Origin of the sequence: Streptomyces xanthochromogenes (assembly GCF_014650455.1) — a bacterium.
Taxonomy (GTDB): Bacteria; Actinomycetota; Actinomycetes; order Streptomycetales; family Streptomycetaceae; genus Streptomyces; species Streptomyces xanthochromogenes.
The window spans coordinates 624,696-735,106 of record NZ_BMUZ01000001.1; the positions used below are offsets into that span (position 1 = coordinate 624,696).

Annotated in this window: 121 protein-coding genes and 4 tRNA genes (2 of these 125 cut by a window edge); 42 read left to right on the forward strand and 83 right to left on the reverse strand. The window is 69.6% G+C overall.

Annotation, left to right across the window (positions count from 1 at the left end; all coding sequences use genetic code 11):
* The 4 genes from glmM to IE267_RS02785 form a co-directional block, all read right to left on the reverse strand.
* Positions 1-597: the 5' portion of a phosphoglucosamine mutase gene (gene glmM, locus IE267_RS02770; RefSeq protein WP_189762041.1), read on the reverse strand. The gene continues 762 nt to the left of window position 1, outside the view; only the first 597 of its 1,359 coding nucleotides appear in the window; its start codon is at positions 595-597; its stop codon lies off the left edge, out of view.
* 122 nt (positions 598-719) lie between these two features.
* Positions 720-1,238 (reverse strand): 30S ribosomal protein S9, encoded by a 519-nt coding sequence (rpsI, locus tag IE267_RS02775; protein ID WP_161245589.1) that lies wholly within the window; start codon positions 1,236-1,238, stop codon positions 720-722.
* Between the two features lie 47 nt (positions 1,239-1,285).
* Entirely contained in the window at positions 1,286-1,729 is a 444-nt protein-coding gene (gene rplM, locus IE267_RS02780; RefSeq protein WP_161245590.1) for a 50S ribosomal protein L13, read from the reverse strand.
* Between the two features lie 271 nt (positions 1,730-2,000).
* A complete protein-coding gene (locus IE267_RS02785; protein WP_189762042.1) occupies positions 2,001-3,623 on the reverse strand; it encodes an ABC-F family ATP-binding cassette domain-containing protein in 1,623 nt (540 codons plus the stop codon).
* Positions 3,624-3,680: 57 nt separating this feature from the next.
* Between IE267_RS02785 and IE267_RS02790 the strand changes: the two genes are divergently transcribed.
* Positions 3,681-4,523, forward strand: coding sequence for a hypothetical protein (locus IE267_RS02790; RefSeq protein WP_189762043.1), 843 nt, complete (start codon positions 3,681-3,683; stop codon positions 4,521-4,523).
* Here IE267_RS02790 and truA read toward each other — a convergent pair.
* The 31 genes from truA to rpsJ all read right to left on the reverse strand — a co-directional run bounded on the left by truA (position 4,494) and on the right by rpsJ (position 22,305).
* Positions 4,494-5,366 carry a tRNA pseudouridine(38-40) synthase TruA gene (truA, locus tag IE267_RS02795; protein WP_189762044.1) on the reverse strand — a complete coding sequence of 291 codons (873 nt, stop codon included), beginning with the start codon at positions 5,364-5,366 and terminating at the stop codon, positions 4,494-4,496. The two genes, IE267_RS02790 and truA, sit on opposite strands and share 30 nt — an antisense overlap.
* A gap of 85 nt (positions 5,367-5,451) precedes the next feature.
* Positions 5,452-5,940, reverse strand: coding sequence for a 50S ribosomal protein L17 (gene rplQ / locus IE267_RS02800; RefSeq protein ID WP_167157633.1), 489 nt, complete (start codon positions 5,938-5,940; stop codon positions 5,452-5,454).
* A gap of 179 nt (positions 5,941-6,119) precedes the next feature.
* The gene (locus tag IE267_RS02805) at positions 6,120-7,142 is read right to left on the reverse strand and encodes a DNA-directed RNA polymerase subunit alpha (protein ID WP_010473911.1); all 1,023 of its coding nucleotides are present in this window, start codon (positions 7,140-7,142) and stop codon (positions 6,120-6,122) included.
* A 271-nt stretch (positions 7,143-7,413) separates the two neighbouring features.
* Positions 7,414-7,818 carry a 30S ribosomal protein S11 gene (gene rpsK / locus IE267_RS02810; protein WP_003956432.1) on the reverse strand — a complete coding sequence of 135 codons (405 nt, stop codon included), beginning with the start codon at positions 7,816-7,818 and terminating at the stop codon, positions 7,414-7,416.
* Positions 7,819-7,887: 69 nt separating this feature from the next.
* Positions 7,888-8,268: a 30S ribosomal protein S13 gene (rpsM, locus tag IE267_RS02815; RefSeq protein ID WP_100578132.1), complete on the reverse strand. Its 381-nt coding sequence runs from the start codon at positions 8,266-8,268 to the stop codon at positions 7,888-7,890.
* A 188-nt stretch (positions 8,269-8,456) separates the two neighbouring features.
* Entirely contained in the window at positions 8,457-8,570 is a 114-nt protein-coding gene (rpmJ, locus tag IE267_RS02820) for a 50S ribosomal protein L36 (RefSeq protein ID WP_003956441.1), read from the reverse strand.
* Positions 8,571-8,630: 60 nt separating this feature from the next.
* Entirely contained in the window at positions 8,631-8,852 is a 222-nt protein-coding gene (gene infA, locus IE267_RS02825) for a translation initiation factor IF-1 (RefSeq protein WP_003956442.1), read from the reverse strand.
* Between the two features lie 217 nt (positions 8,853-9,069).
* The gene (map, locus tag IE267_RS02830) at positions 9,070-9,915 is read right to left on the reverse strand and encodes a type I methionyl aminopeptidase (RefSeq protein WP_161245594.1); all 846 of its coding nucleotides are present in this window, start codon (positions 9,913-9,915) and stop codon (positions 9,070-9,072) included.
* A 511-nt stretch (positions 9,916-10,426) separates the two neighbouring features.
* Positions 10,427-11,083, reverse strand: coding sequence for an adenylate kinase (locus IE267_RS02835; protein ID WP_161245595.1), 657 nt, complete (start codon positions 11,081-11,083; stop codon positions 10,427-10,429).
* Positions 11,083-12,396: a preprotein translocase subunit SecY gene (gene secY / locus IE267_RS02840; protein ID WP_100578129.1), complete on the reverse strand. Its 1,314-nt coding sequence runs from the start codon at positions 12,394-12,396 to the stop codon at positions 11,083-11,085. The genes IE267_RS02835 and secY overlap by 1 nt, the downstream gene beginning before the upstream one ends.
* Before the next feature lie 235 nt (positions 12,397-12,631).
* Positions 12,632-13,087: a 50S ribosomal protein L15 gene (gene rplO, locus IE267_RS02845; protein ID WP_100578128.1), complete on the reverse strand. Its 456-nt coding sequence runs from the start codon at positions 13,085-13,087 to the stop codon at positions 12,632-12,634.
* Between the two features lies 1 nt (position 13,088).
* Positions 13,089-13,271, reverse strand: a complete 183-nt coding sequence (gene rpmD / locus IE267_RS02850) for a 50S ribosomal protein L30 (RefSeq protein WP_077971845.1) — start codon at positions 13,269-13,271, stop codon at positions 13,089-13,091.
* On the reverse strand, positions 13,271-13,873 hold the full coding sequence (gene rpsE, locus IE267_RS02855; protein ID WP_100578127.1) for a 30S ribosomal protein S5: 603 nt from the start codon (positions 13,871-13,873) through the stop codon (positions 13,271-13,273). Before rpsE ends, rpmD begins: the two co-directional genes overlap by 1 nt.
* A gap of 46 nt (positions 13,874-13,919) precedes the next feature.
* The gene (gene rplR, locus IE267_RS02860) at positions 13,920-14,303 is read right to left on the reverse strand and encodes a 50S ribosomal protein L18 (RefSeq protein ID WP_100578126.1); all 384 of its coding nucleotides are present in this window, start codon (positions 14,301-14,303) and stop codon (positions 13,920-13,922) included.
* A gap of 3 nt (positions 14,304-14,306) precedes the next feature.
* Positions 14,307-14,846, reverse strand: coding sequence for a 50S ribosomal protein L6 (rplF, locus tag IE267_RS02865; RefSeq protein WP_100578125.1), 540 nt, complete (start codon positions 14,844-14,846; stop codon positions 14,307-14,309).
* Positions 14,847-14,867: 21 nt separating this feature from the next.
* Positions 14,868-15,266: a 30S ribosomal protein S8 gene (gene rpsH, locus IE267_RS02870; protein WP_003966947.1), complete on the reverse strand. Its 399-nt coding sequence runs from the start codon at positions 15,264-15,266 to the stop codon at positions 14,868-14,870.
* 223 nt (positions 15,267-15,489) lie between these two features.
* Positions 15,490-15,675, reverse strand: coding sequence for a type Z 30S ribosomal protein S14 (locus tag IE267_RS02875; RefSeq protein ID WP_003948630.1), 186 nt, complete (start codon positions 15,673-15,675; stop codon positions 15,490-15,492).
* Between the two features lie 5 nt (positions 15,676-15,680).
* Positions 15,681-16,238 carry a 50S ribosomal protein L5 gene (gene rplE, locus IE267_RS02880; RefSeq protein WP_053727613.1) on the reverse strand — a complete coding sequence of 186 codons (558 nt, stop codon included), beginning with the start codon at positions 16,236-16,238 and terminating at the stop codon, positions 15,681-15,683.
* Positions 16,238-16,561: a 50S ribosomal protein L24 gene (gene rplX, locus IE267_RS02885; RefSeq protein WP_053727612.1), complete on the reverse strand. Its 324-nt coding sequence runs from the start codon at positions 16,559-16,561 to the stop codon at positions 16,238-16,240. Before rplX ends, rplE begins: the two co-directional genes overlap by 1 nt.
* Positions 16,562-16,563: 2 nt before the next feature.
* On the reverse strand, positions 16,564-16,932 hold the full coding sequence (gene rplN, locus IE267_RS02890; protein WP_053727611.1) for a 50S ribosomal protein L14: 369 nt from the start codon (positions 16,930-16,932) through the stop codon (positions 16,564-16,566).
* A 100-nt stretch (positions 16,933-17,032) separates the two neighbouring features.
* Positions 17,033-17,317, reverse strand: a complete 285-nt coding sequence (gene rpsQ, locus IE267_RS02895; protein WP_100578124.1) for a 30S ribosomal protein S17 — start codon at positions 17,315-17,317, stop codon at positions 17,033-17,035.
* Positions 17,317-17,541: a 50S ribosomal protein L29 gene (gene rpmC, locus IE267_RS02900; RefSeq protein ID WP_003966952.1), complete on the reverse strand. Its 225-nt coding sequence runs from the start codon at positions 17,539-17,541 to the stop codon at positions 17,317-17,319. Before rpmC ends, rpsQ begins: the two co-directional genes overlap by 1 nt.
* Positions 17,541-17,960 carry a 50S ribosomal protein L16 gene (rplP, locus tag IE267_RS02905; protein WP_053727610.1) on the reverse strand — a complete coding sequence of 140 codons (420 nt, stop codon included), beginning with the start codon at positions 17,958-17,960 and terminating at the stop codon, positions 17,541-17,543. Before rplP ends, rpmC begins: the two co-directional genes overlap by 1 nt.
* Positions 17,961-17,965: 5 nt before the next feature.
* Complete coding sequence (rpsC, locus tag IE267_RS02910; RefSeq protein ID WP_100578123.1) at positions 17,966-18,808, reverse strand: 30S ribosomal protein S3; 843 nt, start codon at positions 18,806-18,808, stop codon at positions 17,966-17,968.
* A complete protein-coding gene (gene rplV / locus IE267_RS02915) occupies positions 18,808-19,155 on the reverse strand; it encodes a 50S ribosomal protein L22 (protein ID WP_004571827.1) in 348 nt (115 codons plus the stop codon). Before rplV ends, rpsC begins: the two co-directional genes overlap by 1 nt.
* Positions 19,156-19,198: 43 nt before the next feature.
* Positions 19,199-19,480 carry a 30S ribosomal protein S19 gene (gene rpsS / locus IE267_RS02920; protein ID WP_100578122.1) on the reverse strand — a complete coding sequence of 94 codons (282 nt, stop codon included), beginning with the start codon at positions 19,478-19,480 and terminating at the stop codon, positions 19,199-19,201.
* A gap of 12 nt (positions 19,481-19,492) precedes the next feature.
* Entirely contained in the window at positions 19,493-20,329 is an 837-nt protein-coding gene (gene rplB / locus IE267_RS02925) for a 50S ribosomal protein L2 (RefSeq protein WP_161245597.1), read from the reverse strand.
* Between the two features lie 39 nt (positions 20,330-20,368).
* The gene (rplW, locus tag IE267_RS02930; protein ID WP_100578120.1) at positions 20,369-20,683 is read right to left on the reverse strand and encodes a 50S ribosomal protein L23; all 315 of its coding nucleotides are present in this window, start codon (positions 20,681-20,683) and stop codon (positions 20,369-20,371) included.
* On the reverse strand, positions 20,683-21,333 hold the full coding sequence (rplD, locus tag IE267_RS02935) for a 50S ribosomal protein L4 (RefSeq protein ID WP_100578119.1): 651 nt from the start codon (positions 21,331-21,333) through the stop codon (positions 20,683-20,685). The genes rplW and rplD overlap by 1 nt, the downstream gene beginning before the upstream one ends.
* Before the next feature lie 4 nt (positions 21,334-21,337).
* Positions 21,338-21,982 carry a 50S ribosomal protein L3 gene (rplC, locus tag IE267_RS02940; RefSeq protein ID WP_120721902.1) on the reverse strand — a complete coding sequence of 215 codons (645 nt, stop codon included), beginning with the start codon at positions 21,980-21,982 and terminating at the stop codon, positions 21,338-21,340.
* Positions 21,983-21,996: 14 nt separating this feature from the next.
* Complete coding sequence (rpsJ, locus tag IE267_RS02945) at positions 21,997-22,305, reverse strand: 30S ribosomal protein S10 (RefSeq protein ID WP_003948644.1); 309 nt, start codon at positions 22,303-22,305, stop codon at positions 21,997-21,999.
* Between the two features lie 1,095 nt (positions 22,306-23,400).
* On the opposite strand from rpsJ, the gene IE267_RS02950 reads away from it, so the two are divergent.
* Positions 23,401-24,237 (forward strand): helix-turn-helix domain-containing protein, encoded by an 837-nt coding sequence (locus tag IE267_RS02950; RefSeq protein WP_189762045.1) that lies wholly within the window; start codon positions 23,401-23,403, stop codon positions 24,235-24,237.
* 19 nt (positions 24,238-24,256) lie between these two features.
* Positions 24,257-24,793, forward strand: coding sequence for a Uma2 family endonuclease (locus IE267_RS02955; RefSeq protein WP_189762046.1), 537 nt, complete (start codon positions 24,257-24,259; stop codon positions 24,791-24,793).
* Between the two features lie 81 nt (positions 24,794-24,874).
* On the opposite strand, the gene IE267_RS02960 is transcribed toward IE267_RS02955, so the two are convergent.
* Both IE267_RS02960 and IE267_RS02965 read right to left on the reverse strand, forming a co-directional pair.
* A complete protein-coding gene (locus IE267_RS02960) occupies positions 24,875-25,084 on the reverse strand; it encodes a DUF397 domain-containing protein (RefSeq protein WP_167157638.1) in 210 nt (69 codons plus the stop codon).
* Positions 25,081-25,959, reverse strand: a complete 879-nt coding sequence (locus IE267_RS02965) for a helix-turn-helix domain-containing protein (RefSeq protein WP_167157640.1) — start codon at positions 25,957-25,959, stop codon at positions 25,081-25,083. Before IE267_RS02965 ends, IE267_RS02960 begins: the two co-directional genes overlap by 4 nt.
* 155 nt (positions 25,960-26,114) lie before the next feature.
* Here IE267_RS02965 and IE267_RS02970 point away from each other — a divergent pair, with 155 nt between their 5' ends.
* Both IE267_RS02970 and IE267_RS02975 read left to right on the forward strand, forming a co-directional pair.
* Positions 26,115-26,555, forward strand: a complete 441-nt coding sequence (locus tag IE267_RS02970) for an ATP-binding protein (protein ID WP_189762047.1) — start codon at positions 26,115-26,117, stop codon at positions 26,553-26,555.
* A gap of 120 nt (positions 26,556-26,675) precedes the next feature.
* Positions 26,676-28,727 carry a PIG-L family deacetylase gene (locus tag IE267_RS02975; protein WP_189762048.1) on the forward strand — a complete coding sequence of 684 codons (2,052 nt, stop codon included), beginning with the start codon at positions 26,676-26,678 and terminating at the stop codon, positions 28,725-28,727.
* Between the two features lie 102 nt (positions 28,728-28,829).
* On the opposite strand, the gene tuf is transcribed toward IE267_RS02975, so the two are convergent.
* The 5 genes from tuf to IE267_RS03000 form a co-directional block, all read right to left on the reverse strand.
* On the reverse strand, positions 28,830-30,023 hold the full coding sequence (gene tuf, locus IE267_RS02980; RefSeq protein WP_100578111.1) for an elongation factor Tu: 1,194 nt from the start codon (positions 30,021-30,023) through the stop codon (positions 28,830-28,832).
* A gap of 160 nt (positions 30,024-30,183) precedes the next feature.
* Entirely contained in the window at positions 30,184-32,310 is a 2,127-nt protein-coding gene (fusA, locus tag IE267_RS02985) for an elongation factor G (protein WP_100578110.1), read from the reverse strand.
* Between the two features lie 39 nt (positions 32,311-32,349).
* On the reverse strand, positions 32,350-32,820 hold the full coding sequence (gene rpsG, locus IE267_RS02990; RefSeq protein WP_161245599.1) for a 30S ribosomal protein S7: 471 nt from the start codon (positions 32,818-32,820) through the stop codon (positions 32,350-32,352).
* Positions 32,821-32,822: 2 nt separating this feature from the next.
* Entirely contained in the window at positions 32,823-33,194 is a 372-nt protein-coding gene (gene rpsL, locus IE267_RS02995; RefSeq protein WP_003948652.1) for a 30S ribosomal protein S12, read from the reverse strand.
* Positions 33,195-33,562: 368 nt separating this feature from the next.
* Positions 33,563-34,021 carry a helix-turn-helix domain-containing protein gene (locus tag IE267_RS03000; RefSeq protein WP_167157646.1) on the reverse strand — a complete coding sequence of 153 codons (459 nt, stop codon included), beginning with the start codon at positions 34,019-34,021 and terminating at the stop codon, positions 33,563-33,565.
* Positions 34,022-34,337: 316 nt separating this feature from the next.
* Here IE267_RS03000 and IE267_RS03005 point away from each other — a divergent pair, with 316 nt between their 5' ends.
* The 3 genes from IE267_RS03005 to IE267_RS03015 are packed head-to-tail and all read left to right on the forward strand — an operon-like array spanning position 34,338 to position 35,571.
* Positions 34,338-34,658: a WhiB family transcriptional regulator gene (locus IE267_RS03005; protein ID WP_189762049.1), complete on the forward strand. Its 321-nt coding sequence runs from the start codon at positions 34,338-34,340 to the stop codon at positions 34,656-34,658.
* Positions 34,655-35,332, forward strand: a complete 678-nt coding sequence (locus IE267_RS03010) for a hypothetical protein (protein ID WP_189762050.1) — start codon at positions 34,655-34,657, stop codon at positions 35,330-35,332. Before IE267_RS03005 ends, IE267_RS03010 begins: the two co-directional genes overlap by 4 nt.
* Positions 35,329-35,571, forward strand: coding sequence for a hypothetical protein (locus IE267_RS03015; protein WP_167156480.1), 243 nt, complete (start codon positions 35,329-35,331; stop codon positions 35,569-35,571). The genes IE267_RS03010 and IE267_RS03015 overlap by 4 nt, the downstream gene beginning before the upstream one ends.
* A gap of 231 nt (positions 35,572-35,802) precedes the next feature.
* On the opposite strand, the gene IE267_RS03020 is transcribed toward IE267_RS03015, so the two are convergent.
* Entirely contained in the window at positions 35,803-36,102 is a 300-nt protein-coding gene (locus tag IE267_RS03020) for a hypothetical protein (protein ID WP_229860596.1), read from the reverse strand.
* 488 nt (positions 36,103-36,590) lie between these two features.
* Here IE267_RS03020 and IE267_RS03025 point away from each other — a divergent pair, with 488 nt between their 5' ends.
* The 3 genes from IE267_RS03025 (at position 36,591) to IE267_RS03035 (ending at position 38,151) form a co-directional block, all read left to right on the forward strand.
* Positions 36,591-36,998, forward strand: coding sequence for a phage tail termination protein (locus IE267_RS03025; RefSeq protein ID WP_189762051.1), 408 nt, complete (start codon positions 36,591-36,593; stop codon positions 36,996-36,998).
* Positions 36,999-37,141: 143 nt separating this feature from the next.
* Complete coding sequence (locus IE267_RS03030; RefSeq protein ID WP_100578102.1) at positions 37,142-37,717, forward strand: phage tail tube protein; 576 nt, start codon at positions 37,142-37,144, stop codon at positions 37,715-37,717.
* 143 nt (positions 37,718-37,860) lie between these two features.
* Positions 37,861-38,151, forward strand: coding sequence for a hypothetical protein (locus IE267_RS03035; RefSeq protein ID WP_167157654.1), 291 nt, complete (start codon positions 37,861-37,863; stop codon positions 38,149-38,151).
* A 493-nt stretch (positions 38,152-38,644) separates the two neighbouring features.
* Here IE267_RS03035 and IE267_RS03040 read toward each other — a convergent pair whose 3' ends face one another.
* Positions 38,645-39,034: a hypothetical protein gene (locus tag IE267_RS03040; protein ID WP_229860598.1), complete on the reverse strand. Its 390-nt coding sequence runs from the start codon at positions 39,032-39,034 to the stop codon at positions 38,645-38,647.
* A 154-nt stretch (positions 39,035-39,188) separates the two neighbouring features.
* On the opposite strand from IE267_RS03040, the gene IE267_RS03045 reads away from it, so the two are divergent.
* From IE267_RS03045 to IE267_RS03095, 11 genes are all read left to right on the forward strand, one after another.
* Positions 39,189-39,854: a hypothetical protein gene (locus tag IE267_RS03045; protein ID WP_189762053.1), complete on the forward strand. Its 666-nt coding sequence runs from the start codon at positions 39,189-39,191 to the stop codon at positions 39,852-39,854.
* A gap of 52 nt (positions 39,855-39,906) precedes the next feature.
* Entirely contained in the window at positions 39,907-40,971 is a 1,065-nt protein-coding gene (locus IE267_RS03050; RefSeq protein WP_189762054.1) for a phage tail family protein, read from the forward strand.
* Positions 40,972-41,007: 36 nt separating this feature from the next.
* Positions 41,008-42,168, forward strand: coding sequence for a hypothetical protein (locus tag IE267_RS03055; protein WP_189762055.1), 1,161 nt, complete (start codon positions 41,008-41,010; stop codon positions 42,166-42,168).
* A gap of 25 nt (positions 42,169-42,193) precedes the next feature.
* Entirely contained in the window at positions 42,194-43,255 is a 1,062-nt protein-coding gene (locus IE267_RS03060) for a phage distal tail protein (RefSeq protein WP_189762056.1), read from the forward strand.
* A gap of 43 nt (positions 43,256-43,298) precedes the next feature.
* Complete coding sequence (locus tag IE267_RS03065) at positions 43,299-44,411, forward strand: hypothetical protein (RefSeq protein ID WP_167157666.1); 1,113 nt, start codon at positions 43,299-43,301, stop codon at positions 44,409-44,411.
* Positions 44,408-45,538 (forward strand): hypothetical protein, encoded by a 1,131-nt coding sequence (locus tag IE267_RS03070; protein WP_373304451.1) that lies wholly within the window; start codon positions 44,408-44,410, stop codon positions 45,536-45,538. Before IE267_RS03065 ends, IE267_RS03070 begins: the two co-directional genes overlap by 4 nt.
* On the forward strand, positions 45,539-46,252 hold the full coding sequence (locus tag IE267_RS03075; protein WP_167157668.1) for a hypothetical protein: 714 nt from the start codon (positions 45,539-45,541) through the stop codon (positions 46,250-46,252).
* A gap of 53 nt (positions 46,253-46,305) precedes the next feature.
* Positions 46,306-47,757, forward strand: a complete 1,452-nt coding sequence (locus IE267_RS03080; RefSeq protein WP_189762057.1) for a phage tail protein — start codon at positions 46,306-46,308, stop codon at positions 47,755-47,757.
* Positions 47,758-47,834: 77 nt separating this feature from the next.
* Positions 47,835-48,728, forward strand: coding sequence for a peptidoglycan-binding protein (locus IE267_RS03085; protein WP_189762058.1), 894 nt, complete (start codon positions 47,835-47,837; stop codon positions 48,726-48,728).
* Between the two features lie 76 nt (positions 48,729-48,804).
* On the forward strand, positions 48,805-49,047 hold the full coding sequence (locus IE267_RS03090; protein WP_189762059.1) for a hypothetical protein: 243 nt from the start codon (positions 48,805-48,807) through the stop codon (positions 49,045-49,047).
* Entirely contained in the window at positions 49,034-49,297 is a 264-nt protein-coding gene (locus IE267_RS03095) for a hypothetical protein (RefSeq protein WP_100578089.1), read from the forward strand. Before IE267_RS03090 ends, IE267_RS03095 begins: the two co-directional genes overlap by 14 nt.
* 75 nt (positions 49,298-49,372) lie before the next feature.
* Here IE267_RS03095 and IE267_RS03100 read toward each other — a convergent pair whose 3' ends face one another.
* From IE267_RS03100 to IE267_RS03145, 10 genes are all read right to left on the reverse strand, one after another.
* Complete coding sequence (locus tag IE267_RS03100) at positions 49,373-53,272, reverse strand: DNA-directed RNA polymerase subunit beta' (RefSeq protein ID WP_167157676.1); 3,900 nt, start codon at positions 53,270-53,272, stop codon at positions 49,373-49,375.
* Between the two features lie 128 nt (positions 53,273-53,400).
* Positions 53,401-56,886 carry a DNA-directed RNA polymerase subunit beta gene (gene rpoB / locus IE267_RS03105; protein ID WP_161244510.1) on the reverse strand — a complete coding sequence of 1,162 codons (3,486 nt, stop codon included), beginning with the start codon at positions 56,884-56,886 and terminating at the stop codon, positions 53,401-53,403.
* 612 nt (positions 56,887-57,498) lie between these two features.
* A complete protein-coding gene (gene rplL, locus IE267_RS03110) occupies positions 57,499-57,882 on the reverse strand; it encodes a 50S ribosomal protein L7/L12 (protein WP_161244509.1) in 384 nt (127 codons plus the stop codon).
* Between the two features lie 113 nt (positions 57,883-57,995).
* Positions 57,996-58,526: a 50S ribosomal protein L10 gene (gene rplJ, locus IE267_RS03115; protein ID WP_053731188.1), complete on the reverse strand. Its 531-nt coding sequence runs from the start codon at positions 58,524-58,526 to the stop codon at positions 57,996-57,998.
* A gap of 326 nt (positions 58,527-58,852) precedes the next feature.
* Entirely contained in the window at positions 58,853-59,806 is a 954-nt protein-coding gene (locus tag IE267_RS03120) for an SCO4651 family lipoprotein (protein WP_189762060.1), read from the reverse strand.
* A 176-nt stretch (positions 59,807-59,982) separates the two neighbouring features.
* On the reverse strand, positions 59,983-60,705 hold the full coding sequence (gene rplA, locus IE267_RS03125) for a 50S ribosomal protein L1 (protein WP_161244507.1): 723 nt from the start codon (positions 60,703-60,705) through the stop codon (positions 59,983-59,985).
* An 89-nt stretch (positions 60,706-60,794) separates the two neighbouring features.
* The gene (gene rplK / locus IE267_RS03130; protein ID WP_053731185.1) at positions 60,795-61,229 is read right to left on the reverse strand and encodes a 50S ribosomal protein L11; all 435 of its coding nucleotides are present in this window, start codon (positions 61,227-61,229) and stop codon (positions 60,795-60,797) included.
* A 186-nt stretch (positions 61,230-61,415) separates the two neighbouring features.
* The gene (nusG, locus tag IE267_RS03135; RefSeq protein WP_189762061.1) at positions 61,416-62,342 is read right to left on the reverse strand and encodes a transcription termination/antitermination protein NusG; all 927 of its coding nucleotides are present in this window, start codon (positions 62,340-62,342) and stop codon (positions 61,416-61,418) included.
* 74 nt (positions 62,343-62,416) lie between these two features.
* Positions 62,417-62,713, reverse strand: a complete 297-nt coding sequence (secE, locus tag IE267_RS03140; RefSeq protein ID WP_161244505.1) for a preprotein translocase subunit SecE — start codon at positions 62,711-62,713, stop codon at positions 62,417-62,419.
* Positions 62,714-62,819: 106 nt separating this feature from the next.
* Positions 62,820-62,892 (reverse strand) — tRNA-Trp (locus IE267_RS03145).
* A gap of 292 nt (positions 62,893-63,184) precedes the next feature.
* Here IE267_RS03145 and IE267_RS03150 point away from each other — a divergent pair.
* A complete protein-coding gene (locus IE267_RS03150; RefSeq protein ID WP_161244504.1) occupies positions 63,185-64,423 on the forward strand; it encodes a pyridoxal phosphate-dependent aminotransferase in 1,239 nt (412 codons plus the stop codon).
* A gap of 118 nt (positions 64,424-64,541) precedes the next feature.
* On the forward strand, positions 64,542-65,561 hold the full coding sequence (locus tag IE267_RS03155) for an adenosine deaminase (RefSeq protein WP_161244503.1): 1,020 nt from the start codon (positions 64,542-64,544) through the stop codon (positions 65,559-65,561).
* Between the two features lie 58 nt (positions 65,562-65,619).
* On the opposite strand, the gene IE267_RS03160 is transcribed toward IE267_RS03155, so the two are convergent.
* From IE267_RS03160 to IE267_RS03185, 6 genes are all read right to left on the reverse strand, one after another.
* Positions 65,620-66,675 (reverse strand): UDP-N-acetylmuramate dehydrogenase, encoded by a 1,056-nt coding sequence (locus IE267_RS03160; RefSeq protein WP_189762062.1) that lies wholly within the window; start codon positions 66,673-66,675, stop codon positions 65,620-65,622.
* A gap of 140 nt (positions 66,676-66,815) precedes the next feature.
* Positions 66,816-67,250 (reverse strand): MaoC family dehydratase, encoded by a 435-nt coding sequence (locus IE267_RS03165; protein ID WP_189762063.1) that lies wholly within the window; start codon positions 67,248-67,250, stop codon positions 66,816-66,818.
* A gap of 1 nt (position 67,251) precedes the next feature.
* Complete coding sequence (locus IE267_RS03170; protein ID WP_167157684.1) at positions 67,252-67,704, reverse strand: MaoC family dehydratase N-terminal domain-containing protein; 453 nt, start codon at positions 67,702-67,704, stop codon at positions 67,252-67,254.
* Positions 67,705-67,861: 157 nt separating this feature from the next.
* Positions 67,862-68,026, reverse strand: coding sequence for a 50S ribosomal protein L33 (gene rpmG / locus IE267_RS03175; protein ID WP_003956487.1), 165 nt, complete (start codon positions 68,024-68,026; stop codon positions 67,862-67,864).
* Between the two features lie 88 nt (positions 68,027-68,114).
* Positions 68,115-68,187 (reverse strand) — tRNA-Met (locus tag IE267_RS03180).
* Between the two features lie 44 nt (positions 68,188-68,231).
* Positions 68,232-68,304: transfer RNA gene (locus tag IE267_RS03185), tRNA-Thr, on the reverse strand.
* Positions 68,305-68,535: 231 nt separating this feature from the next.
* On the opposite strand from IE267_RS03185, the gene IE267_RS03190 reads away from it, so the two are divergent.
* Complete coding sequence (locus IE267_RS03190; protein WP_189762064.1) at positions 68,536-69,807, forward strand: amidohydrolase family protein; 1,272 nt, start codon at positions 68,536-68,538, stop codon at positions 69,805-69,807.
* Between the two features lie 44 nt (positions 69,808-69,851).
* Entirely contained in the window at positions 69,852-70,508 is a 657-nt protein-coding gene (locus IE267_RS03195; RefSeq protein ID WP_161248610.1) for an SDR family oxidoreductase, read from the forward strand.
* Between the two features lie 10 nt (positions 70,509-70,518).
* On the opposite strand, the gene IE267_RS03200 is transcribed toward IE267_RS03195, so the two are convergent.
* Both IE267_RS03200 and IE267_RS03205 read right to left on the reverse strand, forming a co-directional pair.
* Positions 70,519-71,190 carry a LolA-like protein gene (locus IE267_RS03200; RefSeq protein WP_189762065.1) on the reverse strand — a complete coding sequence of 224 codons (672 nt, stop codon included), beginning with the start codon at positions 71,188-71,190 and terminating at the stop codon, positions 70,519-70,521.
* A gap of 158 nt (positions 71,191-71,348) precedes the next feature.
* Positions 71,349-71,430, reverse strand: a tRNA-Tyr gene (locus IE267_RS03205).
* 227 nt (positions 71,431-71,657) lie between these two features.
* On the opposite strand from IE267_RS03205, the gene IE267_RS03210 reads away from it, so the two are divergent.
* The 3 genes from IE267_RS03210 to IE267_RS03220 all read left to right on the forward strand — a co-directional run bounded on the left by IE267_RS03210 (position 71,658) and on the right by IE267_RS03220 (position 73,433).
* Entirely contained in the window at positions 71,658-72,146 is a 489-nt protein-coding gene (locus tag IE267_RS03210; protein ID WP_189762066.1) for a YajQ family cyclic di-GMP-binding protein, read from the forward strand.
* Between the two features lie 109 nt (positions 72,147-72,255).
* Positions 72,256-72,765 (forward strand): methylated-DNA--[protein]-cysteine S-methyltransferase, encoded by a 510-nt coding sequence (locus IE267_RS03215; RefSeq protein WP_167157692.1) that lies wholly within the window; start codon positions 72,256-72,258, stop codon positions 72,763-72,765.
* Complete coding sequence (locus IE267_RS03220; RefSeq protein ID WP_189762067.1) at positions 72,762-73,433, forward strand: alpha-ketoglutarate-dependent dioxygenase AlkB family protein; 672 nt, start codon at positions 72,762-72,764, stop codon at positions 73,431-73,433. The genes IE267_RS03215 and IE267_RS03220 overlap by 4 nt, the downstream gene beginning before the upstream one ends.
* Before the next feature lie 25 nt (positions 73,434-73,458).
* On the opposite strand, the gene IE267_RS03225 is transcribed toward IE267_RS03220, so the two are convergent.
* The 14 genes from IE267_RS03225 to IE267_RS03290 all read right to left on the reverse strand — a co-directional run bounded on the left by IE267_RS03225 (position 73,459) and on the right by IE267_RS03290 (position 86,067).
* Positions 73,459-73,728: a GlsB/YeaQ/YmgE family stress response membrane protein gene (locus IE267_RS03225; RefSeq protein ID WP_161248616.1), complete on the reverse strand. Its 270-nt coding sequence runs from the start codon at positions 73,726-73,728 to the stop codon at positions 73,459-73,461.
* Between the two features lie 209 nt (positions 73,729-73,937).
* Entirely contained in the window at positions 73,938-74,330 is a 393-nt protein-coding gene (locus IE267_RS03230; RefSeq protein WP_161248618.1) for a YccF domain-containing protein, read from the reverse strand.
* Complete coding sequence (gene htpX / locus IE267_RS03235; RefSeq protein WP_161248620.1) at positions 74,327-75,190, reverse strand: zinc metalloprotease HtpX; 864 nt, start codon at positions 75,188-75,190, stop codon at positions 74,327-74,329. The genes IE267_RS03230 and htpX overlap by 4 nt, the downstream gene beginning before the upstream one ends.
* A gap of 146 nt (positions 75,191-75,336) precedes the next feature.
* Positions 75,337-75,801 (reverse strand): large conductance mechanosensitive channel protein MscL, encoded by a 465-nt coding sequence (locus IE267_RS03240; protein ID WP_161248622.1) that lies wholly within the window; start codon positions 75,799-75,801, stop codon positions 75,337-75,339.
* Positions 75,802-76,005: 204 nt separating this feature from the next.
* On the reverse strand, positions 76,006-77,592 hold the full coding sequence (locus IE267_RS03245) for an NADH-quinone oxidoreductase subunit N (protein ID WP_229860601.1): 1,587 nt from the start codon (positions 77,590-77,592) through the stop codon (positions 76,006-76,008).
* A complete protein-coding gene (locus IE267_RS03250) occupies positions 77,589-79,163 on the reverse strand; it encodes a complex I subunit 4 family protein (protein ID WP_189762068.1) in 1,575 nt (524 codons plus the stop codon). Before IE267_RS03250 ends, IE267_RS03245 begins: the two co-directional genes overlap by 4 nt.
* A gap of 3 nt (positions 79,164-79,166) precedes the next feature.
* Positions 79,167-81,167, reverse strand: coding sequence for an NADH-quinone oxidoreductase subunit 5 family protein (locus IE267_RS03255; protein ID WP_189762069.1), 2,001 nt, complete (start codon positions 81,165-81,167; stop codon positions 79,167-79,169).
* A complete protein-coding gene (gene nuoK, locus IE267_RS03260; RefSeq protein WP_167157702.1) occupies positions 81,164-81,538 on the reverse strand; it encodes an NADH-quinone oxidoreductase subunit NuoK in 375 nt (124 codons plus the stop codon). Before nuoK ends, IE267_RS03255 begins: the two co-directional genes overlap by 4 nt.
* A complete protein-coding gene (locus IE267_RS03265; RefSeq protein ID WP_229860603.1) occupies positions 81,538-82,149 on the reverse strand; it encodes an NADH-quinone oxidoreductase subunit J family protein in 612 nt (203 codons plus the stop codon). The genes nuoK and IE267_RS03265 overlap by 1 nt, the downstream gene beginning before the upstream one ends.
* Positions 82,146-82,913 (reverse strand): NuoI/complex I 23 kDa subunit family protein, encoded by a 768-nt coding sequence (locus tag IE267_RS03270; RefSeq protein WP_189762070.1) that lies wholly within the window; start codon positions 82,911-82,913, stop codon positions 82,146-82,148. Before IE267_RS03270 ends, IE267_RS03265 begins: the two co-directional genes overlap by 4 nt.
* The gene (locus IE267_RS03275; protein ID WP_161244368.1) at positions 82,913-83,881 is read right to left on the reverse strand and encodes a complex I subunit 1/NuoH family protein; all 969 of its coding nucleotides are present in this window, start codon (positions 83,879-83,881) and stop codon (positions 82,913-82,915) included. The genes IE267_RS03270 and IE267_RS03275 overlap by 1 nt, the downstream gene beginning before the upstream one ends.
* Positions 83,874-85,091, reverse strand: coding sequence for an NADH-quinone oxidoreductase subunit C (locus IE267_RS03280; RefSeq protein ID WP_189762071.1), 1,218 nt, complete (start codon positions 85,089-85,091; stop codon positions 83,874-83,876). Before IE267_RS03280 ends, IE267_RS03275 begins: the two co-directional genes overlap by 8 nt.
* Positions 85,088-85,693, reverse strand: coding sequence for an NADH-quinone oxidoreductase subunit B (locus tag IE267_RS03285; RefSeq protein WP_161247389.1), 606 nt, complete (start codon positions 85,691-85,693; stop codon positions 85,088-85,090). Before IE267_RS03285 ends, IE267_RS03280 begins: the two co-directional genes overlap by 4 nt.
* Positions 85,684-86,067, reverse strand: coding sequence for an NADH-quinone oxidoreductase subunit A (locus IE267_RS03290; protein ID WP_100578212.1), 384 nt, complete (start codon positions 86,065-86,067; stop codon positions 85,684-85,686). Before IE267_RS03290 ends, IE267_RS03285 begins: the two co-directional genes overlap by 10 nt.
* Before the next feature lie 225 nt (positions 86,068-86,292).
* Between IE267_RS03290 and IE267_RS03295 the strand changes: the two genes are divergently transcribed.
* The 5 genes from IE267_RS03295 (at position 86,293) to IE267_RS03315 (ending at position 93,367) form a co-directional block, all read left to right on the forward strand.
* The gene (locus IE267_RS03295; protein ID WP_167157706.1) at positions 86,293-87,516 is read left to right on the forward strand and encodes a sensor histidine kinase; all 1,224 of its coding nucleotides are present in this window, start codon (positions 86,293-86,295) and stop codon (positions 87,514-87,516) included.
* Positions 87,517-87,801: 285 nt separating this feature from the next.
* Complete coding sequence (locus tag IE267_RS03300) at positions 87,802-89,127, forward strand: sensor histidine kinase (protein WP_189762166.1); 1,326 nt, start codon at positions 87,802-87,804, stop codon at positions 89,125-89,127.
* A 269-nt stretch (positions 89,128-89,396) separates the two neighbouring features.
* On the forward strand, positions 89,397-90,056 hold the full coding sequence (locus IE267_RS03305) for a response regulator transcription factor (RefSeq protein ID WP_161245532.1): 660 nt from the start codon (positions 89,397-89,399) through the stop codon (positions 90,054-90,056).
* 316 nt (positions 90,057-90,372) lie between these two features.
* Complete coding sequence (locus IE267_RS03310; RefSeq protein WP_189762072.1) at positions 90,373-92,310, forward strand: 2-oxoacid:acceptor oxidoreductase subunit alpha; 1,938 nt, start codon at positions 90,373-90,375, stop codon at positions 92,308-92,310.
* Positions 92,303-93,367, forward strand: coding sequence for a 2-oxoacid:ferredoxin oxidoreductase subunit beta (locus IE267_RS03315; protein ID WP_167157708.1), 1,065 nt, complete (start codon positions 92,303-92,305; stop codon positions 93,365-93,367). Before IE267_RS03310 ends, IE267_RS03315 begins: the two co-directional genes overlap by 8 nt.
* Positions 93,368-93,451: 84 nt before the next feature.
* On the opposite strand, the gene IE267_RS03320 is transcribed toward IE267_RS03315, so the two are convergent.
* On the reverse strand, positions 93,452-93,880 hold the full coding sequence (locus IE267_RS03320; protein WP_189762073.1) for a winged helix-turn-helix transcriptional regulator: 429 nt from the start codon (positions 93,878-93,880) through the stop codon (positions 93,452-93,454).
* Between the two features lie 106 nt (positions 93,881-93,986).
* On the opposite strand from IE267_RS03320, the gene IE267_RS03325 reads away from it, so the two are divergent.
* The 6 genes from IE267_RS03325 (at position 93,987) to IE267_RS03350 (ending at position 101,148) form a co-directional block, all read left to right on the forward strand.
* Positions 93,987-94,844 (forward strand): SDR family oxidoreductase, encoded by an 858-nt coding sequence (locus tag IE267_RS03325; protein WP_189762074.1) that lies wholly within the window; start codon positions 93,987-93,989, stop codon positions 94,842-94,844.
* Between the two features lie 93 nt (positions 94,845-94,937).
* On the forward strand, positions 94,938-95,909 hold the full coding sequence (gene rarD / locus IE267_RS03330) for an EamA family transporter RarD (protein WP_189762075.1): 972 nt from the start codon (positions 94,938-94,940) through the stop codon (positions 95,907-95,909).
* A 775-nt stretch (positions 95,910-96,684) separates the two neighbouring features.
* Positions 96,685-98,325: a ribosomal protection-like ABC-F family protein gene (abc-f, locus tag IE267_RS03335; protein WP_189762076.1), complete on the forward strand. Its 1,641-nt coding sequence runs from the start codon at positions 96,685-96,687 to the stop codon at positions 98,323-98,325.
* A 37-nt stretch (positions 98,326-98,362) separates the two neighbouring features.
* A complete protein-coding gene (locus tag IE267_RS03340; RefSeq protein ID WP_189762077.1) occupies positions 98,363-98,812 on the forward strand; it encodes a VOC family protein in 450 nt (149 codons plus the stop codon).
* Positions 98,813-99,141: 329 nt separating this feature from the next.
* Complete coding sequence (locus IE267_RS03345; RefSeq protein ID WP_189762078.1) at positions 99,142-100,482, forward strand: M28 family metallopeptidase; 1,341 nt, start codon at positions 99,142-99,144, stop codon at positions 100,480-100,482.
* A 90-nt stretch (positions 100,483-100,572) separates the two neighbouring features.
* Positions 100,573-101,148, forward strand: a complete 576-nt coding sequence (locus IE267_RS03350; protein WP_167157718.1) for a flavodoxin family protein — start codon at positions 100,573-100,575, stop codon at positions 101,146-101,148.
* Here the strand turns inward: IE267_RS03350 and IE267_RS03355 are convergent.
* The 5 genes from IE267_RS03355 to IE267_RS03375 form a co-directional block, all read right to left on the reverse strand.
* On the reverse strand, positions 101,114-101,719 hold the full coding sequence (locus tag IE267_RS03355) for a TetR/AcrR family transcriptional regulator (protein WP_167157720.1): 606 nt from the start codon (positions 101,717-101,719) through the stop codon (positions 101,114-101,116). The genes IE267_RS03350 and IE267_RS03355 overlap by 35 nt on opposite strands.
* 199 nt (positions 101,720-101,918) lie before the next feature.
* Positions 101,919-102,824, reverse strand: a complete 906-nt coding sequence (locus tag IE267_RS03360; protein ID WP_189762079.1) for an ABC transporter permease — start codon at positions 102,822-102,824, stop codon at positions 101,919-101,921.
* Entirely contained in the window at positions 102,811-103,761 is a 951-nt protein-coding gene (locus IE267_RS03365) for an ABC transporter ATP-binding protein (protein WP_189762080.1), read from the reverse strand. The genes IE267_RS03360 and IE267_RS03365 overlap by 14 nt, the downstream gene beginning before the upstream one ends.
* A 93-nt stretch (positions 103,762-103,854) precedes the next feature.
* Complete coding sequence (locus tag IE267_RS03370) at positions 103,855-105,078, reverse strand: LolA family protein (protein ID WP_189762081.1); 1,224 nt, start codon at positions 105,076-105,078, stop codon at positions 103,855-103,857.
* A 241-nt stretch (positions 105,079-105,319) separates the two neighbouring features.
* Positions 105,320-106,330: a polyprenyl synthetase family protein gene (locus IE267_RS03375; RefSeq protein ID WP_161250832.1), complete on the reverse strand. Its 1,011-nt coding sequence runs from the start codon at positions 106,328-106,330 to the stop codon at positions 105,320-105,322.
* 178 nt (positions 106,331-106,508) lie between these two features.
* Here IE267_RS03375 and IE267_RS03380 point away from each other — a divergent pair, with 178 nt between their 5' ends.
* Both IE267_RS03380 and IE267_RS03385 read left to right on the forward strand, forming a co-directional pair.
* Positions 106,509-108,020, forward strand: a complete 1,512-nt coding sequence (locus IE267_RS03380; protein ID WP_229860606.1) for a peptide MFS transporter — start codon at positions 106,509-106,511, stop codon at positions 108,018-108,020.
* Between the two features lie 10 nt (positions 108,021-108,030).
* Complete coding sequence (locus IE267_RS03385; RefSeq protein WP_189762083.1) at positions 108,031-110,031, forward strand: CocE/NonD family hydrolase; 2,001 nt, start codon at positions 108,031-108,033, stop codon at positions 110,029-110,031.
* A gap of 276 nt (positions 110,032-110,307) precedes the next feature.
* On the opposite strand, the gene IE267_RS03390 is transcribed toward IE267_RS03385, so the two are convergent.
* Positions 110,308-110,411: the final stretch of an FAD-dependent oxidoreductase gene (locus IE267_RS03390; RefSeq protein ID WP_229860608.1), read on the reverse strand. The gene runs 1,102 nt beyond the window's last position; only the last 104 of its 1,206 coding nucleotides appear in the window; its start codon lies off the right edge, out of view — the gene reads right to left on this strand; its stop codon occupies positions 110,308-110,310.

Below are 110,411 nucleotides of genomic sequence, written 5' to 3' on the forward strand. Positions count from 1 at the left end.
GAACGCCTCCGGTGAGACCCGGGCGGCGGCGCCGTGCGCCTCGTCCAGGACGACCTTCAGGCCGTCGAGACGGTTGGGCAGCACCCCGATGAGGTGGGCCACGTACCGGTCGAAGCCCTCGCCGTACGAGCGGACCCGGCCCACACCGGCGCCGGTCGGGCGCTCCCACGGCTCGCCCGTGCGGTGCTGCTCGTAGATCGACTCGATGCGGTCCTCCAGCTCGTCGGCGAGCTTGTGACCGCCGCGCGCGAAGAACTTGACACCGTTGTCCGGCATGGCGTTGTGGCTCGCCGAGAGCATCACACCGAGGTCGGCACCCAGCACGCCGGTGAGGTACGCCACCGCGGGGGTGGGCAGCACACCGACCCGCAGGACGTCCACGCCCGCGCTCGCGAGGCCCGCGACGACCGCCGCTTCGAGGAACTCTCCCGACGCCCGGGGGTCGCGCCCGACCACGGCGGTCGGCCGATGCCCCTCGAAGGTCCCCGCTTCGGCGAGCACATGTGCTGCCGCGACCGACAGACCGAGCGCGAGCTCAGCCGTCAGGTCCGAGTTGGCGACACCGCGCACGCCGTCCGTGCCGAAGAGTCGTCCCACGTCTGTCCTCCGAAAAACTGAAAATGCGGGGTAGATAACTGCGGGGGTGGAGATAGACGAACGCCCCGGCAGCACGGAAGGTGCTGCCGGGGCGAACGAGAGCCGTAGTGGCAGGCGCGGATTTAGCGCTTGCTGTACTGCGGAGCCTTGCGGGCCTTCTTGAGACCGGCCTTCTTGCGCTCGACCGCACGGTCGTCGCGGGAGAGGAAGCCGGCCTTCTTGAGGGCGCCGCGGTTGTTGTCGACGTCGGCCTCGTTCAGCGCACGGGCCACGCCGAGGCGCAGGGCGCCGGCCTGACCGGACACGCCGCCACCCGAGATGCGGGCGATGACGTCGTAGCGGTTGTCGAGCTCAAGCACCTTGAAGGGCTCGTTGACTTCCTGCTGGTGGACCTTGTTCGGGAAGTAGTCTTCGAGCGTACGCCCGTTGATCTTCCACTTGCCGGTGCCCGGAACGATCCGGACACGGGCGATGGCGTTCTTGCGACGGCCCAGGCCGGCGGCCGGCTGCGGGTCGCCGAAGCGGGACGCCATCGACTCGGTGGTGTACTCGCCCTCGACGGGGACCTCGGACTCGAAGGTGGTGACCTCCGCGTAGGTCTCTTCGCCCTCGACGGGGGTCTCGACAGTGGTCTCGGCCACGATGCTCCTCAGATTCTTTTCTGTCTTAGGGGGTGTGGTGGCCGGAACTACTGCGCGACCTGGGTGATCTCGAACGGCACCGGCTGCTGGGCAGCGTGGGGGTGCTGGTCGCCCGAGTAGACCTTCAGCTTCGAGAGCATCTGACGGCCCAGGGTGTTCTTGGGGATCATGCCCTTGATGGCCTTCTCGACGGCCTTCTCCGGGTTGTTCGCCAGGAGGTCGTCGTAGCGCACCGAACGGAGACCGCCCGGGTAGCCGGAGTGGCGGTACGCCATCTTCTGGGTCTTCTTGTTGCCGGACAGGTGAACCTTGTCGGCGTTGATGATGATGACGAAGTCACCCATGTCCATGTGGGGCGCATACACGGGCTTGTGCTTGCCCCGGAGGAGGTTCGCGGCGGTGGTCGCCAGACGACCCAGGACGATGTCCTGAGCGTCAATGACGTGCCACTGGCGAGTGATGTCGCCGGGCTTGGGGCTGTACGTACGCACTTCGTAGCCTTCGCTTCTTAGTGGATGGGGAGCAGACACATTGCACCCTGAAGCGATCATGCAGCTGGGACTCACAGTGCCGGGACGATGCCCGTATGCGAGCCACTGGTAACTGCTCCAGAGAACTTGCGCAACGGCTGTCGCGTGAGAACGACCGAGCCAATACGCATAACGAACCAGAAGGATACCCGGGCGCCCCCGAGCGGGTCAAAACCGCCCGGGAGCCTCCCGTTCCGATCCGGCCCGCTCCGCCTCTGGCCTGCGCGAACGCCTAGCGCGCCCGCTCCACCCGGCGCTCGTCCCACACCGGCTCCGGCGTCTCGCGCACCACACCGTCCGAGCCGAAGACCAGATAGCGGTCGAACGACTTCGAGAACCAGCGGTCGTGGGTGACCGCGAGCACCGTCCCGTCGTACGCCTCGAGACCGTCCTGCAGCGCCTCCGCCGACTCCAGGTCCAGGTTGTCCGTCGGCTCGTCGAGCAGCAGCGCGGTGGTGCCGGCCAGCTCCAGGAGCAGGATCTGGAAGCGGGCCTGCTGGCCGCCCGAGAGCTTCTCGAAGGGCTGGTCCCCCTGCCGCTCCAGCTCGTAGCGGCGCAGCACCGACATCGCGGCCCCGCGGTCCTTGGCGTGCTCGCTCCACAGGATGTCGACGAGGGTGCGCCCGAGCAGCTCGGGGTGGGCGTGGGTCTGCGCGAAGTGCCCGGGCACGACCCGCGCCCCCAGCTTCCAGTTACCGGTGTGCGCCACCGACGGGTCGCCCGCGAGCAGCCGCAGGAAATGCGACTTGCCGGAGCCGTTGGAGCCGAGCACCGCGACCCGCTCGCCGTAGAACACTTCGAGCGAGAACGGCTTCATCAGACCGGTCAGCTCAAGGTTCTCGCAGGTCAGCGCCCGCACGCCGGTACGGCCGCCGCGCAGCCGCATGGTGATCTCCTGCTCGCGCGGCGGCTCCGGCGGCGGGCCGGCGTCCTCGAACCGCTTGAAGCGCGTCTGCATCGCGTGGTAGCGGGACGCCATGTCCGGGCTGATGGCGGCCTGGTTGCGCAGCCGAAGCACCAGCGCCTTCAGGCGGGCGTGCTCCTCGTCCCAGCGCCGCTTGAGCTCCTCGAAGCGCGCGAACCGCTCGCGCCGGGCCTCGTGGTACGTGCCGAATCCGGCGCCGTGCACCCACACGTCCGTGCCCGCGGGACTCGGCTCCAGGCTCACGATCCGCTCGGCGGCCCGCGAGAGCAGCTCCCGGTCGTGCGAGACGAACAGGACCGTCTTGCGGGTCTCGCGCAGCCGCTCCTCCAGCCAGCGCTTGCCCGGCACGTCCAGATAGTTGTCCGGCTCGTCCAGGAGCAGCACCTCGTCGGGCCCCCGGAGCAGCGCTTCGAGCACCAGACGCTTCTGCTCGCCGCCGCTGAGCGTGCGCACCTCACGGAACTGCGCCTTGTCGTACGGCATCCCGAGCGCGGCCATGGTGCACATGTCCCAGACCGTCTCCGCCTCGTAGCCGCGCGCCTCGGCCCAGTCGCTGAGTGCCTGCGCGTACTTCATCTGCGCGGCCTCGTCATCGACCGTCATGATCAGGTGCTCGGCCGCGTCGACCTCCGCGGCGGCCTCCTTGATCCGCGGCTGGGCCACGGAGACCAGCAGGTCACGCACGGTCCGCTCGTCGCGCACCGAGCCGACGAACTGCGGCATCACACCGAGCCCGCCGCTCACCGCCACCGAGCCGCCGTGCGGCTGGAGCTCGCCGGAGATCATGCGGAGCAGCGTGGTCTTGCCGGCCCCGTTGGCGCCGACCAGGGCCACCACCGACCCTTCCGCCACCCGGAACGAAGCGTCGCCGAGCAGCACCCGCCCGTCCGGCAGGTAGTACTCCAGGTGTGCAGCCTCTAGATGTCCCATGCTGCGGATTGTCGCCCAGCTCCTGCCCCCCTGAACAATCGAATTAGGATGCGCGGCATGAGCTTTGGGCAAGGGGGACCCGGGTGGGGCCCGGGGGATCAGCAGACGCCGGACTGGGCGGCGCTGGCCGATGCGTCGGCCGCACGCAACCGGCGCAGGAAGTGGCTGTTCATAGGCGGCGGTGCGCTCGCCACGGCGGCGGTCGTCGCGGTGGTGGCCACCGTCATCGTCACCGCGGGGTCCAAGGACGACGGGAAGTCCGCGAACGAGCTGCCCTCTCCCCCGGCGCTGCCCAGCAACAGCGCCCAGCCGGGGCCCTCGTTCTCCCACGTGGCCCCGCCGCCCCCGCCCAACCCGTACGACTTCGTCGCGAGTGCGAAGAAGGACACGGCCCCGCTGAGCGCCGACACCCTCTTCCCCGGCAAGAGCCTCGCCCTGGGCAGCGGCTCCTACGCCAAGGGCCCCACCGACAAGGTCACCGAGTGCTCTTCGGTCACCCAGGGGTCGCTCGGCTCGATCCTCAACAACAACGGCTGCCGCCAGGTCATCCGGGCCACGTTCACCAAGGACGGCGTCGCGGTCACCGTCGGCGTCGCCGTGTTCGACACGGACGGGCAGGCCACGAAGGCCAAGCAGCAGGCCAACGGCGGCATCGCCTCGCTCTCCGGCTCGGGCGTCAACACCTTCTGCCGGGGCGGATCGGTCTGCCGCAACACGACCAACTCCTATGGCCGCTATGCCTACTTCACGATCGGCGGCTTCGCCAACGGGAAGAACGTGACGAAGGACGACTCGGCCGTCTTCACCGCGGGCAACGACCTCGCGAAGTTCACCTTCGACCAGATCGTCGCCCGCGGCCGCAACCAGGCCTCAGCAGCAGCCGCCCGGCCCGCCGGCTGAACTCCCGGGCAGCGTACGCATGTTGCGCGCCTCCTTGCTGCGCGCGGCGAGCAACTCGTCGGCGGGGTAGCCGACTTCCTCCAGGGTCAGGCCGTGCGGCTTGACCACGTGGACCGAGGAGTCGCGCACCGCCGCCGCCAGCACCTTGCCGGGCCACTCCGCTCCCCGGTGGCCGTCGCCGACGTGCAGCAGCGCGCCCACCAGGGAGCGCACCATGTTGTGGCAGAAGGCGTCCGCGCGCACGGTCGCGGTGACGATCCCGTCGTCACCGCGCACCCAGGACAGCTCCTGGAGCGTGCGGATGGTGGTGGCGCCCTCGCGCTTCTTGCAGTACGCCGCGAAGTCGTGCTCGCCGAGCAGCGCCGCGGAGGCCGCGTTCATCGCCTCGACGTCCAACTCCCAGTCGTGCCACAGGACATGACCGCGCACCAGCGGATCGACACCGCCGACGTTGTCCGTCACCCGGTACGCGTACCGGCGCCAGATCGCCGAGAAGCGCGCGTTGAACCCGCTCGGCGCCTCGGCCACCCGCCAGATCCGGACATCGTGCGGAAGGCGCCCGGCCAGGCGCCGCAGCAGCTTCTCGCGGTGCTCGGCCCACACCTCCTCGGGCAGGTCCACGTGCGCTACCTGGCCGCGCGCGTGCACCCCGGCATCGGTGCGTCCGGCGACGGTCAGGTCGTACGTCACGCCGGACCGGGTCACCGTGCGCAGCGCGTCCTCGATCTCGCCCTGCACGGTCCTGCGCCCGAGCGGCTGCCGGGCCCAGCCGGAGAAGTCCCTGCCGTCGTACGACAGATCAAGACGCACCCGGACGAGGCCGGGCTCCACCTCATCACTCACGTAACAGATCCTCTCAAAGCATCCACACAGCAGAACGGGCCCGCCCCCCGAAGGGAACGGGCCCGTTCACCAGCCTTCAGAACGCTTACGCGTCCTTCGCCTCGTCGGCCGGCTTGGCGTCCTCGACGGTCTCGGCCTCAGCGGCCTTCTCGTCGGACTCCTTGACGGCGCGCACGGTGGCGGCCTCGGCCTCGGCAACGGTCGCCTTCTTGGCGATCTCGCCCTCGACCAGCTCGATCACGGCCATCGGCGCGTTGTCACCACGGCGGTTGCCGATCTTGGTGATACGGGTGTAACCACCCGGACGCTCCTCGTAGCGGGGCGCGATCTCGGTGAAGAGGGTGTGCACGATGCCCTTGTCGGTGATCGACTGCAGCACCAGGCGACGGTTGTGGATGTCGCCCTTCTTCGCCTTGGTGATCAGGCGCTCGGCGACGGGGCGCAGGCGGCGGGCCTTGGCCTCGGTCGTCGTGATCCGGCCGTGCTCGAAGAGCGACTTCGCCAGGTTGGCGAGGAGCAGCTTCTCGTGCGCGGCGCTGCCGCCGAGACGAGCACCCTTTGCGGGACGCGGCATGGTGTTTCTCCTTGGTGTCTGCCCCGGCCGTATCAGGTACCAGGGTCAGTATCCGAGCAGGCGGTCGCCCGTCGGAGATCCGGGAGCTCCCCGAAGGGGGCGCCCGGAAGGGGCGCGGGGAACTGCGCGATCAAGCACAGCGGACCCGCACCCAAGAACGGACCGGATGGCCCGAGCTCTTAGTACTGCTCGGTCTCCACGAACCCGGCGTCCGCGTCATCATCGGCGCCGAAGGCGTCAGCCGCGGCGGTCGGGTCGAAGCCGGGAGGCGAGTCCTTCAGGGCGAGGCCCATACCGGCCAGCTTCGCCTTGACCTCGTCGATCGACTTCGCACCGAAGTTGCGGATGTCGAGCAGGTCGGCCTCGGAGCGCGCCACGAGCTCACCCACGGAGTGGATGCCCTCACGCTTGAGGCAGTTGTACGACCGAACGGTGAGCTCAAGCTCCTCGATCGGCAGCGCCAGGTCGGCGGCGAGGGCGGCGTCCGTGGGGGACGGGCCCATGTCGATGCCCTCGGCGTCGATGTTGAGCTCGCGCGCCAGACCGAACAGCTCGACCAGGGTCTTACCGGCCGACGCCATGGCGTCACGGGGACGCATGGCCTGCTTGGTCTCGACGTCGACGATCAGCTTGTCGAAGTCGGTGCGCTGCTCGACACGGGTCGCCTCGACCTTGTACGTGACCTTGAGCACCGGGGAGTAGATGGAGTCGACCGGGATACGGCCGATCTCCTGGCCCAGCTGCTTGTTCTGCACGGCGGAGACGTAGCCGCGACCGCGCTCGACGGTCAGCTCCATCTCCAGCTTGCCCTTGCCGTTGAGCGTGGCGAGCACCAGGTCGGGGTTGTGCACCTCGACACCGGCCGGCGGGGCGATGTCAGCAGCGGTGACCAGGCCGGGACCCTGCTTGCGCAGGTACATCACGACCGGCTCGTCGTGCTCCGAGGAGACGACCAGCTGCTTGATGTTCAGGATGAGGTCGGTGACGTCCTCCTTGACGCCCGGCACGGTGGTGAACTCGTGCAGGACACCGTCGATCCGGATGCTGGTGACAGCGGCACCGGGGATCGAGGAGAGGAGCGTACGACGCAGGGAGTTGCCGAGCGTGTAGCCGAAGCCCGGCTCCAGGGGCTCGATGACGAACCGCGAGCGGTACTCGTCAACAACCTCTTCGGTCAGCGAAGGGCGCTGAGCGATAAGCATGTGGAGATCCTTCAGTCATGGGCACCCACTATTTGATGCCCTGCTGGGTACTGCGTACTGCAAGGGTACGGGCGGCACGGCCCGAATGAGCCGTACCGCCCGAGCCTTCAAGGCAATCCTTGAAGCAGCCGTGCGTCAGACGCGGCGGCGCGTGGAGCGCCGCCCCGGATCAGACGCGGCGGCGCTTCGGCGGACGGCAGCCGTGCTGCGATATCCCGGGGGCTGACCCCCGGACCCCCAGCCGACTGCCGAGCCGATGCCCAGCCGTGCGTCAGACGCGGCGGCGCTTGGGCGGACGGCAGCCGTTGTGCGGCGTCGGGGTGACGTCCTGGATCGAGCCGACCTCAAGGCCAGTGGCCTGGAGGGAGCGGATCGCGGTCTCACGGCCGGAGCCCGGACCCTTGACGAAGACGTCGACCTTGCGCATGCCGTGCTCCTGCGCGCGGCGGGCGGCCGACTCGGCGGCCATCTGCGCGGCGAACGGAGTCGACTTGCGGGAGCCCTTGAAGCCGACGTGGCCGGCGGACGCCCAGGAGATCACGTTGCCCGAGGGGTCCGTGATCGAGACGATGGTGTTGTTGAACGTGCTCTTGATGTGCGCGTGGCCGTGAGCGACGTTCTTCTTTTCCTTGCGGCGCACCTTCTTGGCAGCGCCCTGACGACCCTTGGGGGGCATGTCTTACTCCAGATGGAGGGGAGGTGATCGGTCCTACAGCGAAGACCGCTGAAAAGCGTCCGCTGTGGACTACTTCTTGCCCGGCTTCTTCTTACCGGCGATGGCGCGACGCGGGCCCTTGCGGGTACGAGCGTTCGTGCTGGTGCGCTGACCGTGGACCGGCAGACCACGACGGTGGCGCAGACCCTGGTAGCAGCCGATCTCGACCTTGCGGCGGATGTCGGCGGCAACCTCACGGCGAAGGTCACCCTCGGTGCGGAGGTTGGCGTCCACGTACTCGCGGATCTTGACCAGGTCCTCTTCGGCCAGGTCGCGAACGCGGGTGTTCGGGTTCACACCGGTCGAGTCGAGGATCTCCTTGGACCGGGTGCGCCCGATACCGAAGACGTAGGTGAGTGCGATCTCCACACGCTTTTCGCGCGGGATGTCAACACCGGAAACGCGTGCCATTTACTGGCTCCAGTTGTTTTCGGGGGTCTTCCACAGCACCGCTCCCGACCGCCGTACTAGGTACGTTTCGGGTCCCCGGCCCCCGCCGGAGGTGTCACCAGCCGGGAACCCGGCCAGGTGGATGCTGCGTATGTACGTTTTGCTCGCGTCGCTTGAAGAACTGCGCAATGCAGGTCGGTCGGCGTGCGTCAGCCCTGGCGCTGCTTGTGGCGCAGGTTGTCGCAGATGACCATGACCCGGCCGTGACGGCGGATCACCTTGCACTTGTCGCAGATCTTCTTGACGCTCGGCTTGACCTTCATGGGATGTCAGGTTCTCCGGGTCAGTGCCACCGCCGCCCGCAAGGACGACGTGGGCAAGATCTACTTGTACCGGTAGACGATCCGGCCACGCGTCAGGTCGTAGGGAGAAAGCTCCACTACCACCCGGTCATCCGGGAGGATACGGATGTAGTGCATCCGCATCTTGCCGCTGATGTGCGCGAGGACCTTGTGACCGTTCTGGAGTTCCACCTTGAACATGGCGTTCGGGAGGGACTCGATCACGGTGCCCTCGATTTCGATGGCACCTTGCTTCTTGGCCACGCTTCGCCTTTCGAATCGGCTACCTTGATCGACTCCCGCAGCCGTGTGTGGACACACGGGTACACGAGAGCCGACGCATCAGTCTACGTCAGGGCACTCGAAAAGACGAATCAGATGAGTTTGCCCCAACGAGGAGATCGTTACGCCAAGTGCCGAGGCCACCTATTCCCCGGCATCCCGGCCCAGCGCCGCCTTGCGGCCGGCGCCCCGGCCCCGCTCAGCCCAGCGGATCGGGCGCCGTCGTGACCCCGTACTCCGCCAGCTTCGCCTTGCCGCCGTCGGGCATGGTCAGGACCAGGGGGCCGTTCTCCGTCAGGGCGACCGAGTGCTCCCAGTGCGAGGACCAGGAACCGTCCGTCGTGATGACGGTCCAGTCGTCCTCCAGGACCTCCGTGCGGGGGGTGCCGAGCGAGACCATCGGCTCGATCGCCAGGCAGAAGCCGGGGATCAGCTTCGGATTGTGGCGGCCCAGCATGCGGCGCTTGTCGACGTAGTTCAGGAGGTGCGGGTCCATGTGCATCTCGGAGCCGATGCCGTGGCCCCCGTAGTCCTCGACGATCCCGTACTTACCGGTCGAGGGGCGCGGCTGGCGGCGGATGTACGACTCGATCGCGCGCGAGACGTCGATGAGCTTGTTGCCCTTCTTCACCGCGGCGATGCCGGCCCACATCGACTCCTCGGTCACCCGGGAGAGCTCGACCAGCTCGGGGGCGTGCCCACCGCCGACGAAGGCGGTGTACGCAGCGTCACCGTGCCAGCCGTCGATGATCGCGCCGGCGTCGATGGAGATGATGTCGCCGTCCTTCAGGACGGTCTTGTCGTCCGGGATGCCGTGCACGACGACCTCGTTGACCGAGGTGCAGATCGTGGCGGGGAACCCGCCGTACCCCAGGAAGTTCGACTTCGCGCCGTGCTCGGCGATCACCTTGCGGGCGACCTCGTCCAGGTCCTTCGTCGTGGACCCCGGCACCGCGGCCTCGCGGGTGGCGGCGTGGATCGCGGCGACGACCAGCCCCGCCTCGCGCATCTTCGCGATCTGCTCGGGGGTCTTGATCTCCACCATGTGCGGCTCACGCCTTTCTGGTACGGGTATGGGTCACCCCCAACGATAAGGCTTCCGCACCCGGCCCCGGATGCCCGTGTGCCCGGCCTCCGACCGCGGCCCGCAGTGACCACTGACACAGCTCCCCGCGCCCTGAAGCTCCCGTACTGGCCGGCACGGACATCTTCAGCCCGTCCGGGGCATCCCCCCGAAGCCTCGGCCTCCGACCGCGAACCACACATGGCCGATCGCGCAGCTCCCCGCGCCCTGAAGCTCCCGTACTGGCCGACACGGACATCTTCAGCCCGTCCGGCGTTTGAGGACGAGCGCCCTTAAGGCGCGAACGGGGTCTGGGCCGGAGCCCCAGGGGCCGGGCTCTCCAGTGCCGCGCCTACGGGTGGGAGGGTGGGAAAACGCGCGAACGGGGTCTGGGGCAGCGCCCCAGGAAGGCGACCCGGGGCCGCACGCGAAACGGCCGCGGCACCCCCCGCCAGGGGGCACCGCGGCCGAAAACGCACGCTGGGCGCGAGGACTACGCCGCTTCGCGGCGCAGCGCGTCCATCGCCTTCCGGGTGACCTCGTCCACCTTGCCGAGCGCGGTGATCGTGATGACCAGACCCTGCGCACGGTAGTAGTCGATGATCGGCTCGGTCTCGCTGTGGTAGACCTCGAGCCGCTTGCGCACGGTGTCCTCGGTGTCGTCACCGCGCTGGTAGAGCTCGCCGCCGCACTGGTCGCAGACGCCTTCCACCTTCGGGGCGTTGTACGCGACGTGGAAGACGTGCGCACTGTCGTTGCGGCAGATGCGCCGGCCGGCGATCCGCTTGACGACCTCGTCCTCGGGGACTTCGAGGTCGAGCACGGCGTCCAGCTTCACGCCGTCCGCCTTCAGCACCTCGTCCAGCGCCTCGGCCTGCACCACGTTGCGCGGGAAGCCGTCGAGCAGGAAACCGTTCTCGGCATCCGGCTTGCCCATGCGGTCCTTGGCCATCCCGATGGTGACCTCGTCCGGCACCAGCTTGCCGTCGTCCATGAACGCCTTGGCAGCCTTGCCCAGCTCCGTGCCCTGGCTGATGTTGGCACGGAAGAGGTCGCCCGTGGAGATGTGCGGGATCGCCAGGTTCTTGGCAAGGAACGCGGCCTGCGTTCCCTTGCCCGCACCGGGCGGTCCAACGAGGACGATTCGCATCAGCGGAGGAACCCTTCGTAATTGCGCTGCTGAAGCTGGCTCTCGATCTGCTTAACGGTTTCCAGACCCACACCCACGATGATGAGGATGCTCGTCCCGCCGAGCGGGAAGCTCTGGACGCCGCCGAAGATGATCAACGCCATTGTCGGTACGAGCGCGATCAGCCCCAGATACAGCGACCCCGGCCAGGTGATCCGGTTGAGTACGTAGCTCAGGTACTCAGCGGTCGGTCGGCCAGCCCGGATGCCCGGGATGAAGCCACCATACTTCTTCATGTTGTCGGCGACTTCCTCGGGGTTGAACGAGATCGCCACGTAGAAGAAGGCGAAGAACACGATCAGGAGGAAGTAGCTGACGATGTAGTAAGGATGGTCGCCCTTGGTCAAGTTGTCCTTGATCCAGGTCGCCCAGCCGGCCGTCGAGTTGGAGAACTGGACGATCAGCGCCGGGATGTAGAGCAGCGACGAGGCGAAGATGACCGGGATCACACCGGCCTGGTTGACCTTCAGCGGAATGTAGGTCGAGGTCCCGCCGTACGAACGGCGGCCGATCATGCGCTTCGCGTACTGCACCGGGATGCGTCGCTGGGCCTGTTCGACGAAGACCACGAGACCGACCATGACCAGGCCGACGAGCACCACCGTGCCGAACTCGATCCAGCCACCGGCCAGGTGGCCCTGCTTCTTGATGGCCCACAGGGAGCTCGGGAAGCTGGCGGCGATCGAGATGAACATCAGGATGGACATGCCGTTGCCGATGCCGCGGTCGGTGATGATCTCACCGAGCCACATGACGCAGGCGGTACCGGCGGTCATCGTGATGACCATCGTGATGGTCGTGAAGATCGACCGGTTCGGGATGATCTCGGTGGCGACCTGGCAGCCGCTGAAGAGGGCGCCGTTGCGGGCGGTGGCCACGAGGCCGGTGCCCTGAAGGATCGCCAGCGCGACGGTCAGGTAACGCGTGTACTGCGTGATCTTCGTCGTACCCGCCTGGCCCTCCTTCTTGAGGGCTTCCAGGCGCGGGATCACCACGGTCAACAGCTGCAGGATGATGCTCGCGGTGATGTACGGCATGATGCCGAGCGCGAAGATCGTGATCTGCAGCAGCGCGCCGCCGCTGAACATGTTCACCAGACTGAACAGGCCGCTGTTCTGCTGGGCCTGGTCGACACAGGTCTGTACGTTCTTGTAGCTCACCCCGGGCATCGGAATGTGCGTACCGAGCCGGTAGACCACGATGATGCCGAGTGTGAAGAGCAGCTTCTTGCGCAGGTCAGGCGTCTTGAACGCCTGGGCGAACGCGGTGAGCACGGTGCCTCCTGCGACCCCCGCGCAAGTGCGTCAGGGTGACGGTCTTGAGGATCGACGAATAAGGATAGAAGTCTAGATCTGCCAAAAATCCGTACTGTAGCCGTCCAGGCACACAGCACGGAACTTAGACAGTGCACGCCACCTTACCGGCGACCGTGCCCCCCTAGGAACGACCAACCGGGGATGCCCCATTTGAGAGGCATCCCCGGTCGGATGTTCAAGCCATCAAGCTGTCTCAGACAAGCTCGGTGACGGTGCCGCCGGCGGCGGCAATCTTCTCCTTGGCGGAGCCGGAGACGGCGTCAACCGTCACCTGCAGCGCCACGGAGATCTCGCCCTGGCCCAGGACCTTGACGAGGCTGTTCTTGCGCACCGCGCCCTTGGCGACCAGGTCGGCCACCGTGACCTCTCCACCCTCGGGGTAGAGAGCGCCGAGCTTGTCCAGGTTCACGACCTGGTACTCGGTGCGGAACGGGTTCTTGAAGCCCTTCAGCTTCGGAAGACGCATGTGGAGGGGCATCTGGCCACCCTCGAAGCGCTCCGGAACCTGGTAACGGGCCTTCGTACCCTTGGTACCACGACCTGCGGTCTTACCCTTGGACGCCTCACCACGACCCACACGGGTCTTGGCGGTCTTGGCGCCCGGGGCAGGACGGAGGTTATGGGCCTTCAGCGGGCTGTTCTCACCCATGTCAGTCAACCTCCTCAACCGTCACGAGGTGGCGGACGGTCTGCACCATGCCGCGGAACTCGGGGCGGTCCTCCTTGACAACCGTGTCGTTCAGGCGCTTGAGGCCGAGCGAACGCAGGGTATCGCGGTGGTTCTGCTTGCTGCCGATGTACGACTTCGTCTGCGTGATCTTGAGACGGGCCATTACGCACCCGCTCCCGCACGTGCACGAAGCAGAGCCGCGGGGGCAACGGCCTCAAGGGGCAGACCACGGCGAGCCGCGATCTCCTCGGGACGCTGCAGGCCCTTGAGGGCCGCCACGGTCGCGTGCACGATGTTGATCGCGTTGGAGGAGCCGAGCGACTTCGACAGGATGTCGTGCACGCCCGCGCACTCCAGAACGGCGCGCACCGGGCCACCGGCGATAACACCGGTACCGGGAGCAGCCGGCTTCAGGAGCACGACGCCGGCGGCACGCTCGCCCGTGATCGGGTGAGGGATCGTGCCCTGGATGCGCGGAACCTTGAAGAAGTTCTTCTTGGCTTCCTCGACACCCTTGGCGATGGCCGCGGGAACTTCCTTGGCCTTGCCGTAACCGACACCTACGGTGCCGTCACCGTCGCCCACCACGACCAGCGCGGTGAAGCTGAAGCGGCGACCACCCTTGACAACCTTGGCAACGCGGTTGATCGCGACAACGCGCTCAACATAAGCGGTCTTCTCGGCGGCAGCGCCACCGTCGCGACCCTTCCGGTCCCGCCGCTCGCCGCCACCGGCACCGCTTCCGCGGCGCTGGGGTCCAGCCATTGGATTTACCTCTCTCTGTTACGTCCGTTAGTCCCGGAACCGGGGCTTAGAACTTCAGCCCGGCTTCGCGGGCGGCGTCAGCCAGAGCGGCAATGCGCCCGGCGTACCTGTTGCCACCACGGTCGAACACGACGGTCTCGACGCCGGCGGCCTTGGCGCGCTCGGCGACCAGGGCGCCGACCGACTTGGCCTGCGCGGACTTGTCGCCCTCGCCACCACGGATCGACGCGTCCAGAGTCGACGCCGACGCCAGGGTGTGACCCTTGAGGTCGTCGATGACCTGAGCGGTGATACCGCGGTTGGAACGCGTCACGACGAGGCGCGGACGCTCCGCCGTACCGGACACGTGCTTGCGGATGCGGACGTGGCGACGTGCCTTGGCGGCACGCTTGTAAGCGTCGCCCTTGGCGATCTTCACACCGTATGCCATGGCTTACTTACCAGCCTTTCCGACCTTGCGGCGGATGACCTCGCCGGCGTACTTGACACCCTTGGCCTTGTACGGGTCGGGCTTGCGCAGCTTGCGGATGTTGGCGGCGACCTCGCCGACCTTCTGCTTGTCGATGCCCTCGACGCTGAGCTTCGTGGGCGACTCGACCTTGAAGGTGATGCCCTCGGGGGCCTCGACGGTGATCGGGTGGCTGTAGCCCAGCGCGAACTCCAGGTTGGAGCCCTTCGCCTGGACGCGGTAACCGACACCGCTGATCTCGAGCGCCTTGGTGTAACCCTGGGTCACGCCGGTGATCATGTTGGCCACCAGCGTGCGGGACAGGCCGTGCAGGGCCTTGTTCTGACGCTCGTCGTTGGGGCGGGTGACGTTCAGAACGCCGTCCTCACCCTTCACGATCTCGATGGGAGCCGCAACAGCGTGCGTGAGGGAACCCTTGGGGCCCTTCACGTGGACCGTACGGCCATCGATGGTGACGTCCACACCGGCGGGAACCTGGATGGGGAGCTTGCCGATTCGCGACATTAGCTTTTCCTCCGTTCCCGACTACCAGACGTAGGCGAGGACTTCCCCACCTACGCCCTTCTTGCCTGCCTGCTGGCCGGTGAGCAGACCGTGCGACGTGGAGATGATCGCCACGCCCAGGCCGCCGAGCACCTTCGGCAGGTTGGTGGACTTCGCGTACACGCGCAGACCGGGCTTCGAGATCCGCTTGATGCCCGCGATGGAGCGCTCACGGTTCGGCCCGAACTTCAGCTCAAGGACGAGGTTCTTGCCGACTTCGGCGTCCTCGACCTTCCAGCCGGTGATGAAGCCCTCCTGCTGGAGGATCTCCGCGATGTGCGACTTGATCTTGCTGTGCGGCATCACGACGGAGTCGTGGTACGCCGAGTTTGCGTTGCGCAGACGAGTCAGCATGTCTGCGATCGGGTCAGTCATGGTCATGAATCGGCCTTCGGCCTCTCTCGCCGCGGTTTCCTGTATGCGCCATCCCTCTCCCCACTCAGTGGCGGGACGGGTGCGGTGCGGGGACCTACGGCGTAGTAAGTCGTTATGGGCGGCGGACGCCCAACCCCACAAGCCTACGGCATGTGGAGGAGGGCACCCGCCGACCAGATACTTACCGAGAGCGTCCGGTAATTCCCAAGTCCCAAGGGACAGGCGGGAATTACCAGGAGCTCTTGGTCACGCCCGGCAGCTCGCCACGGTGAGCCATCTCACGAAGGCACACACGGCACAGGCCGAACTTGCGGTACACGGAGTGCGGACGGCCGCAGCGCTGGCAGCGCGTGTAGCCACGCACACCGAACTTGGGCTTGCGGGCAGCCTTCGCGATAAGAGCCTTCTTCGCCATCTCGCTTACGCCTCCTTGAAGGGGAAGCCGAGGTGACGGAGGAGCGCGCGGCCCTCGTCGTCGTTGGTCGCCGTGGTGACCACGGTGATGTCCATACCCCGGGTACGGTCGATCTTGTCCTGGTCGATCTCGTGGAACATGACCTGCTCGGTGAGACCGAAGGTGTAGTTGCCACGGCCGTCGAACTGCTTCGGCGACAGACCACGGAAGTCACGGATACGCGGCAGCGCGAGCGACAGCGTACGGTCCAGGAACTCCCACATGCGGTCACCGCGGAGGGTGACGTGGCAGCCGATCGGCTGCCCCTCGCGCAGCTTGAACTGCGCGATCGACTTGCGGGCCTTGGTGACGGCCGGCTTCTGGCCGGTGATCGTGGTGAGGTCGCGAACCGCGCCGTCCATCAGCTTGGAGTCGCGGGCGGCGTCGCCCACACCCATGTTGACCACGATCTTCACGAGGCCGGGAACCTGCATGACGTTCTCGTACGAGAACTCCTCACGCAGCTTGCCCGCGATCTCCTCGCGGTACTTCGTCTTGAGACGCGGAGTGGTGGTGGTAGCCATCAGATGTCCTCACCCGTCCGCTTGGCAACGCGGATCTTGTTGCCCTCGTCGTCGAAGCGGAAACCGACGCGGGTAACGACCTTGTTGCCGTCCTTCTCCACGACGAGCTGAACGTTGCTCACGTGGATCGGGGCCTCGGTCGTCACAATGCCACCGGTCTGCGAACCGCGAGCGGTCTGGCCGGCCTTGGTGTGCTTCTTGACCCGGTTGACACCCTCGACCAGGACGCGGTCCTCGCGGGGGAAGGCCGCGATGACCTTGCCCTGCTTGCCCTTGTCCTTACCGGTGATGACCTGAACCAGGTCGCCCTTCTTGATCTTCATGCTTACAGCACCTCCGGCGCGAGCGAGATGATCTTCATGAACTTCTTCTCGCGCAGCTCCCGGCCCACCGGGCCGAAGATGCGGGTGCCGCGGGGGTCGCCATCGTTCTTGAGGATGACGGCCGCGTTCTCGTCGAAGCGGATGTACGAGCCGTCCTGACGACGACGCTCCTTGACGGTGCGCACGACGACAGCCTTGACGACGTCGCCCTTCTTCACGTTGCCACCGGGGATCGCGTCCTTGACGGTGGCGACGATGACGTCACCGATACCCGCGTAGCGGCGACCGGAGCCACCGAGCACACGGATGCAAAGGATTTCCTTCGCACCAGTGTTGTCGGCGACACGCAGTCGCGACTCCTGCTGGATCACGTCTATCTCCTGATCGTCTGCCGGTTCCCGGCCGGGGCTTGATGACTCAAGCCCCGGCCGAGCCTGGCGGAACTAACCCGAGGGAAAACCCCTCAGATAATTACTTGGCCTTCTCGAGGATCTCGACGATGCGCCAGCGCTTGCTCGCCGACAGCGGACGCGTCTCCATGATGAGGACGCGGTCGCCGACACCGGCAGCGTTCTGCTCGTCGTGCGCCTTGAGCTTGTTCGTACGGCGGATGACCTTGCCGTACAGCGCGTGCTTCACACGGTCCTCGACAGCGACGACGACGGTCTTGTCCATCTTGTCGCTGACGACCAGACCCTCGCGGGTCTTGCGGAAACCGCGCGCTTCAGTCGTCTCAGTCACATTCTTCTCGCTCATCAGGCGCTCTCCACCGTCTCGATGCCCAGCTCGCGCTCGCGCATCAGGGTGTAGATCCGGGCGATGTCCTTACGGACGGACTTGAGCCGACCGTGGTTCTCGAGCTGGCCCGTCGCCGCCTGGAAGCGGAGGTTGAACAGCTCTTCCTTGGCTTCGCGGAGCTTGTTGAGAAGCTCCTCGTCACCCAGCTCGCGCAGTTCGGACGCCTTGGTTCCGGCCGACATCACGCCTCACCTGCCTCGCGCCGGACGATGCGGCACTTCATCGGGAGCTTGTGAGCGGCTCGGGTGAGCGCCTCACGAGCAATCTTCTCGTTCGGGTAGGACAGCTCGAACATCACCCGGCCCGGGTGAACGTTCGCGACCCACCACTCCGGAGAACCCTTACCGGAACCCATGCGGGTCTCGGCAGGCTTCTTCGTCAGGGGGCGGTCCGGGTAGATGTTGATCCAGACCTTGCCGCCACGCTTGATGTGGCGGGTCATCGCGATACGAGCCGCCTCGATCTGGCGGTTGGTCACGTACGCCGGCGTGAGGGCCTGAATGCCGTACTCGCCGAACGCAACCGTCGTACCACCCTTGGCCATACCGCGGCGCTTGGGGTGGTGCTGCTTGCGGTGCTTGACCCTACGGGGGATCAGCATTTCGGTCAGGCCTCCGTTCCGGTGCTCTCAGCCGGAGCGGCAGCGGCGGGAGCCTCGGCCTGGGGGGCCTCGGCAGCCGGCGCAGCCTGCTGCGGCTTGCGGCCGCGACCGCCACGCTCGCCGCCACGTCCACCACGGCCACCGGCCGGACGGTCGTTGGCGCCACCACGGGCCGGGCGGTTACCCGCACGGGCCGCTGCGTTCTCGGCGCGAACCTCGGCGATGTTCTTGACATCGCCCTTGTAGATCCAGACCTTCACGCCGATGCGGCCGAAGGTCGTCTTGGCCTCGAAGAAGCCGTAGTCGATGTTCGCGCGCAGGGTGTGCAGCGGCACACGGCCTTCGCGGTAGAACTCCGAGCGGGACATCTCGGCGCCGCCGAGACGGCCACCACACTGGATCTTGATGCCCTTGGCGCCGGCCTTCATCGTGCCCTGCATGCTCTTGCGCATGGCACGACGGAAGGAGACACGGGAGGAGAGCTGCTCGGCAACGGCCTGAGCAACCAGCTGAGCGTCCATCTCGGGGTTCTTGACCTCAAGGATGTTCAGCTGGACCTGCTTGCCCGTGAGCTTCTCGAGGTCACCGCGGATGCGGTCGGCCTCGGCGCCACGGCGGCCGATGACGATGCCGGGACGCGCGGTGTGGATGTCCACCCGCACGCGGTCACGGGTGCGCTCGATCTCAACCTTCGAGATGCCGGCGCGCTCCATGCCGGACGTCATCATCCGACGGATGGCGACGTCTTCCTTGACGTAGTCCTTGTACAGCTTGTCGGCGTACCAACGGGACTTGAAGTCCGTGGTAATGCCGAGTCGGAACCCGTGCGGGTTTACCTTCTGGCCCATTACCGGGTTCCTTCCTTGCTGCTGACGACCACGGTGATGTGGCTGGTCCGCTTACGGATCCGGTAGGCACGGCCCTGAGCACGCGGACGGAACCGCTTCAGGGTCGGGCCCTCGTCCACGTACGCCTCGCTGATGACCAGCGAAGAGGCGTCGGTGTGGTCGTAGTTGTGCGCGGCGTTGGCAATGGCGCTGTCCAGCACCTTGCCGACCGGCACGCTCGCGGCCTGCGGGGCGAAACGCAGGACCGCCTGAGCCTCCGTGGCATCCATGCCACGGATAAGGTCCACCACGCGGCGGGCCTTCATGGGCGTGACGCGGATGTACCGCGCCTGGGCCCTGGCTTCCATGGTTGTCCCTTCGGTGTAAGTCATAGTCGTTACCCACCCCGCGTTAGCGGCGCTTCGACTTCCGGTCGTCCTTGACGTGGCCGCGGAAGGTGCGAGTCGGCGAGAACTCGCCGAGCTTGTGGCCGACCATCGACTCGGAGACAAACACCGGGACGTGGGTCTTGCCGTTGTGCACCGCGATCGTGTGGCCGAGCATGGCCGGGATGATCATCGAGCGACGGGACCAGGTCTTGATGACGTTCTTGGTTCCAGCTTCGTTCTGAGCGTCCACCTTCTTTACGAGGTGGCCGTCAACGAAGGGTCCCTTCTTGAGACTGCGCGGCATCTAAACCCGCTCCTAGCGCTTCTTGTTCGTCTTGCGGCGGCGGACGATGTACTTGCTCGATGCCTTCTTCGGCGAGCGAGTACGACCCTCCTTCTGACCCCACGGGGAGACCGGGTGGCGACCACCACTGGTCTTGCCCTCACCACCACCGTGCGGGTGGTCAACCGGGTTCATCGCGACACCACGGACGGACGGGCGAACGCCCTTCCAGCGCATACGGCCGGCCTTGCCCCAGTTGATGTTCGACTGCTCGGCGTTGCCGACCTCACCGACGGTGGCGCGGCAGCGGGCGTCGACCAGGCGAATTTCACCGGACGGCATACGAAGGTGGGCCATCGTGCCCTCCTTCGCCAGCAGCTGCACCGAAGCACCCGCGGAGCGGGCGAACTTCGCACCGCCGCCGGGACGCAGCTCGATGGCGTGGATGGTCGTACCGACCGGGATGTTGCGCAGCGCCAGGTTGTTGCCCGGCTTGATGTCGGCCCCGGGGCCGTTCTCAATGCGGTCACCCTGGCTCAGGCCACGGGGCGCAATGATGTAGCGCTTCTCGCCGTCCGCGTAGTGCAGGAGCGCGATGCGCGCGGTGCGGTTCGGGTCGTACTCGATGTGAGCGACCTTCGCCGGCACGCCGTCCTTGTCGTGACGACGGAAGTCGATCACGCGGTAGGCACGCTTGTGGCCACCGCCCTGGTGACGGACGGTCACACGACCGGTGTTGTTACGGCCGCCCTTGCTGTGCAGGGGGCGGACCAGCGACTTCTCCGGCGTGGACCGCGTGATCTCGACGAAGTCGGCGACGCTGGAGCCACGACGGCCCGGAGTCGTCGGCTTGTACTTGCGGATACCCATTTCTCAGTCCTCGTCCGATATTCGGACCAGGGCGCTCCGTTAGGAGGCCTGGCCGAAGATGTCGATACGGTCGCCCTCAGCAAGGGTCACGATGGCGCGCTTGGTGTCGGCACGCTTGCCGAAACCGGTCTTCGTGCGCTTGCGCTTGCCCTGGCGGTTGATCGTGTTGACCCCGGTGACCTTGACCGAGAAGACCGCTTCCACGGCCTGCTTGATCTGGGTCTTGTTGGAGCCCGGCTTGACGACGAACGTGTACTTGTTCTCGTCGAGCAGCGCGTAGCTCTTCTCGGACACAACCGGCTTGACAAGAATGTCGCGCGGGTCCGTGAAGGTCTTGCTGGTGATCTCGGCCATCAGGCCTCGCTCCCCTCGTTGTCATCGGCCTTGGGGCCAGACACGAAGGACTCGAAAGCGGCCTGGGTGAAGACCACGTCGTCGGAGACGATCACGTCGTACGTGTTCAGCTGGCCCGGCTCCAGGATGTGGACCTGGGGCAGGTTGCGGGCGGACAGCCACGCGGCCTCGTCGGCGCGCTCGACGACCAGGAGCAGGTTGGCGCGCTCCGAGATCTTGCCGAACAGCGTCTTGGCGGCCTTGGTGGAAGCCGTGCCCTCGACCACGCCGGTGACGACGTGGATGCGGGAGTGGCGCGCCCGGTCGGAGAGGGCACCGCGCAGGGCGGCGGCCTTCATCTTCTTCGGGGTGCGCTGCGAGTAGTCACGCGGCTGCGGGCCGTGGACCACGCCACCGCCGGCGAACTGCGGCGCACGGGTCGAACCCTGGCGCGCGCGGCCGGTGCCCTTCTGGCGGTACGGCTTGCGGCCACCACCACGGACTTCGCCGCGAGTCTTGGTCTTGTGCGTGCCCTGACGGGCAGCAGCCAGCTGCGCGACAACGACCTGGTGGATCAGCGGAACGCTGGTCTTCGCGTCGAAGATCTCCGCGGGGAGCTCGACGGTACCGGCCTTGTCGCCTGCCGGCGAAAGGATGTCAATGGTGCTCATTACCTCAAGCCCCCTTGGCCGCGGTACGGACCAGGACGAGGCCGCCGTTCGGACCGGGGACCGCGCCCTTGATGAGGAGCAGACCCTTCTCCGCGTCAACCGCGTGGATGGTCAGGTTCTGGGTGGTGACACGCTCGTTGCCCATGCGGCCCGCCATGCGGACGCCCTTGAACACACGGCCAGGGGTGGCGCAGCCACCGATGGAACCGGGCGAGCGGTGCTTGCGCTGGACGCCGTGTCCGGCGCCGAGGCCCTTGAAGTTGTGACGCTTCATGACACCGGCGAAGCCCTTGCCCTTGCTCTTGCCCGTGACGTCAACCTTGACGCCGGACTCGAACACCTCGGCAGTGATCTCCTGGCCCAGCGTGTACTCGCTGGCGTCAGGGGTGCGGAGCTCCACCAGGTGGCGGCGGGGAGTCACGTCGGCCTTGGCGAAGTGACCCTTGAGGGGCTTGTTCACCTTGCGCGGGTCAATCTCGCCGAAGGCGATCTGGACCGACTCGTAACCGTCGACGTCGTTCGTGCGGACCTGCGTCACGACGCACGGCCCGGCCTTGATGACGGTGACCGGGACAACCCGGTTGTTCTCGTCCCAGACCTGGGTCATGCCGAGCTTCTCGCCCAGGACGCCCTTGATGTTCTTGCTCATCTCGGCCCGTCCCTTCAGAGCTTGATCTCGATGTCGACACCGGCCGGCAGGTCGAGGCGCATCAGCGAGTCAACCGTCTTCGGCGTGGGGTCGAGAATGTCGATGAGGCGCTTGTGCGTGCGCATCTCGAAGTGCTCGCGAGAGTCCTTGTACTTGTGCGGCGACTTGATGACGCAGTACACGTTCTTCTCAGTGGGCAGCGGCACCGGGCCTGCGACCGACGCACCAGTGCGGGTCACCGTCTCGACGATCTTCTTCGCCGAGGAGTCGATGACCTCGTGGTCGTAGGCCTTGAGCCGGATGCGGATCTTCTGTCCCGCCATGGCTACCTAGTAGTCCTTTGTCTCGTAACGCTCTGGAACCCGGGGGCTCTATCGACTCTGTCTCCGACCCACGCGGTCGGGCGTGTCGCATTCCCTCTACGCAGAAATCCCATACGGAATTTCCCAACCAAGGGGATGCGGGCCACAAGACCTCGCAGACGGGGGCAGAACACCCACCGGACGCCTGGCCGGAGCCCCGCTGACACTTCCCGGAAGATTCCCGTACGTCCGCCCCTGATCAGGGGCGACGAGTACGATGGGACTCGCTTCCGGTCCTCCCGGCGGGAGGCGCGCAGCATCGGCACTCAACCGAGCAACCCCGATAGTCTGCCACACCGGGGCAGGGCCTGGCCAATCGCAGCCGGGAAGCGTACCCCACGTCACATGCGCTCACGCATTCGGCACGCGGCCGTGCGATGCGGGCCCCCTCTCCCGGCACCGCTGACATGACCGCCCCCACCGCCAACAGCCGGCTCCGGGCCCGGTGTGGCTGAGCCTCGCGGCGCGCGGCGGATCGACGAAGTCCACGGCACGGCCGTACCGGTCCAGCGCGTCGAGCTCGACGCGACCGCCCCGCCCGAGGGCCCGGGCCCGGAGCCTCGGTGCCACCACGGCGAAGACGCGTACGACGCCGACCGCGCACCGAACGACGCGGACGGCAGCGGTTTCACCCACCACCCTCGACCGACCGGACCTGAAGCCTCGGCTCAGCCGCCGGCCCCTGTCCCGACCACCAGGCCACCGGCCCGCTCGCGGGCGGTTGAGCGCTGCTCCCAGCCCCTCCTGTCCGTGCCCCCCGGGTCGCACCCCCCACGACCCGGCACACCACGACCCGGCACACCGCGACCCGGCGCCCCACGCCATCAAAAGCCCTCAATTCCCGGAGGGAAATCCCCCACCCAACCCCTCCAGCCTCCCGTCACCCACACGGGTGACAACGCCCAACTCGGCTGGATTTGCTGGCAGTTGACTGGCATATGCTCGCGCCGACAGCCCCGGTCGCCGGGGCGACGACAACCCCACACATGCATCGGCCCCCGGCCGGGACTGGCATCCCGATCGAGGGCCTGACCACCTAGGAAGCACACCTTCCCGATGGCTCTTCAGAACCCTAGCGCGCCCCCGCGCCCCTCGTCCCGCGTTCCCGACGGCACCGCCCACTCCGGTGTCATTCACGCCAACACCCGGCACACCAGTCGGTACACGGTCGTCGGCAACCACCTCGCCCAGCACCGCGAGCTCTCCCTGCTGGCGATCGGCCTCGCCGTACACATCCAGTCCCTGCCCGCCGGGGCCCGCATCGGCATCAAGGTCCTCGCCGACCGCTTCCCCGAGGGCGAGGCCCGCATCGCCTCGGCGTTGCGCGAGCTGGAGGCGCACGGGTACCTGAAGCGCAGCCGGGAGCGGCTGCCCAGCGGCCGGGTCGTCAGCCGTACGGTGTCCTGCAACCAGCCCGGGCACGGCCGCGCAACGCCGTGCAGCCCACCCGACGCGCGCCGCCCGGAGCCGAGGCCCCGCAGAACCATGCCCCCTGCCCCGTCGGTCCCCGTGTCCTCGGCCACACCACCCCAGGCTGCCCCCGTGCCCTCACCCGAGGCCGCCGAACTCCTCAAGGGGCTGCGCCGCGACGAACCCCGGCTCCTGCTCGCCGAACGGGACGTGAACCGCCTCGCGCCACTCGTAGCCGCCTGGCTCGACCGTGGGGCCGACCCCGACGCCGTACGCCGCACCCTGACGGCGAACCTCCCCGAGCCGCTGCACCACCCGGCGTCCCTGCTGGCCCACCGCCTCGCTGCGCTGCTCCCGCCCCCCATGCCCGTGCAGGCCCGTCCGGATCCGCTCCAGACCTGCGAAACCTGCGACCGAGCCTTCCGGGGACCGGCCCCCGGCCATTGCCGCGACTGCCGGCCCGATCTCCACGAGGCTGCCTGACGTGCACCGATACCGGGCGATGCGAAGGCTGGTTCAGGCGATGGACGACACACTTCCCGGCAGGTTCGAGATCACCAAGGACGGGATCGTCCACGACCTTCGGACTCCCGTCCGTCCCCACGAGCTCACCGCCGTGCGGGTGCGCAAACGCCTGGAGAAGGTGATGCCGGAGGATCTCGTCACCCATGCGGGAGCACCCGACGTCGAGGACGAGGTGGCGCACATCATGCGTCGCCCCGACATCATCGTGATCCGCGAACCCGACATGGAAGGCGACGGCTCCTTCGACCCCCGTACTCTCATCGCCGCCATCGAAGTCGTCTCCCGCTCCAACCCGGACCACGACTGGGTGGGCAAGATGCGGGACTACCCCCTGCTCGGCGTCCCCGTCTACGCGGTCTTCGACCCCCGCACGGGGACCGGCGCCGTTCTGTCCGAGATCCACTCCACCCCCGACGGCCCCCGTTACGCGACGCGGAAGGACTTCGTCTACGGCGAGGACGTCACCATCGCCGAGTGGACGATCCCCACCGATGCGCTGCCGCGCTACCCGTAGCGTCTCCTCGCGCAGCCGGATGCCGTCCCCTGCGCCCCGCACCCGGCGCCAACCGGGCGTGAGGTAACACCAGTTGAGGGGTCAGCTCCTCGACGCGTACGAGACGAAGTCTGCCCAGGCGGCCGGCGTCAACGCGAGCTGGGGGCCACCGATGGTCTTGGAGTCTCGGACGTGCATCACGCCGGGGGCAGCGGCGACCTCGATGCAGTCGTTGCCGTCACCGCTACTGCTGTAGCTGCTCTTGAACCACACCAGAGCGGAGGCGTCCCGGGCAGTGGGGGTGGCGATCATGTTTCTCCAAGCATCTGCTCGATGAAGGCCCGTGACTCTCGGGGCGTGAGTGCGTGGGCCCGGATCATGCCATAGCGCAGTTCCAGGATCCTGAGCTGCTTCGGATCGGACACAGGTCGGCCGTTGAATGCCCCCTCAGTACGCCCCACCGCTGTACCGTCCGGAAATTTGAGCACCTCGATCAACCCACCTGTGCCGAAGTGGTCCTCGGAGCCTGTCGGCATCACCTGGATCGACACATTCCGCAACTGCCCCAACTCCAGGAGCCGTTCGAGCTGCCGACGCCATACCATTCTGCCTCCAACCGGACGGCGAAGCGTCACCTCCTCCTGCACGAAGCCGAGCGTCGGTGCGGGTGACCTGTCGAAAACCGACCGGCGGGCCATCCTTGCGGCCACCATGCGCTCCGCCTCCTCGTCCGAGTAGGCGGGAAGCCACGCGTCGAATAGCGCCCGCATATGCCCCTCGGTCTGCAACAGGCCGTGGATGTTGTGGTTGCTGTACAACCCAACCTCGACCGCCTGCGCCTCCAACTCGGCCAGCTCCCGAACCTTCTTCGGATACCTGACCTTCGCCACGTCCTCCTTCATCGCCGCGATGAGCCCACCCGCCCCCAACACCTCGTCCGCCTTGTCCAGATACTCGGGCTGAGGGATCCGCTTGCCTCCCTCGATCTTGTAGACCATGTCCTCGCCGTACCCCACCGCAACCCCGAACTCGGCGGCCCGCATCCCCTTCGTCTCGCGCCGCAGTTTCAACTGGCGCCCAACCGTCGTGACCACGGCCACGCCCCAGTCGTCGTCCGGGTCGACCTCCCAGCCCGGCTCGTCCGCCTCGCCCTTGAGCCGGGCCGCCTCGCCGTCCACCTGCCGCATCCCGCACCCCTCCGTTGCACGTCCTCGCCGCAACACCCCTTACCCGTACAGCCCGTGCCGACAGCCAGGACAGCACCGGACAAACTCCGGACAGTCACCGTACGGACCGATTGAGTCACTGTTCACGGTAGGCGCGCAGCGCCACGCTCAGTCACGTGAACCAGGAAAACGTCACCCAACTCCCCATCCCCGCGCGGCACTTCGGCGTGCTGCTGTCCTCCACGCCACGCGGCGCGCACCTGGCCCGCTTCCTCGCCACGGAGTGGCTGCGCACCTGGGGCCTGCCACCCGGCGCCATCGGCACCGCCGAACACCTCGTCGCCGAGCTCGCCGCGAACGCCGCCACGCACGGCCGGCTCCCCGGGCGGGATTTCCGGCTTGCCCTCCACGCCACCACAGACGTGCTCCGCATCGAGGTGACGGACACCCGCGGTGACGCTCTCCCCCGACGCCGGCCCCCGTCCCCGGACGCCGTGTCGGGACGCGGCCTGATCCTCGTGGAGGCGTTCGCCGACCGCTGGGGCGTCGACATCGGACCCGTCCCCCGTAAGACCGTCTGGACCGAGCTCGACCTTCTTCCGGCGGACGCACCGTAGAGAAGGAGCGGGAGAGAAGAAATCGCGTGCCCCGGCACCACCGGGACGCAACCCCGCCCCCCGCTCCCCCATCTCACTGGGCGCGCGATCCCGCCGGATCGCGGGGATGCGGGGCGAGCGATGGACGGGACGCACGTGGACGAGACGGCAAGGCCCGCGGGGCCGGGGCGAAGGGCCGTACTGGGGAGCGCCGCCGCCGCGGGGCTCACCGTCGGCCTCGCGGGATGTTCCGTGCCCCGCACGGGCCGGGGGCGCCTGGCGGGCCCGGCCGCCCCGCTCGGCGCCGCACCCCGCCGCCCCCTCCTCCTCCAGATCCTCGCCCACCCCGACGACGACCTGTACTTCATGAACCCGGACACCCAGCACACCCTGGACTCCGGGGTCCCGCTGGTCAGCGTCTACGTCACCGGCGGAGAGGCCAACGGCGACAACCGGGTGGTCAGCGACACCGGGCCGCACGTGTACGACAAGGCCGCCTATTCCTCCGCCCGGCACCAGGGGCTGCGGCAGGCGTACGCCACCCTGCTCGGGATGGACAGGTACACCCCGTGGGACAAGTCCGTCGCCGAGCTGCGCGGAGGGCATCGCGCCGAGGTCAACCGGCTCCAACACCAGGGCCGCAGCGTGGAGTTGGTGTTCCTCAACACCGCCATGCACACCCCGCTCGGGGGGAGGATGGGGCTGCCGAGCCTCTGGGAGGACCGTCACCTCCAGCTGCCCGTCGTCATCGCCGAAGGGTCCCCGCTCACCCGGGCGAAGGCGTACACGTACGACAGCCTGGTGGACGTTCTCGAGGGGCTCCTCGCCGACTACGCGCCCACCCTCGTCCAGACCCTCGACCCCGACCCGGACATCCAGCACAGCTCGCCGGCCGACCGCTCGCACGACTCCGAGCAGCCGGGGTACTCCGACCACGCCGACCACACCGCCGCCGCCTCCTTCGCCTGGGCCGCGATGATCCGGCACGCCGAACGCGGCAACGCCTTCCTCGCCACCGCCTACCGGGCGTACTACAACCGGCACTGGCCCAAGAACCTGCCGCCCAGGGTGCTCGCCGAGAAGGCCGCGCATCTCGTGCCGTACGGCGGTAGCAAGGACTGGCAGTGCGGGAACCCCGGCGGGTGCGGAGATTACAACGTGGGCGGGAACCGGCCGCTGACCAACTGGAAGGGATGGGTGCGCTCCACCCACTACCGCCACCCCGGCGCCCGGCTGCTGGCCCCCGGCGACGGCTCCCACGCCTACGGCGTGCTCGGGCTGCGGGCCGTGCGGTGGAGCCGGAACCCGGACGACGGCTGGGGCGCACCCGAGGACCTGGGTGGCTCGCCGCTCGCGCCCGTGCTCGGCGGTGCCACCCTGGCCGACGGGCGGCAGCTGCTCTTCGCCCTGCGGTTCTCCTCGCTGCGGGGGCGTGCCGGCGCCAACACCCGCGAGATCGTCGCCCTTGAACAGGGCGCGCCCGGTGGGAAGTTCGGCGCGTGGAAGGGGCTCGGGAATCCCGAGCGGGGGGACGACCGGGGGCGCCGGATCGGGCCGCCCACCGCGGTCGCCGCACCGGACGGCCGCGTCCATCTCTTCGTGCGCAACGCCGACCGCGGCATCAGCTCCCGCATCCGCGAGGCCGACGGCAGCTGGACACCGTGGCGCGATCTGGGCGGGGAGTCCGTGCAGGAGGGGCTGAGCGCCGTCGTGGACGGTCGCGGGCGCGTCCACGTCTTCGCGGCCGGCGCCGACACCGTGCACCACTGGTCCCAGAGCGCCCCCGGGCGCCCGCTCGCACCCGTGCCGTCCCGGCTGCCGCTCGCCGTGGACGCGGTGGCCCCGGTCGCTCTCGGCGACGGCGTACAGCTGCTCTACCGCTCCTCGGCCGATCCGAAGAAGGCCCGCCATGACCCGGGCTCCCCCGCGTCCCCGCGCCTCACCTCCGTCCACGCGGACGGCAGCGCGGCGAAGCCGGTCGCCCTCGACGGGTACGGTCCGGTCGGCGCGGCCGGCGGATACGTGCTGGGCACGGACGAGCAGGGCCGGGTCCAACTCGTGGGCGCGGGACGGGCGTCGAAGCGGCCCCGGGGAGTGGTCCCGGTGGGCCCGCCCACGCTGTCCGTCCACGACGGGCACCCGCTCGCGCTGGGCCTCGGGGTGGACGCCGCTCCCTGGTCCTGGCGGCCCTGAAGCCTCCCTGAGCCCCGTACGAACAGCGAAGAGCCCCGCACCTCGAAAGGTGCGGGGCTCTTCTGACAGCTCAGCGAGCTACCAGGTCAGACGGTCAAGTACTTACTTGACGATCTTGACGACCTGGCCGGCGCCCACGGTCCGGCCACCCTCACGGATGGCGAACTTGAGGCCCTCCTCCATGGCGACGGGCTGGATCAGCGCGACGTTCATGGCGGTGTTGTCGCCCGGCATGACCATCTCGGTGCCCTCGGGGAGGGTAACGACGCCGGTCACGTCCGTGGTACGGAAGTAGAACTGCGGGCGGTAGTTGTTGAAGAACGGCGTGTGACGGCCACCCTCGTCCTTGGACAGGATGTACGCCTGGGCCTCGAACTCGGTGTGCGGCGTGACCGAACCGGGCTTGATGATGACCTGGCCGCGCTCGACGTCCTCGCGCTTGATGCCACGAAGCAGCAGACCGACGTTCTCACCGGCCTGGCCCTCGTCGAGCAGCTTGCGGAACATCTCGATGCCGGTGACCGTGGTGGTGGTCTTCTCGGTCTTGATACCGACGATGTCGACGGTCTCGTTGACCTTCAGGACACCACGCTCGATACGACCGGTGACGACGGTGCCACGACCGGTGATCGTGAAGACGTCCTCGATCGGCATCAGGAACGGCTTGTCGACGTCACGCTCGGGCTGCGGGATCGCCTCGTCGACGGCGGCCATCAGGTTCAGGACCGACTGGCCCCACTCCTTGTCGCCCTCAAGCGCCTTGAGCGCCGAGACCTTGACGACCGGCAGGTCGTCGCCCGGGAACTCGTACTCGGAGAGGAGCTCACGGACCTCAAGCTCGACGAGCTCCAGGATCTCCTCGTCGTCCACCATGTCGGCCTTGTTCAGCGCGACGACGATGTACGGAACGCCGACCTGGCGGGCCAGGAGCACGTGCTCCTTGGTCTGCGGCATCGGGCCGTCGGTGGCGGCAACCACGAGGATCGCGCCGTCCATCTGCGCGGCACCCGTGATCATGTTCTTGATGTAGTCCGCGTGACCGGGGCAGTCGACGTGGGCGTAGTGACGCGACTCGGTCTGGTACTCGACGTGCGCGATCGAGATCGTGATACCGCGCTGGCGCTCCTCAGGAGCCTTGTCGATCTGGTCGAAGGCCGAGGCCTCGTTCAGGTCCGGGTACGCGTCGTGCAGCACCTTGGTAATGGCGGCCGTGAGGGTCGTCTTACCGTGGTCAATGTGACCGATGGTGCCGATGTTGACGTGCGGCTTAGTCCGCTCGAACTTTGCCTTCGCCACTGGGGTCCTCCTGCGGAGTGGTTCTGGTACGCCTTACTCATCGGCGCCAGGTGATCTTTGCTGGGATGCCGGGGCCCGGGGCACTCACCGTAAACCTGATGGTTTACGCCGAATGCCCCAGTGGCTCCGGTGACAAGCCTAAAGCGTGAACTCGGAGGAGTTACTCGCCCTTGGCCTTCGCGATGATCTCCTCGGCGACGTTCCGCGGAACCTCGGCGTAGGAGTCGAACTGCATCGAGTAGCTTGCGCGACCCGAGGTCTTGCTGCGGAGGTCGCCGACGTAGCCGAACATCTCCGAGAGGGGCACGAGGCCCTTCACGACGCGGGCGCCGCTGCGCTCCTCCATGGCCTGGATCTGGCCACGGCGGGAGTTGATGTCACCGATGACTTCACCCATGTAGTCCTCGGGCGTGGTGACCTCGACGGACATCATCGGCTCAAGGAGCACGGGCGAAGCCTTGCGCGCGGCCTCCTTGAAGGCCTGCGAACCGGCGATCTTGAACGCGAGCTCGGAGGAGTCGACCTCGTGGTAGCCACCGTCGAGAAGAATGACGCGGACGCCGGTCATCTCGTAGCCGGCCAGGATGCCGAACTGCATGGCCTCCTGCGCACCCGCGTCCACCGACGGGATGTACTCCCGGGGGATGCGGCCACCGGTGACCTTGTTCACGAACTCGTACGACGCCTCGCCGCCCTCGATGGGCTCGATCGCGATCTGCACCTTGGCGAACTGACCGGTACCACCGGTCTGCTTCTTGTGGGTGTAGTCCACGCGCTCGACGACCTTGCGGATCGTCTCGCGGTACGCGACCTGCGGCTTGCCGACGTTCGCCTCGACCTTGAACTCGCGACGCATACGGTCGACGAGGACGTCGAGGTGAAGCTCGCCCATACCACCGATGATGGTCTGGCCGGTCTCCTCGTCCGAGTGAACCTGGAAGGAGGGGTCCTCCTCCGCGAGACGCTGGATGGCGACACCCAGCTTCTCCTGGTCACCCTTGGACTTGGGCTCGATGGCGACCTGGATCACCGGCGCCGGGAAGTCCATGGACTCCAGGATCACCGGGGCCTTGTCGTCGCACAGCGTCTCACCGGTGGTGGTCTGCTTCAGGCCCATGACGGCGACGATGTCACCGGCGCCCACCGACTCGATCTCCTCACGCTTGTTCGCGTGCATGCGGTAGATCTTGCCGATGCGCTCCTTCTTGCCCTTGATGGGGTTCAGCACCGCGGTGCCGGCCTCAAGGCGACCGGAGTAGATCCGGATGAAGGTGAGCTTGCCCAGGTGCGGGTCGCTCGCGATCTTGAACGCCAGCGCCGAGAGGGGCTCCTCGTCGGACGGCTTGCGCTTGACCACGACCTCCGGGTCCTTGACGTCGTGGCCCTCGATGGCCTCGACGTCCAGGGGGGAAGGCAGGTAGCGGACGACGGCGTCGAGCAGGGGCTGAACGCCCTTGTTCTTGAACGCGGTGCCACAGAACACGGGGGTGACGGTGGTGTCGCCGCCCTTGCCGGACGCGATGGTGATGCGACGCACCGCGGCGTACAGCTGCTCCTCGGTGGGCTCGACGCCCTCAAGGAAGAGCTCCATGATCTGGTCGTCGTTCTCGGCGACGGTCTCGACCAGCTTGCCGCGCCACTCTTCAGCGGCCTCGGTGTGCGTGGCCGGGATGTCGACGACGTCGTACATCTCGCCCTTGGTCGCTTCCGCGGACCACACGAGGGCCTTCATGCGGACCAGGTCCACAACGCCCTCGAAGTTGGCCTCGGAACCGATCGGCAGCTGCATCACGATCGGGGTCGCACCGAGGCGGTCCACGATCATGTCCACGCAGCGGTGGAACTCAGCGCCGGTGCGGTCGAGCTTGTTGACGAAGCAGATACGCGGAACGCCGTAACGGTCGGCCTGACGCCAGACCGTCTCGGACTGCGGCTCCACACCGGCGACACCGTCGAACACGGTGACCGCACCGTCGAGGACGCGGAGCGAACGCTCCACCTCGACCGTGAAGTCCACGTGGCCCGGGGTGTCGATGATGTTGATGGTGTGGTCGACGTCCTCAAGCGGCCAGTGGCAGGTCGTCGCGGCGGACGTGATCGTGATGCCGCGCTCCTGCTCCTGCTCCATCCAGTCCATCGTGGCAGCGCCGTCGTGGACCTCACCGATCTTGTAAGACACACCGGTGTAGAACAGGATCCGCTCGGTGGTGGTCGTCTTGCCCGCGTCGATGTGAGCCATGATCCCGATGTTGCGGACCTTGGCCAGGTCAAGTGAAGTGGTAGCCATATCGGCTCAGTCTTCTCTCGGTCTCGATGTGGGTAGCGACTACCAGCGGTAGTGCGCGAAGGCCTTGTTGGACTCGGCCATCTTGTGGGTGTCCTCACGCTTCTTGACCGCAGCGCCGAGGCCGTTGGAGGCGTCGAGCAGCTCGTTCATGAGGCGTTCGGTCATGGTCTTCTCACGGCGGGCGCGGGAGTAACCCACGACCCAGCGCAGCGCGAGGGTCGAGGCGCGACCGGGCTTGACCTCGATCGGCACCTGGTAGGTGGCGCCACCAACACGGCGGGACTTGACCTCAAGAGACGGCTTGACGTTCTCGAGGGCGCGCTTCAGCGTGATGACCGGGTCGGCGCCGGTCTTCTCGCGGAGGCCTTCCATGGCGCCGTAGACGATCCGCTCGGCGGTGGAACGCTTGCCGTCAAGCAGGATCTTGTTGATCAGCGAGGTGACAAGAGGAGAGCTGTAGACCGGGTCGATGATGACCGGGCGCTTCGGGGCGGGGCCCTTACGAGGCATTCTTACTTCTCCTTCTTGGCGCCGTAGCGGCTGCGGGCCTGCTTGCGGTTCTTGACACCCTGGGTGTCGAGCGAGCCGCGGATGATCTTGTAACGAACACCCGGCAGGTCCTTCACACGGCCACCACGCACGAGCACGATCGAGTGCTCCTGCAGGTTGTGTCCCTCACCCGGGATGTAGGCCGTGACCTCGATGCCGGAGGTCAGACGCACACGCGCGACCTTACGGAGCGCCGAGTTCGGCTTCTTCGGGGTGGTCGTGAACACACGCGTGCAGACGCCGCGGCGCTGGGGCGAACCCTCGAGCGCGGGCGTCTTGTTCTTCTCGACCTTGTCCTGCCGGCCCTTCCGGACCAGCTGCTGGATCGTAGGCACTACTTCTCCGGTTTCTGTGTGCCGTAGTAAAACTAACCTGAAACACGTCTCCGACCCACGCGGTCGGGTGTGTCGAATACTGCATGCTCCCGCCCGGGGGCAGGAGAAGCGCAGATTGCGGCGGCCGGTCTAGGAGCTCGCGCTGCGGACGTAGGCACGCAGCGGAGCCCAGGCACACCCCAGGCACAAGGTCTGAGCGTACCTACCTCATCGACTTGGGTCAAAACAAATGCCGTCCACGCCGACACGCCGGTGAACGACCCGGCGACCGCCCCGCCTGATCCCGGGTCCGATCCCGCGTCCCGGATCGACTCCGGTCGGCCTTCCGTCGGCTCCGGGCCGGACCCGGAGCCGACGGAGGGCGTCGTTCAGCTGCTCGCCGAGGCGTCGCGCCGCCTGGGGCGCACGCCCTCGGGGCGGGCCCCGCTCACGGCGATGATCATCTCCGCCATCTCGACGAACTGCCGGCGGTGACTGTCGGGGATGCCGAGCAGCTCGGCCGCCTCGGCCGGCGTGACCCGTCCGCGCCCGGCTCCCCCGGCGGCCCCGTCCGGCACCGGCAGGTCGTCGGCCGTGACCCGGCCCGACTCGATCAGCATGTCCCGAAGGCCGACCCCGAGGACCCGCGCGAGAGCGCGCATGGTCTCCAGGTCGGGCAGGCTCTGCCGCTGCAACAGCCGGGTCACTGCGGCCCGGTGCACTCCGGCGTCCTCGGCGAGCCGGGACCGTCCGCCGCCCCGCGGACTGTCGATGTCATATCCGCGCTCGCGCATCAGGTCCTCGACCCAGCCCGCAAACCGCTCCATATCCGAGCTTTTCTCGCCCATAGCACGCTCCCTCCGCAACCATCCCGACCCTACCGTCCGTTCGCGCGCGCAATAACCAGCATGGTGTGCGAGTCCGCAACTAGCCACCCTGACAGGCAAAATCGCAGTATTGGCTGCGTGAAGGTATGGAGAAGGAGGCACGGAGGGTCGGTACGGAACGACGATGAGCGACATTTGTTGCGCACTCGCACGCAATATCGGTAACGTTGATTGCGCAACCGCAACAAGGGGTGCCCGCAACCCCCTCCACGTTCCTCGTCTCCTGCCTCCGTGCACTCCCCGTGCTCCCGGCGCCTCCCGAGAGGGATTCCATCCCATGCCCGCACCCGCGCTCGTCCGCGCACCCCTGTCCCGGGGAGCCCACCCCGCCGCCCGGCGCTCCCAGGACTGGCGCTCCCACGCCGCCTGCATCGGCCTGCCCGACCGCGCGGTCTTCGCCCGCGAGCCCGAGGCGGCTCGGCCCGCCCTGCGCGCCTGCGGCATCTGCCCCGTCCGCCGCGCCTGCCTGGAGGCCGTCGCCCCGCGTACCAGCTGGTTCGACGGCGTCAGCGGCGGGCGGCTGTGGCGCAACGGCCAGGAAGTTCCCGTCCCCGTCCCCGCCCGGTCCCGTGCCGGCCGTCTTCAGGAGCAGTCATGAGTCACCGTCCCGACCCCGCCGCCGTCTGGTTCGGCATCCTGCTCCGCCAGTTCCCCGAGCTGCACCAGGAGCTCGCCCCCAGCCGCGGCGCCCGTCCGCTCGGCGCCGGGCACTCGGGCCGGCCCACCGCTCCGGCCGCGCCGATCCGCCTGTTCGTCTCCGACACCATCCGCGACATCACGGACGGCGTGGTCGAGCTGGAGGAGGCGGTGTGCGAGAAGCTCCGCCTGCCGCGTCCGCCGCGCGGCACGGTGCTCGATCGACTGGGCCGGCTCGTCGCCCTGCTCGACCGGGTCGCCGAGCGGCCGGTCCTCGCCGAGCACGTACGGGGCGAGGCCCGCCGGATGGCCCGCCGCTGCTCGCTGGCGCTCGGCGACGCCGAAAGCCCGGTCCGCGTCGGGGGCCGCTGCCCGCACTGCGACTCCGTGTCCCTGCGCGTCTTCCCGCACCGCGAGACCGTTCTGTGCGTCAACCCGGGCTGCCGCTGCGCGACTTCGGACTGCGGCTGCCGCACCGACGCGGCGCACCGGCACGCCTGGGCCCGCGACGCATGGCAGGACCTGGCGGAGACGACGGCCGGCGACCTGGCGGAGCTGACGTCGGCTCAGGACGGGGTGCGGCCGGGTCCCGACGGGCTCGACCGGCCCGACTCGAAGGGGGCGGGCGCACGATGAGTACGACGCGTACGGTCCGACCGGCCGGTGCCACACCGCTCTACCCGCCGACCGCCGCCCTCATCACCACGGCGATGGCGGCCGAGGAGGCGGCGGTCGCCCCGGGCACCATCCGCAAGTGGGTCCAGCTCGGGCACATAGCGCCGGCGGGCCGCAGCGGCCGTTCCCACCTCTTCCGCCTGGCGGACGTCTTCGCCGCCGAGCGCGCGACCCGCCGAGCACACGAGCTCCGCGCCTGACCTTCCTCTACAGGTACCGCCTCTATGGATAGGGAGATAGGGCTCCACAGAGACGGCCTGCCCGGCTCCTCTATATGTGCGGTGCTGCTGCATGTGCAGTGTTGCTACATGTGCAGTGCTGCCGGGGCTCCTATACATACGCCGGCCCTCCCCGACCCCCTTCGCTCCCCATACGAACAGTGCCCCGCAGCCGATGTGGCTGCGGGGCACTGTTGCGTACGCGTTCGACGGCTACCGCACCCGGGGGCGCGGGGCGCCACGGCCGGCCGGGCCCCGGACGTCCCACGCCGGCACCTGGTAGACCTGCGCGCCGGCCGGACTGTCGTCCCCCAGGGTGGCCATCGCCTCCTGCCACCCGGAGACGAACCCGTTGAGCTCCGCGTCCCCGATGGCCCGCTCCGCCACCTTGCCGACGACCGCGGTGAGCGCCTGGGCGACCTCGGGCGTGAAGGAGCCGGAGTTGGCCGAGTCGGCGGCCACTTCCACGGTGGCGATCACCACGTCCGAGACGCGCTCGCTGTACACGCTCACCGGGCGACTCCCCCGCACCCCACGACCTGCTCGCTCATGCCACCCCCAGGTGCTCTTCGTCGGCTCATACGCCCTTCCATGCCGCCCCCGGACATCTGCCGTGAGATGCCTCAGAGTGCGCGACAACCACAAACCTAACCCGTGGAACTGACACTGTGTTCCCTAGGTCCACGCCCCTCAGCTCCCGGCGCCGGGCACATCGGCCGCTTCCTCACTCCCGGCCCTGATTGCGTGCCCGAAACTCCAAGTTGCGCGCTCGCGCGATCTCGTTCACAATAAGTGCAGCGGCGGAGCTGCGCCTTCAACCGGGCGTCGGCGTCCGCCGCTTCGCGTTGAGCGCTCCGGCGGGGCGTACGGGCCGAACGGCAGCCCGCTCTCCCGCCCTCCGCACTGTCCCGCACGGCCCGCGCCCCGCCGGCCGCTCGACGCGCCCCTCCCCTTCGGCTCACCAAGTCTTCGAGCCTTCGAGCCTTCGAAAGGAGGCCCTGTTGAGCGAGGCCCTGCTCACGTTCCCCGATGTGGAGCGCCTGATCGTCGACCACCTCAAGTACCGGCCGGAGCTGGCCGGGGTGACGGTGGACAACCGTCCGCCGGCCGGCTTCGACGGTACGCAGCAGGTGGTGCTGGTCTCCCGGACCGGCGGCGCCTGGGTCGACGACCTCCATCTCGACACCCCGCTCGTCGAGTTGGAGGTGTACGGCCCGACCAAGACGGCGGCACACACCGTGTCCCTCTCGGTCCGCACCGCGCTCCTCCAGCTCCGCGGCACCACCTACGGCACGGCGGTCGTCACCGACGTCGTCGAGACCGAGGCCGTGCGCTGGCTGCCGGACTACAACCGGCCGGCCGGCAACCGCTACCTCACCACGGTGCGCCTCTCGCTGCGCCCGTCCTGACCGCCCCTCCCATCGAGGCCCTGCCGAAATCGGCGGGGCCTTTCGCATGTCCCGAACGGGCCATGCGCCAGAACGGGCCAGGTCCCGAACGGGCCGAACCCCGAACGGAAAACGAACAACGAACAACGAACAAGGAGAACCACATGTCCGGAATGAACCCGAGCGAGATCCGCGTGGCCGGCACCGGCCGCATCTTCCTCGCCAAGGTCGGCACCGACGCCCCCGCCGACACCACCACGGAGTGGGGCGCCGCCTGGCACGACCTGGGTTACACCAGCACCGACGGCGTGAAGTTCGGCCGCAAGGGCAAGACCGCCAACATCGACACCTGGCAGTCGCTGACCCCGGCCCGCACGATCTACACCGAGCGCGAGCTCACCCTGAAGTTCGGCATGCTCCAGCTCAACGAGGACACGCTGCCGTTCTTCTTCGGCGGCGGCGAGGTCGTCGAGAGCGCCCCGAACTCGGGTCTCTACAAGTACGAGATCCACAGCGACCAGGGCGAGGACGAGCGCGCGCTCGGCGTCGAGTTCTCCGACGGCGCCGAGGTGCGCTACCGCTTCGTGGTCCCGCGCGGCCTGGTGACCGTCTCCGACGACGTCGACCTCAACCGCAAGGGCGCCGTGAAGCTGGGCGTCACCTTCACCGCCATGGCCGCGAAGGCGGACGCGCCGCTGGCGACGTGGCTGATGAAGGACAAGTCCTTCGGCACGAAGTAGCCCTCCCGGGGCGGGAGTTGGCGCGCTTCGGCCGCGTCGGCCCGCCCGGTTCCACACACCACCCGAATCGGCGCCGCCCCGCCCTCCCCTCCCCGGGGCGGCGCCCCCTTCCCCTTCTTCTTCCTACCTGAGGAGCAGCACCCATGTCCGGATTCGACGTCAACGCGGCCCGCGCCCAGCGCCTGGAGGCCCACGGGGCGGCCTGGTCCTTCCAGTTGGACGGCGACACCTTCGAACTCCCCACCGAGATCGGCCACCGCACCGCCCGTGCGCTGCGCGAACTCGACGACAGCGATGTCGACGGGCTGCTCGGACTGCTGCTCGGCGAGGCGCAGTTCAAGAAGTTCCTGGAGCACGACATCACGATGCAGGACATCGCCGCGATCCTGGAGGCGTACGGCAAGGAGACCGGGCTCGGTCTGGGGGAAGACTGAGCCTCGACGCGTTCGTCGAAGAACACGCCGAGGCTCTCGAAGCCGACCTGCTGCGCCACTACGCCGTCGACCTCCTCGACTGGCACCGCGGCACGCTGACGTCCCGCCGGCTCGCGGTCCTGGTCAAGCACCTGCCGCGCGACAGCGCGGTCAACCGCGACCTGCACGGCGAGGCGGTGGAGTGGGACTCCTCCACCCACCTCCTCGCCGCCGCCGTGGACCACCTCGCGGTGGCCAATTGGATGACGGCGACGATCAATTCGGGAGAGGACGCGGACCCGCTGGACTATCCGGAGGCGGTGCCGCGGCCGGTATCCCCCGAACCAGAGGAAGCCCCCCGATCAGAGCGCGCCTCCGAGACTCCCCCGTCGGCCGCTCAACTCGCACGCTTCTTCGGATGAGAGCGCACGCCACCTGAGGGTAACTACTCGGCCCGCCCGGCACGCTCGGACATTCCTCGCCACGGACAGGTAGCCGGGGCAGGGAAGGCGGCTCAAAGGATGTAGAAAACAGCGAAGGGCGCAATCATCACGTTCATTACGACCAGAACAATGATTCCGCCTCTCAGATCACGGCGAGCCTGAGACTTGCCACCGAACAGCTCCATTTCCGTACGCGCCCTGCCATGTGGAGCTTTCGGATCATAAATGATCCTGACCTCTTCACCGTCGTGCGATATACGGCCGTCCGCGAGCGGGCTTCGATAAGAGGATCGATATCCGTCCAAGGTCTTGAACTTAAAGAACTCGGAGACTCTGCCCTCATCCCACGACGCACCGGTACATATGGCAGAAACCGAGATACCGGATTTGCGGAGCCGACGCTCCACGAGTATCGGATATATGCCGAACGGAAAGACGTAGATCGCGATTGGGAGGAACATTACGAAGGCATATAAAAGCCATAGAGAATTTTGGGATACCCACCCGGACACGGCGCCCCTCCAGGGTGACAGAGTGCAAAAGATGAAGCAAAGTATCACATGGACCAGGACAGGATCAAGAGTCTTACCTGCGACGAGCTGACGGGTTAAGTGAATGGCTATAGACCCAGGACCCCTGCTGCCCAACTCTCTGGCTGGAGATTTTGACGACACCAAGGCAGAGCATAGTGAGCTGAACCGAAAAATCAACGAGTTCAGCTATGTGGTCAACAGTTTCGGAGTGACCATCAATGGCTGGTCCAACACTATCAGCGTGCTTAGCGGCAGCGTCGAGGGACTCAAGGTCTCAATCGGTCTCCTGGCTGTCGGCTTCACTCCCTTGAAGATAGACGGCGCGCTCATGAAGGTGGACGAGAAAGGGATCGTATTCGCCGGTAAGCAGAAATGGACTTGGCCTCACGCTCGGGATGAAAAACAAAAGCAGGAGGCCGCAGAAAAGCGCTCATCCAAGATTCACGGAGAACTCGAAAAATCTGGACTGAGGGCAGAAGACAGCATCGAGCAGGCCAGGCTGAATCCCCACGATGCCGAGAAGGTAAGAAAGGCAAAGGAGGATATACGCGCATTCCGTGTCGCATACTACAACGCCAAAGGGGACATCAATCGGGCGCAGCAGATGCGAGATCAGGCGAAAGCCGCAGAGGCCGCAGCCAAGGAAGCCAGAGAGAAAGTGCAGCGGGATGTACAAGCGACCGGCCGTAACGTTCAGTCCCTGTCGCAGCAGCTTCGCGACCTCGAAAGAGAACTGGTCGGCCACTAAGCATGACTCTCCGCCCCGAAACCTTGCCGCGAAAACAGGATCGGAATAGAAAATGTCCCTAGTCCAATCCCTGACCCGAGCCTCCGGCTCGCTAAAAGGGTTCAGAACAGGAATCGACGGCGCGGGCCGCTCCGCCGGATCGCTCGGTAAGCAGGCCGGGGCGGCCAACACCAATGTCGGGCGGATCAAGGGGGCCGCCCAGCAGTCCGCCAAGGAGCTCAAGGGGATGAAGACCGCCGCCGACCAGGCGGCGAAGTCCGTCGGGAAGGTCGGCAAGGACGCCGGGACCGGCGGGGTCTCCATGGGGAAGCTGCAGGGCGGGCTGAAGAAGGCCGACGGAGGGTTCAAGGGGCTCAACAAGGCCATGAAGGGCAACGTCATCGGGATGCTGCTCGAACTCTTCGCCCCGCTCATCGAGAAGGTCGTCGCCATGGCGACCAAGTCGAAGGCGATGCAGAAGATCATGAAGGTCGCCTTCGACGTCATCGGCAAGGTCGTCGACGTCGTCATGAAGGCGATCGGCCCGCTGATGAAGAGCACCGGGAAGATCATCTCGTCCGTCTGGAACGGGATCAAGGGCGCGATCCTGCCCATCGCCCTCTGGATCGCCAGCTTCATCCCCGGCGCGTTCGACACCGTCAGGGACGCCCTGTCCAGCGCCTGGGGCGGGCTCTCCCGGTTCGCCGGCGGGGTGTTCGACGGGATCCTGTCGGCGGTGAAGTCCCCGCTCAACCTGGTCATCGGGCTCATCAACTCCGCCATCGGCGCCCTCAACGGCATCCACGTGTCGATCCCCGGCTGGGTCCCCCTCGTCGGCGGCAAGACCTTCGGGGTGAACATCCCGCGCATCCCCATGCTGGCGGAGGGCGGCATCGTCGCGCCGCGCAGCGGAGGCGTGCCCGCGATCGTGGCCGAGGCGGGCGAATCGGAGGCGGTGCTGCCGCTGTCCCGGCTCGACCGGCTGCTGAGCCGCACCGCGACCCGCGCCGCCTCCGACCCGGCCGGACTCAACGGATACGGCGACGGGTTCCACATCGAGAACTACTACGCCACCCAGAGCTCCGACCCCCAGGACACCGCCCGCGCCCTGCTCTTCCTCGCCAAGGCACGCGGATGAGCCGGGACCCGGCACGCCCCCGAAGGGAGGACCGCCATGGCCGCGGCCCAGCCGAATCCACTCGCCAACTCCAGCGGCGCCTTCCGTAGCTTCGGCGGATCGGCGGGACAGGCCGCCCGGGCCGCCGGGAGTGCCGCGGCCGGCATCACCGGCGCCTCCCGTGCCGTAGACCGGATCCGGGCCTCCACCGCCCAGGCCGGCAAGGACATCAAGCAGTTCGCGACCGGTGCCGACGCGGCCGGCCGGGCCGCGGGAGCGCTCGGGCGGGCGGCACCCGGTGCGCACACCGGCGTCCTGAAGGTGAAGACCGGCGCCCAGGGCGCCACCCGTGAGCTCAAGAACCTCAAGCGGAACTCCGACCTCTCCGCCAAGTCCATCGGCATCGCGGGCAAGGGGTCCGGCGCGCTCGGCAAGGTCGCCACGCTCTTCGGCGGCAATCTGAGGATCGCCGGCGCGGTGATGACGGCGGTGAACCTGGTCATGAAGGCCAACCCGTGGGTCCTGGTCGCCACCCTGCTCGCCCCGTTCGCCGAGCAGCTCATCGAGTTCGCCCTGAACTCGGAGTTGGGGCAGCAGATCATGGAGACGGTGTTCGCCACCGTCGGCAGCCTCATCGAGACGGCCCTGACGTATGTCGCTCCGGTCGTCACCGGGTATCTGACCGTCGTCCTCGGGTTCTGGAAGGGCCTCGCGAACGTCGTCAAACCGGCCCTGAAGTGGGTCACCACCTCCCTGCCGGGCGCCTTCCGCACGGTCAACTCCGCTATGGAGCGGGCCCTGCACGGCATGGGCGGCTTCCTGGAGAGCGGCTTCCAGATGGCCGTCGGCGTCATCAAGGGGCCGATCAACGGGCTGATCGCCTTCGCCAACTGGGTCATCGACGGGCTCAACAGCCTCAGCTTCAACTTCTTCGGCAAGCACTTCGGTGTCGATCTCAACAGGATTCCGATGCTCGCGGCGGGCGGCATCGTCGCGCCCCGCACCGGCGGCGTCCCGGTGATCCTCGCCGAGGCGGGCGAGGCCGAGGTCGTCCTGCCGCTGTCCAGGCTCGAAGAGCTGCTCGCCCGCACCGCCGGGGCGGCCCGCGCCGCCAGGACCGGCCACCGCACCCCCCGCATCGAGAACTACCACGAGCCGGAGGGCCGCGGCTCGTACGGCATCGCCGAGGAACTGCTCTTCCTGGCGCACACGACGTAATCCAGAAGGTGAGGGCCAACCACCCATGCCCCCAACACAGTTGACCACCACGACCGAACCTCCCGGCTCACTGATCACCCGCGACGGGCAGATCCAGTGGGCCGGACTTCTTTTCGGGCCCGGCACGGACTACGAGATCGCCGACAGCGGCCTGACCGGCTGGGCCGACCTGCCCGGCCTCGACAGCGGGGACGTGCTGCGCCCCGACCAGCACGGCGCCTGGCCCGGTGCCCAGTGGTCGCAGGCCCGTACCGTCACCGCCTCCGTCTGGCTGCTGCCCGACCAGCGTGAACAGGCGGCCGCCGTGGCACAGCGGTTCCGGGCGGCGACCTCGGTGCACTCCGGCGAGCAGTGGCTGACGGTGCGGCTGCACGGCGAGACGTTGGCCGTGCGGGCCCGGATCAGCCAGCGGTCCATCCCGCACGACCGCATGTACGTCACCCAGGGCGCCGCCAAGGCCGCCGTGCAGTGGGTGTGCGCCGACCCGCGGCGCTTCTCCCTCGACGTGCTGTCCGCCCGCACCGGGCTGCCGTTGCCCGAGACGGGGCTGACCTGGGAGCGGCCGCCCGCCCAGGTGCCCGACCCCAACCAGCCCCCGCCGAAGCCCGACGAGGAGACCCGGCCGGGCACCGGTACGGCACCGGTCCTCGCGCCCGCCGCGGCGCCGGGAGCACCCGACCCCGCCGCCGGTCTCGCCTGGCCGCTCGGCTGGGGCACGGCCCGTTCCACCGGACTCGTGACCGCGTACAACAGCGGCGACGCACCCGCCAACCCGGTGATCGAGTTCCGCGGCCCGGTCCGCAAGCCGTCCCTGACCCGGCTCAGCGACGGCCTGCGGCTGGAGTACGACATCGCACTCGCCGCCTCCGACGTGCTCACCGTCGACACCGGCGCGGGCACCGTCCTCCTCAACGGCACGGCCTCGCGCATCCACACGGCCTCGGCCTGGTCCACGCCCGAGCAGCTCTTCCAACTGGAGCCGGGCCAGAGCACGTTCGCCTTCCGCTGCGAGGCCGGCTCGGCCGCCCCGGCCCCACAGGGACCCCAGCCATCGGCGGCGGTCACCTGGCGCAGCGCGCACTGGTAGACCGCCCTACCCCCCAACTCCCTTACACCACCTAGGAGATCGCATGAACATCGGCAGTGCCTGGCTGCTCAACAGCACCGACGGCAGCGGCGGCCAGACCCGGCTCGACACCCGGCTCGCCCCGATCGGCACGATGGCCCCCGACGGGCCGCTCGCCTCCCGCGGCGGCGTGATCCCCGGCTCCGCCGAGGGCCAGTACCTCATGGACGGCCTGTACGTCTTCGGCGACAAGGCGGGCATGAGCGCCCTGGTCGCCCCCGGCCGGGCCGTCGTCCAGGGCCGCCCCGGGGCGGGCGCCTACCCCGTCTACATCTCCGAGTACACGAGCCTCACCTTCCTGGACGGCGACCCGGGCCTGCCCCGCGTCGACCTCGTCGTGGTGCGGGTCTACGACGACGCGGGCACGACCGCGGCCGTCCTCGAAATCGTCCAGGGCGAGTACGCCGCCTCCCCCGTGGCACCCCGGGTGCCGGAGGCGGCCCTGGCGCTCGCCGAGGTGAAGGTGCCGGCCGGTGCCTCGGCAGGCAACGGCGGCATCAACTGGACGACCGCCGTGAAGGACCTGCGCCGGCCCACCGCGTCGGTCGGCGGCATCGTCCCCGCCGGGGGCCCCGCCTACCGCGGCTCCTACCCCGGCCAGTACCGCGACAACGGCGGCAGCCTGGAGCGCTGGAACGGCACGGAGTGGCGGCCCTACCCCGAGCCGCGGGCGACCTGGCAGGACTACACCCCGGCCTGGGGCCAGGCGACCGCCGGCGCCCCGGTGCCGAAGCTCGGCAACGGTTCGCTGTGGGGCCGGTACATCAAGGACGGCCCGGTGGCGCACTTCCAGGCGGCGGTCACCATCGGCTCCACCAGCAACTGGGGCGGCCCCAACAAGAACGGCAACTGGTACCTGTCGCTGCCGGTCCGCCCGGCCGGTCCGCGCGGCCTGACCATCAACTTCCGCGCCCGCACCGGCGGCGACCCCGGCGGCTACTTCTACGGCGGCGCCGAGATCAGCACCGCGTACCACCCCAACGGCGTGGCCCGGAACTGGTCCACCATCCAGGCCAACGGGAAGCCCACCGGCGTATGGGTCGACGCCGACGACCCGATGACGCCGCTGCCCGGCAGCTGGTACGAGGTGTGGGGCACCTACGAGGTCGCCCCGTGAACCGCGCGATGCCGACGGGCGAGGTCACCTACCGCGCCCTGTTCTGCGATCTGCGCACCGACCGGGTCATCGACGCGCTGCCGCTCACCGAAGTCGAGTTCGACGACTTCATCGGCAAGCCCGGCCAGCTGCGGGCCACCGTGCCCCTGCCCGACGCGGCGCTCGCGGCCCGGGCCCGCGAGGCGCTCCGGCCCGGCCGCACCGCGGTCTGGCTGGAGCGCGGTGCGGACATCTGGTGGGGCGGCATCCTGTGGACCTGCACCCCGGCCGGCGACGAGCGCGGCCGGCTCGACGTGCAGATCCAGGCGGGCACCTTCGACTCCTACCTCGATCACCGCGTCCTCTCCGGCGACCTGTCCTTCCCGGCCCCCGGCACCGACCAGTTCGAGATCGTGCGCGCGCTCGTACGGCACGTCCAGGAGCAGCCCGGCGGCGACATCGGGATCGTCCTGGACGACGAGCTTTCGGGCGTGCTCGGCAGCCACGCCTACGCCCGTACCGACCTGGCCCGGGTGCGGGAGATCATCGACGCGCTCGCCGTCCTGCAGTACGGATTCGAGTGGCGCATCCAGTGCTACCGCGACTCCGGGACGGGCGCCCGGATCAAGAAGCTCCAGCTCGGTCACCCCCGGATCAGCACCGGTTCCGTGCCGATCGTCCTGGACCGGCCCGGGCCCGTGATCACGTACAGCCTGCCGACGGACTCGACCGTGCAGGCCAACGTGTGGCTGGCCCGCGGCGAGACCGCGAACAACAACAGCGCCGCGGCCTCGCTGCCCCAGATGTCGATCCCGGCCGTCGCCGCCGAGGACCTGGACGCGGGCTGGCCCCGCCTCGAAGGGTCCTCCGACCACAGCGGCATGTCCGACCAGGGCGTCCTGGACGGCCTGGCCAGGGCCGAACTGGCCCGCGCCCGGCGCCCTCAGGTCATCCCCGAGGTCACCATCCGCGTGGACGGCCGCATCACCCCCGCCCTCATCGGTGCCTCGGTGCTGCTGCGCATCCGCGACGGCTGGCACCAGGGCGGCACCGACCGGCGCTACCGGGTCGTCGGCCTCACCGTGACACCGCCCGGGCGCGGCAAGGGCGAGACCGCGAAGCTCTACCTGGAACCGGAGGACGCCTAGATGGCCGCCATCCCCACCGATCTCCTGGACCGCATCCGTGCCCTGGAACGCCAGGTCCGCGCCCTGATGGGCAGCGCCAACACCCGGCCCGCCATGGACCGGATCAGCGGCGGCAACGTCGTCATCAGCGACGGCGGGCAGCTCGCGGTACGCAACCGCGACGAGCAGAAGGGCGCCGAACTCCTCTACATCGGGCAGGTCTCCCCGGCCCGGCCCGGCGGCGAGGAGCAGCAGGGCTTCTTCGTGCGGCGCGACGACGGCTCCAAGGCGCTCACCGTGCACGCCGACGCTCCCGACCTCCAGCCCAACCAGTCGGTGAAGGTCTTCGACCGCAAGGGCAACGCCCTCTTCGCCGACGACCTCGGCGGCGAGGGCCTGGCCCGCCCCTACATCCCGTATCCGCTGCCCACCCCCGAGGACACCGGCCACTGGGAGTCCACCTCGGCCACCGAGTGGACCACCCTCTACAACGGCAACGCGATCGCCCAGCACCCGAGCCTGTACTGCCTGGTCGCGGCGACGGGCGGCGGCGAGGTCAGGCTGCTCGTCAACGGCGTCCAGGTGGGGCCGAGCGCCGCCGGGACGCTGGAGTTCACCGCGCCCATCGGCGCCCCCTACGACAGCCCGGTGACCTTCCTCGTGCAGGCCAGGGCCGTCGAGCCGGGCGCCACCGTCCGCTGTTCGCCCCGCGCGCTGTACGGCGTCAAGTCCTGACCTCCGTCAGCCTCAACCCCCTTTATCCGCCTTCCCGTTCGAGGAGTACCTCCGTGTTGCCCTCCGCCATTCCCACGGTGACCGTCACCGCGCACTACCTCACCCCGGCCGGCCTCCCGCTGAGCGGCACGGTCACCTTCAGCGCGCCCACCCTGCTCACCCACACCGCGAGCGATGTCATCCTGGGCGGCCCCATCGTCGCCCCGCTGGACGCGGACGGCCGGATCAGCACGGCCCTGCCGGCCACCGACAGCCCGGGCATGAACCCGGTCGACTGGCAGTACACCGTCACCGAACAACTCTCCGGGCTGCCGGCCAACCGCACGTACAACATCGTGCTCCCGGCCTCCCAGCCGCTGATCGACCTGGCCGACCTGGCACCCGCCGACCCGCAGGCACCGCAGTACGTCGCGGTCCCGGGCCCGCCCGGACCGGCCGGCGCGGCGGGCCCGGCCGGTCCGGCGGGCGCCCCCGGCGTCGTGCGGTCCGTGAACGGCAAGAACACCGCGGACGTCGTGCTCGCCGCCGACGACGTCAAGGCGGTGGCGTCGGCGTCCGTCGGCGTCGCGGGCGGAGTGGCCACGCTGGACGCGGCCGGACGCGTGCCCGTGGCGCAGCTGCCGCCGGGCACGGTCGATCCGGTGTCGTCCGTCAACGGCAAGAAGGGCGTGGTCGTGCTGAGCGCGGCCGACGTCAACGCGCTCGACCAGGCGGCCGGCGATCTGCGGTACGTGCGCCCCGAGGGCATACCCGTCCAGTCCGTCAACGACCGCACCGGCAAGGTCGTCCTGGACGCCGTCTCGGTGGGCGCCGCACCGCTCGGCTCGACGGTCCTGCTGAGCGGGGCCCAGAGCGTCGACGGCGCCAAGACCTTCACCTCGGCGCCCTCGTCCGGCGCGGCCCCCACCGCGGCGGCCCATCTGACGCGCCGGGACTACGTGGACGCCGTCGCCACCCCCGGCAGCTGGGCCCCCGGCGACCTCGGCTTCAAGGCCTGGGGCTTCGACCCGGCGACGACCTCCGGCACCCGCTCGCAGTACTGCGGCGCGGGCTCCGTCTACCTGATGGGCGTCCGCCTCAACACCCCGGCCACCATCGGCAACATCGCCTTCTACTGCACCGGCTACGTGGGCGGCACCCTCAGCGAGGCGACCTACGCGGGCCTCTACGACGCGAACGGAAACCGGGTCGGGGTGACCGGCTCGCTCAAGGACGTCATCAAGGACGGCGCCACCGCGGTCTGCCCGCTCACCAAGGCCTACGACGCCGCCGCGGGCAGCTACTGGGTGGCGCTCCTGGTCAACGGCCCCACCGAGGCGACCAAGGGTCCCGCGTTCGCGATGGCGGCCGGAGCGGGCGAACGCCCGGCCGGCACGGCCCGGATGCCGGGCGCCTTCGCCCGCTACGGCCGGCTGCCCGCCACGGGCCAGGCCACGCTGCCGACCTCCTTCGCACCCAAGTCCGTCGTCAGCGACACCAACTCCCTCTGGGCCGCCGTCGCCTGACCCGGCCCCACTCCCTCCGAAAGCCCCCCGCGCCCCGGCCGGGGGGCTTTCGTCCACCCCCATCCGAGAGGAAAACCATGTCAACTCCCCTGTCCGCGGCGGCTTTTGCGGCCGCCCTGCGCGCCGAAGGCGTATCCGTCGTCGAGACCGACGGCTGGCGCGACCACAACCGCAACCACAAGGGCGCGTGGGGTCCCGTCAACGGCGTGATCGTCCACCACACCGTGAGCAGCGGCACCGACGCCTCCGTCCGCCTGTGCTACGACGGCTACGACGAGCTGCCCGGCCCGCTGTGTCACGGCGTCATCGCCAAGGACGGCACCGTCCACCTGGTCGGCAACGGCCGGGCCAACCACGCGGGCGGCGGCGACCCGGCGGTCCTGAACGCCGTGATCGCCGAGAACTACGGCGACCGGCCGCCGGCCACCCACCAGCACGAGGGCAGCTCCGGCGCGGTCGACGGCAACGCCCGCTTCTACGGCTTCGAGTGCGTCAACCTCGGTGACGGCGCCGATCCGTGGCCCGCCGCCCAGCTCGACGCGATCGAGCGGGTCTCGGCGGCGCTGTGCCGGGCCCACGGCTGGTCCGCGAAGAGCGTGATCGGCCATCTGGAGTGGTCGGACTGGAAGAGCGACCCGCGCGGGTTCGCCATGGCGGAGCTGCGCTCGCGCATCGCCGCCCGGCTCGCCGGAAAGCCGATCGCCACCCCCGCCCCGCAGCGCTACCAGCCCTTCCCCGGCGCCGGTTTCTTCACGGTGGGCCGCGACTCGCCGGTCGTCACCGCGATGGGCCGCCGGCTCGTGGCCGAAGGCTGCTCGGCGTACGCCGAGGGCCCGGGCCCGCGCTGGACCGACACCGACCGCGCCTCGTACGCCGAGTGGCAGCGCCGGCTCGGCTTCGACGGCACGGACGCCGACGGCGTGCCGGGCCGCGCCTCCTGGGACGCCCTGAAGGTCCCGTACACCGTCTGACCTCACCGCCGTGCGGGCCCGGGAGCGGTACACCGCTCCCGGGACCGCTCCCCCGTACCGACGAAGGAAGCCCCTCATGTCCGAAGCCGCCAAGAGCGCCCTGCGCACGGTCGTGCAGACGGCCGTCGGCCTCGCCCTCGCGCTGCCCGCCATCATGGACGCCACCGGAGTCCCGGCCACCCTCCCCTGGGCCGCCGGGGCACTGGCCGTCGCCGGCGGGCTCGCCCGGGTCATGGCCCTGCCCACCGTCCAGGCCCTGCTGCCCGGCTGGCTGCGCACCGGGACCCAGCCCGTGGGTGCCGCCGATGACCGAGCCTGACCGGAGCGACCCGGTGCCGGTCGCCCTGGAGCTGGAGCGGCTGCGCGGCACCCTGGAGGCCGGGTTCGCCCGGGTCGACGGGGCGCTGGCCCTGCTCGTGCAGCGCAGCGACCAGACCGACCGCCAGCTCGCCGATCACGAGAGCCGCCTGGACGCCCTGGAGCGGACCCGCTGGCCGGTGGCGAGCATCGCCGCACTCACCGCGGTGACCGGCACCGCGCTCGGCCTGTGGCAGCTGGCCGCCCGCTGAGCGGCCGGAAAACCCCGAAGGGCGCCCACCCCGCCGAAGCGGAACGGGCGCCCTTCAGTACCTCTGACGTACGCCTTACTGGTTGTACGGACCGTAGTCGTAGTCCTCCAGCGGAACGGCCTGGCCGGAGCCGGTGCCGAACGGCGAGTAGTCGATGTCGTCGTAGCCGACGGCCGAGTACATCGCGGCCTTGGCCTCTTCGGTGGGCTCGACCCGGATGTTGCGGTAGCGGGACAGACCCGTACCGGCCGGGATGAGCTTACCGATGATGACGTTCTCCTTGAGGCCGATGAGGCTGTCGGACTTGGCGTTGATCGCCGCATCCGTCAGGACTCGGGTCGTCTCCTGGAAGGAGGCGGCCGACAGCCAGGATTCCGTCGCCAGCGAGGCCTTGGTGATACCCATCAGCTGCGGACGGCCGGAGGCCGGGTGGCCGCCTTCCGTGACCACACGACGGTTCTCGGTCTCGAACTTCGAGCGCTCGACGAGCTCGCCCGGCAGCAGCTCCGCGTCGCCGGACTCGATGATCGTCACGCGGCGCAGCATCTGCCGGATGATGATCTCGATGTGCTTGTCGTGGATCGACACGCCCTGCGAGTTGTAGACCTTCTGGACTTCGCCGACCAGGTGGACCTGGACCGCACGCTGACCGAGGATCCGCAGCACGTCGTGCGGGTTGGTGGCACCGACGGTGAGCTTCTGGCCCACCTCGACCGCGTCGCCCTCGCCGACCAGCAGACGGGCACGCTTGGAGATCGGGAACGCCGTCTCCTCGCTGCCGTCGTCCGGGGTGACGACGATCTTCTTGGTCTTCTCGGTCTCCTCGATCCGGACGCGGCCCTTGGCCTCCGAGATCGGCGCGACACCCTTGGGCGTACGGGCCTCGAAGAGCTCGACGACACGCGGCAGACCCTGCGTGATGTCGTCACCCGCCACACCACCGGTGTGGAAGGTACGCATCGTCAGCTGGGTACCGGGCTCACCGATGGACTGGGCGGCGATGATGCCGACCGCCTCACCGATGTCGACCAGCTTGCCGGTGGCGAGCGAGCGTCCGTAGCAGAAGGCACAGGTGCCGACCGCGGACTCACAGGTCAGGACCGAGCGGGTCTTGACCTCCTCGACACCCGCACCCACGAGGGCGTCGATGAGCACGTCACCGAGGTCCACGTTGGCCGGCGCGATGACCTTGCCGTCGACGACGACGTCCTCGGCGAGCATGCGGGCGTAGACGGAGGTCTCGACGTCCTCGGTCTTGCGCAGCACGCCGTCGGCGCCCCGCTCCGCGATCTTGAGCTTGAGGCCGCGGTCGGTGCCGCAGTCCTCCTCGCGGATGATGACGTCCTGCGAGACGTCCACCAGACGACGGGTCAGGTAACCCGAGTCGGCGGTACGCAGGGCGGTGTCGGCGAGACCCTTACGGGCACCGTGGGTCGAGATGAAGTACTCGAGCACGGTCAGGCCCTCGCGGAACGAGGCCTTGATCGGACGCGGGATGGTCTCGTTCTTCGCGTTTGACACCAGACCACGCATACCGGCGATCTGACGCATCTGCATCATGTTTCCTCGGGCACCCGAGTCAACCATCATGAAGATGGGGTTCGTCTTGGGGAAGTTCGCGTTCATCGCCTCGGCAACCTCGTTGGTCGCCTTGGTCCAGATCGCGATGAGCTCCTGCGTGCGCTCGTCCTTGGTGATCAGACCGCGCTCGTACTGCTTCTGGACCTTCTCGTCCTGGGCCTCGTAGCCCTGGACGATGGCCTTCTTGGCCTCGGGCACGACGATGTCCGAGACGGCGACGGTGACGCCGGAACGGGTCGCCCAGAAGAAGCCGGCCGCCTTCAGGTTGTCGAGCGTCGCCGCCACGATGACCTTGGGGTAGCGCTCGGCGAGGTCGTTGACGATCTCGGAGAGCTGCTTCTTGCCGACCGAGTAGTCGACGAACGGGTAGTCCTCGGGCAGCAGCTCGTTGAAGAGCGCGCGGCCCAGGGACGTACGCAGACGGAACGAGTCGCCCTGCTGCCAGGTCGTCTCGCCGTCCTCGTCGAGCGGCGGGGTCCAGCCACGCGGCGGGACGGTGCCGATCGGGAAGCGGATGTCGATCTTGGCCTGGAGCGAGAGCTCCCGGGCGTCGAACGCCATGATCGCCTCGGCGGTCGAGTTGAAGGCGCGGCCCGCGCCCTTCACCTCGCGCTCCTCTTCGTCCGTGGTGAGGAAGAAGAGGCCGAGCACCATGTCCTGGGTCGGCATGGTGACGGGACGACCGTCGGCCGGCTTCAGGATGTTGTTCGAGGACAGCATCAGGATGCGGGCCTCGGCCTGCGCCTCCGCGGAGAGCGGCAGGTGGACGGCCATCTGGTCACCGTCGAAGTCCGCGTTGAACGCGGTGCAGACGAGCGGGTGGATCTGGATGGCCTTGCCCTCGACCAGCTGGGGCTCGAAGGCCTGGATGCCGAGGCGGTGCAGCGTGGGCGCACGGTTCAGCAGAACCGGGTGCTCGGCGATGACCTCTTCGAGGACGTCGTACACGACCGTGCGGCCGCGCTCGACCATCCGCTTGGCGCTCTTGATGTTCTGCGCGTGGTTCAGGTCGACCAGGCGCTTCATCACGAACGGCTTGAAGAGCTCCAGCGCCATGGCCTTGGGCAGACCACACTGGTGCAGCTTCAGCTGCGGACCGACGACGATGACGGAACGCGCGGAGTAGTCCACACGCTTGCCGAGCAGGTTCTGACGGAATCGACCCTGCTTGCCCTTGAGCATGTCGGACAGCGACTTCAGCGGACGGTTGCCGGGGCCCGTGACCGGGCGACCACGACGGCCGTTGTCGAAGAGCGCGTCGACGGCCTCCTGAAGCATGCGCTTCTCGTTGTTCACGATGATCTCGGGGGCGCCGAGGTCAAGGAGTCGCTTCAGACGGTTGTTGCGGTTGATCACGCGGCGGTACAGGTCGTTCAGGTCGGAGGTCGCGAAGCGGCCACCGTCCAGCTGCACCATCGGACGCAGGTCCGGCGGGATGACCGGCACGCAGTCGAGCACCATGCCCTTGGGGCTGTTGCTGGTCTGCAGGAACGCGGAGACGACCTTGAGGCGCTTGAGCGCACGGGTCTTCTTCTGGCCCTTGCCGGTACGGATGATCTCGCGGAGGCGCTCGGCCTCCTCGTCGAGGTCGAAGGTCTCCAGGCGCTTCTGCAGGGCAGCGGCACCCATCGAGCCGTCGAAGTACGTGCCGAAGCGGTCACGCAGCTCGCGGTAGAGCAGCTCGTCGCCCTCAAGGTCCTGGACCTTGAGGTTCTTGAAGCGGCTCCACACCTCGTCGAGACGGTCGATCTCGCGCTGCGAACGGTCACGCAGCTGCTTCATCTCACGCTCGGCACCTTCGCGCACCTTGCGGCGCACGTCGGCCTTGGCACCCTCGGCCTCCAGCTCGGCGAGGTCCGTCTCGAGCTTCTTGGCGCGGGCTTCGAGGTCCGAGTCGCGACGGTTCTCGATCTGCTGGCGCTCGACGGAGACGTGGGCCTCCAGCGACGGCAGGTCGCGCGTACGGCGCTCCTCGTCCACGAACGTGATCATGTACGCGGCGAAGTAGATGACCTTCTCGAGGTCCTTCGGCGCGAGGTCGAGCAGGTATCCAAGACGCGACGGAACGCCCTTGAAGTACCAGATGTGGGTCACGGGAGCGGCAAGCTCGATGTGGCCCATCCGCTCGCGGCGCACCTTGGCACGCGTGACCTCTACGCCACAGCGCTCACAGATGATGCCCTTGAAGCGGACGCGCTTGTACTTGCCGCAGTAGCACTCCCAGTCCCGGGTCGGACCGAAGATCTTCTCGCAGAAGAGTCCGTCCTTCTCGGGCTTGAGGGTGCGGTAGTTGATGGTCTCCGGCTTCTTGACCTCACCGTGGGACCACTGACGAATGTCGTCAGCAGTGGCGAGGCCGATCCGCAGCTCGTCGAAGAAGTTGACGTCGAGCACTTGTCGTCAATCCCTCTTTCGGGGTCGATTCTTCAAGATGGTCTGAGGGGGGTCCGGATGGGGGTCCCTCCTAGGCCCTTGGGGCCTAGGGGGAGGCGGGGGCTCTTGGCGAGCCCCCACCAGACCCGTCAGACCTCTTCGACGCTGCTCGGCTCGCGCCGGGACAGGTCGATACCGAGCTCCTCCGCAGCGCGGAAGACGTCCTCGTCCGTGTCGCGCATCTCGATGGACATGCCGTCCGAGGACAGCACCTCCACGTTGAGGCAGAGCGACTGCATTTCCTTGATGAGCACCTTGAAGGACTCGGGAATGCCGGGCTCGGGAATGTTCTCGCCCTTGACGATGGCCTCGTAGACCTTCACACGGCCGGTCACGTCGTCGGACTTGATGGTCAGCAGCTCCTGGAGTGCGTACGCGGCGCCATAAGCCTCCAGCGCCCACACCTCCATCTCACCGAAGCGCTGGCCACCGAACTGGGCCTTACCACCCAGCGGCTGCTGGGTGATCATCGAGTACGGACCGGTCGAACGGGCGTGGAGCTTGTCGTCGACCAGGTGGTGCAGCTTCAGGATGTACATGTACCCGACCGAGATCGGGTCCGGGAACGGCTCGCCGGAGCGGCCGTCGAACAGGTTGGCCTTGCCCGAGGGCTGGACGAGACGGTCGCCGTCGCGGTTCGGGATCGTGGCCTCGAAGAGACCGGTGATCTCGTCCTCACGGGCGCCGTCGAAGACCGGGGTCGCGACGTTGGTACCGGCGGCGACCTGGTCGGCGCCGATGGCCTGCAGACGCTGGGCCCAGTCGTCGGCCAGACCGGAGACGTCCCAGCCTCGGCTGGCGAGCCAGCCGAGGTGGATCTCCAGGACCTGTCCCGGGTTCATTCGGGACGGCACACCGAGCGGGTTCAGGATGATGTCGACCGGAGTTCCGTCCTCAAGGAACGGCATGTCCTCGATCGGAAGGATCTTCGAGATGACGCCCTTGTTGCCGTGACGGCCGGCGAGCTTGTCACCATCCGTGATCTTGCGCTTCTGCGCCACGTAGACACGAACCAGCTGGTTCACGCCCGGCGGCAGCTCGTCGCCCTCTTCACGGTCGAAGACGCGGACGCCGATGACCTTGCCGATCTCGCCGTGCGGCACCTTCAGCGAGGTGTCACGCACCTCGCGGGCCTTCTCGCCGAAGATCGCGCGCAGCAGGCGCTCTTCCGGCGTCAGCTCGGTCTCACCCTTGGGCGTGACCTTGCCGACGAGGATGTCGCCGGCGACGACCTCGGCACCGATACGGATGATGCCGCGCTCGTCGAGGTCGGCGAGGACCTCCTCGGAGACGTTCGGGATGTCCCGGGTGATCTCCTCCGGGCCGAGCTTGGTGTCACGGGCGTCGACCTCGTGCTCCTCGATGTGGATCGAGGAGAGGACGTCGTCCTGGACGAGGCGCTGCGACAGGATGATCGCGTCCTCGTAGTTGTGACCCTCCCACGGCATGAACGCCACGAGCAGGTTCTTGCCCAGCGCCATCTCACCCTGCTGGGTGGCGGGACCGTCGGCCAGGACCTGGCCCTCGATCACGCGGGCGCCCTCGTCCACGACAACCTTCTGGTTGACCGAGGTGCCCTGGTTGGAGCGGGCGAACTTGGCGATCCGGTACGTGGTGTACGTGCCGTCGTCGTTGGCGACGGTGATGTAGTCCGCGGAAACCTCCTGGACGACACCCGCCTTCTCCGCCTTGATGACGTCACCGGCGTCGACCGCGCAGCGGTACTCCATGCCGGTGCCGACGAGCGGCGCCTCGGACGTGATCAGCGGCACGGCCTGACGCATCATGTTCGCGCCCATGAGGGCACGGTTGGCGTCGTCGTGCTCCAGGAACGGGATCATGGCGGTCGCGACCGACACCATCTGGCGCGGCGAGACGTCCATGTAGTCGACCTCGGTGCCGGGCACGTAGTCGACCTCGCCACCACGGCGGCGAACCAGGACGCGCGGCTCGGTGAACCGCATCTCGTCACTGAGCGCGGCGTTGGCCTGCGCGATGACGAAGCGGTCCTCCTCGTCGGCGGTGACGTAGTCGACCTCGTCGGTGACCTGGCCGTCGACGACCTTGCGGTACGGCGTCTCGATGAAGCCGAACGCGTTGACGCGGCCGTACGAGGCGAGCGAACCGATCAGACCGATGTTCGGGCCTTCCGGCGTCTCGATCGGGCACATGCGGCCGTAGTGCGACGGGTGCACGTCACGGACCTCGAAGCCGGCCCGCTCACGGGAGAGACCACCCGGGCCAAGCGCCGACAGACGGCGCTTGTGGGTGAGACCCGACAGCGGGTTGTTCTGGTCCATGAACTGCGACAGCTGGCTGGTGCCGAAGAACTCCTTGATGGAGGCGACGACCGGCCGGATGTTGATCAGGGTCTGCGGCGTGATCGCCTCGACGTCCTGGGTCGTCATGCGCTCACGCACGACGCGCTCCATACGAGCCAGACCCGTACGGACCTGGTTCTGGATGAGCTCGCCGACGTTGCGCAGACGACGGTTGCCGAAGTGGTCGATGTCGTCGGTCTCGACGACGATGTTCCGACCCGACTCGCCGACCGTCTCGGTCTCACCGGCGTGCAGCTTGACCAGGTACTTGATGGTCGCGATGACGTCGTCGGTGGTGAGCACGCCGGCGTCCAGCGGCTCGTCCGCGCCGAGCTTCTTGTTCACCTTGTAGCGGCCGACCTTGGCGAGGTCGTAGCGCTTCGGGTTGAAGTAGAGGTTCTCGAGCAGCGTCTGAGCGGCCTCGCGCGTCGGCGGCTCGCCCGGGCGCAGCTTGCGGTAGATGTCGAGCAGCGCGTCGTCCTGGCCCTGGGTGTGGTCCTTCTCCAGGGTGGCGCGCATGGACTCGTACTCGCCGAACTCCTCAAGGATCTGCTCGGTGGTCCAACCGAGAGCCTTGAGGAGGACGGTGACGGACTGCTTGCGCTTGCGGTCGATGCGGACACCGACCATGTCGCGCTTGTCGATCTCCATCTCGAGCCAGGCACCCCGGGACGGGATGATCTTGGCCGTGAAGATGTCCTTGTCGGACGTCTTGTCGATGTTGGAGTCGAAGTAGACACCCGGCGAGCGGACCAGCTGCGACACGACGACACGCTCGGTGCCGTTGATGACGAAGGTGCCCTTGTTGGTCATGAGCGGGAAGTCGCCCATGAAGACCGTCTGGGACTTGATCTCGCCGGTCTCGTTGTTGGTGAACTCGGCGGTGACGAAGAGCGGGGCCGCGAACGTGAAGTCGCGCTCCTTGCACTCGTCGATCGAGTTCTTCGGCGGCTCGAAGCGGTGGTCGCGGAAGGTCAGGGACATCGACCCGGAGAAGTCCTCGATCGGGGAGATCTCTTCGAAGATCTCCTCCAGACCGGACTTGGTGGGGACGTCCTGCCCACTCTCGAGAGCGGCCTCGACCCGAGACTTCCAAGCGGCATTGCCGAGCAGCCAGTCAAAGCTCTCGGTCTGCAGCGCAAGAAGGTTCGGAACCTCGAGGGGCTCCTTGATCTTTGCAAAGGAGATGCGCAGCGGGGCGGTGCTGGCGCCGTTGTTCGTATTGGCGGTCGAGGCGTTGCGCGAGGCGGCCAAGAGGGGGTCCTTCCGAGGGCTCGGACTCACTACGCGCGTACCGGTCCCACGTGGGCACAGAGAGAGACGTTTCCGAGTCGGCCGGGAAGGCCAGTTCAGGGCGGTTCAATCCGAGGTGCTCAAGCGAGGGCATGCCCCTGGTGACGGGCAGGGGACAGCTAACAGGCAGCGCAAAGGGACAGTGTAGCCACTCGGCACACTGATGTCCAGGGCGGATTTTCAGAGACCCGCATTGCTCTTCTCAAGTACCTCGGTACCTCGGTCAGCCGTGCGCCGCGCAGACGCAGATTAGTACTGCCCTCTTCGCCGTCGATCCATGCCTCGGATCCGGATCGTTGTGACGACGCGTCCTGAGAATTGCGCGCTGCGTGCGGTTCGTCAAGACCCCTCCGCTCCCCGGGGATCGCCGCGGGAGCCGTTACGGGGCTACGCCTGCGTCCTCGCCGAGCAGACGGCGAAGATCACCATACTCCCCGACCGACCCCGTACGAGGCACGCGGCGCGGGTACGCCGAAGGGCGACCACCCGGATGGGTGATCGCCCTTGGCGGTGCCCAGCGGCGCGCGAGCGCGCCTGCTGGACGGGTGCGGGCCCCGTGGAGCCCGCGAGGTGTTACTTGACCTCGACGGAAGCGCCGGCGGCCTTGAGGGACTCGGCAGCCTTCTCGGCGGCCTCCTTGGCGACCTTCTCGAGGACCGGCTTCGGGGTGCCGTCGACGAGGTCCTTGGCCTCCTTCAGACCCAGGGAGGTCAGCTCGCGCACGACCTTGATGACCTGGATCTTCTTCTCGCCGGCGCCGGTGAGGATGACGTCGAACTCGTCCTGCTCCTCGACGGCCTCGGCGGCGGGGCCACCGGCGGCGGGACCGGCAACGGCGACGGCCGCGGCGGCGGTGACGTCGAACTTCTCCTCGAAGGCCTTCACGAACTCGGAGAGCTCGATGAGGGTCATGCCCTCGAACTGGGCGAGCAGGTCTTCCTGGCTGAGCTTCGCCATGATGGGCGATCCTTCCACTAATTCGGCGGGTGCCGGATGTACATGTAGGCGGGCGTACGTTCGGCCCGCTGCGACCGCGCCCCTAAGGGGCCGCGATCAATGCGCGAGCCGAATTACTCGGCACCGCCCTGCTCGGCGAGCTTGACGCGAAGCGCTTCCGCAGTGCGGACGAACTTCGACGGCAGCGCCTGGAGGAGCGAAGCAGTCTGCGACTGCTTGCCCTTGAACGCGCCGGCCAGCTTGCTGAGCAGAACCTCGCGGGACTCGAGGTCCGCAAGCTTCTTGATCTCATCGGCGGACAGCGCCTTGCCATCAAGGACACCGCCCTTGATGATCAGGTTCGGGTTCTCCTTGGCGAAGTCACGAAGACCCTTCGCCGACTCCACCGGGTCACCGGTGATGAAGGCAACCGCCGTCGGACCGTTGAACTGGTCGTCGAGCGAAGTGATCCCGGCCTCGTTGGCCGCAATCTTGGTCAGCGTGTTCTTCACCACGGCGTACTGGGCGTTCTCACCGAGCGAACGACGCAGCGTCTTGAGCTGCGCCACGGTGAGACCCCGGTACTCGGTCAGCACGGCGGCGTTCGAGCTGCGGAACTGGTCCGCGAGCTCGGCTACCGCGGCAGCCTTGTCGGGCCTTGCCATAGAGCGTCGGCCTCCTTCCGGGTGATGAGGACCGCTCAGAAGGGGCTGAACAAAACGAAACGCCCCGGCGCAGGCGCACGGGGCGTAGCTCAACCAGCTGCACTCAGAAGAGACATCCGGGAACTTTCCACGGTCACCTGCGCGGGTCGTCCGCATCCAGCGGATCCTTCGGCCACCGCACCCTCGAATGAAGGCACGGCAACGACCAGCGGTCTTTGGCTTCTGGGGAAGCGTACGTTACGGCGTCCGTGTCAAGCAAATCCGCTCGTACGGGGTGCCGGCGCGGGTGCCGCAGGGGCGGGCGGCACCCCGTGCCGGGCGGTCCGTCAGGCGTTCTCGCCGCCCGCACCGGCACCGGCCCGCTTCATCATCTCGGCCATGTCGAACGTCTCGGACGCCGGCGGAGCCGTGACGGCGACCTTGGTCCCGTAGTCCGAGTAGTGGGCGTTCATGCTGATCTTGCCCTGCGGCGTGGTGATGCCGACGTTCATCTGCACCGGGTAGCCGTCCTTGTTGATCCAGAGCTCGGTGTCGTAGCCCTTGATGCCGGACTGCTTCGCGGAGTCGAGGAGCTTCTTGCGGTCCTGGGCGGACATGCCGTCGAGCGCCTGATTGCTCGCAGCCATCTCGTCCACCGTCAGGGTCCCCTTGTAGTGCTCCGCGGGGGCTCCGTCGATCTGCTCGCTGCCGAGGTGCTTCAGGCTCGGCGAGTCCGTCAGGATGGCGAGCTGCTGGGCCGGGTCCTGCTTCTCGGCTCCGCCGGTCAGCGACTGGGAGGAAGCGCCCCCGCCGGCCGCCGAAGCCAGCGCGCCGAGGTCCATCTTCATCCAGTGCTTGCCGTCCATGTGCTGGGACACCGTGGTTCCCATGTCCATGTACATGACGTTGTCCAGCTGCACCATGCGGATCTTGTCCGGTGCGTCCTTGCCCGCCTGGGCGAAGGCGGACCCGCTCATGGTCATGTCCATCGCCGCCGGGTCCCACGACTGGATCCCGGACATCACCAGGTCGCCCCCGGCCGCGCCGGCCCCGGCGGCGCCCGTGGCCCCGGCCGGCATCGACATCTTCAGGGTGACCTTCGCCGACTTGGCTGCCGACGTCTTCTTGTAGGCCGCCTGGAGCGCTGTGCGGGCATCCTTCGGGCTCGACTGCTGAGCCGCCTTCTTCGGCGCCTCGGCGGCCTTCTTGGAGTCGCCGTCGCTCTGGCATCCGGCGGCCACCGCCACCAGGACTCCAACCGCCGCGAGGGATATCCCGGCGCGCTTGACGGACTTGCTCATTACGTCCCCACCCCATAGATCAAACAGACGAAAACCTTCACAACCGTAACTCAGCGCACTGACAGCGGGCACATGAAAAAACCGGCCCCCGCCCCTCCGAAGAGGTGCGGGGGCCGGTCTCAGTACGCGAAGTGCGTCTCAGTACGCGAACCCGCGACTGCCGTGATCCGGGAGGATCAGACGGCGGCCGGGTCCTCCTCGACGAGGAGGTTGCGGGTGCGGTTCGAGTCGAGCGCGATACCGGGGCCCATCGTGGTGGTGATGGTCGCCTTCTTGATGTACCGGCCCTTGGCGGCGGACGGCTTCAGACGGAGGATCTCCTCCAGAGCCGCACCGTAGTTCTCCACCAGCTTGGCGTCGTCGAAGGACACCTTGCCGATGATGAAGTGCAGGTTCGAGTGCTTGTCGACGCGGAACTCGATCTTGCCGCCCTTGATGTCCTCGACGGCCTTGGCGACGTCGGGGGTGACCGTGCCGGTCTTCGGGTTCGGCATCAGACCACGGGGACCGAGCACGCGGCCGAGGCGGCCGACCTTGCCCATGAGGTCCGGGGTGGCGACGACGGCGTCGAAGTCCAGACGGCCCTTCGCAACCTCGTCGATGAGCTCGTCGGAGCCGACGATGTCGGCGCCCGCGGCAAGCGCGGCCTCGGCACGGTCGCCGGTCGCGAAGACCAGGACCCGGGCGGTCTTACCGGTGCCGTGCGGGAGGTTCACGGTGCCACGGACCATCTGGTCGGCCTTGCGCGGGTCGACACCCAGGCGGAAGGCGACCTCGACGGTGCCGTCGAACTTGGTCGTGGAGGTCTCCTTGGCGAGACGGACCGCTTCGAGCGGCGCGTACAGCTTGTCCGCGTCGATCTTGGCGTCCGCAGCGCGGAGGGTCTTGCTGCGCTTCACTTCAGCTCCTGTGTTGGTTCAGGCATGGAGTCGTGGTGCGGGCCAGCGCTTGGCCCTACCACTGGAGGTCAAACGGGGGTGAGCTGAGATCAGCCCTCGACCGTGATGCCCATGGAACGGGCGGTGCCGGCGATGATCTTCGACGCGGCGTCGAGGTCGTTGGCGTTCAGGTCGGCGAGCTTCGTCGTGGCGATCTCGCGAACCTGGGCCTCGGTGATCTTCGCGACCTTGGTCTTGTGGGGCTCGCCGGAGCCCTTCTCGACACCAGCGGCCTTGAGGATCATCTTCGCGGCCGGCGGCGTCTTGGTGATGAAGGTGAAGGAGCGGTCTTCGTAGACCGTGATCTCCACCGGGATCACCCAGCCACGCTGCGACTCGGTCGCGGCGTTGTAGGCCTTGCAGAACTCCATGATGTTGACGCCGTGCTGGCCGAGCGCGGGGCCGACCGGCGGGGCCGGGTTCGCCGCACCGGCGTTGATCTGGAGCTTGATAAGCCCCGTGACCTTCTTCTTCTTGGGAGGCATTGCTCTCTCCGGGTCCTAGTGAGAGTGAACCGCCTTCATCCGATCAACCGGATGGAGGCATACCGCACAACGATAACGGGTATAGCTGCGCGGCTAAAAACCGAGCAGGTCAGAGGGGCTGCGAGAGCTCCTCTGACCTGCTCGGAAGTGCTGGTTCCAGAAAGCGTTCCGGGTTGCCGGAAGGCGTCAGTTCTTCTGGATCTGGTCGAAGCTGAGCTCGACCGGGGTCTCGCGGCCGAAGATCTCGACGAGGCCCTTGACCTTCTTCGAGTCGGCGTTGATCTCGTTGATGGTCGCCTGCAGCGTCGCGAACGGGCCGTCGGTGACGGTGACCGAGTCGCCCACCTCGAAGTCCAGGACCTGGACCTCGACCTTGCGCTGCGGAGCGGGCTTGCCCTCGGCCTCGGCGGCCTCGCGGGCGGCCTTCTCCTCGGCCTCGGGGGCGAGCATCTTGACGATCTCGTCGAGCGTCAGCGGGTACGGGTCGTAGGCGTTGCCCACGAAGCCGGTGACACCGGGGGTGTTGCGGACGACGCCCCAGGACTCGTTCGTCAGATCCATGCGGACGAGAACGTAACCAGGCAGCTTGTTCTGCCGGACGTTCTTGCGCTCGCCGTTCTTGATCTGGACGATCTCCTCTTCGGGGACCTCGGCCTGGTAGATGAACTCCTCGACGTTCAGCGAGACGGCACGCTGTTCGAGGTTGGCCTTCACACGCTTCTCGTAACCGGCGTACGTGTGGATGACGTACCACTCGCCGGGCAGGAAGCGGAGCTCCTGGCGCAGGGCCTCGACCGGGTCGACGGGGGCGGCGGGCTCCGCCGGCTCGTCATCCTCGGTGGACTCCTCGGACTCGACGTCCTCGTCCTCGACGGAGGCCTCGGCCTCGTCGGATGCGTCCTCGTCGGTCGCGTCCTCGGTCACGTCGGAGGCCTCGGCCTCTTCGGCCTCGACGTCATCGGAGTCGACGTGCAGGGCAGCCTCTTCGGCCGCTTCGCCCGCAGCGGCGTCGGCAGCCTCGGCCTCGTCCTCGTCGGCCGCCTCGATGATCTCGAGCTCGTCCTCGACGGACTCGACCGACTCGGAGGCGTCGTTCAGGTTCGGGTCAGACACGGTGGCTGCTTCTTCCTGGCTACAGATGGGGTGGAACATGCGAAAGGGGCGCCGATGAGGGGCGCCCTTCGCGATCAGCCGAAGACGTACTTGACTACCTGCGAGAAGCCGGAGTCAATCAACGTCACAATGCCGATCATGATGACGACGAACACGATCACGACCGTGGTGTACGTCGTCAGCTGGCTGCGTGTCGGCCAGACAACTTTACGGAGTTCGGCAACAACCTGCCGGTAGAAGAGCGCGAGACGGCCCACAGGGCCCTTCTTGCCGCGCTTGCCGCCCTTGCGGGCCTTCTTCTTCGAATCCTTGGACTCCGCTGCCTCGTCCTGGGCATCAGGCATGTCGATGGAGCCCACGGCGTCCGTCACGCTTCTCACCTGATTCCGGGTCATGGCCGTGCCGCGCCCGGTGGAGCCGCACGGCGGTGCATTGAAGTACGTACATGCGCACACATCCTGGCGAAGGTGTGTGTAGCAGGGCCGGAGGGACTTGAACCCCCAACCGCTGGTTTTGGAGACCAGTGCTCTACCAATTGAGCTACGACCCTTTGTGGTTCCCCCAACCTACCGCATGTGGTGGTGCGGTTGGTGAGGACCAACAGGCAGTGAGTGTACGTGGTCAGGGGCCCGGCGTCGAACAGCTTCCTCCCGAACCCCTCCCGGCCGCCGCCGTCCCGTCCTCCTCCCGGCCTTCTCGGCGCCCGCCCCAGGCCTTCCCACGGCCTTCCCACGGCCTCCGCAGGGCCTCTGCGAGAAGGGCTCTCGGACTCCTGTCCACATGCTGACCGGTCCGTGAAACGCGGGTGTCCGGGCCGTTGGAGGTCTGGGACCATGGCCCGCATGAGCGCTGCAACTCCCCCGCCTTCCTCCCCCACCGAGCGCCGGGTCTCCGCGCGCATCGGTGCCATCTCCGAGTCCGCGACCCTCGCCGTCGACGCCAAGGCCAAGGCCCTCAAGGCCGCCGGACGTCCGGTCATCGGCTTCGGCGCGGGCGAGCCCGACTTCCCGACGCCCGACTACATCGTCGAGGCCGCGGTCGAGGCCTGCCGCAACCCGAAGTACCACCGCTACACGCCGGCCGGGGGCCTGCCCGAGCTCAAGGCCGCGATCGCCGCGAAGACGCTGCGCGACTCCGGCTACGAGGTCGACGCCTCGCAGGTCCTGGTGACCAACGGCGGCAAGCAGGCGATCTACGAGGCCTTCGCGGCGATCCTCGACCCGGGCGACGAGGTCATCGTCCCGGCCCCGTACTGGACCACCTACCCCGAGTCGATCCGGCTCGCGGGCGGTGTCCCGGTGGACGTCGTGGCCGACGAGACGACCGGGTACCGGGTGTCGGTGGAGCAGTTGGAGGCGGCCCGCACGGAGCGGACGAAGGTCGTCCTGTTCGTCTCCCCGTCCAACCCGACCGGCGCCGTCTACAGCGAGGCCGACGCGGAGGCCATCGGGCGCTGGGCCGTCGAGCACGGCCTGTGGGTGATGACGGACGAGATCTACGAGCACCTGGTGTACGGCAGCGCCGCGTTCACCTCGCTGCCCGCGATCGTGCCGGAGCTGCGCGACAAGTGCATCGTCGTCAACGGCGTCGCCAAGACCTTCGCGATGACCGGCTGGCGGGTGGGCTGGATCATCGGCCCGAAGGACGTCGTAAAGGCCGCGACCAACCTCCAGTCGCACGCCACGTCCAACGTCTCCAACGTGGCGCAGATCGCGGCGCTCGCCGCCGTCTCCGGGAACCTGGACGCGGTCGCGAAGATGCGGGAGTCCTTCGACCGGCGGCGCGCGACCATGGTGCGCATGCTGGGCGAGATCGACGGCGTGATCTGTCCCACGCCCGAGGGCGCGTTCTACGCCTACCCGTCGGTCAAGGGCCTGCTCGGCAAGGAGATCCGCGGCAAGCGCCCGGCGACCTCGGCCGAGCTCGCCGCGCTGATCCTGGACGAGGCCGAGGTCGCGGTCGTCCCCGGCGAGGCCTTCGGCACACCGGGCTACCTGCGGCTCTCGTACGCCTTGGGCGACGAGGACCTCGTCGAGGGCGTCTCGCGGATCCAGAAGCTGCTGGCCGAGGCCCGCGACTAGGTTCCGGCGGATCGTGTGGTGGGAGCGGGCCCCGGTGGGGCCCGTTTCTGCGTTCGGGGCCGGTCCCGATCGGGGAAAGGGGCTGCCGGATTCCGGCCGGGTGCGGCAAGATCCCTGGATGGAGCACGTTCGCGACGTACGAGATCTGCCGAAGGCCCATCTGCATCTGCACTTCACCGGGTCGATGCGGCCCTCGACCCTGCTGGAGCTCGCCGACAAGTACGGCGTCCGGCTGCCCGAGGCGCTGACCGGCGCCGAGCCGCCGAAGCTGCGGGCCACCGACGAGCGCGGCTGGTTCCGCTTCCAGCGCCTCTACGACACCGCGCGCTCGTGTCTGCGCGCCCCCGAGGACATTCAGCGCCTGGTGCGCGAGGCGGCCGAGGAAGACGTCCGGGACGGTTCCGGGTGGCTGGAGATCCAGGTCGACCCGACCTCGTACGCCCCGCTGCTCGGCGGTCTGATCCCGGCCCTGGAGATCATCCTGGACGCGGTCGACTCGGCCTCGCGCGAGACCGGGCTCGGCATGCGCGTGGTGGTCGCGGCCAACCGCATGAAGCATCCCCTCGACGCGCGCACCCTGGCCCGGCTCGCGGTCCGCTACGCCGATCGCGGGGTGGTCGGGTTCGGTCTGTCCAACGACGAACGCCGGGGCATGGCGAGGGACTTCGACCGCGCCTTCGCGATCGCGCGCGAGGGCGGGCTGCTGGCGGCCCCGCACGGGGGCGAGCTCTCCGGCCCGTCGTCGGTGCGGGACTGCCTCGACGACCTGCACGCGCGGCGGGTCGGGCACGGGGTGCGGGCCGCCGAGGACCCCCGCCTGCTGCGCCGCCTCGCCGAGAAGGGCATCACGTGCGAGGTCTGCCCCGCGTCCAACGTCGCCCTCGGCGTCTACGAGAAGCCCGAGGACGTGCCGCTGCGGGTGCTGTACGACGCCGGTGTCCCGATGGCCCTGGGCGCGGACGACCCCTTGCTCTTCGGTTCCCGGCTGGCCGATCAGTACGACATCGCCCGCCGGCACCACGACTTCACCGACCCCGAACTGGCCGAGCTGGCCCGCCAGTCGATCCGCGGCTCGGCCGCACCGCCGGACACCCGGGAGAAGCTGCTGGCCGGCGTGGCCGACTGGCTGAAGAGCTGACCCCCGGGCGCCGACCGGCGCCCGGGGGCGCGCGGCGGACCGTACGACCGGACCGGGGCTAGATTTCCACCCCGACCGCCACCGGCTCGTTCACCAGGGTCACGCCGAAGGCCAGCTCCACCCCGGCCACCACGTCGCGGGCCAGGCCGAGGAGGTCCTCGGTGGTGGCGCCGCCGCGGTTCGTCAGGGCGAGCGTGTGCTTCGTGGAGATGCGGGCGGGCCCCGTCCCGTACCCCTTGGTGAAGCCCGCCTTGTCGATCAGCCAGGCCGCCGAGGTCTTCGTGCGGTCGGCGCCCACGGGCCACGCGGGCGGCGTCACATCGGCGCCGAGGCGCTGCTGGGCACGGGCGAGGAACGCGGCGTAGGCCTCGTTGGGCAGGATCGGGTTGGTGAAGAACGAGCCCGCCGACCAGGTGTCGTGGTCCTCCGGGTCGAGCACCATGCCCTTGCCCGCGCGCAGCTTCAGGACGGTTTCGCGGGCGGTGGCGGCCGGGACGCGGTCACCGGGCTCGACGCCCAGCGTGCGAGCGGTCTCGGCGTACTTGACCGGCGCCGAGAGCCCCCCGGCGTCCTCCAGCTCGAAGCCGACGCGGAGCACGACATAGCGGTCGGGGTGCTGCTTGAAGCTGCTGTGCCGGTACGAGAAGGCGCACTCGGCGTTGCTGAGCGTGACGGTGGCGCCCTCGACGCGGTCGTAGGCAACGACGTGCGTGATGGTGCTGGAGACTTCCTGCCCGTACGCCCCGACGTTCTGGATCGGGGTCGCGCCGGCCGAGCCGGGGATGCCGGCGAGGCACTCGATGCCGGCCAGCCCGGCCTCCACGCTGCGGGCCACCGCGTCGCTCCACACCTCGCCCGCGGCGAGTTCGAGGCGGGTGCCGTCGAGCTCGAAGCCGCGGGTGGCGATGCGCAGGGCGGTACCGGCGAAGCCCTTGTCCCCGATGAGCAGGTTGCTGCCGCCGCCGATGATCAGGAGCGGGGTGCCGCTGTCGTCCGCCTCGCGCACGGCGGCGACGACCTCGGCGTCGGTGGTGGCGGTGACGAGCCGGTCCGCCGGGCCGCCGAGGCGGAGGGTGGTCAGGGGGGCGAGGGGGGCGTCGTGGAGTTCCTGCACGGGGTCCAGCGTACGGGTGCGGTCCGACAGGGGTGCGCCGCCCTGCGGCAGGCGGCGCGGGTGGCTTCCGGTGGGCGGGCCGGGGGCCACGGGTCCGGGTTTCCCCGAGCCCCCTGGCTCCCGTACGCGCTCTACGCGGCTCAGGCCAGGCGGACGACGGCCCGGGACATGCCCAGGACCTTCTGGCCCGCGCTCGTGGCGGTGAGGTCCACCCGGACGGTGCGGGCCTCGTCGTCGAGCTTCGCCGCGACCTTGGCGGTGACCTCGATCAGCGCGCCGGTCTCGTCGTTGGGGACGACGACCGGCTTGGTGAAGCGGACGCCGTACTCCGCGACCGCGCCCGGGTCGCCGGCCCAGTCCGTGACCACACGGATCGCCTCGGCCATCGTGAACATGCCGTGCGCGATGACGTCGGGCAGCCCGACCTCCTTCGCGAACTTCTCGTTCCAGTGGATCGGGTTGAAGTCGCCGGACGCGCCCGCGTACTGCACGAGCGTGGCGCGGGTCACGGGGAAGGACGCGGCCGGCAGCTCGGTGCCGGGCTCGACGTCCTCGTAACGGATCTTCGCGGTCATGTCAGGCCCCCTCGGCCGCTCGGGACACCAGCTTGGTCCAGGCGGTCACGACGTGCTCGCCGGCCTCGTCGTGGACCTCGCCCCGGATGTCCAGGATGTCGTTGCCCGCAAGGGACTTGATCGCGTCGATGGTGGAGGTGACCGTCAGCCGGTCGCCCGCGCGGACCGGACGGCTGTACGCGAACTTCTGGTCGCCGTGCACCACCCGGCTGTAGTCCAGGCCCAGCTGCGGGTCCTGGACGACCTGGCCCGCCGCGCCGAACGTGATGGCGAACACGAAGGTCGGCGGCGCGATGACATCGGTGTGCCCCAGCGCCTTGGCCGCTTCCGGGTCGGTGTAGGCGGGGTTCTCGTCCCCGACCGCCACCGCGAACTCGCGGATCTTCTCGCGGCCGACCTCGTACGGGGCGGTGGGCGGATAGGTCCGCCCCACGAAAGACTGGTCGAGCGCCATCGGGCGGCTACCTCCTGCGGATCAGGGTGGTGGTGCGGTCTACGGAGAATCTAGTCGTACGGCGGCTCTGCGTTCCCGCGCACCGGACAACGCCGAGAGGCCGCCCCCCGGTGTGGGGGACGGCCTCTCGAACGAGCCTGAGTGCCAGACGCCGTGGTTAGCGGGTCTCGCGGTGCGCGGTGTGCGAGTTGCAGCGCGGGCAGTGCTTCTTCATCTCAAGACGGTCCGGGTTGTTACGCCGGTTCTTCTTGGTGATGTAGTTCCGCTCCTTGCACTCCACGCAGGCCAGCGTGATCTTCGGGCGGACGTCGGTGGCAGCCACGTGAGTGCTCCTTGACGGACGGGTTGACGGATGAACGCATAAAAGAGTAGCCGATCGAAGGACCGACCCCACAATCGGCTACTGCTTGTAGCGGTGACCGGACTTGAACCGGTGACACAGCGATTATGAGCCGCTTGCTCTACCGACTGAGCTACACCGCTTTGACACGGAGTCCCTCACCCGAAGGTGAGGGCTTCCGCACCAGAGCCCCAATACGGAATCGAACCGTAGACCTTCTCCTTACCATGGAGACGCTCTACCGACTGAGCTATTGGGGCGAGCGAGGAAGACATTACACGCTCTCTCGCCGATCGCCCAAATCCGTTTCGTGCCGCCCGCGAGCAGGCATTCCGAGGCCCCGCCCCAGCCGTCCCGTAGGCCACTCAGGGCCACACCGGTACGACTATTGCGCTCCTCCTCGATGCACGCCGTGGCCGCCCCTAGGCTCGCCTCACGCTGCGTGATCATGCCCGCCCGAGCCCGATCACCCGAGCCCGACCAGGAGCGCGATGTCCGACAGCCACCAGCAGCCGGCCCACTCCCCCGGCACCGGCGAAGGCCCCGACGCCACCGCCGGCTCCTCGCTGCTGCTGTGCGGCGCCAGGCTCGCCGACGGGCGCACCGTGGACGTACGGCTGGGCGGCGGACGCATCGAGGCGGTGGGCACCGCGGGCAGCCTCACCGCGAACGGCTCCTCGCGCGTGGACCTGAACGGATTCCTGCTGCTGCCGGCCCCCGCCGAGCCGCACGCCCACAGCGACACCGCCCTGACCGCCTTCAGCGCGGAAGGCCCGGTCTCGTACGCGGTCGAGGAGGTCCAGCGCCGGGCCACCGAGGCCGCCCTGCTGCAGCTGGGCCACGGCGCCACCGCGCTGCGCTCGCACGTGCGCATCGACGAGGTCAGCGGGCTCGATCCGCTGGAGGCGGTGCTCCAGACCCGGCGCTCCCTGCGCGGCCTCACCGAGCTCGCGGTGGTCGCCGTGCCGCGCCTGCTCACCGGGGTGGCCGGCGCGGACGGTCTCGCCATGCTGCGCGACGCGGTCAAGATGGGCGCCTCCGTGGTGGGCGGCTGCCCGGATCTGGACGCCGACCCGGCCGGGTACGCCCAGGCCGTCCTGGAGCTCGCCGCCGAGCACGGCTGCGCGGTCGATCTGCACACCGACGGCGCCGACCCGGCGCGCCTCGCGCGGCTCGCGGCCATGTCCGGCGGCCTGCGCCCCGGCGTCACGATCGGTCCCTGCGGCGGGCTGTCCCGACTCCCGCGCGACACCGCGGCCCGGGCCGCCGATCAACTCGCCTCCGCAGGCGTGTCGGTGACCTGCCTCCCGCAGGGCGGCTGCGGAATGACGGACCGTCAAGGAGCCGCACCTGTAAGGCTGTTGAGGGCTGCCGGGGTCCGACTGGCCGCCGGAAGCGGTGCCTTGCGCGACGTCTCCAACCCGGTCGGGCGGGGCGACCCGCTGGAGGCCGCCTACCTCCTCGCCTCCCAGGCCGGGATGCGCCCCGAGGACGCGTACGCGGCGATCAGCACGGTGGCCCGCGAGTCGATGGGCCTGCCCGAGGTGCGGGTCGAGGCGGGCTTCCCCGCCGAACTGCTCGCCGTGCGCGGCGAACGCATCGCGGGCGTCCTCTCGCTCGCCTACAGCCGCATCGTCGTCCACCGCGGCCGGGTGGTGGCCCGCACGAGCGCGGTGCGCGAGTACTGCGACTCGGCCGCGGCCGTCGCCCTCGACCTGCCCCGGCAGGGCCGCACGGAGGCCGGGCGCGGCGAGCCCGGCTGACGCTCCACCGGCGAGCCGCGGCAACTCCGCGTACCGTCGTGACCATGCGCATTGTCATCGCTGGAGGTCATGGTCAGATCGCGCTGCGTCTCGAACGCCTGCTGGCGGCGCGCGGCGACGAGGTGGCGGGCATCATCCGCAAGCCGGAACAGGCGGACGACCTGAGGGAAGTCGGCGCTGAGCCGGTCGTCCTCGACCTGGAGTCCGCGACGGTGGACGCCGTCGCGCAGGCGCTCCAGGGCGCGGACGCGGTGGTGTTCGCGGCGGGCGCGGGCCCGGGCAGCGACGCCTCCCGCAAGGAGACGGTGGACCGGGCGGCGGCGGTCCTGCTCGCGGACGCGGCGGAACGGGCGGGCGTGCGCCGCTACGTCATCGTGTCGTCGATGGGCGCGGACTCCTCCCACCAGGGTGACGAGGTCTTCGACGACTACCTGCGGGCGAAGGGCGCCGCCGACGACGCCGTGCGCTCCCACAAGAACCTGGACTGGACGGTCCTGCGCCCCGGCATGCTGACCAACGACGCCGGCAAGGGCCTGGTGACCCTGGCCGCCTCGACCGGCCGCGGCACGATCCCCCGCGACGACGTGGCCGCGGTCCTGGCCGAACTCGTCGACTCCCCCGCCACGGCAGGCCTCACCCTGGAGCTGATCAGCGGCTCGGCACCGGTGACGGTGGCCGTGAAGGGCGTGGCGGGGAACTGAGCCGGCGGGACTAGCCGGGGGCTGTGACGCTCGTCGGGTCCCCGAAGTCGCGCAGGGTGAGGGTGTTCTTGATCGCCGAGCCGTCAGGCGCGTGGAGCTGCTGCTCCACGCGCACCACGCGCCCCCGCCCGTCGACCCACAGGTCGCTGGCGACGGACCCGACGCCGTCGAGATTACCCGCGGCGATGGGGTCGACCCCCTTCAGGTCGGCGGACGCGATCCGGGCCGACAGGCGCTGCGTGGGACCGGTTCCCTCGTCGTCGCCGTCGACGGCCCGGGCGCCGTGGTCGAGCAGCAGACGCGCATAGCCACGGAGGTTCTTGACGGGGATTCCGCCCTCGGCCGTGGAGGCGTCGAAGGACGTCCAGGAGCCGCCGCCCGTCACGGGGCGCCGGTAGACACGGGTGGCCGTGATGACGACGTCCTCAACCGGATGACCCTTGACTTGATCGTCGAACCGTCCCGTGAGCGGGCCGTTGAGGTTCATCCGCCCCCACGACCGATAGACCTGCACGCCGTCCCGCAGTGACGTCGCCTGCAGTTCAGCCGAACAGGGCCGCGCACTCGCTCCGTCCAGGAGCTTCCCGACGTCCCGGGGCGCATCCGCGCCGGAGCCCCCGCACCCGGCCACCAGAAGCCCGGCCACCGCCGCCCCACAGACCACAAATCGTCGATTACGCATACGCCCCCACCTGCCCCTGGTCCCCCCACGGGCCAGTCCCCCGCGACCCTAAACGGCTGCCTCCGGCACGTCTGCAGCAGGGCGGTCGGTGGCGCCTCCGCCGCACAACGAAGAGACCCCTGGTGACCTTTGCAGGTCACCAGGGGTCTCACCCAGTGTGGCGGCGCCAGGATTCGAACCTGGGTAGGCTAAGCCGACGGATTTACAGTCCGTTCCCATTGGCCACTCGGGCACACCGCCATGGGATGTCGCCTCCGGATTCCCGCTTTTCGGCGGTGCTCCGTGGCAACGACGTAAACGATACCTGATGCCCAGGGGTGCTTCGCCACCCCATTGATCAGCGCTGTGCCGGGGACGGGGTGGCTAGGCTTTGGGGCGGTGGTTCGGCAGTGGGGCCGGGTCGCCGCGCGTTCGGCCACAGGGCTCGTGCGCACCCCGACACCAACCGAACCAAGGAGCCACAGGACATGGCCGACTCCAGTTTCGACATCGTCTCGAAGGTCGAGCGGCAGGAGGTCGACAACGCCCTCAACCAGGCCGCGAAGGAGATCTCGCAGCGCTACGACTTCAAGGGCACCGACGCCTCGATCTCGTGGTCCGGCGAGAAGATCCTGATGCAGGCGAACGGCGAGGAGCGGGTCAAGGCGATCCTCGACATCTTCGAGACCAAGCTGATCAAGCGCGGGATCTCCCTGAAGTCGCTGGACGCGGGCGAGCCGCAGCTGTCCGGCAAGGAGTACAAGATCTTCGCCTCCATCGAGGAGGGCATCTCCCAGGAGAACGCCAAGAAGGTCGCGAAGGTCATCCGCGACGAGGGCCCCAAGGGCGTCAAGGCGCAGGCGCAGGGCGACGAGCTGCGCGTCTCCTCGAAGAGCCGTGACGACCTGCAGGCCGTTCAGGCCCTGCTCAAGGGCAAGGACTTCGACTTCGCCATCCAGTTCGTCAACTACCGCTGACCCGGTTCGCCCCGCGCGCCGGCGGCCCGGACGTGGTGTCCGAATTCCGCCAGCGCCGGGCGCTCGGGGGTCGCAGACTCGATGTCGTACACAAGGAAGGGAATGTGCGATGACTGTCTACGCGACCCTCGAGAGCCCCTTGGGCGAGCTGCTCCTCGTCGGGGAGGAGTCCGCCACCGCGCCGGGCGGGACCGCGCTGGTATCGCTCTCCGTGCCGGGCCAGAAGGGCGGCGCCGCCGTCCTGGACGGATGGCGGCACGCGCCCGACGCCTTCGCCGGGATCGCCGCGCAGCTGCGGGCGTACTTCGCCGGCGAGCTGACCCGGTTCGACATCGAGTACGCCGCTAGCGCCCCCGGCACCGACTTCCAGCGCCAGGTCTGGGCCGAGCTGGACGCGATCGAGTACGGGACGACGGTCTCGTACGGTGAGATCGCCCGGCGGATCGGCGCTTCCTCCGTGCTGGTGCGGGCGGTGGGCACCGCGATCGGGCGCAACCCGCTGCTCGTGGTGCGGCCCTGCCATCGCGTGATCGGCTCCGACGGCTCCCTCAAGGGGTACGCGGGCGGCCTGGAGCGGAAGCAGGCGCTGCTGGGGCTCGAAGGCGCCCTGGTGTCATGAACGAGGGGCTGTTCCGGCTGCCTCGGCCCGAGCGGGTCGAGGTCGCGCCGGGTGCGGTCCACGTGCCGGGCTGGCTCCCTCTCGAGCGCCAGCAGGAGCTCGTCGCCGCCTGCCGGGAGTGGGCCCGGGGTCCCGTGCCGATCCGACGCACCGAGCTGCCGGGCGGCGGCGTCATGTCCGTGCGGACAGTGTGTGTCGGGTGGCACTGGCAGCCGTATCGGTACACCCGCGTCGCCGATGACGTGAACGGGCTTCCCGTCGCTCAATTCCCTGACTGGCTGGGCGAGTTGGGGCGCTCCGCGGTGGCCGCCGCCTATGGCGACGACGACGCGGCGGCGCGCTATGCGCCCGACACCGCGCTCATCAACTTCTACGACGACAACGCCAGGATGGGGCTGCACCAGGACAAGGACGAGAAGTCCGACGCGCCCGTCGTCTCGCTCAGCATCGGGGACAGCTGCGTCTTCCGGTTCGGCAACACCGAGAACCGGGGGCGGCCCTACACCGATGTGGAGCTGGTCTCCGGCGACCTGTTCGTCTTCGGTGGTCCGTCCCGGTTCGCCTATCACGGCGTGCCCAGGGTGCTGCCGGGAACGGGCGAGCCGGCCACGGGCATGGCCCGCGGCCGGCTCAACATCACTCTGCGCGACACCGGGCTCGGCCGCTGACGGCCTTGCCGCGGCGGCCCGTCGGTCAGCGGCTGCGCGAATTGCCGAACAGGATGCGGTAGATGATCAGCAGCACGAGCGAGCCGCCGATGGCCGCTCCCCAAGTGGCGCCGTCGTAGAAGTGGTTGGCGATCGGACGGTCCAGCCAGCGGGCCGATATCCAGCCGCCGACGAACGCGCCCGCGACGCCGATGAGGGTCGTGCCGATCAGGCCGCCCGGGTCGCGGCCGGGGAGCAGGATCTTGGCGATCGCCCCGGCGAGCAGGCCGAGGATGATCCAGCTGACGATGCCCATGCCGGGAACCTGCCTTTCGTACGCGCAAGCGCGGGGCATCTGCCGTATTGCGTAACCCCGCAACCATTCGGTTCGTGGGGGAAGACGCCCTGGCGGCACGCACGGTTGCGGCCCGTTTCGGGGTGCGGTGCAGGACACAGGGCCGGACCCCGGGGCGACGTCACGCCCCGGTGCTCAGCACGCGCCCGGCACCCCGACCCGCTCGCCCCTCAGCGCGCGGCGAACGGCTCGTCCGTGCGGACGATCTCCTTGCCCAGGGGCAGCAACGACACCGGGATCAGCTTGAAGTTGGCGATGCCCAGCGGGATGCCGATGATCGTGACGCACAGCGCGATGCCGGTGACGATGTGGCCGAGCGCCAGCCACCAGCCGGCCAGCACCAGCCACAGGACGTTGCCGACGCAGGAGGGCGCGCCCGCGCCCCGCCGGTCGACGACCGTGTAGCCGAACGGCCAGAGGGCGTACACGCCGATGCGGAACGCCGCTATGCCGAACGGGATGCCGATGATGGTGATGCACAGCAGCACGCCTGCCAGCAGATAGCCGAGGAACATCCAGAAGCCGCACAGGATCAGCCAGATGATGTTCAGGATTGTCTTCACGGGCGGCGACCTGCCATTTGTTCGAGTCGGGCAATGCGTTCCGCCATCGGCGGGTGGGTCGAGAACAGTCTGGACACTCCCTGGCCGGGACGGAAGGGGTTCGCGATCATCATGTGGCTGGCCGTCTCGATGCGCGGCTCGGGCGGCAGCGGCAGCTGCTTGGTGCCCGCATCGAGCTTGCTCAGCGCACTGGCCAGGGCCAGTGGATCACCGGTGAGCTGGGCACCGGACGCGTCCGCCTCGTACTCGCGGGAGCGGCTGATCGCGAGCTGGATGACCGAGGCCGCGAGCGGGCCCAGGATCATGACCAGGAGCATGCCGAAGATGCCGGGGCCCTCGTCGTCGTTGGAGCGGCCGACGGGGATCAGCCACGCGAAGTTGACCAGGAACATGATCACCGAAGCGAGCGCGCCGGCGACCGAGGAGATCAGGATGTCCCGGTTGTAGACGTGGCTCAGCTCGTGTCCGATCACGCCCCGCAGCTCCCGCTCGTCGAGGATCTGCATGATCCCCTCCGTGCAGCACACGGCCGCGTTGCGCGGGTTACGGCCCGTCGCGAATGCGTTGGGGGCCTGCGTCGGCGAGATGTACAGGCGGGGCATGGGCTGGCGGGCCTGCGTCGAGAGCTCGCGGACCATCCGATAGAGCGCCGGGGCCTCGAATTCGCTGACCGGGCGGGCCCGCATGGCGCGCAGCGCCAGCTTGTCGCTGTTCCAGTACGCGTAGGCATTGGTGCCCAGCGCCACCAGAACCGCGACGATCAGCCCGGTACGGCCGAAGAAGCCTCCGATGACGATGATGAGCGCGGACAGTCCTCCGAGGAGGACTGCGGTCCTCAGCCCGTTGTGCCGGCGGTGCACGGTACGCCCTCCAAGTGGTGCGGTGGGGAGCCTTCGCTGGTGGTCCTTCCACTGTCCAGTGGACTCTCCCGTACTGGTCAACGCCAGGCGGGGGACGCGGGTTCCCTTGTGCGCGCTGGAGGGCGCGCTACGCCGTACGGGGTGGATCAGCGCTGGGCGGGCAGCCCGGCCATCTCCAGGGCCTTCTCGTCCGGCTCGATCTCGCTGGTGCAGTACGAGCAGCGGCTCGCGATGCCGGGGATCTGGGAGTAGCAGCGGGGGCAGTCGCGCAGCGCGGCCTTGATGTCCACCGGCTTGTCCTTGTCCCGCCGGTCGAAGCGGGCCTGCACCTTCATCATGGGCACGACGACCAGGAAGTAGAGCACCGCGGCGGTGATCACGAAGGCGATGGCCGCGCCGACGAACTTGCCGTAGGGGAACGTCACGCCCTCGGCGGTGAAGGTCGCCGTGCTGAAGTCGCCGGTCGAGCGGGTGGCCAGGCCGATCAGCGGGGTGATGAACGCGGTGCTGAAGCCCGTGACCACCGCGGTGAAGGCCGATCCGACGGCCAGACCGACGGCCATCGTCACTATGTTCCCGCGCAGGATGAAGTCCTTGAACCCGCTCAGCACCGCTCTGCTCCCTGATGTGTCTCGTCTGGTTCCGCGCCGCCGTACCCGCGTACGCGCCCGGATGTGCGCGTACGACAGTGCCTTCTCAAGGGCGTACGCACCAAACCGTGCCCTCGCCCCAGGCTGGCCAAAACGCGGCGGCGGCCGCAAGAGGGGCACGCCGTGCCCGGCGCGCCCCGCACGCGCCCACCGGAGGGCGCCTCCTCAGAAGAGGGTCACCGAGGCGAAGTGCAGGGCCAGTTGGGGCAGGCCCGACAGGACGACGCCGACGGTCGCGGTGAGCGCGACGGCGACCGCGAGGGGGGCGGGGACGCGGGAGCGGACGGGCTGCGCGACCGGCCCCGAGGACGCGCCGACGGCCGCGGACGGCTCCCCCGCCGGCTCGGCCGGCGCGACGGCGGTCTCCGGCGCGCGGAACAGGATCGCGGTCCAGCGCAGGTAGTAGTAGAGGGCGACGACGACGTTGACCGCCATGACGACCGCCAGCCAGCCGAGGCCCGCGTCCACGGCCGCCGAGAACACGGTGACCTTGGCGAACAGGCCGATGATGCCCGGCGGGAGTCCGGCGAGGCACAGCAGGAAGAAGGCGAGGGCCAGGGCGGCCAGGGGGCGCTCGGCGTACAGGCCCCGGTAGTCGGTGAGACGGTTCAGCGGCTTGCCGCGGGCGACCAGGGCGGCCACGGCGAACGCGCCCAGGTTCACGACGGCGTACATCAGGGCGTACGCGACGGTGGCGCCGACCTTGTTGTCACCGGAGTAGGCGGCGGCCGCGATCGGCACCAAGAGGTAGCCGGCCTGGCCCACCGAGGACCAGGCGAGCAGCCGGACCGCACTGTGGGCGCGGGTCGAGGCCTGGCGCACGGCGGCCGCGTTGCCGATGGTCATGGTGAGGGCGGCGAGCACCGCGAGGGCCGGACCCCACACGTCCGCGTACGCCGGGAAGGCGACGACGGTCACCAGGATCAGCCCGGAGAAGCCGACCGCCTTGCCGACGACGGAGAGGTAGGCGGCGACGGGCAGCGGCGCGCCCACATAGGTGTCGGGCACCCAGAAGTGGAAGGGTGCCGCGGCCGTCTTGAAGGCGAAGCCGACCAGGGTCAGCACGACGCCGGTCTCGGCGACGGTGCCCAGCTGTCCCGGGACGTCCGCGAGCTTGGTGGCGATCTCCGTGAGGTGCAGGGTGCCGGTCGCCGCGTACACGAAGCTGACGCCGAGCAGCATCACGGCGGTGGCGGTGACCGACGACAGGAAGAACTTCAGGGCCGCCTCGGAGGACAGCCGGTCGCCGCGCTTGAGCCCGACGAGCGCGAAGGCGGGCAGCGAGGCGACTTCCAGGGCGACGACGAGGGTGGCGAGGTCGCGGGCGGCGGGCAGCAGGGCCGCGCCGGCCGCCGAGGACAGCAGCAGGAACCAGAACTCGCCCGCCGGGAGCTTCTCCTCGGTGTCCTTCATCGCGAGCAGGGCGGTGAGCAGGGCGCCGCCGAGGACCAGGGCCTGGATGACGAACGCGAACTGGTCGACGGTGTAGCTGCAGGCGTCCGGGTTCGCGGTCAGGCAGAACGTGGAGCGGCTGCCGGTGCGCAGCGGCACCAGCGCGGCCAGCGCCGCGACCAGGCCCGCGAGGGTGATCCAGCCGAGCAGCGGCTTGCGCGCGGGCGGCAGGAACAGATCGGCGAGCAGGACGACCAGGGCGACCGCGGCGGCGATCAGGGGCGGTGCGATCGCGACCCAGTCGACGGACTGGACCAGGCTTGCGGTGCCGGCCGCCGCGATGGTGACGTCGGGGGTCACGACTTGCCTCCTGCGAGGAGCTTCTGGACGGCCGGGTCGGTCAGGCCGAGGAGGACCGCGGGCCAGAGCCCGGCGAGGACGGTGAGCGCGACGAGCGGGCTCCAGGCGGCGAACTCGTAGCCCTGGATGTCGGCGAGTTGCGGGCCCTCGGTGGGCTTGCCGCCCATGCAGACCCGGCGCACGACGACCAGCAGGTACGCGGCGGTGAGCAGGGTGCCGAGGGCGGCGATCGCCACGAAGGTGAGGAAGGCGGGGCGGCTGAGGCCGGCCGCCGGGTCGAACGCGCCGAACATCGCGAGCATCTCGCCCCAGAACCCGGCGAGTCCGGGCAGCCCGAGGGAGGCGACGGCCGCGAAGGCGAGGAGCCCGCCCAGGCGCGGCGCCCTGCCGTAGAGAGCGGCTCCGGTGGCGCCGGCCAGGGTGTCGAGGTCGGCGGTGCCGTAGCGGTCCTTGAGGGCGCCGACCAGGAAGAACAGCAGGCCCGTGATGAGGCCGTGGGCGATGTTGGCGAACAGCGCGCCGTTCACGCCGGTCGGGGTCATCGAGGCGATGCCGAGCAGCACGAAGCCCATGTGGCCGACGGAGGAGTACGCGATGAGCCGCTTCAGGTCGCCCTTGTTGCCCTGCTTGGCGAGGGCGAGGCAGGCCAGCGAACCGTAGATGATCCCGGCGACGGCGAAGGCGGCCAGATACGGCGCGAAGGTGTGCATGCCGTGCGGGGCGATCGGCAGCACGATGCGCACGAACCCGTACGTGCCCATCTTCAGGAGGACGCCGGCCAGCAGCACCGAGCCGACGGTCGGGGCGGCGGTGTGGGCGTCCGGCAGCCAGCTGTGCAGGGGGAACATCGGGGTCTTGACCGCGAGCCCGATCCCGATCGCCAGAACGGCGATGACCTGCACGGACGTGGTCAGTCCACGGCCGTTGTCAGTGGCGAGTGCCACCATGTCGAAGGTGCCCGCCTTGAGCCCGATCAGGAGCAGGCCGAGCAGCATGACGACGGAGCCGAGCAGGGTGTAGAGGATGAACTTCCAGGCGGCGGCGGTCCTCCCGGCCCCGCCCCAGCGGGCGATGAGGAAGTACATCGGGATGAGGACCATCTCGAACGCGAGGAAGAACAGCACGAGATCGAGGACGGCGAAGGTGGCGAGGGTGCCGGACTCCAGGACGAGCAGGAGCGCGACGAACGCCTTCGGGCCCGGGCCCGGCGGCATCTTGAAGTAGCTGTACAGCGCGCAGAGGAAGGTCAGCAGCGCGGTCAGGACGACGAGGGGGAGTGAGATGCCGTCGACGCCGAGGTGGAGGTGGACGTTCAGCGCCGGGATCCACTGGATGTCCGTCGTGGCCTGCATCTTCGACGGGTGGCCGTGGTCGAAGCCGAGCGCGAGGACGATCGCGGCGACCAGGATCACGCCGGTCACGGTCACGCCGTGGCGGAGCACGGCCTGGTCGGGTCCCTTGCCCCTGAGCCCGGGCGGGGCGGGGAGCAGGGCGGCCACGGCGCCGATGAGGGGGACGACGACGATGAACGCCAGAAGGAACTGCATCACGGACTCGCTCATATCGATCACGGCTCAGGACCCCGCGGTGACGTTGGCAAGGACGACCACGGCGGCCGCCAGGACGAGTGAGCCGGCCAGCAGCGCGCTGAGGTAGCTCTGCACATTGCCGTTCTGCGCGCGGCGCACGGCCCGGCCGAGCCACCGCGGCCCGGCGCCCGCAGCGCGCACGTACGTCTCGACGACCTCCCGGTCCAGGAAGCGGACCAGCTCGGCCGCGGCCAGGACGGGGCGGACGAACAGGGCGGAGTAGACGGCGTCCAGGTGGAAGCCGGTGGCCGCGTGGCGGTGCAGCGGGCCGAGCAGGAGACGGCCCGGGTCGGCCGGGTCGGGGGCGGAGGCGATGTCGCCGTAGACCGCGGTGTGGCTGGCGATGGCCTCCTCCTCGACGAGGCTCCCGTCGCCCTCGGGGTGGGCGGCGACGGCGCCCATCGGGGTGCGGGCGGCCAGGGCCGAGGTGTGGCGCCAGGCGGCGTAGGTGACCAGGCCGCCGACCAGGGCGACGCCCGTCGACAGGACGGCGGTGGTGACGGCCGGGGTGAGCGCGCGTCCGTCGAACCAGTCGCCGAGGTAGCCGGTGGTGAGACCGAAGCCGATGGAGGGGATGGCGAGCACCCACAGGACGGCGTTCATGACGAAGGGCTGACGCCCGTGGTCCGGGGCCTCCGCTCCCCTGCCGCGGAAGGCGAGCAGCCACAGGCGGGTCGCGTACGCGGCGGTCAGGAGGGCGGCGAGGAGCCCGGCGATCAGCACGACCCAGCCGGCGCCGGAGGGGGCGACCTGGCTCTCGCCGAGCGCGGTGTGCTCGGCGGCGGACAGGACGGCCTCCTTGGAGAAGAAGCCGGCGAAGGGCGGGATCGCGGCGAGCGCGAGCAGGGCGACGGTCATCGTCCAGAACGCGTCGGGGACGCGCTTGGCCAGGCCGCCCATGCGGGACATGGCGGTCAGGGAGTTGGTGCCGGCCGCGTGGATGACCACGCCGGCGGCGAGGAAGAGCAGCGCCTTGAACGCGCCGTGCGAAAGGAGGTGGAAGACGGCGGCCCCGCGGTCACCGACGGCCAGGGCGCCCGACAGATAGCCGAGCTGGCCGATGGTCGAGTAGGCGAGGACGCGCTTGATGTCGTCCTGGGCGAGCGCGGCGAGGCCCGAGCCGACCATGGTGATCGCGGCCATCACGGCGAGCACGGTCATCGCGGCGGCGGACGCGGCGAAGACGGGCAGCAGCCGGGCCACGAAGTAGATGCCGGCGGCGACCATCGTCGCGGCGTGGATCAGCGCGGAGACCGGGGTCGGGCCGGCCATCGCGTCGGGCAGCCAGGTGTGCAGCGGGAACTGGGCGGACTTGCCGGCCACGCCCGCGAGCAGCAGCAGGGCGATGAGGGTGGGGTGGTCGATGCCGCCGGTCAGGGCGGCCTGGACGACGCCGGTGATCCGGAACGTACCGGCGTCGGTGGCGAGCGCGAACAGACCGATGAGGAAGGGGACGTCGCCGAGCTTGGTGACCAGGAAGGCCTTCAGCGAGGCGGCCCGCGCCTCGGGGGTCTCCCAGTAGTGGCCGACCAGGAAGTACGAGCAGATGCCCATGATCTCCCAGCCGACCAGGAGGACCATCAGGTCGCCGGAGTAGACGACGAGCAGCATCGCGGAGGTGAAGAGGGAGACGAGCGCGGCGTACGAGGTGTAGCGCGGGTCGTCGCGCAGATAGCCCGTCGAGTAGAGCTGGACGCAGGTGGCGACCAGGCCGACCAGGACGGCGACGAGGACCGCGAACCCGTCCAGGTGGAGGGCGAGTTCGATCGGCACCGAGCCGGTCGGGGTGAGCCGGGTGGCCGCGTCGATCGCCTTGCCGCCGCCCTGGTCCACGGCGACGACGACGGCGAGGACGAACGCGGCGAACGTCGGCAGCACCGCGAGCGGGCGGACGAAGCCGGGCGCGCGTCGGCCGAGCAGCAGGCCGGCCGCGGCGCCGAGGAACGGCAGGAGCGGGACGAGGACGGCGAGGGTCGTGGTGGTCACGCGGCGGCCTCAGCCTTCTGTGCCGGGGCGGCGGGGTCTTCGGGTTCGGCCGGGTCGGGGCCGGGGTCCTCGGCGGTGTCGCGGAGCCGGTCGATGTCGGAGGTGCCGCGGTTGCGGTACACGGCGAGCACGATCGCGAGGCCGATGCCGATCTCGGCGGCGGCGATGGCGATCGTGAACAGGGTGAGCGCCTGACCGCCGTGGAGGGTGTCGCGCAGCCAGACGTCGAAGGCGACGAGGTTGAGGTTGACGGCGTTGAGCATCAGCTCGACGGACATCAGGACCAGGATCGCGTTGCGGCGCGCGAGCACGCCGTAGAGACCGGTGCAGAACAGGAGGACGGCGAGCACGGCGGGATAGGCGAGGTGCATCAGCGCGACTCCGTCTCACGGGGGGCGGCGGCCGGGGCATCACCGGGGGCGTCGTCCGGGGCGCTCTTGCGGGACAGCACGATCGCGCCGACCAGAGCGGCCAGGAGCAGCACGGACAGCGCCTCGAAGGGCAGCACCCAGTGCCGGAAGAGGATCTCGCCGGACACCTTGGTCGAGCCCTGGGCCGGTCCGTCGAGGTCGATCCAGCTGGTGCGGAAGGCGTCCACGACGACCCAGACCAGGGTCCCGGCGGCGGCGACGGCCACCGCGAGGGCCACCCAGCGGTTGCCGGAGTCGGCGTCCGGGGAGCGGCCGATGGGGGCCTTGGTGAGCATCAGACCGAACAGGAGGAGCACCACGATCGAACCGACGTAGATGAGGACCTGCACCCAGGCGATGAACTCGGCCGTGAGCAGCAGGTATTCCACGGCCAGGCCGCCGAGCGCGACGACCAGCCACAGCGCGGCGTGCACCAGCTGGCGGGTCGTGACGGTCATGACGGCCGCGCCGAGGGTGGCGATCCCGACGAGGAGGAAGGCGATCTCCACGCCGTTCGGCGACAGGAAGCCCTGCGGTGCGGTGAGGGCCGCCTGGGCGAGGGTCGCGCTCATGACTGGCCTCCCTCGGGGCCGGAGTTCGGGGTGGGGTCACTGGGGCCGGTGGGGCCGGTGGGGCCGGTGGGGCCGGTGGGGCCGGTGGGGTTCGAGGGAGCAGCGCCCTCGGACGGCCCGGCCGCCTCGGCGGGACCGGCCGCCTGATCGGCCTGTGCGGCAGCCTGCTCGGCGGCGGCCTGCTGCGCCGCGGCTGCCTCCGCCGCCTCCGCCGCCTGCGCGGCGGCCAGCTTGTCGGCGGCCTTGCGGGCGGCGGCGACTTCCTTCGGCTCCTCGGCGCCGGGGTCGAGCGCGGGCGGGGCCGGGACCGTCCACATCCACTCGCGCAGCTTGTCGCGCTCGTGGGTGAGCTCGTGGATGTCCGTCTCCGCGTACTCGAACTCAGGGGACCAGAACAGCGCGTCGAAGGGGCACACCTCGATGCAGATACCGCAGTACATGCACAGCGAGAAGTCGATCGCGAAGCGGTCGAGGACATTGCGGCTGCGTTCGCGGCCGCCCTCGACGGCGGCGGGCACCGTCTCCTTGTGGGAGTCGATGTAGATGCACCAGTCGGGGCACTCGCGGGCGCACAGCATGCAGACCGTGCAGTTCTCCTCGAACAGGCCGATCACGCCCCGGCTGCGGGGCGGGAGTTCGGGCTGGACATCGGGGTACTGCGCGGTGACGGTCTTCTTCGTCATCGTGCGGAGCGTGACGGCGAGGCCCTTGGCGAGGCCGGAACCGGGGATACGGGGCCGGGTGGGCGGGAGGGACTCAGACATCAGCTGATCGCCACCTTCACGATGCCGGTGAGCGCGATCTGCGCGAGTGCGAGCGGGATGAGCGTGGTCCAGGCGAGCTTCTGCAGCTGGTCCTCGCGGAGGCGGGGGTAGCTGACCCGGAGCCAGATCACGACGAAGGCGAGTACGGCCGTCTTGAGCAGGGTCCAGACCCAGCCGAGGCCGTCCGCGCCCCACGGCCCGTGCCAGCCGCCCAGGAACAGGACGGTGGTCAGGCCGCACAGGACGACGATGCCGGCGTACTCGGCGAGCAGGAACAGCGCGAAGCGCAGGCCCGTGTACTCGGTGTACGCGCCGAAGATGATCTCGGAGTCGGCGACGGGCATGTCGAAGGGCGGGCGCTGGAGTTCGGCGAGGCCCGCGACGAAGAAGACGAGGGCGCCGACGATCTGCCACGGCAGCCACCACCAGTGGAAGGCGTTGAGGATGCCGGGCAGCGAGACGGTACCGGCCGCCATCGCCACGGATGCGGCGGCGAGCAGCATCGGCAGTTCGTACGCGAGCAGCTGGGCCGCGGTACGGAGTCCGCCGAGGAGGGAGAACTTGTTGGCCGAGGCCCAGCCCGCCATCAGCGAGCCGAGCACGCCCACGCCCATCACGGCGAGCACGAAGAAGATGCCCGCGTCGACGACCTGGCCGACGGCACCCTCACTCGGGCCGATCGGGATCACCACGAGGACGAGCAGGTAGGGCAACAGGGCTACGGCGGGGGCGAGTTGGAAGATGCGCCGGTCGGCGGCCGCCGGGACGATGTCCTCCTTCTGGGCGAACTTCACGCCGTCCGCGACGAGCTGGGCCCAGCCGTGGAAGCCGCCGGCGTACATCGGGCCGAGCCGGCCCTGCATGTGCGCCATCACCTTGTGCTCGGTCTGCCCGACGACGAGGGGGAGGACCAGGAACACGACGAAGACGACGACGAGGCGGACGGCGACGTCGAGTGCGTCATTCACGCGGCTCGCCTCCGGCGGGGTCGGTGGGTTCGGCGGGGTCGTGGGGCTCGGGCTCTTCGGCTGCGGGTGCCGGGGCGGGCTTCGCCGCCGGCTCCTCCTCGCCGAAGGCGGGTTTCGGGCTGTGCCAGGGGGCGTCCGAGCTGCGCGTACGGGGCGGAGCGGCGGCCCGCCTCTCGGCGTCGCCGCCCTGCTGCGAGGCGGAGCCCTCGCTCGCGCTCCGGCTCCGCCGGGGCCGAGCGGCCGGAGCCTCCGGGGCGTCGGCCACCTCGGCGGGGCCGGGGGCCTCGGGAGCGGTCGGGACCCCGGGACCCTCCGGAGCGGGGGCCTCGGGAGCGGTCGGGCTCTCGGGAGCGGCCGGGGTCGTCTGTGACGCCGAGCCCTCGCTCGCGGTGCGGGTGCGCCTCGGGCGTACGGCGGGGGCTTCCGAAGGCGCGGGCTCCGGGGCCACGGCACCCTCCGTACCGGCCGGAGTCACGCCACCCTCCGTACCGCCCGGGGGCGCCTGTGAGGCCGAGCCCTCCGACACGCTTCGGGCGCGCCGCACCGGGCGCTCCCCCGCCGCGCGGGCCGGGCGTTCGGCTCCGGCCGCTCCGGCCGCACGCGGGGTGCGGGCCGGGCGGGCCGGGGCCGGGGGCAGCTGGCCCTTGAGGGGGCCCCATTCGTTCGGGTCGGGGACGCCGGGCGGGAGCATCTGGCGGCGCTTGGGGCCGCCGTGCTCCGACTCCCCCGGCTCCTTCGCGCCCGGCCACGCCTTGGCGACGCGGGCCGCGAGGACGAAGTCCTTGCGCAGGGGGTGGCCCTCGAAGTTCTCGGGGAGGAGCAGCGGAACCAGGTGCGGGTGGTCACTGAAGTCCACGCCGAACATCTCGTGGGTCTCGCGCTCGTGCCAGGCCGCGCCCGCGTAGACGTCGATGGCGGAGGCCAGCACCGGCGCCGAGTGCGGCACGGTCGTGCGCACGAGCAGGCGGCGCACCCGGCCCTCGCCGAGCGAGACGACGTGCGCGCAGATCCGGAAGCCGGAGCCGGGCTCGTCGACGGCGCTCAGCCAGTCGAAGTAGGTGCAGCCCAGCTTGTCGCGGGCGATTTCGAGCGCGGCGATCCAGGAGCCGGCCGGCACGTCGACGGTGAGCAGCCCGTAGGCCTCCTCCGCCGTGGCCTCCGCGCCGAAGATCTCGGTGACGCCGTCGGGCAGGGTGTCGTACGCGGTCACGCCCGGTCCTCCCCCGGGGTCGGCGGGGCGGCGACGAGCCCGCTGGTCAGCTGGGCGGGGGTGGCCGCGTTCGCGTACCGCTCACCGAGCGACTCGCGGGCGATCTTCTCCTGGAGCTTGAGGATGCCCTGGAGCAGCGCCTCGGGCCGGGGCGGGCAGCCGGGCACGTACACGTCGACCGGGATGATCTGGTCCACGCCCTTGGTCACCGAGTACGAATCCCAGTACGGGCCGCCGCAGTTGGAGCAGGCGCCGAAGGAGATGACGTACTTGGGCTCGGGCATCTGCTCGTAGAGCCGCTTGACCGCGGGCGCCATCTTGTCCGTCACCGTGCCGGAGACGATCATGAGGTCGGCCTGGCGCGGTCCGGGCGCGAAGGGGATCACGCCGAGCCGGATGAAGTCGTGGCGGGCCATGGAGGCCGCGATGAACTCGATGGCGCAGCAGGCGAGGCCGAAGTTGAAGACCCAGAGGCTGTAGCGGCGGCCCCAGTTGAGGACCACCTTCATCGGCTCGGGGGCCAGGCGCGAGAGCACGCCCAGCTTCTTCGGCTCGGGCAGCAGCACGGGCTGCGACGCGGGTCCGGGAGTCGTCACGTCCATTCCAGGACGCCCTTCTTCCATGCGTAGAGCAGTCCCACGGCCAGGAAGCCGAGGAAGATGAACATCTCGACGAGGGTGGTCGCGCCGTAGCCGGGGGCCGCGAAGACGGTCGCCCAGGGGAAGAGGAAGATCGAGTCCACGGCGAAGATCACGTACAGGAAGGCGTAGACGTAGTAGCGGACCTGGGTGTGGGCCCAGCCCTCGCCGACCGGGTCGACGCCACACTCGTAGGTGAGGAGCTTCTCCGGCGTCGGTACCACGGGCCGCAGCAGCCGCCCGGCCCCGAAGGCCACGGCGACGAACAGCACGCCGACCACGGCGAGCAGGCCCACGACCGCATAGCTGTGGAAGTAGTCGGCAGCCAACACCGGCATCTGGCGCACGGTCGGTTCCGGCACGTCGCGCCCCTCGCTCCCTGGCCTCGATGATCTCGTTGCGCCCTGTTCGACGCTGTGTACGGACGGGAGTCTAGGCCCTGCTAAGGGGGCCCTTCGCAGGCGCGTCTCACGGTGTGGGCCGCCGGGGTGGGGTTTTCCCCCGTACAAGGAGGGTGCGGCACCCCATGGCGCCGCCGATCTCCGCCCGGCAGGCTTGGCACCATGACCAGGACCCTCCGCGAGCAGCAGCGGTACGCAGCAGAACAGCCGGGCGCAGCCGCCGGCGACGAGAAGGCCGCCCCGCCCGCCGTGCGGTTCGCCTACGAGCGGCACACCTGGAAGGAGATCGCCCATCTCCTCGCCGACTTCCCGATGGCCCTGATCGGCTTCGTCTACGTCGTCGTGATGGTCGCGCTCGGGCTCGGTCTCTCGGTCACCGTGGTCGGCCTTCCGCTGCTCGCCGTGGGGCTGCTCGGCGCGCGTCAGCTCGGCAAGGCCGAACGGGCCCGGGCGCGGGCCCTGTTGGGGGTGCACGTCGAGGAGCCCACCCCGATCCCGGCGCGTCCGGGCCGGCACGGCGGATTCTTCCCCTGGCTGTGGACGAGCCTGCGCGACCCGGTGGCCTGGCGCAATGTGCTGTACGAGTTCGTGCGGCTGCCCTGGGGGATCGTGACGTTCGCGGTGACACTGGTCTCGCTGTTCGTGGCGTGGCCGGTGCTCGGCTTCATCGCGCGGGGGCTCACCAACGCGGACCGGATGATGGTGCGCGCCCTGCTCTCGCCGTCGGACAGCCTGGAGCGGCGGATCGCGGAGCTGGAGTCCGACCGGGGGGTGGTCGTCGACACGGCGGCGGCCGATCTGCGCCGCATCGAGCGCGATCTGCACGACGGGGCACAGGCCCGCCTGGTCGCCCTCGCGATGGGTCTCGGCCTCGCCAAGGAGAAGCTCCTGGAGGACCCGGACACGGCGGCCGCAATGGTCGACGAGGCGCACGGCGAGGTGAAGCTGGCCCTGCAGGAGCTGCGCGACCTGGCCCGCGGCATCCACCCCGCGGTCCTCACCGACCGCGGCCTCGACGCGGCGCTCTCCTCGGTCGCGACGCGCTGCACGGTCCCGGTCAAGGTGGCCGTCGACCTGCCCGGGCGGCCCGCCCCCGCCATCGAGGGCATCGCGTACTTCACGGTGTCCGAACTCCTCCAGAACGTCAGCAAGCACAGCCGGGCACGGGCCGCCTCGGTCGAGGTGTGGCGCAGCGCGGACCGGCTGCTCATCCAGGTCGAGGACGACGGGGTGGGCGGCGCCCGGCTCGACGGCGGCACCGGCATGGCGGGTCTGGCCGAGCGGCTCGGCGCGGTGGACGGTCTGCTCGTCCTCGACTCGCCGGCCGGCGGCCCGACGGTCGTGACGGCCGAGCTGCCGTGGCGCGACCGGGGTCCGCAGGACTGACGGGTCCCTCAGCTCCCGGGTCCGCAGGACCGACGGGTCCCTCAGCGCGCGGGTCCGCAGGACCGACGGGTCCCTCGGCTCCCGGGTCCGCGGGACCCGCGGGCTCCAGGGTCCGCAGGACCGACGGGCTCCCGGGATGCCCGGGGGTAGGGAAAACCCCCGGTCGAAGAGGGTGACCGGCTCCATGGCCGGGGCCGCCCGCGCAGGACAGGCTGGGTGTCACAGGGGGCGGCGCGCAGTCGGCGTCCGCGCTTCACACGGAACGGACGGACGGGACCGATGACCATGGACACCGAATACGGGTACGGCGTGGCACGGTCCCCCGAGCCACGGCACCACGTCCTCCCTGCGGTGCTGCGGGCACCGTTCGAGGGCCGCACCTTCCGCGAGTTCGGCCATCTGCTGCTGAGCCTGCCGATCAGCGTCCTGCTGTTCTGCTGGTCCGTGCCCATGGTGTCGGCGAGCGCCGGCCTCCTGATCACCTTCATCGGCATCCCGCTGATGGCGGTGGCGCTGATGGGGTGCCGGGCGTTCGGCGTGCTTGAGCGGGCCCGGGCGCGGGCGCTGCTCGGGGTCGAGATCGACGAGCCGCGTCCGGTGCGCTCGCGCGGCGGTCTCATGTCGTGGATCGGCGGGGTCCTCAAGAGCGGCGTCTCCTGGCGCCACCTGCTCTACACGGTGTTCCACTTCCCCTGGGCGGTCTTCGCCTTCTGCGCGGCGCTGCCGCTGTGGCTGACCGGCTGGGCGCTGTTCAGCTACCCGCTGTGGCGCTGGGTGTTCCCGATGTACGCCGGCCAGGCCGGCCTCCAGCTCTACGGCGACGACCACCACAACGTGTACCTGGACACGCCGTTCGAGATCGCCCTGACCGCGGCCGCGGGCCTGCTGATCACGCTGGCCGTGCCGTGGCTGATCCGCGGCCTCGCGACGGTGGACCGGGTGATGGTCATCGGGCTGCTCGGCCCTTCGCACCTGGAGGAGCGGGTCACCGAGCTGGAGTCGGACCGCGGCGTCGTCGTGGACACCTCGGCGGCGGACCTGCGCCGCATCGAGCGCGATCTGCACGACGGGGCACAGGCCCGCCTGGTCGCCCTCGCCATGGACCTCGGTCTCGCCAAGGAGAAGCTGACCGAGGACCCGCAGGCGGCGGCCCGCATGGTCGACGAGGCGCACGGCGAGGTGAAGGTCGCCCTGCAGGAGCTGCGCGACCTGGCCCGCGGCATCCACCCCGCGGTCCTCACCGACCGCGGCCTCGACGCCGCGCTCTCCTCCGTCGCGTCCCGCTGCACGGTCCCGGTGCGGGTCGAGGTGGACCTGCCGGGCCGACCGGTTCCGGCCATTGAGGGCATCGCCTACTTCACCGTCTCCGAACTCCTCCAGAACGTCAGCAAGCACAGCGGCGCGAACCGGGCCACCGTCGAGGTGTGGCGGACCGCCGACCGCCTGATGCTCCAGGTCGCCGACAACGGACGCGGCGGCGCGGACGCCTCCGCCGGCTCGGGCCTCGCGGGCCTCGCCGAGCGGCTCGACGCGGTGGACGGCATCCTCGCCGTCGACTCCCCGCCCGGTGGCCCGACGACGATCACCGCCGAACTGCCTTGGCGAGCCTAGGAGTTCCGCAACCCGGCCGGGGCACGCCCCGGCCCCCGGACAGCGCACACCCCTCGCCCCGAGCGGCCCGGCTCCACCTCCTCGCACCCCCTGGCCCGTAAACCTCGGGTCAGGGGGTTTTTGCCTGGCGGGCGCGGATTCGCGGCCGGATGCTGAGATGCTGGACGGCACAACGCCACGGCTTGCACGGAGCTGTGGGGCACGCGCCCGACGGGTGCGGGCCTGGGGAGCCAACAGAGCACGGGGGCTGTGGAGTCGTGGAGGACAGGGTGCGAGTGGTCATCGCCGAGGACTCGGTACTGCTTCGGGAGGGCCTGACCCGCCTGCTGACCGACCGGGGGCACGACGTCGTCGCGGGCGTGGGGGACGGGGTGGCGCTGGTCAAGACCGTGGGGGAACTCGCCGACCAGGGCGCGCTGCCCGATGTCGTGGTGGCGGACGTACGGATGCCGCCGACCCACACCGACGAGGGCGTACGCGCGGCGGTACAACTGCGCGCGCTGTACCCGGAGATCGGCGTCCTGGTGCTGAGCCAGTACGTGGAGGAGCAGTACGCGACCGAGCTGCTGGCCGGGTCGAGCCGGGGCGTCGGCTACCTCCTGAAGGACCGGGTCGCCGAGGTCAGGGAGTTCGTCGAGGCCGTGGTGCGGGTCGCCCGGGGCGGCACCGCCCTGGACCCCGAGGTCGTGGCGCAGCTCCTGGGGCGCAGCCGCAAGCAGGACGTGCTGGCCAATCTGACGCCGCGCGAGCGGGAAGTCCTAGGACTCATGGCCGAGGGGCGGACCAACTCGGCGATCGCCAAGCAGCTGGTGGTCAGCGACGGCGCCGTCGAGAAGCACGTCAGCAACATCTTCCTGAAGCTGGGGCTCTCGCCGAGTGACGGGGATCACCGGCGTGTTCTCGCGGTCCTGACCTACATCAATTCATGACGAGCTGCCACCCTGTCGAGGATCGAGCGGGACCCAGCCGCCGGGGACGAAAGTCGGTCACCGGGCGGACCGAGTCCCCGCCCGCGGGGCTCCCGACACGGTGGGACCTAGAACCAAAGAAGGATTCCTTGCCGTCGTAGCAGAAGGAGCCGGGGGGCGAGTAAATCGTGGCAAATCGGGGCAGTAAGGCGTCTCAAAAGAGCGTCCAGGATATGAGCGGTCCAGGGAAGGCGACCCTTACCGACGTAGGGTGGGCCTTGGCGCTACCGGTCGGCCGGATGCGCCCGAGCAGCCCGCCCGAGGGAGGTCCAGTTCAGTGACCAGCCAGGTCAGTAGCCCAGCCGAGCAGGCAGACGGAGCCGATGAGGCCGTCGTCGGGGAGCAGCGCAGGCCCGCCGGCGAGAAGGAAGTCCGGCGTCTCGACCGGGTCATCATCCGTTTCGCGGGTGACTCGGGTGACGGCATGCAGCTCACCGGTGACCGGTTCACATCGGAGACCGCGTCGTTCGGAAACGACTTGTCGACGCTGCCGAACTTCCCCGCCGAGATCCGGGCACCTGCCGGAACGCTTCCCGGTGTGTCGAGTTTCCAGCTGCATTTCGCCGACCACGACATCCTGACACCGGGCGACGCCCCCAATGTGCTGGTCGCGATGAATCCGGCGGCGCTGAAGGCCAACCTGGCGGACGTGCCGCGGGGTGCCGAGATCATCGTCAACACGGACGAGTTCGCCAAGCGGGCGATGGCGAAGGTCGGTTACGACACCTCGCCGCTGGAGGACGGCTCGCTGTCCGCGTACAACGTGCATCCGGTTCCGCTGACGACGCTGACGATCGAGGCGCTCAAGGAGTTCGGGCTCTCCCGCAAGGAGGCCGAGCGGTCGAAGAACATGTTCGCGCTCGGTCTGCTGTCGTGGATGTACCACCGGCCGACCGAGGGCACCGAGAAGTTCCTGCGCTCGAAGTTCGCGAAGAAGCCGGCGATCGCCGAGGCGAACGTGGCGGCGTTCCGCGCGGGCTGGAACTTCGGCGAGACGACCGAGGACTTCGCCGTCTCCTACGAGGTGGCCCCCGCGACGCAGGCCTTCCCGGCCGGCACGTACCGCAACATCTCGGGGAACCTGGCGCTGTCCTACGGCCTGATCGCGGCGGCCCAACAGGCCGATCTGCCACTGTACTTGGGCTCGTACCCGATCACTCCCGCCTCCGACATCCTGCACGAGCTGTCCCGGCACAAGAACTTCGGCGTGCGCACCTTCCAGGCCGAGGACGAGATCGCCGGCATCGGCGCGGCGCTGGGCGCGGCCTTCGGCGGCTCCCTCGCGGTGACGACGACGTCGGGTCCGGGTGTGGCGCTGAAGTCCGAGGCCATCGGCCTCGCGGTCTCCCTCGAACTGCCGCTGCTGGTCGTGGACATCCAGCGCGGCGGCCCCTCGACGGGCCTGCCGACCAAGACCGAGCAGGCCGACCTGCTGCAGGCGATGTACGGGCGCAACGGCGAGGCCCCGGTGCCGGTGGTCGCGCCGAAGACCCCGGCGGACTGCTTCGACGCGGCGCTGGACGCGGCCCGGATCGCGCTGGCCTACCGCACCCCGGTGTTCCTGCTCTCCGACGGCTACCTCGCCAACGGCTCCGAGCCCTGGCGGGTGCCGGAGGTCGACGAACTCCCGGACCTGCGCGTCCAGTTCGCGACGGGCCCCAACCACGCGCTGGCCGACGGCACCGAGGTGTTCTGGCCCTACAAGCGCGACCCGAAGACCCTGGCCCGCCCGTGGGCGGTGCCGGGCACGCCGGGCCTCGAACACCGCATCGGCGGCATCGAGAAGCAGGACGGCACGGGCAACATCTCCTACGATCCGGCCAACCACGACTTCATGGTCCGCACCCGCCAGGCCAAGATCGACGGCGTCGAGGTCCCCGATCTGGCCGTGGACGACCCGGACGGCGCCCGCACCCTGGTGCTCGGCTGGGGCTCGACCTACGGCCCCATCACCGCCGCGGTGCGCAGGCTGCGGGCGGCCGGTGAGCCGATCGCACAGGCCCACCTGCGGCACATCAACCCGTTCCCGAAGAACCTCGGCGACATCCTGGCCCGCTACGACAAGGTCGTGGTGCCGGAGATGAACCTCGGCCAGCTCGCCACCCTGATCCGCGCCAAGTACCTGGTCGACGCCCACTCCTACAACCAGGTCAACGGCATGCCGTTCAAGGCCGAGCAGCTCGCCACCGCTCTCAAGGAGGCCATTCATGCCTGACGCTCATGCCAACGAGCTGCTGCAGCTGGTCCCCAAGGCCGAGGCCAAGCAGTCCATGAAGGACTTCAAGTCGGACCAGGAGGTCCGCTGGTGCCCCGGCTGCGGCGACTACGCGGTCCTGGCCGCCGTGCAGGGCTTCATGCCCGAGCTCGGCCTGGCCAAGGAGAACATCGTCTTCGTCTCCGGCATCGGCTGCTCCTCCCGCTTCCCGTACTACATGAACACCTACGGGATGCACTCCATCCACGGCCGCGCCCCGGCCATCGCCACCGGACTCGCCTCCTCGCGGCGGGACTTGAGCGTGTGGGTGGTCACCGGTGACGGCGACGCACTGTCCATCGGCGGCAACCACCTCATCCACGCCCTGCGCCGCAACGTCAATTTGAAGATCCTTCTCTTCAACAACCGCATCTACGGTCTGACCAAGGGCCAGTACTCGCCCACCTCCGAGGTCGGCAAGATCACCAAGTCGACGCCGATGGGTTCCCTGGACGCCCCGTTCAACCCGGTCTCCCTGGCGATCGGCGCCGAGGCGTCCTTCGTGGCCCGTACCGTCGACTCCGACCGCAAGCACCTCACCGAGGTGCTGCGGCAGGCGGCCGAGCACCCGGGTACCGCCCTGGTGGAGATCTACCAGAACTGCAACATCTTCAACGACGGCGCCTTCGAGGTCCTCAAGGACAAGGACCAGGCCGAGGAAGCCGTCATCCGCCTCGAACACGGGCAGCAGATCCGCTTCGGCGCGGACCGGGCCAAGGGCGTCGTCCGCGATGCGGCCACCGGTGACCTCACGGTCGTCCCCGTGACGCCGGAGAACGAGGCCGACATCCTCGTCCACGATGCCCACCAGGCCTCGCCGACCACGGCGTTCGCGCTGTCGCGCCTCGCCGACCCGGACACCCTGCACCACACCCCGATCGGGGTGTTCCGCTCGGTCGACCGGCCGGTCTACGACACCCTCATGTCGGACCAGCTCGACACCGCCATCGAGCAGAACGGCAAGGGCGACCTCGGCGCCCTGCTCGCGGGCAAGGACACCTGGACCGTCGTCGGCTGAGCCGGCGGAACAACGAGAGCGCGCCGGGTGCCCGGCCGGGAGTCCCCCGTGGACCCCTGGCCGGGCACCCGTCTTCGCGGGGGCCTACGCCCGGGACGCCTCGCGGGCCGCGTCATAGGCGGCCCGCGCCCGCTGCACGTCGTCCATCCGGACACCGGTCCACCGGGCCAGGGCGCGCACCTGCTCGGCGGCCTCGCGGCCGAGCGGGGTGATCGAATAGTCGACGCGGGGCGGGATCACGGGCTTGGCGTCCCGGTGCACGAAGCCGTCGCGCTCCAGCGTCTGAAGCGTCTGGGCGAGCATCTTCTCGCTGACGGTACTGAGCTTCCCGATCTCGCGCCGGAGCTCGCTGAAGCGGTACGAGCGGTCGAGCAGCGCGTCCAGGACCAGCACGCCCCAGCGGCTGGTGACGTGCTCCAGCACGAGCCGGTGCGGACACATGGCCTCGCGCGCCTCCTCCCGCCGACCCCGCTCGCCCTTGACATCCGCGGCACCACGTTCACTCACTCCCATAGCAGTACCTTACTTCAAAGTGGGTACTTACGATGAGTTAGCGCTATCCGTAGGGTGGAGGAGAACGAAGCGGACCCCCTCCGCCCCCCTACAGAGGAGCCACGTCATGAGCATCGTCGTCACCGGAGCCACCGGATCCCTCGGCCGTCTCGTCGTCGAGGAACTGCTCGCCCGGGTACCGGCGAGCGAGATCGTCGCCGTCGTGCGCGACAAGGAGAAGGCGGCCGCCATCGCCGCCCGGGGCGTGGAGCTCCGCATCGCCGACTACAGCGAGCCGGCCACCCTGGCCGGGGCCTTCGAGGCCGGTGACCGGGTGCTGCTGGTCTCCGGCAGCGAGGTCGGCCGACGGGTGCCGCAGCACACCGCGGTGATCGAGGCGGCGAAGGCCGCGGGCGTGGCCCAGCTCGCCTACACCGGCATCCTCGGCGGCCCCGACGCCGACATCGCGCTCGCCGACGAGCACAAGGTGACCGAGCAGCTGATCCTCCACTCGGGCCTGCCGTACACCTTCCTGCGCAACGGCTGGTACACCGAGAACTACACGGCCAACCTCGCGCCGGTCCTCGCGCACGGCGCGGTCATCTCCAACGCGGGCGAGGGCCGGGTGGCCTCGGCGAGCCGCGCCGACTACGCGGCGGCCGCCGCCGCGGTGCTGACCGGCGAGGGCCACCTGGGCCGGACGTACGAGCTGAGCGGCGATGTGGCGTGGTCCTTCGCCGAGTACGCGGCCGAGGTCGCCGCCGCCTCCGGCAAGCCGATCGCCTACCACGCGGTCACCCCCGAGGCCCACCTCGCCGTCCTGACCGGCGCGGGGCTGCCCACCGCGTTCGCGGAGCTCCTGGTGGACGTGGACCTCGGCATCGAGCGGGGCCGTCTGGCCAGCACCTCGGGCGACCTGGCCCGCCTGATCGGCCGCCCGACCACCCCGATGGCGACGACGGTGCGGGCCGCGCTCGCCGCGTAGAGCGGGCGTCAGGACCGTATCGCGATACGGGCATGACACCACGGCCCCCGCGGCGCTACCGTCGGCCCAGGATCGAGCGCGCGGGGAGGGCCAGTGGCCGAGGATGCGGCGGGGCAGCAGCGGACCGGGCTGCTGTACGGAATCGGCGCCTACGGCATGTGGGGCCTCGTCCCCCTGTTCTGGCCGCTGCTCAAGCCGGCGGACGCGATGGAGATCCTGGCCCACCGCATGACGTGGTCCCTCGCCGTGGTCGCCCTCGTGCTCCTGGTGATGCGCCGCTGGGCGTGGATCGGCGAGCTGGTGCGCCAGCCGCGCAAGCTCGGCCTGATAGCCGTCGCCGCGACGGTGATCACGGTCAACTGGGGCCTCTACATCTGGTCGGTGAACTCCGGCCACGTGGTGGAGGCGTCCCTCGGCTACTTCATCAACCCCCTCGTGACCATCGCGATGGGCGTGCTGATCCTCAAGGAACGGCTCCGGCGCGCCCAGTGGATCGCCGTCGGCGTGGGCGCCGCGGCAGTCGTCGTCCTGACGGTGGGCTACGGGCGGCCGCCGTGGATCTCGCTGACCCTGGCGTTCTCGTTCGCGACGTACGGCCTGGCCAAGAAGCAGGTGAACCTCGGCGGTCTGGAATCCCTGGCCGCCGAGACCGCCGTGCAGTTCCTGCCCGCGCTCGGCTATCTGCTGTGGCTCGGCGGGCAAGGGCAGGCCACGTTCGCCACCGGGGGCGCGGGGCACGCGGCGCTGCTCGCCTCCACGGGCGTCGTGACCGCCATCCCGCTGATCTGCTTCGGCGGGGCCGCGATCCGGGTGCCGCTGTCGACGCTCGGTCTGCTCCAGTACCTGGCGCCGGTCTTCCAGTTCCTGATCGGCATCGCCTACTTCCACGAGGCGATGCCGCCGGAGCGCTGGGCGGGCTTCGCGCTGGTGTGGCTGGCCCTCACCACGCTGACCTGGGACGCGCTCCGCACGGCCCGCGCCACCCGCCACGCCCTGGCGGAGGCCCTGGCCCACGCCCCGACCCCACCCCTGGCCTCCGGCCGCCCCCAGACCCAGGATTCCTAGCCCCGCCCCTACCCCCTCCTCGCGGACCGAGGGGCCACTCGCACAGTTCCCCACACCCCGCCCCCCCCTTGTCGGCTGCGAGCCGTGCCCCCCCTCTTCGCACAGTTCCCCGCGCCACGATCCCCTTCCGGCTGCGGGCCGTGGTCGCTTCTCGCGCAGTTCCCCGCGCCCCCAAAGCCCTTGTCGGCTGCGGGCCGCGGGTGGCTGGTCGCGCAGTTCCCCGCGCCCCCAACGCCCTGTCGGCCTCGCACCGTGGTCGCTTCTCGCGCAGTTCCCCGCGCCCCTAAAACCCTCGTCGGCTGCGGGCCGTGGTCGCTTCTCGCGCAGTTCCTCGCGCCCCTAAAAGCTTCGGTGCTGGCGTGCATCGGGCATTTCAGCCCGTCCGGCGTTTGAGGACGAGCGCCCTTCAGGCGCGAACGGGGGTGCAGGGGGCGGAGCCCCCGCCCGGGGTCTGGGGCGCAGCCCCAGGGCTCAGCCGATGCAACCCGCCGCACGGGCGGGAGGGAGGGCAAACCCCCCGGGGTCTGGGGCGCAGCCCCAGGGACCGGAGCCAACCAACCCCGGGCCACGGGCGGGAGGGAGGGCAAACCCCCAGGGGCCCGGGGCGGAGCCCCAGGGCGGCCTCGCCGTAAAAGGGGGGACATCGGGGGCACCCCCGGTTAGCCTGGGGGCATGGTCGCGTACTCGTACTACTTCTTCCGCTGAGCCACCCGCGGCTCAGCCGCACACCCCACCCCCGGAAGGAACCCCGTACCGAGTACACCAAGGGACACCCATGCCCTCGCACGACCACACCCCCTCCCAGCTGACCCTGACCGCCGTCTGCAAGGCGTACGGCGACCGGCAGGTCCTCGACCAGGTCGGCCTCACCATCCGCCCCGGCGACCGGACCGCCGTCATCGGCGAGAACGGCTCCGGCAAGTCCACCCTGCTGCGGCTGCTCGCCGGCGCCGAGCGCCCGGACAGCGGCGAGGTCACCGCCGTCTTCCCCGGCGGTACGGGCCACCTCGCCCAGACGCTGGACCTCGCACCGGACCGCACGGTCCAGGACGCCATCGACCGGGCACTGGCCGAACTACGCACCCTGGAAGCCGCCATCCACGCCGCCGAAGCGGCACTCGCACAAGCGGGCGAGCACGCCGACGAAGCCCAACTCTCGGCGTATGGCAACCTGTTGACCTCGTACGAGAACCGCGACGGCTACCGCGCCGAACCCCGCACGGCCGCCACCCTCGACGCCCTCGGCCTCACCCACCTCACCCGCGATCGCGCACTCGGCTCGCTCTCCGGCGGCGAACAGTCCCGGCTCGCCCTCGCGTGCGTCCTGGCCGCCGCCCCCGAACTGCTCCTGCTTGACGAGCCGACCAACCACCTGGACCGCCAGGCCACCGACTGGCTCGCCGAGCAACTCCGGTCCCACCGAGGCACGTTGGTGGTGGTGACCCACGACCGCGCGTTCCTCGAACGCGTCTCGACGACGATCCTGGAGGTGGACCGGGACCTGCGCACGGTCGTCCGGTACGGCGACGGCTGGGCCGGATACCGTACGGCCCGGGCCGCGGACCGGCGCCGCCGGGAGCTGGCGCACCAGGAGTGGCTCACCGAGCTGAGCCGCGTCCAGGAACTCGTCGTGGCCGCCGGGCAACGGCTCGCCGCGAGCGGAAAGGACCCGCGCCAGGGCTTCGGCAAGCACCGCCGCTCCTCGGAGGCCAAGCTCTCCGGGCAGGTCAGGGCCGCCAGAACGCGGCTGGACCAGCTGGAACGGCAGCCGGTCACGGCCCCGCCGCCGCCCCTGCGGTTCAGCGCCCGCCTCACCACGGCGGCGGCCGACCTCGACGGCCCGCTCGTCGAGCTCGCCGGGGTCGGGGTGGGCGACCGCCTCGACGTGCCCGCCCTGAGCGTCAAGCCGGGCAGTCGCCTCCTGGTGTCCGGCCCCAACGGCGCGGGCAAGACCACCCTCCTCCGCGTCATCGCCGGACAGCTGAGCCCGGACGTCGGGAGCGTCCACCGGACGACCCGTCACATCGGCTATCTGGCACAGGAGTTGGATCACCTACCGACCCGCACCTCGCTCCTCCGCGCCTTCGCCGAAGGGCGCCCCGGGCTGCCCGAGGAGCACGCCGACCAACTCCTCGCACTCGGTCTGTTCCGCGAGGAGGACCTCGCGGTACCCGTCGCGGCGCTGTCCGTCGGACAGCGGCGGCGGCTGGAGATCGCCCGCCTGGTGACCCGCCCCGCCGACCTCCTCGTCCTGGACGAGCCGACGAACCACGTGTCGCTCGCCCTGGTGGAGGAGGTGGAGCAGGCGCTGGCCGGGTACCCGGGCGCGGTCGTCGTGGTCTCGCACGACCGCCGCTTCCGGTCCTCCTTCACGGGCGACCGGCTGGAGCTGCGCGCCGGAACGCCGGTGCGCTGACCGGGACGGGCCGCCGATGCGGGGCTATAACGAGCACATGACCCTGCACTGGAAGCTCGTAGTGGACGCCTCCGACCCCCACGCCCAGGCCGACTTCTGGGCCGCCGCCCTCGGCTACGCGGTCGAGGACAACAGCCTGCTGATCAACCGGCTCGGCGCGGCCGGGGCGATCGGACCGGAACTCACCCTGGAACACGGCGGCCGGATCGCCTTTCGCGATCTGGTCGCCGTCCGGCATCCGGACGACTCCTACGACCCCGAGAGCGGCACGGGGCTCGGTCGGCGCATCCTGTTCCAACGGGTGCCGGAGCAGAAGACGGTGAAGAACCGGCTGCACATCGACGTCCACGCGGCCCCCGGAGAGCGGGCCGCCGAGGTCGACCGCCTCACCGGGCTCGGGGCCGCGGTGCTGCGCCAAGTAAAGGAGGCCGGAGGCGAGTTCACCTTGATGACGGACCCCGAGGGCAACGAGTTCTGCGTCCACTAGGTCCCGGCCGGGGCGGCCGGGGCGGCCGCGACAACTCCGGTTCCGCGGCATCTCCGGCCCCGCGGCCCGCCGGGTCCACGGCGGCTCCGGCTCCGCGGCCGTCCCGGTTCCTCGGCGACTCCGGCCGCCTCCGACTGCGCCGAACCGCGCCCGGCCCGGCAGGCCGGACATAGACCTATCCCCCTCTGTTTGGCCCCAGTTGAGCACCCGTACACCGTCCGGAACGCGAACACCCCTGGCCGGTTTACGTTCTTGACGCCTCCTGTACCTCTCCTTGACCATCGGCCTCGCGTTTCCGTCCCATCCCCGAACGGAACACGGAGCCCCCCATGCGCACTCCGCACTCCCCACGCGCCCTCGCCGTAGCCGCGGCGCTGGCCACCGCCGCGCTCGCCGTCGGCGTGGTCGCACCCACCGTCCAGGCGGCACCCGCGGCCCCCGGCCGGGTGAGCCCGGCGGCCGTCGCCGCACCCGACATACCCGTCGCCAACGTCAAGGCGCACCTCGCCCAGCTCCAGCAGATAGCCAACGCCAACGGCGGCAACCGCGCCCACGGCAGGTCCGGCTACAAGGCCTCGCTCGACTACGTGAAGGGCAAGCTGGACGCCGCCGGATTCACCACCTCCGTCCAGCAGTTCAGCTCGTCCGGCGCCACCGGCTACAACCTGATCGCCGACTGGCCCGGCGGCGACGCCTCCCGGACCGTCATGGCGGGCGCGCACCTCGACTCCGTCACCGCGGGACCCGGCATCAACGACAACGGGTCCGGTTCGGCCGGCATCCTGGAGACCGCGCTCGCCGTCTCGCGGGCCCAGCTCAAGCCCGACAAGCATCTGCGGTTCGCCTGGTGGGGCGCCGAGGAGCTGGGCATGGTCGGCTCCCGGTACTACGTCAACTCGCTTGCCACCGGCGACCGTTCGAAGATCTCCGGCTATCTGAACTTCGACATGATCGGCTCGCCGAACCCGGGCTACTTCGTCTACGACGACGACCCCACCCTGGAGAAGGTCTTCAAGGACTACTTCGCCACCCTCTCCATCCCCACCGAGATCGAGACCGAGGGCGACGGCCGCTCCGACCACGCGCCGTTCAAGAGCGCGGGCATCCCCGTCGGCGGCCTGTTCTCCGGCGCCGACTACACCAAGACCGCGGCCCAGGCACAGAAGTGGGGCGGCTCGGTGGGCCAGGAGTTCGACGCCTGCTACCACGCCTCCTGCGACACCAGCTCCAACATCAACGACACCGCCCTCGACCACAACAGCGACGCGATCGCCTACGCGCTGTGGCAGCTGGCCGCCGGGGGCAGCACCCCGCCGGACCCGGGCGGCTCGTTCGAGAACACCACGGACCTCGCCGTCCCGGACTCGCCCGGACCGGCCGTGACGTCCTCGATCACGGTCACCGGCCGCACCGGAAACGCCCCCGCCGCACTGAAGGTCGGCGTGAAGGTGGTCCACACCTACAGCGGCGACCTGGTGATCGATCTGGTCGGACCGAGCGGCCGCTCCTACCGGCTGCACAACTCGTCGTCCGACTCGACGCCCAACATCGACACGACGTACACCGTGAACGCCTCCTCGGAGACGGCCAACGGCACCTGGAAGCTGAAGCTCCAGGACAAGGGCCCGCAGGACACCGGCTACCTCGACAGCTGGAAGCTCACCTTCTGATCCGGCCGGAAAACAATCCACTCCCGCCCGGCGTATGCGCGTGCATATACTGCACGCGCATACGCCGTTGGGCTACACACGGAGGGGACCATGGCCCGCAACTTCCTTTTCCTGCTGGGCAGTACACGCGTCGACGGCAACACCGAGGCGCTCGCCCGGCTGGCCGCCGAGCAGCTCCCGGCGGGCGACACCGCCCGCTGGCTGAGGCTCACCGACCTCGATCTCCCCGAGTTCCGCGACCTGAGCGACACCGATGAGCGCGACCTGGCGCCCCCCACCGGGGACGCGGCGACCCTGCTCGACGCGACATTGGGCGTCACCGATCTGGTGATCGCCTCGCCGCTGTACTGGTACAGCGTGACCACCCCGGTCAAGCGCTACCTCGACCACTGGGCGGGCTGGCTCCGGACCCCCGAGCTCGACTTCCGGCAGCGGATGGCGGGGCGCACCCTGTGGGGCGTGACCGCGCTCTCCGGCCAGGACCACTCCGCGGCCGACCCGCTGGTGGGCACCCTGCGGCGCTCGGCGGCGTACATGGGCCTCGACTGGGGCGGGGTGCTGCTCGGCAGTGCCACCCGGCCGGGCGAGATCACGCAGAACGCGGAGGCCGTCGCCCGCGCCAAGACGTTCTTCAGCTCCGTTCCGGAGACCGCAACGCCCGCATGACATGGGCCACCAGCGTCTCCACGTGCTCCGGGTCCGGCATCGGCCGGCCGAGCGCGTGGCGGTAGTACAGCGGGCCGTAGAGCATCTCGACGGCCAGCGGAAGGTCGGCGTCCGGGGGCAGTTGGCCCTGCTCCTGGGCACCGCGCATGCGCTCGTAGACCAGGGCCACGCGCGGAATGACCAGCTCGTCGTTGACGGCCCTCGCAAGCTGCTCGTCGTGCAGCACCTGGGAGAGGATGCCTCGGTACGCCGGGCCCATCACCGACGAGTTGAACAGATTGACCAGCATGCCGATGTGGGTCCGCAGATCGACATCGATGTCCCCGGTGTCGGGGAACTCCGAGTGGCTCACCACCAGTTCGGTCACCGCGTCGAGCAGGACGGCGCCCTTCGTCGGCCACCAGCGGTAGATCGTCTTCTTGCTCACGCCCGCCCGAGCCGCGATCGCCTCGATGGTGACCTTGCCGTATCCGTTCTCCGCACACAGTTCGAGCGCAGCCGTCAGCGTCGCCCGCCGTGATTTCTCGCTGCGGCGCCTGGGGCTCGGGGCGGATCCGGACGAGGTGATCATGCACTCACTCTACGAGGGCGCCCGTAACCGGATTGACAGCTGAGCCCGCGACTCCAACAATGACGCAGGAAACGGAACGTGTCGTGTCGAGCTGGACGGGGGTCGGCTCGCACGACCGGTCCGTTCCGGACACTTCCACGCGCTGCCGCGTCCGCCGGTTCCGTCGGCTGTGCCGGCCGCTCGGTCGCCGGACAGCCTCTCACGCAGTGATGTCCTTCGTCGTGAAGCGGGCCCAGGCAGCCGAACCGAAGACCGCGACGTACAGGGCCTGGAGCTCGAAGTTCTTCACCAGCTGATCCCAGTAGACGGGCTGGCGCAGGACGTCCGCGAAGGACAGCCAGTAGTGCGGGAAGAGATACGGCCCGATCGCGTGCAGCTGCGGTATCTGGCCGAGGATCTGGACCGTGATGAGCAGCCCGATGGTCGTGGCCATCGCCGCGATCCCGCTGTTGGTCAGGGTCGAGATGAAGAGGCCGAGCGCGGCCATCCCGGACAGGGAGACCGCCACCACTCCGGCGATCGCCACGGCCCGCAGCAGACCGTCGGCGAACGATATCTGCGTACCGGAGATCGTGGTGACCTCCCCGAGCGGGAAGAGCAGCGCGCCGACCGCGAGCGCCGACACCGCCACCACGAGCGTGGCGATGGCGCAGAAGGCCAGCACCGAGACGTACTTGGCGAGCAGCAGCCGGGTGCGGCCCGCCGGGGCCACGAGCAGATAGCGCAGGGTCCCGGAGCCGGCCTCGCCCGCCACGGCGTCACCCGCCACCACGCCGACCGCCATCGGCAGGAACACCGGCAGCGTCGCCGCGAGGGCCGCGAAGACCAGGAAGAGGCCGTTGTTGGTGATCTGGGTGAGGAACGCGGGCCCGCCCTCTCCGCCCCCGCCGCCTCCCCCGCGGCCGCCCGTGTCGACCTTCACCGCGATGCCGATGAGGATCGGCACCGCCGCGAGGACCACGAGCAGCGCGAGCGTGCGCCAGCGGCGCAGCACCGTGACCAGCTCGGAGCGGAAGAGCCCGAGCGACCACAGGACGCCCGGCCGGCGCGCGGGCCCGGGCTCCGGGTCCCGCCGGGGCGCCTCCACGACCTCAGCCCGCGACATCGAAGCCCTCTCCGGTCAGCGCCACGAAGGCGTCTTCGAGCGAGGCCCGCTCGGCCGTGAAGCCGCGCACCCGCACCCCGGCCCGTACGAGCTCGGCGTTGAGATCGGCCAACTCCATTTCGTCGGGCGGCAGTTCACTGCTCACCCGGTCCTCACCGGCCACCGCCACATCGGCGATCCCGCGCTCCTTGAGGAGCCGGGCGGCGGCCCCGGTGTCCGGGGTGGTCACGACGAGCCGACCGCGCGCGTTCGCCGCGAGCTCGGCGACCTCGCCCTGGACGACGAGCCGGCCCTGGTTCATCACGGCGGCGTGCGAGCAGACCTGCTCGATCTCGTCGAGGAGGTGCGAGGAGAGGAAGACGGTCGTGCCGTCCTCGGCCAACTCCCTGATCAGTGAGCGGATTTCGCGCATGCCCTGGGGGTCGAGGCCGTTGGTCGGCTCGTCCAGGACGAGCAGCTCACGCTGCTGGAGCAGCGCGGAGGCCAGTCCCAGGCGCTGCTTCATGCCCAGCGAGTACGCCCGCGCCTTCTTGCCCGCCGCGGCCGTGAGGCCCACCCGGTCCAGGGCGGCGCCCACCCGGGCGGTGCGGGTGCGCGGGTCGGCCGTGGGGTCCGCGGCGTCGTAGCGCAGCAGGTTGTCCCGGCCGGACAGGAAGCCGTACAGGGCGGGACCCTCGATCAGGGCGCCCACCCTGGGCAGCACGGCGCGGGCGGCCTTCGGCATGGGGCTGCCGAGGAGTCTCGCGGTGCCGGAGGTCGGCTCGATGAGGCCCATCAGCATGCGGATGGTGGTGGTCTTGCCCGAGCCGTTGGGGCCGAGGAAGCCGAAGACGCTGCCGCGGGGGACCGTGAGGTCCAGCCCGTTCACGGCCAGTTGGCCGCCGCGGAACCGCTTGCTGAGGCCGCTTGTCTCGATGACCGCTGGACTGTTCCCCACCCCGCCCCTTCCCGCCGGCACACTGTGCGGGCCCGGGAGTCGAGGGGCGAGCCCCTCGACTCCCTTACCGCTGAGCCGAGTTACCGCTTGTCGCTACTGGCCCGCGTTCGCCGCGGCGACCAGGGCGTCCTTCGTCACGGCGCCCACGTACACCTTGCCGTTGTCCGTGATCAGGGCGTTGACCAGGCGCGTCTTGAAGACCGTGCCGGAGCCGAACTTTCCGGAGACCTTGTCGCCCAGGGAGTCCAGGAACTTCTGCGCGTCCCCGCCGCCCTTGCCGCTGTCGGCCTTCGGCAGGCCCTTGCCGCCGGTGTCGAACGTGGCGATGGAGGTCCAGCCCTTGCCGATCACCTTGGTGTTCTTGGCGTCGCCCAGACCGCCGAGGCCGCCGGGCAGGCTCTGCTCGGGCTTGAACGTCTGCTTCTGCTTCTGCTTGCCGTCGTCCTCGGTGACCTTCGCCCCCTTGGGCGGGCTGAAGGCGAAGGTGTCCGCGGACGGCTTCGAGAAGTCGACCTTGGTGAAGCCCGCGTCGACCACGGCCTTGCCGCCCTCGCTCGACGCGAGCGTGAACTTCAGGGGCACGCCCGTCTTGGCGTCGACCGCCACCCGCACCGAGCCGATCGTCGAGCCGGACTGCTTCGGCTTGATCAGGAGCTGGTACGCGTCCCGCCCGGCCACCTGCGCCGTGCCGTCGACCGACACCGCGGTGGTGGGGTCGACGTTCTTCAGGAACTGGTCGGCCAGCGCCTTCGGCGTGGTCGGAACGCCCGCGTCCGGCGTCTTCCCGCCGTGCTCCTTCGCCGCGTCGGCCGCGGAGCGCTGCGAGTGGTACGCCTGGTTCGATCCGCTGTCGTAGGCCCAGACGTCCTTGCCGTTGTGGATCAGGCTGTACTCGGCCGCGTCCTCCAGGATGGACACCTTCTGCCGGTCGGGGCCGTCGGCCGCGACGCGCAGGGTGTGGGTGCCCGACGCCAGCTCGGTCAGCTTCGCGTCCGGGGCCGCGGACTTGCCGGAGCCGCCGCTCCTGGGGGCGAAGGAGCCGAGGCTGCCGAGCCCGGGCAGGCCCAGGTCGGTGCTGATCTTCATGGTGCCGGAGAGCTGCTGGGTGTCGGATGCGGCCATCTTCTCGATGAGCTGCTGTGCGCTGATCTTCGGCAGACTGGGGTCACCGGCCGCGGCGAGCGCCGGGACGAGACCGATGGTCGCCGCCGCCACCCCCGCCACCGCGACGGGGACGAGATAGCGCGCCGCCTTCCGGCGGCCCGCGCCGAGGTGCCTGGCCTCGTCGGTGGCCTGTGCGCTGTCGTTCGGTGCCATGTGTGCCCTACCTCCGTGGTCGGCGGCGTCCGTCCGTCGTGCTCAGTTCCACCCCGCGCCGCCATTCTCACCCGAATTGGTCAGGAGTGGTGCTTCCAATCTGACCAAAATCGCCGCTTCGGCGCGTCAGCCCCCGGGAGCAACCTCATGTACCTCTCTGGGATGACGGAACCCTGAGTCGCCTACCCCGTCCCGTAGGGGTGAGTACGGTCGGGGCCCGCTTTCCGGCCGGCCCCTCGACTCAGCCCGCGCGGTGCACGACCGCGTCGCAGAGCTCTTCGAGCGCGGACTTGGCGTATCCGGAGGGCAGCGGCGCGAGGGTCGCCCGCGCCTCCTCTGCGTACCGGACGGTGTCCCTGCGGGCCTGCTCAAGGGCGGGGTGGACGCGCAGCCGGCGCAGCGCCTCCGCGTGCCGGGCGTCGTCGCTGAGGTCGCCGTCGAGCAGCGCCACGAGCTCCAGGTCCTCCGGGCGGCCGTCCTTGGCGGCCCGCGCCCGCAGGTGCAGGACCGGCAGCGTGGGGATGCCCTCGCGCAGGTCCGTGCCCGGGGTCTTGCCCGACTCGTGCGAGTCGCTGGCGATGTCCAGGACGTCGTCGGCGAGCTGGAAGGCGGTGCCCAGGCGCTCGCCGTACTGCGTGAGGATGTCGACGACCGACTCGTCGGCGCCGGACATCATCGCGCCGAACCGGCCGGAGACCGCGACGAGCGAGCCGGTCTTGCCCGAGAGCACGTCGAGGTAGTGGTCGACCGGATCGCGCCCCTCGCGGGGGCCGGCGGTCTCCAGGATCTGGCCGGTGACGAGCCGTTCGAACGCCTCGGCCTGAATCCGTACGGCCTCGGGCCCGAGATCCGCCAGTATGTGCGAGGCGCGTGCGAAGAGAAAATCACCCGTGAGGACCGCGATGGAATTGCCCCAGCGGGTGTTGGCGCTGTCCACGCCGCGCCGCACATCGGCCTCGTCCATCACGTCGTCGTGGTACAGCGTCGCGAGGTGGGTCAGCTCGACGACCACGGCCGAGGGCACGACGCCCGGCGCGTACGGATCTCCGAACTGCGCCGCCAGCATCACGATCAGCGGGCGGAATCGCTTGCCACCTGCGCGGATGAGGTGCTGCGCGGCCTCCGTGATGAACGGGACCTCGCTCTTGGTGGCATCGAGCAGTCCCGCCTCGACAGCCGCCAATCCGGTCTGGACATCGGCTTCAAGTGCCTGGTCCCGCACGCTCAGCCCGAACGGCCCGACGACGGTCACGAGGGGTACTCCTGTCTGCTGACGATCACACGGATTGTCGATGTGTCGCTGCCTTCACTCAAGTCAGCGTATCGGGTCGCTGTTCGATCACCATGGGCGCCTTCCCGTCACCGCTCGCGCACAGTCCCTTCGACCCCGGTATGTTCTTGATCAGCTCATACGATCAGGAGTGGACCTTTTGTCCGGAACGAAGACCGACGCCCCAGACGATCCGGCCGCGGAGCAGCCGCCGCCGCAGGACGACCACGCCTTTTTCGGCCAGCCCCGCGGTCTGCTCACCCTCTCCGGCCTGGAGGTCTGGGAGCGGTTCTCGTTCCTCGGCATGCAGGCGATCCTCGTCCTGTACTTCGCCGACTCCGTCGCGAACGACGGCATGGGCATGTCCGCGGGCAACGCGGCCTCCGTCTCGGCGGCCTACGGCACCCTCGTCTACCTGGTCTCGGTCGCCGGCGGCTGGCTCGCCGACCGCATCCTCGGCTCCTACCGCGCGGTCCTGTACGGCGGCATCCTCATCGCCTGCGGCCACTACGCCATGGCCGTGCCCACCGCCGCGGCCACCTGGATCGGGCTCGGCCTGATCAGCGCGGGCACCGGCCTGCTCAAGCCCAACGTCGCCTCCATGGTCGGCAAGCTCTACCGGACCGACGACGAGCGGCGCGACGCCGGGTTCGCGCTGTACTACATGGGCATCAACATCGGCGCCTTCCTCGGCCCGCTGATCACCGGCTGGCTCGGCGACCACAAGGGCTGGCACTGGGGATTCTCGGCGGCCGCGGTCGGCATGACGTTCGGCCTGATCCAGTACGTGCTCGGCCGACGCCACCTGGCCGGACGCAAGCACGCGGCCGAATTCGCGCTGCCGCCCGAGGGCATGCGCCGCGCGGTCCGCCTCATCGTGCTCGGCATCGTCGTCGTGGCGGCGCTCGCGGTGCTGCTCTCCCTCGGCGGCTGGCTGACGCTGGGCCGCTTCGTCGACCTCCTGACGCTGATCTCCGTGATCGCCCCGGTCGTCTACTTCGCCGTGATGTTCGCCAGCCCGCGGGTCACCGCGGAGGAGCGCGGGCGCCTGCGACCGTACGTCGTGCTGTTCCTGGCCTCGGTGGCGTTCAACTTCATCCTGTTCCAGGCGTACTCGACGATGATGCTGCTCGCCTCCACCAACGCCGAGACCAGCATCCTCGGCTTCCACTTCCCGGCCAGCTGGTACGCCTCCGCGCTCGGCGCGTTCGAGGTGGCGCTCGCGCCGGTGGTGGCCGCCGTGTGGGCCCGCATGGGACCGCGCCAGCCGCACGCCTCCAACAAGATCGCCTTCGGCGTGATCCTGGGCGGCCTCTCGTTCCTGCTGATGGTCCTGCCCACCTCCGGGCACTCCGGCGACAGCTACAAGATGGCCGCCTGGTGGATCGTCGGCTCGTACCTGCTGCTCGGGCTCGGCGACATCCTGCTGGAAACCTCCGGCATGTCGGCCACCACCAAACTCGCCCCGCGGGCCTTCGCCAGCCAGACGATGTCGCTCTGGTTCCTCTCCCTGGCGCTGGCCAACGGCATTCAGGCCCAGACCGTGAAGGTGTACGGAAAGGTCTCCAACCCGGCGTACTTCGGCGTGAACGGTGCCATCGCGGTACTCGTCGGCATCGCCGTGATCGTCGCCGCCCCCTGGCTCAAGCGCACCATGCACCCCGTCCACTGAGGTTGCCGCCATGCACATCCGCACCGAATTCCCGTACGAGACGCAGCGCGAGGATGTCCGGATTCCGCTCCCCGACGGCACGCTCCTGTACGCGCGCGTCTGGCGCCCGGTCACCGAGGAGCCCGTCCCCGCGCTGCTCGAATACCTCCCCTACCGGCTGACCGACTGGACGGCGCCGCGCGACTGGCAGCGCCACCCCTGGTACGCCGGGCACGGCTACGCCTCGGTGCGCGTCGACGTGCGCGGGCACGGCTGCTCCGAAGGGCTGCCGGGCGACGAGTACGACGCCACGGAGCTGGCCGACGGCGTCGCGGTGGTCAACTGGCTTGCCCAGCAGCCCTGGTGCACCGGCAAGGTCGGCATGTTCGGGATCTCCTGGGGCGGCTTCAACAGCCTCCAGATCGCCGCGCTCGCCCCCGAACCGCTCAAGGCGATCGTGACGGTCTGCTCGGCCGACGACCGCTACGACAACGACGTGCACTACATGGGCGGTTCGGTGCTCGCCGTCGACATGCACGCCTGGGCCGCGACGATGCTCGCCTTCGTCTCCCGCCCGCCGGACCCCTTCTTCGTCGGGGAAAAATGGCGGGAAATGTGGCTGGAACGCCTCGAAGCGGTCGAGCCGTTCATCCACACCTGGCTCGCCCACCAGACCCGGGACGACTACTGGAAGCACGGCAGCGTCTGCGAGGACTACGGCGCGATCGACGCGGCCGTCCTCGCGGTGGGCGGCTGGCACGACCCGTACCGCGACACGGTCCTGCGCCTGGTGGAGCACCTGCCCGCCGACCGGGTACGGGGTCTCATCGGGCCCTGGTCGCACCAGTACCCGGACCGGGGGCTGCCGCCCGGGCCCGCGATCGGCTTCCTCCAGGAGACCCTGCGCTGGTGGGACCACCACCTCAAGGGCGAGGAGACGGGCGTGATGAAGGAGCCGCTGCTGCGCTCCTGGATCAGCGAGTCGCACCCGCCGGCCACGGTCTACGCGGAGCTGCCCGGCCGCTGGGTCGGCGACCCCGCCTGGCCCTCCCCGCACGTCACGCCGGTCTCCTACGCGCTCCAGGGCGCGCCCGTGCAGGTGCGCTCGCCGCAGCACACCGGGCTCGACGCGGGTCGCTTCTTCCCCTTCGGCAACGACGCCGACCTGCCCCCGGACCAGCGCGCCGAGGACGCCCACTCGGCCGCCTTCGACTTCCCGGTACCGGACGGCTCCGGCCCCCTGGAGATCCTGGGCCGCCCGCAGGTCACCCTCCGGCTGCGCATGGACGTCCCCTTCGGCCAGGCGATCGCGCGCCTGTGCGACGTGGCCCCGGACGGCTCCTCGACCCTGGTCACCCGGGGCGTCCTGAACCTCTCCTCCCGCCACGGCCGGGACCGGGCGGACGCGTGGCCGCTCGGCGCGACCGAGGACGTGACCTTCGCCCTGAACGGCATCGGCCACGCCTTCCCTCCGGGCCACCGCATCCGGCTCGCGATCTCCTCCGCGTACTGGCCCTGGATCTGGCCCCAGGCCGACTCGGTGGGCTTCACCCTCGACCCGGCGGGCTCCGCGCTCCAACTCCCGCTCCGAGAGCGCACGTCGGACGACACCATCGCCTTCGCGGACCCCGAGCAGTCCGAACCGCTCGGCGTCTCCTACCCGGCCCCGCTGGACGAGCCGCGCCCGGAGCGCCTCGTCGTGCGGGACGTGGCGAAGGGCGAGTGGCGCCTGGAGGTGGACCCGCGGTACGGGGGCACCCGGGTGTACCCGGACGGCCTCGAATTCATGGAGGACGCGAAGGAGACGTACACGATCCAATCGGATGATCCGCTGTCCGCACGGACCCGCTCGGACTGGCATCTCCGGTTGCACCGGCCGGAGTTGGGATGGGACGTGCGGGTCGACACGCGGTCGGAGATCTCGTGCGACGCGGCGGACTTCGTGACGTGGAACGAGGTGGTGTGCCGGGAGGGCGACGAGGTCGTCTTCCACCGCACCTGGGAACGCCGCATCCCCCGCGAAGCGGGCTGACCCTGCGGGTTCCCCCGCCCGCCGCTCGGGCCCGGCCCCCGGGGCTCCGCTCCAGACCCCGATCGCGCCCGAACGGCACTCGTCCTCAATCGCCGGACGGGCCGATATGACCCGATGCCGGCCGGCACCGAGTGCCTTTGGGGGCGCGAGGAACTGCGCGACCAGCCACGCACGGTCCGCAGCAGTACCAAAGGGGCCCGAGGGCGCAGCCCCGGGAAGGCCACCCGCAGTGGGGCGAGCCCCCCGGGGCCGGGGGCTCGCCCCGGGGACTCGGGGTCAGCGCGCCGCGATCGAGGCGGCCAGCCTCGGCGAGGCGTACGTCGTGCCGCAGACGAAGCGCATGACCGGCCCGAACGACGCCGCCGCGGGCAACCCCGTGA

Excerpts from the sequence above, each read along its gene's own strand:
- IE267_RS02785 (WP_189762042.1), bottom strand. The coding sequence starts at position 3,623 with ATGGGACATCTAGAGGCTGCACACCTGGAGTACTACCTGCCGGACGGG.
- IE267_RS02790 (WP_189762043.1), top strand. The coding sequence starts at position 3,681 with ATGAGCTTTGGGCAAGGGGGACCCGGGTGGGGCCCGGGGGATCAGCAG.
- rplQ (WP_167157633.1), bottom strand. The coding sequence starts at position 5,940 with ATGCCGCGTCCCGCAAAGGGTGCTCGTCTCGGCGGCAGCGCCGCGCAC.
- IE267_RS02805 (WP_010473911.1), bottom strand. The coding sequence starts at position 7,142 with ATGCTTATCGCTCAGCGCCCTTCGCTGACCGAAGAGGTTGTTGACGAG.
- rpsK (WP_003956432.1), bottom strand. The coding sequence starts at position 7,818 with ATGCCCCCCAAGGGTCGTCAGGGCGCTGCCAAGAAGGTGCGCCGCAAG.
- rpsM (WP_100578132.1), bottom strand. The coding sequence starts at position 8,268 with ATGGCACGCGTTTCCGGTGTTGACATCCCGCGCGAAAAGCGTGTGGAG.
- rpmJ (WP_003956441.1), bottom strand. The coding sequence starts at position 8,570 with ATGAAGGTCAAGCCGAGCGTCAAGAAGATCTGCGACAAGTGCAAGGTG.
- map (WP_161245594.1), bottom strand. The coding sequence starts at position 9,915 with ATGGTGGAGATCAAGACCCCCGAGCAGATCGCGAAGATGCGCGAGGCG.
- IE267_RS02835 (WP_161245595.1), bottom strand. The coding sequence starts at position 11,083 with ATGCGAATCGTCCTCGTTGGACCGCCCGGTGCGGGCAAGGGAACGCAG.
- rplO (WP_100578128.1), bottom strand. The coding sequence starts at position 13,087 with ATGGGTGAGAACAGCCCGCTGAAGGCCCATAACCTCCGTCCTGCCCCG.
- rpmD (WP_077971845.1), bottom strand. The coding sequence starts at position 13,271 with ATGGCCCGTCTCAAGATCACGCAGACGAAGTCGTACATCGGCAGCAAG.
- rpsE (WP_100578127.1), bottom strand. The coding sequence starts at position 13,873 with ATGGCTGGACCCCAGCGCCGCGGAAGCGGTGCCGGTGGCGGCGAGCGG.
- rplR (WP_100578126.1), bottom strand. The coding sequence starts at position 14,303 with ATGGCATACGGTGTGAAGATCGCCAAGGGCGACGCTTACAAGCGTGCC.
- rplF (WP_100578125.1), bottom strand. The coding sequence starts at position 14,846 with ATGTCGCGAATCGGCAAGCTCCCCATCCAGGTTCCCGCCGGTGTGGAC.
- rpsH (WP_003966947.1), bottom strand. The coding sequence starts at position 15,266 with ATGACCATGACTGACCCGATCGCAGACATGCTGACTCGTCTGCGCAAC.
- IE267_RS02875 (WP_003948630.1), bottom strand. The coding sequence starts at position 15,675 with ATGGCGAAGAAGGCTCTTATCGCGAAGGCTGCCCGCAAGCCCAAGTTC.
- rplE (WP_053727613.1), bottom strand. The coding sequence starts at position 16,238 with ATGGCTACCACCACCACTCCGCGTCTCAAGACGAAGTACCGCGAGGAG.
- rplX (WP_053727612.1), bottom strand. The coding sequence starts at position 16,561 with ATGAAGATCAAGAAGGGCGACCTGGTTCAGGTCATCACCGGTAAGGAC.
- rpsQ (WP_100578124.1), bottom strand. The coding sequence starts at position 17,317 with ATGAGCGAGAAGAATGTGACTGAGACGACTGAAGCGCGCGGTTTCCGC.
- rpmC (WP_003966952.1), bottom strand. The coding sequence starts at position 17,541 with ATGTCGGCCGGAACCAAGGCGTCCGAACTGCGCGAGCTGGGTGACGAG.
- rplP (WP_053727610.1), bottom strand. The coding sequence starts at position 17,960 with ATGCTGATCCCCCGTAGGGTCAAGCACCGCAAGCAGCACCACCCCAAG.
- rpsC (WP_100578123.1), bottom strand. The coding sequence starts at position 18,808 with ATGGGCCAGAAGGTAAACCCGCACGGGTTCCGACTCGGCATTACCACG.
- rplV (WP_004571827.1), bottom strand. The coding sequence starts at position 19,155 with ATGGAAGCCAGGGCCCAGGCGCGGTACATCCGCGTCACGCCCATGAAG.
- rpsS (WP_100578122.1), bottom strand. The coding sequence starts at position 19,480 with ATGCCGCGCAGTCTCAAGAAGGGACCCTTCGTTGACGGCCACCTCGTA.
- rplB (WP_161245597.1), bottom strand. The coding sequence starts at position 20,329 with ATGGGTATCCGCAAGTACAAGCCGACGACTCCGGGCCGTCGTGGCTCC.
- rplW (WP_100578120.1), bottom strand. The coding sequence starts at position 20,683 with ATGGCCGAGATCACCAGCAAGACCTTCACGGACCCGCGCGACATTCTT.
- rplD (WP_100578119.1), bottom strand. The coding sequence starts at position 21,333 with ATGAGCACCATTGACATCCTTTCGCCGGCAGGCGACAAGGCCGGTACC.
- rplC (WP_120721902.1), bottom strand. The coding sequence starts at position 21,982 with ATGAGCAAGAACATCAAGGGCGTCCTGGGCGAGAAGCTCGGCATGACC.
- rpsJ (WP_003948644.1), bottom strand. The coding sequence starts at position 22,305 with ATGGCGGGACAGAAGATCCGCATCCGGCTCAAGGCCTACGACCACGAG.
- IE267_RS02950 (WP_189762045.1), top strand. The coding sequence starts at position 23,401 with ATGGCTCTTCAGAACCCTAGCGCGCCCCCGCGCCCCTCGTCCCGCGTT.
- IE267_RS02955 (WP_189762046.1), top strand. The coding sequence starts at position 24,257 with ATGCGAAGGCTGGTTCAGGCGATGGACGACACACTTCCCGGCAGGTTC.
- IE267_RS02960 (WP_167157638.1), bottom strand. The coding sequence starts at position 25,084 with ATGATCGCCACCCCCACTGCCCGGGACGCCTCCGCTCTGGTGTGGTTC.
- IE267_RS02965 (WP_167157640.1), bottom strand. The coding sequence starts at position 25,959 with ATGCGGCAGGTGGACGGCGAGGCGGCCCGGCTCAAGGGCGAGGCGGAC.
- IE267_RS02975 (WP_189762048.1), top strand. The coding sequence starts at position 26,676 with ATGGACGGGACGCACGTGGACGAGACGGCAAGGCCCGCGGGGCCGGGG.
- fusA (WP_100578110.1), bottom strand. The coding sequence starts at position 32,310 with ATGGCTACCACTTCACTTGACCTGGCCAAGGTCCGCAACATCGGGATC.
- rpsG (WP_161245599.1), bottom strand. The coding sequence starts at position 32,820 with ATGCCTCGTAAGGGCCCCGCCCCGAAGCGCCCGGTCATCATCGACCCG.
- IE267_RS03000 (WP_167157646.1), bottom strand. The coding sequence starts at position 34,021 with ATGGGCGAGAAAAGCTCGGATATGGAGCGGTTTGCGGGCTGGGTCGAG.
- IE267_RS03005 (WP_189762049.1), top strand. The coding sequence starts at position 34,338 with ATGCCCGCACCCGCGCTCGTCCGCGCACCCCTGTCCCGGGGAGCCCAC.
- IE267_RS03010 (WP_189762050.1), top strand. The coding sequence starts at position 34,655 with ATGAGTCACCGTCCCGACCCCGCCGCCGTCTGGTTCGGCATCCTGCTC.
- IE267_RS03015 (WP_167156480.1), top strand. The coding sequence starts at position 35,329 with ATGAGTACGACGCGTACGGTCCGACCGGCCGGTGCCACACCGCTCTAC.
- IE267_RS03030 (WP_100578102.1), top strand. The coding sequence starts at position 37,142 with ATGTCCGGAATGAACCCGAGCGAGATCCGCGTGGCCGGCACCGGCCGC.
- IE267_RS03035 (WP_167157654.1), top strand. The coding sequence starts at position 37,861 with ATGTCCGGATTCGACGTCAACGCGGCCCGCGCCCAGCGCCTGGAGGCC.
- IE267_RS03040 (WP_229860598.1), bottom strand. The coding sequence starts at position 39,034 with ATGTTCCTCCCAATCGCGATCTACGTCTTTCCGTTCGGCATATATCCG.
- IE267_RS03045 (WP_189762053.1), top strand. The coding sequence starts at position 39,189 with ATGGCTATAGACCCAGGACCCCTGCTGCCCAACTCTCTGGCTGGAGAT.
- IE267_RS03050 (WP_189762054.1), top strand. The coding sequence starts at position 39,907 with ATGTCCCTAGTCCAATCCCTGACCCGAGCCTCCGGCTCGCTAAAAGGG.
- IE267_RS03055 (WP_189762055.1), top strand. The coding sequence starts at position 41,008 with ATGGCCGCGGCCCAGCCGAATCCACTCGCCAACTCCAGCGGCGCCTTC.
- IE267_RS03060 (WP_189762056.1), top strand. The coding sequence starts at position 42,194 with ATGCCCCCAACACAGTTGACCACCACGACCGAACCTCCCGGCTCACTG.
- IE267_RS03065 (WP_167157666.1), top strand. The coding sequence starts at position 43,299 with ATGAACATCGGCAGTGCCTGGCTGCTCAACAGCACCGACGGCAGCGGC.
- IE267_RS03075 (WP_167157668.1), top strand. The coding sequence starts at position 45,539 with ATGGCCGCCATCCCCACCGATCTCCTGGACCGCATCCGTGCCCTGGAA.
- IE267_RS03085 (WP_189762058.1), top strand. The coding sequence starts at position 47,835 with ATGTCAACTCCCCTGTCCGCGGCGGCTTTTGCGGCCGCCCTGCGCGCC.
- IE267_RS03090 (WP_189762059.1), top strand. The coding sequence starts at position 48,805 with ATGTCCGAAGCCGCCAAGAGCGCCCTGCGCACGGTCGTGCAGACGGCC.
- IE267_RS03095 (WP_100578089.1), top strand. The coding sequence starts at position 49,034 with ATGACCGAGCCTGACCGGAGCGACCCGGTGCCGGTCGCCCTGGAGCTG.
- rplL (WP_161244509.1), bottom strand. The coding sequence starts at position 57,882 with ATGGCGAAGCTCAGCCAGGAAGACCTGCTCGCCCAGTTCGAGGGCATG.
- rplJ (WP_053731188.1), bottom strand. The coding sequence starts at position 58,526 with ATGGCAAGGCCCGACAAGGCTGCCGCGGTAGCCGAGCTCGCGGACCAG.
- IE267_RS03120 (WP_189762060.1), bottom strand. The coding sequence starts at position 59,806 with ATGAGCAAGTCCGTCAAGCGCGCCGGGATATCCCTCGCGGCGGTTGGA.
- rplK (WP_053731185.1), bottom strand. The coding sequence starts at position 61,229 with ATGCCTCCCAAGAAGAAGAAGGTCACGGGGCTTATCAAGCTCCAGATC.
- IE267_RS03150 (WP_161244504.1), top strand. The coding sequence starts at position 63,185 with ATGAGCGCTGCAACTCCCCCGCCTTCCTCCCCCACCGAGCGCCGGGTC.
- IE267_RS03155 (WP_161244503.1), top strand. The coding sequence starts at position 64,542 with ATGGAGCACGTTCGCGACGTACGAGATCTGCCGAAGGCCCATCTGCAT.
- IE267_RS03165 (WP_189762063.1), bottom strand. The coding sequence starts at position 67,250 with ATGACCGCGAAGATCCGTTACGAGGACGTCGAGCCCGGCACCGAGCTG.
- IE267_RS03170 (WP_167157684.1), bottom strand. The coding sequence starts at position 67,704 with ATGGCGCTCGACCAGTCTTTCGTGGGGCGGACCTATCCGCCCACCGCC.
- IE267_RS03190 (WP_189762064.1), top strand. The coding sequence starts at position 68,536 with ATGTCCGACAGCCACCAGCAGCCGGCCCACTCCCCCGGCACCGGCGAA.
- IE267_RS03195 (WP_161248610.1), top strand. The coding sequence starts at position 69,852 with ATGCGCATTGTCATCGCTGGAGGTCATGGTCAGATCGCGCTGCGTCTC.
- IE267_RS03200 (WP_189762065.1), bottom strand. The coding sequence starts at position 71,190 with ATGCGTAATCGACGATTTGTGGTCTGTGGGGCGGCGGTGGCCGGGCTT.
- IE267_RS03210 (WP_189762066.1), top strand. The coding sequence starts at position 71,658 with ATGGCCGACTCCAGTTTCGACATCGTCTCGAAGGTCGAGCGGCAGGAG.
- IE267_RS03215 (WP_167157692.1), top strand. The coding sequence starts at position 72,256 with ATGACTGTCTACGCGACCCTCGAGAGCCCCTTGGGCGAGCTGCTCCTC.
- IE267_RS03220 (WP_189762067.1), top strand. The coding sequence starts at position 72,762 with ATGAACGAGGGGCTGTTCCGGCTGCCTCGGCCCGAGCGGGTCGAGGTC.
- IE267_RS03225 (WP_161248616.1), bottom strand. The coding sequence starts at position 73,728 with ATGGGCATCGTCAGCTGGATCATCCTCGGCCTGCTCGCCGGGGCGATC.
- nuoK (WP_167157702.1), bottom strand. The coding sequence starts at position 81,538 with ATGCACCTCGCCTATCCCGCCGTGCTCGCCGTCCTCCTGTTCTGCACC.
- IE267_RS03265 (WP_229860603.1), bottom strand. The coding sequence starts at position 82,149 with ATGAGCGCGACCCTCGCCCAGGCGGCCCTCACCGCACCGCAGGGCTTC.
- IE267_RS03270 (WP_189762070.1), bottom strand. The coding sequence starts at position 82,913 with ATGTCTGAGTCCCTCCCGCCCACCCGGCCCCGTATCCCCGGTTCCGGC.
- IE267_RS03285 (WP_161247389.1), bottom strand. The coding sequence starts at position 85,693 with ATGGACGTGACGACTCCCGGACCCGCGTCGCAGCCCGTGCTGCTGCCC.
- IE267_RS03290 (WP_100578212.1), bottom strand. The coding sequence starts at position 86,067 with ATGCCGGTGTTGGCTGCCGACTACTTCCACAGCTATGCGGTCGTGGGC.
- IE267_RS03295 (WP_167157706.1), top strand. The coding sequence starts at position 86,293 with ATGACCAGGACCCTCCGCGAGCAGCAGCGGTACGCAGCAGAACAGCCG.
- IE267_RS03300 (WP_189762166.1), top strand. The coding sequence starts at position 87,802 with ATGGACACCGAATACGGGTACGGCGTGGCACGGTCCCCCGAGCCACGG.
- IE267_RS03315 (WP_167157708.1), top strand. The coding sequence starts at position 92,303 with ATGCCTGACGCTCATGCCAACGAGCTGCTGCAGCTGGTCCCCAAGGCC.
- IE267_RS03320 (WP_189762073.1), bottom strand. The coding sequence starts at position 93,880 with ATGGGAGTGAGTGAACGTGGTGCCGCGGATGTCAAGGGCGAGCGGGGT.
- IE267_RS03325 (WP_189762074.1), top strand. The coding sequence starts at position 93,987 with ATGAGCATCGTCGTCACCGGAGCCACCGGATCCCTCGGCCGTCTCGTC.
- abc-f (WP_189762076.1), top strand. The coding sequence starts at position 96,685 with ATGCCCTCGCACGACCACACCCCCTCCCAGCTGACCCTGACCGCCGTC.
- IE267_RS03340 (WP_189762077.1), top strand. The coding sequence starts at position 98,363 with ATGACCCTGCACTGGAAGCTCGTAGTGGACGCCTCCGACCCCCACGCC.
- IE267_RS03345 (WP_189762078.1), top strand. The coding sequence starts at position 99,142 with ATGCGCACTCCGCACTCCCCACGCGCCCTCGCCGTAGCCGCGGCGCTG.
- IE267_RS03350 (WP_167157718.1), top strand. The coding sequence starts at position 100,573 with ATGGCCCGCAACTTCCTTTTCCTGCTGGGCAGTACACGCGTCGACGGC.
- IE267_RS03355 (WP_167157720.1), bottom strand. The coding sequence starts at position 101,719 with ATGATCACCTCGTCCGGATCCGCCCCGAGCCCCAGGCGCCGCAGCGAG.
- IE267_RS03360 (WP_189762079.1), bottom strand. The coding sequence starts at position 102,824 with ATGTCGCGGGCTGAGGTCGTGGAGGCGCCCCGGCGGGACCCGGAGCCC.
- IE267_RS03370 (WP_189762081.1), bottom strand. The coding sequence starts at position 105,078 with ATGGCACCGAACGACAGCGCACAGGCCACCGACGAGGCCAGGCACCTC.
- IE267_RS03385 (WP_189762083.1), top strand. The coding sequence starts at position 108,031 with ATGCACATCCGCACCGAATTCCCGTACGAGACGCAGCGCGAGGATGTC.